At 70.0% G+C, this 91050-nt stretch carries 91 protein-coding genes and 1 pseudogene; 44 read left to right on the top strand and 48 right to left on the bottom strand.

Annotated features, from left to right (window positions below):
* The first annotated feature begins 159 nt into the window (after nucleotides 1-159).
* The 5 genes from ABZX90_RS35720 (at nucleotide 160) to ABZX90_RS35700 (ending at nucleotide 2628) form a co-directional block, all read left to right on the top strand.
* Nucleotides 160-309: a hypothetical protein gene (locus ABZX90_RS35720; RefSeq protein WP_355212021.1), complete on the top strand. Its 150-nt coding sequence runs from the start codon at nucleotides 160-162 to the stop codon at nucleotides 307-309.
* A gap of 342 nt (nucleotides 310-651) precedes the next feature.
* Nucleotides 652-1074, top strand: coding sequence for a nuclear transport factor 2 family protein (locus tag ABZX90_RS35715; protein ID WP_351134235.1), 423 nt, complete (start codon nucleotides 652-654; stop codon nucleotides 1072-1074).
* Nucleotides 1074-1922, top strand: a complete 849-nt coding sequence (locus ABZX90_RS35710) for an NAD(P)H-binding protein (protein WP_355212017.1) — start codon at nucleotides 1074-1076, stop codon at nucleotides 1920-1922. Before ABZX90_RS35715 ends, ABZX90_RS35710 begins: the two co-directional genes overlap by 1 nt.
* A complete protein-coding gene (locus ABZX90_RS35705) occupies nucleotides 1910-2032 on the top strand; it encodes a hypothetical protein (protein ID WP_355212014.1) in 123 nt (40 codons plus the stop codon). The genes ABZX90_RS35710 and ABZX90_RS35705 overlap by 13 nt, the downstream gene beginning before the upstream one ends.
* Nucleotides 2033-2058: 26 nt before the next feature.
* Nucleotides 2059-2628, top strand: coding sequence for a TetR family transcriptional regulator (locus ABZX90_RS35700; RefSeq protein WP_351134229.1), 570 nt, complete (start codon nucleotides 2059-2061; stop codon nucleotides 2626-2628).
* Between the two features lie 40 nt (nucleotides 2629-2668).
* Here the strand turns inward: ABZX90_RS35700 and ABZX90_RS35695 are convergent, their stop codons facing one another.
* Complete coding sequence (locus ABZX90_RS35695) at nucleotides 2669-3244, bottom strand: TetR/AcrR family transcriptional regulator (RefSeq protein ID WP_351134227.1); 576 nt, start codon at nucleotides 3242-3244, stop codon at nucleotides 2669-2671.
* A 103-nt stretch (nucleotides 3245-3347) separates the two neighbouring features.
* On the opposite strand from ABZX90_RS35695, the gene ABZX90_RS35690 reads away from it, so the two are divergent.
* Nucleotides 3348-4121: a DUF2306 domain-containing protein gene (locus ABZX90_RS35690; protein WP_355212010.1), complete on the top strand. Its 774-nt coding sequence runs from the start codon at nucleotides 3348-3350 to the stop codon at nucleotides 4119-4121.
* A gap of 115 nt (nucleotides 4122-4236) precedes the next feature.
* Nucleotides 4237-4899, top strand: a complete 663-nt coding sequence (locus ABZX90_RS35685) for an MBL fold metallo-hydrolase (RefSeq protein WP_351134223.1) — start codon at nucleotides 4237-4239, stop codon at nucleotides 4897-4899.
* Between the two features lie 99 nt (nucleotides 4900-4998).
* On the opposite strand, the gene ABZX90_RS35680 is transcribed toward ABZX90_RS35685, so the two are convergent.
* From ABZX90_RS35680 to ABZX90_RS35670, 3 genes are all read right to left on the bottom strand, one after another.
* Nucleotides 4999-5508, bottom strand: coding sequence for a DM13 domain-containing protein (locus ABZX90_RS35680; RefSeq protein ID WP_355212006.1), 510 nt, complete (start codon nucleotides 5506-5508; stop codon nucleotides 4999-5001).
* A gap of 109 nt (nucleotides 5509-5617) precedes the next feature.
* Nucleotides 5618-6493, bottom strand: a complete 876-nt coding sequence (locus ABZX90_RS35675; protein WP_355212003.1) for a hypothetical protein — start codon at nucleotides 6491-6493, stop codon at nucleotides 5618-5620.
* Between the two features lie 25 nt (nucleotides 6494-6518).
* The gene (locus tag ABZX90_RS35670; protein WP_355212000.1) at nucleotides 6519-7220 is read right to left on the bottom strand and encodes a flavodoxin family protein; all 702 of its coding nucleotides are present in this window, start codon (nucleotides 7218-7220) and stop codon (nucleotides 6519-6521) included.
* A 154-nt stretch (nucleotides 7221-7374) separates the two neighbouring features.
* Between ABZX90_RS35670 and ABZX90_RS35665 the strand changes: the two genes are divergently transcribed.
* Nucleotides 7375-7701: a hypothetical protein gene (locus ABZX90_RS35665; protein WP_355211997.1), complete on the top strand. Its 327-nt coding sequence runs from the start codon at nucleotides 7375-7377 to the stop codon at nucleotides 7699-7701.
* Here the strand turns inward: ABZX90_RS35665 and ABZX90_RS35660 are convergent.
* From ABZX90_RS35660 to ABZX90_RS35650, 3 genes are all read right to left on the bottom strand, one after another.
* Complete coding sequence (locus tag ABZX90_RS35660) at nucleotides 7676-7909, bottom strand: zf-HC2 domain-containing protein (protein ID WP_351134213.1); 234 nt, start codon at nucleotides 7907-7909, stop codon at nucleotides 7676-7678. The two genes, ABZX90_RS35665 and ABZX90_RS35660, sit on opposite strands and share 26 nt — an antisense overlap.
* Nucleotides 7910-7913: 4 nt before the next feature.
* Nucleotides 7914-8561, bottom strand: coding sequence for a sigma-70 family RNA polymerase sigma factor (locus ABZX90_RS35655; RefSeq protein ID WP_355211993.1), 648 nt, complete (start codon nucleotides 8559-8561; stop codon nucleotides 7914-7916).
* A 261-nt stretch (nucleotides 8562-8822) separates the two neighbouring features.
* Nucleotides 8823-9161: a hypothetical protein gene (locus ABZX90_RS35650; RefSeq protein ID WP_355211990.1), complete on the bottom strand. Its 339-nt coding sequence runs from the start codon at nucleotides 9159-9161 to the stop codon at nucleotides 8823-8825.
* A gap of 429 nt (nucleotides 9162-9590) precedes the next feature.
* Between ABZX90_RS35650 and ABZX90_RS35645 the strand changes: the two genes are divergently transcribed.
* Nucleotides 9591-10145, top strand: a complete 555-nt coding sequence (locus tag ABZX90_RS35645; protein WP_351134207.1) for an NAD(P)H-dependent oxidoreductase — start codon at nucleotides 9591-9593, stop codon at nucleotides 10143-10145.
* Nucleotides 10146-10879: 734 nt separating this feature from the next.
* Here the strand turns inward: ABZX90_RS35645 and ABZX90_RS35640 are convergent.
* Together ABZX90_RS35640 and ABZX90_RS35635 are read right to left on the bottom strand one after the other, a co-directional pair.
* Nucleotides 10880-12535 (bottom strand): ISAzo13 family transposase, encoded by a 1656-nt coding sequence (locus ABZX90_RS35640; protein WP_355211987.1) that lies wholly within the window; start codon nucleotides 12533-12535, stop codon nucleotides 10880-10882.
* Nucleotides 12536-12758: 223 nt separating this feature from the next.
* A complete protein-coding gene (locus ABZX90_RS35635) occupies nucleotides 12759-13040 on the bottom strand; it encodes a hypothetical protein (RefSeq protein WP_355211984.1) in 282 nt (93 codons plus the stop codon).
* 288 nt (nucleotides 13041-13328) lie between these two features.
* Between ABZX90_RS35635 and ABZX90_RS35630 the strand changes: the two genes are divergently transcribed.
* Nucleotides 13329-14309, top strand: coding sequence for an AsnC family transcriptional regulator (locus ABZX90_RS35630; protein ID WP_355211981.1), 981 nt, complete (start codon nucleotides 13329-13331; stop codon nucleotides 14307-14309).
* Nucleotides 14310-14653: 344 nt separating this feature from the next.
* On the opposite strand, the gene ABZX90_RS35625 is transcribed toward ABZX90_RS35630, so the two are convergent.
* The 10 genes from ABZX90_RS35625 to ABZX90_RS35580 all read right to left on the bottom strand — a co-directional run bounded on the left by ABZX90_RS35625 (nucleotide 14654) and on the right by ABZX90_RS35580 (nucleotide 24921).
* Nucleotides 14654-16168, bottom strand: a complete 1515-nt coding sequence (locus ABZX90_RS35625) for a GMC family oxidoreductase N-terminal domain-containing protein (RefSeq protein WP_355211978.1) — start codon at nucleotides 16166-16168, stop codon at nucleotides 14654-14656.
* Nucleotides 16169-16282: 114 nt separating this feature from the next.
* The gene (locus ABZX90_RS35620) at nucleotides 16283-17647 is read right to left on the bottom strand and encodes an aldehyde dehydrogenase family protein (protein ID WP_355211975.1); all 1365 of its coding nucleotides are present in this window, start codon (nucleotides 17645-17647) and stop codon (nucleotides 16283-16285) included.
* The gene (locus tag ABZX90_RS35615) at nucleotides 17647-18747 is read right to left on the bottom strand and encodes a phenazine antibiotic biosynthesis protein (RefSeq protein ID WP_355211972.1); all 1101 of its coding nucleotides are present in this window, start codon (nucleotides 18745-18747) and stop codon (nucleotides 17647-17649) included. Before ABZX90_RS35615 ends, ABZX90_RS35620 begins: the two co-directional genes overlap by 1 nt.
* A gap of 106 nt (nucleotides 18748-18853) precedes the next feature.
* On the bottom strand, nucleotides 18854-19492 hold the full coding sequence (gene phzG / locus ABZX90_RS35610) for a phenazine biosynthesis FMN-dependent oxidase PhzG (protein ID WP_355211969.1): 639 nt from the start codon (nucleotides 19490-19492) through the stop codon (nucleotides 18854-18856).
* A gap of 13 nt (nucleotides 19493-19505) precedes the next feature.
* Entirely contained in the window at nucleotides 19506-20339 is an 834-nt protein-coding gene (locus tag ABZX90_RS35605; protein ID WP_355211966.1) for a PhzF family phenazine biosynthesis isomerase, read from the bottom strand.
* A complete protein-coding gene (locus ABZX90_RS35600; protein ID WP_351134189.1) occupies nucleotides 20339-20692 on the bottom strand; it encodes a hypothetical protein in 354 nt (117 codons plus the stop codon). Before ABZX90_RS35600 ends, ABZX90_RS35605 begins: the two co-directional genes overlap by 1 nt.
* A complete protein-coding gene (locus ABZX90_RS35595; protein ID WP_355211962.1) occupies nucleotides 20689-22554 on the bottom strand; it encodes an anthranilate synthase family protein in 1866 nt (621 codons plus the stop codon). Before ABZX90_RS35595 ends, ABZX90_RS35600 begins: the two co-directional genes overlap by 4 nt.
* On the bottom strand, nucleotides 22551-23174 hold the full coding sequence (locus ABZX90_RS35590; RefSeq protein WP_355211959.1) for an isochorismatase family protein: 624 nt from the start codon (nucleotides 23172-23174) through the stop codon (nucleotides 22551-22553). The genes ABZX90_RS35595 and ABZX90_RS35590 overlap by 4 nt, the downstream gene beginning before the upstream one ends.
* Before the next feature lie 24 nt (nucleotides 23175-23198).
* On the bottom strand, nucleotides 23199-24365 hold the full coding sequence (locus tag ABZX90_RS35585; RefSeq protein ID WP_351134182.1) for a 3-deoxy-7-phosphoheptulonate synthase: 1167 nt from the start codon (nucleotides 24363-24365) through the stop codon (nucleotides 23199-23201).
* A 46-nt stretch (nucleotides 24366-24411) separates the two neighbouring features.
* A complete protein-coding gene (locus ABZX90_RS35580) occupies nucleotides 24412-24921 on the bottom strand; it encodes a PhzA/PhzB family protein (protein WP_351134180.1) in 510 nt (169 codons plus the stop codon).
* Nucleotides 24922-25259: 338 nt separating this feature from the next.
* On the opposite strand from ABZX90_RS35580, the gene ABZX90_RS35575 reads away from it, so the two are divergent.
* From ABZX90_RS35575 to ABZX90_RS35550, 6 genes are all read left to right on the top strand, one after another.
* Nucleotides 25260-26056 (top strand): IS5 family transposase gene (locus ABZX90_RS35575; protein WP_355211955.1). Its coding sequence is split into 2 segments (ribosomal slippage): nucleotides 25260-25590 and nucleotides 25590-26056, totalling 798 coding nucleotides; the frame shifts between segments, so codons are not numbered across the junction.
* Nucleotides 26057-26504: 448 nt separating this feature from the next.
* A complete protein-coding gene (locus ABZX90_RS35570) occupies nucleotides 26505-27863 on the top strand; it encodes an FAD-binding monooxygenase (protein WP_355211952.1) in 1359 nt (452 codons plus the stop codon).
* A gap of 13 nt (nucleotides 27864-27876) precedes the next feature.
* A complete protein-coding gene (locus ABZX90_RS35565; protein ID WP_355211949.1) occupies nucleotides 27877-28986 on the top strand; it encodes a hypothetical protein in 1110 nt (369 codons plus the stop codon).
* 299 nt (nucleotides 28987-29285) lie between these two features.
* Nucleotides 29286-30149 carry an oxidoreductase gene (locus tag ABZX90_RS35560; RefSeq protein ID WP_351134174.1) on the top strand — a complete coding sequence of 288 codons (864 nt, stop codon included), beginning with the start codon at nucleotides 29286-29288 and terminating at the stop codon, nucleotides 30147-30149.
* A 99-nt stretch (nucleotides 30150-30248) separates the two neighbouring features.
* Nucleotides 30249-30434, top strand: coding sequence for a hypothetical protein (locus tag ABZX90_RS35555; RefSeq protein WP_355212030.1), 186 nt, complete (start codon nucleotides 30249-30251; stop codon nucleotides 30432-30434).
* A 21-nt stretch (nucleotides 30435-30455) separates the two neighbouring features.
* On the top strand, nucleotides 30456-30785 hold the full coding sequence (locus ABZX90_RS35550; protein WP_351134171.1) for a hypothetical protein: 330 nt from the start codon (nucleotides 30456-30458) through the stop codon (nucleotides 30783-30785).
* Nucleotides 30786-31004: 219 nt separating this feature from the next.
* Here the strand turns inward: ABZX90_RS35550 and ABZX90_RS35545 are convergent, their stop codons facing one another.
* Nucleotides 31005-32222 (bottom strand): magnesium and cobalt transport protein CorA, encoded by a 1218-nt coding sequence (locus ABZX90_RS35545; protein WP_355211945.1) that lies wholly within the window; start codon nucleotides 32220-32222, stop codon nucleotides 31005-31007.
* Nucleotides 32223-32409: 187 nt separating this feature from the next.
* Here ABZX90_RS35545 and ABZX90_RS35540 point away from each other — a divergent pair, with 187 nt between their 5' ends.
* Complete coding sequence (locus tag ABZX90_RS35540) at nucleotides 32410-33516, top strand: winged helix DNA-binding domain-containing protein (protein WP_355211942.1); 1107 nt, start codon at nucleotides 32410-32412, stop codon at nucleotides 33514-33516.
* A 158-nt stretch (nucleotides 33517-33674) separates the two neighbouring features.
* Here ABZX90_RS35540 and ABZX90_RS35535 read toward each other — a convergent pair whose 3' ends face one another.
* The 3 genes from ABZX90_RS35535 to ABZX90_RS35525 all read right to left on the bottom strand — a co-directional run bounded on the left by ABZX90_RS35535 (nucleotide 33675) and on the right by ABZX90_RS35525 (nucleotide 38722).
* Entirely contained in the window at nucleotides 33675-34466 is a 792-nt protein-coding gene (locus tag ABZX90_RS35535) for a serine protease (protein WP_351132699.1), read from the bottom strand.
* A 413-nt stretch (nucleotides 34467-34879) separates the two neighbouring features.
* Complete coding sequence (locus ABZX90_RS35530; protein ID WP_355211939.1) at nucleotides 34880-37729, bottom strand: AAA family ATPase; 2850 nt, start codon at nucleotides 37727-37729, stop codon at nucleotides 34880-34882.
* Between the two features lie 150 nt (nucleotides 37730-37879).
* Nucleotides 37880-38722, bottom strand: coding sequence for a helix-turn-helix transcriptional regulator (locus ABZX90_RS35525; RefSeq protein WP_351132695.1), 843 nt, complete (start codon nucleotides 38720-38722; stop codon nucleotides 37880-37882).
* Nucleotides 38723-38823: 101 nt separating this feature from the next.
* On the opposite strand from ABZX90_RS35525, the gene ABZX90_RS35520 reads away from it, so the two are divergent.
* Both ABZX90_RS35520 and ABZX90_RS35515 read left to right on the top strand, forming a co-directional pair.
* On the top strand, nucleotides 38824-40503 hold the full coding sequence (locus tag ABZX90_RS35520; protein WP_355211935.1) for an AMP-binding protein: 1680 nt from the start codon (nucleotides 38824-38826) through the stop codon (nucleotides 40501-40503).
* Nucleotides 40500-42113, top strand: a complete 1614-nt coding sequence (locus tag ABZX90_RS35515; RefSeq protein WP_355211932.1) for an AMP-binding protein — start codon at nucleotides 40500-40502, stop codon at nucleotides 42111-42113. The genes ABZX90_RS35520 and ABZX90_RS35515 overlap by 4 nt, the downstream gene beginning before the upstream one ends.
* Before the next feature lie 12 nt (nucleotides 42114-42125).
* On the opposite strand, the gene ABZX90_RS35510 is transcribed toward ABZX90_RS35515, so the two are convergent.
* The 5 genes from ABZX90_RS35510 to ABZX90_RS35490 all read right to left on the bottom strand — a co-directional run bounded on the left by ABZX90_RS35510 (nucleotide 42126) and on the right by ABZX90_RS35490 (nucleotide 45796).
* Nucleotides 42126-43382 (bottom strand): ATP-binding protein, encoded by a 1257-nt coding sequence (locus tag ABZX90_RS35510; RefSeq protein ID WP_351132689.1) that lies wholly within the window; start codon nucleotides 43380-43382, stop codon nucleotides 42126-42128.
* Entirely contained in the window at nucleotides 43369-43665 is a 297-nt protein-coding gene (locus tag ABZX90_RS35505) for a hypothetical protein (protein ID WP_355211929.1), read from the bottom strand. The genes ABZX90_RS35510 and ABZX90_RS35505 overlap by 14 nt, the downstream gene beginning before the upstream one ends.
* 9 nt (nucleotides 43666-43674) lie before the next feature.
* A complete protein-coding gene (locus ABZX90_RS35500) occupies nucleotides 43675-44034 on the bottom strand; it encodes a hypothetical protein (RefSeq protein WP_351132685.1) in 360 nt (119 codons plus the stop codon).
* Between the two features lie 203 nt (nucleotides 44035-44237).
* Nucleotides 44238-44693: a hypothetical protein gene (locus tag ABZX90_RS35495; RefSeq protein WP_355211926.1), complete on the bottom strand. Its 456-nt coding sequence runs from the start codon at nucleotides 44691-44693 to the stop codon at nucleotides 44238-44240.
* 152 nt (nucleotides 44694-44845) lie between these two features.
* On the bottom strand, nucleotides 44846-45796 hold the full coding sequence (locus tag ABZX90_RS35490; protein ID WP_355211923.1) for a hypothetical protein: 951 nt from the start codon (nucleotides 45794-45796) through the stop codon (nucleotides 44846-44848).
* A 203-nt stretch (nucleotides 45797-45999) separates the two neighbouring features.
* Between ABZX90_RS35490 and gcl the strand changes: the two genes are divergently transcribed.
* Together gcl and ABZX90_RS35480 are read left to right on the top strand one after the other, a co-directional pair.
* Nucleotides 46000-47784, top strand: a complete 1785-nt coding sequence (gene gcl, locus ABZX90_RS35485) for a glyoxylate carboligase (RefSeq protein WP_355211920.1) — start codon at nucleotides 46000-46002, stop codon at nucleotides 47782-47784.
* Nucleotides 47785-47935: 151 nt separating this feature from the next.
* Complete coding sequence (locus tag ABZX90_RS35480) at nucleotides 47936-48844, top strand: alpha/beta fold hydrolase (RefSeq protein WP_351132677.1); 909 nt, start codon at nucleotides 47936-47938, stop codon at nucleotides 48842-48844.
* Between the two features lie 353 nt (nucleotides 48845-49197).
* Here the strand turns inward: ABZX90_RS35480 and ABZX90_RS35475 are convergent, their stop codons facing one another.
* The 4 genes and pseudogenes from ABZX90_RS35475 to ABZX90_RS35460 all read right to left on the bottom strand — a co-directional run bounded on the left by ABZX90_RS35475 (nucleotide 49198) and on the right by ABZX90_RS35460 (nucleotide 53404).
* Complete coding sequence (locus tag ABZX90_RS35475) at nucleotides 49198-49428, bottom strand: hypothetical protein (RefSeq protein WP_355211917.1); 231 nt, start codon at nucleotides 49426-49428, stop codon at nucleotides 49198-49200.
* Nucleotides 49429-49930: 502 nt separating this feature from the next.
* Nucleotides 49931-51389 (bottom strand): annotated as a pseudogene (locus ABZX90_RS35470) (catalase).
* Between the two features lie 213 nt (nucleotides 51390-51602).
* The gene (locus ABZX90_RS35465; RefSeq protein WP_355211914.1) at nucleotides 51603-52652 is read right to left on the bottom strand and encodes a 2-hydroxy-3-oxopropionate reductase; all 1050 of its coding nucleotides are present in this window, start codon (nucleotides 52650-52652) and stop codon (nucleotides 51603-51605) included.
* Nucleotides 52565-53404, bottom strand: a complete 840-nt coding sequence (locus ABZX90_RS35460; protein WP_355211911.1) for a TIM barrel protein — start codon at nucleotides 53402-53404, stop codon at nucleotides 52565-52567. The genes ABZX90_RS35465 and ABZX90_RS35460 overlap by 88 nt, the downstream gene beginning before the upstream one ends.
* A 215-nt stretch (nucleotides 53405-53619) precedes the next feature.
* Between ABZX90_RS35460 and ABZX90_RS35455 the strand changes: the two genes are divergently transcribed.
* The 7 genes from ABZX90_RS35455 (at nucleotide 53620) to ABZX90_RS35425 (ending at nucleotide 59560) form a co-directional block, all read left to right on the top strand.
* Nucleotides 53620-53880, top strand: coding sequence for a hypothetical protein (locus ABZX90_RS35455; RefSeq protein WP_351132667.1), 261 nt, complete (start codon nucleotides 53620-53622; stop codon nucleotides 53878-53880).
* Nucleotides 53877-54245 (top strand): helix-turn-helix domain-containing protein, encoded by a 369-nt coding sequence (locus ABZX90_RS35450; RefSeq protein ID WP_351132665.1) that lies wholly within the window; start codon nucleotides 53877-53879, stop codon nucleotides 54243-54245. The genes ABZX90_RS35455 and ABZX90_RS35450 overlap by 4 nt, the downstream gene beginning before the upstream one ends.
* A gap of 173 nt (nucleotides 54246-54418) precedes the next feature.
* Nucleotides 54419-54934 carry a 2-oxo-4-hydroxy-4-carboxy-5-ureidoimidazoline decarboxylase gene (uraD, locus tag ABZX90_RS35445; RefSeq protein ID WP_351132663.1) on the top strand — a complete coding sequence of 172 codons (516 nt, stop codon included), beginning with the start codon at nucleotides 54419-54421 and terminating at the stop codon, nucleotides 54932-54934.
* Nucleotides 54931-55350, top strand: a complete 420-nt coding sequence (uraH, locus tag ABZX90_RS35440; protein WP_351132661.1) for a hydroxyisourate hydrolase — start codon at nucleotides 54931-54933, stop codon at nucleotides 55348-55350. Before uraD ends, uraH begins: the two co-directional genes overlap by 4 nt.
* A 5-nt stretch (nucleotides 55351-55355) precedes the next feature.
* Nucleotides 55356-56303, top strand: coding sequence for a factor-independent urate hydroxylase (gene pucL, locus ABZX90_RS35435; protein ID WP_351132659.1), 948 nt, complete (start codon nucleotides 55356-55358; stop codon nucleotides 56301-56303).
* 183 nt (nucleotides 56304-56486) lie between these two features.
* Nucleotides 56487-57863 carry an 8-oxoguanine deaminase gene (locus ABZX90_RS35430; RefSeq protein WP_351132657.1) on the top strand — a complete coding sequence of 459 codons (1377 nt, stop codon included), beginning with the start codon at nucleotides 56487-56489 and terminating at the stop codon, nucleotides 57861-57863.
* Nucleotides 57864-58225: 362 nt separating this feature from the next.
* The gene (locus ABZX90_RS35425; protein ID WP_351132707.1) at nucleotides 58226-59560 is read left to right on the top strand and encodes a nucleobase:cation symporter-2 family protein; all 1335 of its coding nucleotides are present in this window, start codon (nucleotides 58226-58228) and stop codon (nucleotides 59558-59560) included.
* A gap of 136 nt (nucleotides 59561-59696) precedes the next feature.
* Here ABZX90_RS35425 and ABZX90_RS35420 read toward each other — a convergent pair whose 3' ends face one another.
* Nucleotides 59697-60512, bottom strand: a complete 816-nt coding sequence (locus ABZX90_RS35420; RefSeq protein ID WP_355211904.1) for a chitosanase — start codon at nucleotides 60510-60512, stop codon at nucleotides 59697-59699.
* Nucleotides 60513-60745: 233 nt separating this feature from the next.
* Here ABZX90_RS35420 and ABZX90_RS35415 point away from each other — a divergent pair, with 233 nt between their 5' ends.
* Nucleotides 60746-61384, top strand: a complete 639-nt coding sequence (locus tag ABZX90_RS35415) for a TMEM175 family protein (RefSeq protein WP_351132653.1) — start codon at nucleotides 60746-60748, stop codon at nucleotides 61382-61384.
* Here ABZX90_RS35415 and ABZX90_RS35410 read toward each other — a convergent pair.
* Complete coding sequence (locus ABZX90_RS35410) at nucleotides 61324-62751, bottom strand: MFS transporter (RefSeq protein ID WP_355212027.1); 1428 nt, start codon at nucleotides 62749-62751, stop codon at nucleotides 61324-61326. The genes ABZX90_RS35415 and ABZX90_RS35410 overlap by 61 nt on opposite strands.
* 211 nt (nucleotides 62752-62962) lie before the next feature.
* On the opposite strand from ABZX90_RS35410, the gene ABZX90_RS35405 reads away from it, so the two are divergent.
* Nucleotides 62963-63364: a helix-turn-helix domain-containing protein gene (locus tag ABZX90_RS35405; RefSeq protein ID WP_355211901.1), complete on the top strand. Its 402-nt coding sequence runs from the start codon at nucleotides 62963-62965 to the stop codon at nucleotides 63362-63364.
* A gap of 34 nt (nucleotides 63365-63398) precedes the next feature.
* Here the strand turns inward: ABZX90_RS35405 and ABZX90_RS35400 are convergent, their stop codons facing one another.
* From ABZX90_RS35400 to ABZX90_RS35385, 4 genes are all read right to left on the bottom strand, one after another.
* Nucleotides 63399-63821 (bottom strand): acyl-CoA thioesterase, encoded by a 423-nt coding sequence (locus tag ABZX90_RS35400; RefSeq protein ID WP_351132651.1) that lies wholly within the window; start codon nucleotides 63819-63821, stop codon nucleotides 63399-63401.
* 114 nt (nucleotides 63822-63935) lie between these two features.
* Entirely contained in the window at nucleotides 63936-64571 is a 636-nt protein-coding gene (locus ABZX90_RS35395) for a hypothetical protein (RefSeq protein ID WP_355211897.1), read from the bottom strand.
* A gap of 54 nt (nucleotides 64572-64625) precedes the next feature.
* Nucleotides 64626-65276, bottom strand: coding sequence for a histidine phosphatase family protein (locus tag ABZX90_RS35390; RefSeq protein WP_355212024.1), 651 nt, complete (start codon nucleotides 65274-65276; stop codon nucleotides 64626-64628).
* A gap of 120 nt (nucleotides 65277-65396) precedes the next feature.
* Nucleotides 65397-66605 carry a pyridoxal phosphate-dependent aminotransferase gene (locus ABZX90_RS35385; protein WP_355211894.1) on the bottom strand — a complete coding sequence of 403 codons (1209 nt, stop codon included), beginning with the start codon at nucleotides 66603-66605 and terminating at the stop codon, nucleotides 65397-65399.
* A gap of 84 nt (nucleotides 66606-66689) precedes the next feature.
* On the opposite strand from ABZX90_RS35385, the gene ABZX90_RS35380 reads away from it, so the two are divergent.
* Entirely contained in the window at nucleotides 66690-67328 is a 639-nt protein-coding gene (locus ABZX90_RS35380; protein ID WP_355211891.1) for a helix-turn-helix domain-containing protein, read from the top strand.
* Between the two features lie 103 nt (nucleotides 67329-67431).
* Here the strand turns inward: ABZX90_RS35380 and ABZX90_RS35375 are convergent, their stop codons facing one another.
* From ABZX90_RS35375 to ABZX90_RS35365, 3 genes are read right to left on the bottom strand one after another with little or no spacing between them, the layout of a single operon-like run.
* Nucleotides 67432-68274, bottom strand: coding sequence for a hypothetical protein (locus ABZX90_RS35375; RefSeq protein WP_351132643.1), 843 nt, complete (start codon nucleotides 68272-68274; stop codon nucleotides 67432-67434).
* Entirely contained in the window at nucleotides 68274-69536 is a 1263-nt protein-coding gene (locus tag ABZX90_RS35370; RefSeq protein ID WP_351132641.1) for a VWA domain-containing protein, read from the bottom strand. The genes ABZX90_RS35375 and ABZX90_RS35370 overlap by 1 nt, the downstream gene beginning before the upstream one ends.
* A gap of 54 nt (nucleotides 69537-69590) precedes the next feature.
* Nucleotides 69591-71102, bottom strand: coding sequence for an IucA/IucC family protein (locus tag ABZX90_RS35365; protein ID WP_355211886.1), 1512 nt, complete (start codon nucleotides 71100-71102; stop codon nucleotides 69591-69593).
* Between the two features lie 93 nt (nucleotides 71103-71195).
* On the opposite strand from ABZX90_RS35365, the gene ABZX90_RS35360 reads away from it, so the two are divergent.
* The 3 genes from ABZX90_RS35360 to ABZX90_RS35350 are packed head-to-tail and all read left to right on the top strand — an operon-like array spanning nucleotide 71196 to nucleotide 73961.
* Nucleotides 71196-72725: an IucA/IucC family protein gene (locus ABZX90_RS35360; protein WP_355211883.1), complete on the top strand. Its 1530-nt coding sequence runs from the start codon at nucleotides 71196-71198 to the stop codon at nucleotides 72723-72725.
* 40 nt (nucleotides 72726-72765) lie between these two features.
* A complete protein-coding gene (locus ABZX90_RS35355; protein ID WP_351132637.1) occupies nucleotides 72766-73680 on the top strand; it encodes a HipA family kinase in 915 nt (304 codons plus the stop codon).
* Nucleotides 73677-73961, top strand: a complete 285-nt coding sequence (locus ABZX90_RS35350) for a SelT/SelW/SelH family protein (RefSeq protein ID WP_355211880.1) — start codon at nucleotides 73677-73679, stop codon at nucleotides 73959-73961. The genes ABZX90_RS35355 and ABZX90_RS35350 overlap by 4 nt, the downstream gene beginning before the upstream one ends.
* 65 nt (nucleotides 73962-74026) lie before the next feature.
* Here the strand turns inward: ABZX90_RS35350 and aceB are convergent, their stop codons facing one another.
* Together aceB and ABZX90_RS35340 are read right to left on the bottom strand one after the other, a co-directional pair.
* Complete coding sequence (aceB, locus tag ABZX90_RS35345) at nucleotides 74027-75661, bottom strand: malate synthase A (protein ID WP_355211877.1); 1635 nt, start codon at nucleotides 75659-75661, stop codon at nucleotides 74027-74029.
* Between the two features lie 246 nt (nucleotides 75662-75907).
* Nucleotides 75908-76507, bottom strand: coding sequence for a nucleotidyltransferase family protein (locus ABZX90_RS35340; protein ID WP_351132632.1), 600 nt, complete (start codon nucleotides 76505-76507; stop codon nucleotides 75908-75910).
* A 210-nt stretch (nucleotides 76508-76717) separates the two neighbouring features.
* Here ABZX90_RS35340 and ABZX90_RS35335 point away from each other — a divergent pair, with 210 nt between their 5' ends.
* The gene (locus ABZX90_RS35335; RefSeq protein ID WP_351132630.1) at nucleotides 76718-77041 is read left to right on the top strand and encodes a DUF5955 family protein; all 324 of its coding nucleotides are present in this window, start codon (nucleotides 76718-76720) and stop codon (nucleotides 77039-77041) included.
* Between the two features lie 60 nt (nucleotides 77042-77101).
* Here ABZX90_RS35335 and ABZX90_RS35330 read toward each other — a convergent pair whose 3' ends face one another.
* Together ABZX90_RS35330 and ABZX90_RS35325 are read right to left on the bottom strand one after the other, a co-directional pair.
* Nucleotides 77102-77734: a response regulator transcription factor gene (locus ABZX90_RS35330; protein WP_355211873.1), complete on the bottom strand. Its 633-nt coding sequence runs from the start codon at nucleotides 77732-77734 to the stop codon at nucleotides 77102-77104.
* Complete coding sequence (locus tag ABZX90_RS35325) at nucleotides 77731-78996, bottom strand: sensor histidine kinase (protein WP_355211870.1); 1266 nt, start codon at nucleotides 78994-78996, stop codon at nucleotides 77731-77733. The genes ABZX90_RS35330 and ABZX90_RS35325 overlap by 4 nt, the downstream gene beginning before the upstream one ends.
* Nucleotides 78997-79218: 222 nt before the next feature.
* Here ABZX90_RS35325 and ABZX90_RS35320 point away from each other — a divergent pair, with 222 nt between their 5' ends.
* Nucleotides 79219-80259 carry an FtsX-like permease family protein gene (locus ABZX90_RS35320; RefSeq protein ID WP_355211867.1) on the top strand — a complete coding sequence of 347 codons (1041 nt, stop codon included), beginning with the start codon at nucleotides 79219-79221 and terminating at the stop codon, nucleotides 80257-80259.
* Between the two features lie 70 nt (nucleotides 80260-80329).
* Nucleotides 80330-81046: an ABC transporter ATP-binding protein gene (locus ABZX90_RS35315; protein WP_355211864.1), complete on the top strand. Its 717-nt coding sequence runs from the start codon at nucleotides 80330-80332 to the stop codon at nucleotides 81044-81046.
* A 106-nt stretch (nucleotides 81047-81152) separates the two neighbouring features.
* On the opposite strand, the gene ABZX90_RS35310 is transcribed toward ABZX90_RS35315, so the two are convergent.
* Nucleotides 81153-81959: an IclR family transcriptional regulator gene (locus ABZX90_RS35310; protein WP_351132620.1), complete on the bottom strand. Its 807-nt coding sequence runs from the start codon at nucleotides 81957-81959 to the stop codon at nucleotides 81153-81155.
* Nucleotides 81960-82294: 335 nt separating this feature from the next.
* Here ABZX90_RS35310 and allB point away from each other — a divergent pair, with 335 nt between their 5' ends.
* Both allB and alc read left to right on the top strand, forming a co-directional pair.
* Nucleotides 82295-83635 carry an allantoinase AllB gene (gene allB, locus ABZX90_RS35305; RefSeq protein ID WP_351132618.1) on the top strand — a complete coding sequence of 447 codons (1341 nt, stop codon included), beginning with the start codon at nucleotides 82295-82297 and terminating at the stop codon, nucleotides 83633-83635.
* Nucleotides 83636-83803: 168 nt separating this feature from the next.
* Nucleotides 83804-84952 (top strand): allantoicase, encoded by a 1149-nt coding sequence (alc, locus tag ABZX90_RS35300; protein ID WP_355211859.1) that lies wholly within the window; start codon nucleotides 83804-83806, stop codon nucleotides 84950-84952.
* 276 nt (nucleotides 84953-85228) lie between these two features.
* Here the strand turns inward: alc and ABZX90_RS35295 are convergent, their stop codons facing one another.
* Nucleotides 85229-85960, bottom strand: a complete 732-nt coding sequence (locus tag ABZX90_RS35295) for an SDR family oxidoreductase (protein WP_351132614.1) — start codon at nucleotides 85958-85960, stop codon at nucleotides 85229-85231.
* Nucleotides 85961-86282: 322 nt separating this feature from the next.
* Between ABZX90_RS35295 and ABZX90_RS35290 the strand changes: the two genes are divergently transcribed.
* The 4 genes from ABZX90_RS35290 to ABZX90_RS35275 all read left to right on the top strand — a co-directional run bounded on the left by ABZX90_RS35290 (nucleotide 86283) and on the right by ABZX90_RS35275 (nucleotide 89137).
* A complete protein-coding gene (locus ABZX90_RS35290; RefSeq protein ID WP_355211855.1) occupies nucleotides 86283-86732 on the top strand; it encodes a hypothetical protein in 450 nt (149 codons plus the stop codon).
* A 162-nt stretch (nucleotides 86733-86894) separates the two neighbouring features.
* Entirely contained in the window at nucleotides 86895-87710 is an 816-nt protein-coding gene (locus tag ABZX90_RS35285; protein WP_355211852.1) for an AIM24 family protein, read from the top strand.
* Nucleotides 87711-87895: 185 nt separating this feature from the next.
* Nucleotides 87896-88504 (top strand): dihydrofolate reductase family protein, encoded by a 609-nt coding sequence (locus tag ABZX90_RS35280; protein ID WP_355211849.1) that lies wholly within the window; start codon nucleotides 87896-87898, stop codon nucleotides 88502-88504.
* Between the two features lie 240 nt (nucleotides 88505-88744).
* A complete protein-coding gene (locus tag ABZX90_RS35275; protein ID WP_351132606.1) occupies nucleotides 88745-89137 on the top strand; it encodes a ribonuclease in 393 nt (130 codons plus the stop codon).
* Nucleotides 89138-89256: 119 nt separating this feature from the next.
* Here ABZX90_RS35275 and ABZX90_RS35270 read toward each other — a convergent pair whose 3' ends face one another.
* Nucleotides 89257-89463, bottom strand: a complete 207-nt coding sequence (locus ABZX90_RS35270) for a hypothetical protein (RefSeq protein ID WP_355211845.1) — start codon at nucleotides 89461-89463, stop codon at nucleotides 89257-89259.
* A gap of 179 nt (nucleotides 89464-89642) precedes the next feature.
* On the opposite strand from ABZX90_RS35270, the gene ABZX90_RS35265 reads away from it, so the two are divergent.
* On the top strand, nucleotides 89643-90917 hold the full coding sequence (locus ABZX90_RS35265) for a sensor histidine kinase (protein ID WP_355211842.1): 1275 nt from the start codon (nucleotides 89643-89645) through the stop codon (nucleotides 90915-90917).
* Nucleotides 90918-91050: the final 133 nt, after the last annotated feature.

The raw sequence follows: 91050 nt of genomic DNA, 5'->3' as shown, positions 1-91050 counted from the left end.
TACAACGAGTACAAGACCCAGGACGAGAACCACCTCCTGGAGACCACCGGCAAGGAGCTCCGCAAGCTCATGTCGTGGGTGAACGACGACGAGGCATGAGGTACGACGACGGGGTCGGCCCCCTGGGGACCGACCCCCCTTGTTCCCATCCGTCCTGGTGTGCGCACTGCGGGACGCGGGGTGCTGGTCGACGTGGCGAGCGTGGCCGGCTACCAGCCCAACCCGCGCATGGCGCTCTACGGAGCGACCAAGGCAGCCGAGGGAGCATGGCGACGAGCAGAGCTGTGCGGAGGGGGGCTCCGGGAGTGAGCCGGCTCCCCAGTGGCTCCCGGCGCGGTGCGTGGGTTTGGTCGCCAGGGCGCTGAGGCGCGGCACGATGTCTACGTCCGTTGCCCGAAGTGGCAGCCGTGTCAAGGGCCGAAGTTCCGCGAGCCGCCGAACGGCCGGCCGCTGCACCGGTCGCCATCACCCTTGCGAAAACGGACTGGCGGTCCGTATGCTTCATCTATCCGGACCGCCAGTCCGTTTGGGCCGGGTGTCCCGTCGCGAGGGACCGTCGTTCCTGCTGTACGTGCCGAGCTTCTCGCGACGGCAGGTCGTGACCCGACGGTCCGGTATCGCTGCGTCTTCGAGCAGAACGGAACCTTGATCATGACAGTGCCCATGACAGCCGCGGAGCTGTACCGCCACGGTCTGCGACTGCTGCTGGAGAAGGACATTCCCGGCTGGGTGGACCTGTGGGACGAGGACGGTGTCCTGGAGTTCCCCTTCGCGCCCCCGGGATGGCCCGAGCGGCTGGAGGGGCGGCAGGCCGTCGCGGACTACATGCGCCACTACCCCGACCACATCGACCTTCACGACTTCCCCGAGGTGAAGATCCATCAGACCGCCGTTCCCGAGACGATCGTGGTGGAGATGCGCGGGGTCGGCCGCCTCGTGGAATCCGGCAGCCTCTTCGACATGACATACATCGCCGTGGTCACCGTCAAGGACGGGCGCATCACCTCCTACCGCGACTACTGGAATCCTCTCGCCGTGTCGCAGCCCGGCGTCGACTTCGTAGGAGCGAACTGATGAGTGCCTCCAGCGTCACCCTGACCATCGGGGCCACCGGCACCACCGGCAGCCGTGTCGCCGCCGGTCTGATCGCCGAGGGCCACCGCGTCAAGGCCGCCAGCCGACGCGCCACACCCGTCGAACAAGCCGAGGCGGTCCGCTTCGACTGGAACGACCCCGAAAAATGGGGCGAGGCCCTCGACGGCGTCGACCGCGTCTATCTCATCCCGCCCATCGGCTCCTCGGACCCGGCCACGGCCATGCTGCCCTTCCTCCGCCGGGCCCGCGACGCGGGCGTGCACCGCGCGGTGCTGCTCAGCTCGTCGGCGATCCCTGCGGGTGGTCCGGCGGTGGGGCAGGTTCATCAGGCATTGCCCGGCCTGTTCCAGCAGTGGGCGGTGCTGCGGCCCTCCTGGTTCATGCAGAACTTCACCGGCGCAACTCCCCATGCGCGCACCATCCGTGAGGACGGCGCGATCTGGACAGCGGCGGGGCACGGTCGCGTCGGGTTCGTGGACGCGGCGGACATCGCCGCCGTCGCCGTACGCGCCCTTACCGACGAACAGGCCCCGAACACCGACCTGGTTCTCACCGGGCCGCAGGCGCTGAGCTACCACGACGTCGCCGCGATCATCACCGAGGCCATCGGCCGGCCCGTGGTGCACCGGCAACTGACGTTCGAGCAGCTGCGGGACCGCTGGGCGGGCGAGATACCGCTGGAGTTCGCCACCCTGCTGGCCGGCCTGGACCGCGCCATCGCCGACGGCGCCGAGGACCGCACCACGGACACCGTGCGGCGCGTCACCGGCCGGCCTCCCGGCACGTTCCGTGCATTCGTCGAACGGGAGGTGTCATGCGGCAGTTGATGTTCCACGACGACCCCGCGCTCCAAGAAGGCGGTGACGCCCACTGCCACCCTGGCGCCGTCCGCCTGGCGGCAGCGCGTATCTTCGACTGGCTCGACGACACGATATGACCCGCTTCACGCGACAAGGAGGGCCCGTGGCCCAGCGCACAGAACGCGCGGACGCCCTGCGCAACCGCGAGGCCGTCCTGGCTGCCGCCGACGCCCTCTTCGCCAGGAGCGGCAGCCCCAAGAGCGTGTCGATGGACGACATCGCCGCGGCCGCCGGCGTGGGCAAGGGCACGCTCTTCCGCCGCTTCGGCGACCGTGCGGGCCTGATCGGCGCGCTCATCGCCTCCCGCCTCGAGCCGCTGCAGCAAGCCGTACGGGACGCGCAGGGGGCCGAAGGTTCGCCCCGGCAGCGAGTGAAGGACCTTCTCGATGCCTCACTGCGCTTCAAGATCGAGAACCGGAACCTGATGTCGGCCGCGGAGGACGCCGGACTCAGCAGCCCCTACCAGGCCGAACACTACGGATCGTGGCACGAACTCCTGCGCGTGGACCTGGACCAGGTGCCAGGGGTCCGCGATGCGGAGTTCACCGCACACGTACTGCTGGCCGCCATCCGCGCCGACCTGGTGGTGCATCTGATCGACGAGCGGAAGATGACGCCCGCGGCCCTGCGGTCCGCGCTCGCGGACCACATCGACACCGTCCTGAAGACCTGAGCCCGACCACAGGTCCGTAGCCCGGCGGCACCCCTGCCTTCTACAAGCCGAACATCGCCGACAGGGTGTTCGCTGCAAGGCTCTCGGGGGACTCGTCCAGGCCGAACCGCGGATGGGGCCGGCGCAGGCTGAGCACCGCGAGGCCGTGCAGGGTGGCCCAGATGGACCTGGCCATCAGCTCCGGTGACGGCCCGGCAGGGATGAGCGCGGCCGCCTGCGCGTCCACGACGGCCGCCAGAAGCACCTCGAAGGACTCGACACCGGCCGGGCTCGCGACCGGCCGACCACGGAACATGGTGACGAAGAGGTCGGGGTGGTCGTGCGCGAAGCGCACATACGCCCCGGCCATACGGAGCAGGCGCTCGCGCACATCGACCGCGCTCGCCGAGGTCCTCGCCAGGCTGTCGCGCAGCGTCTCGTAACCCTGGTCGGACACCGCGGCAAGGAGCTCGTCCCTGCCGCTGAAGTGACGGTAAGGCGCGGCGGTGCTCACACCGGCCCGGCGGGCGACCTCGTTGAGGCTGAACTGTTCGTGTCCGCGTTCGGTGAGGATCTCCCGCGCTCCGTCGATCAGCGTCTGCCGCAATGCTCCGTGGTGGTACGTCGCTCGAGCCATCAACTGCCTTTCCCTGCCGCCCACTTAATGTTACCGATTCTAACATCGGCTGCTATGTTAGAACCGTTTACATCGCAGAGGCGTGACGACATGAGGAGTTCGGATGACTTCCATCGCACCCCCCGCACAGAGCAACAAGAGCTCGCGGCACGGGAGTTCAAGATGGAGCTGGACCTGGGTGGCCTTCTCCTCGCTGGCCGTCTCCGGCTATTTCGTGGGTCAGTACGCCCAGGGCACGCTCGACTCGCTGGCGCACCGGGAAGTCGGCCTCGCGCCCGACTACGCCTCCCGTGCGCTGCCGATCCAGCTGACCTTCTACTTCCATATCGTCTTCGCCGGGCTGGCGTTGGCGCTCGGCCCGTGGCAGTTCGCCAAGCGACTGCGTGGGCGCCGCCCCCGAGTCCACCGGGGGATGGGCCGCGCCTACCTGGTCAGCGTCTGGATCGGCTCGGCCTGCGGGTTCGTGATGTCGATGTTCAGCACGGTGGGCCTGCTCGGGTTCTTCGGCTTCGGGTCGCTGGCGGTGCTGTGGGGATGGACGTCCTGGCGTGGCTACAAGGCCATCCGGGAGCGCGACATCCGCAGCCATCAGGCGTGGATGATCCGGAGCTTCGCGCTCACCTATGCGGCGGTCACCCTGCGGCTGTGGTTCGGGGTGCTGATCTTCGCCCAACTGCCCTTCATCCAGGGCGAGAACCGGTTCGACGTCGTCCTGACGGAGGCGTACGCCCCACTGCCCTTCCTGTGCTGGCTGCCCAACATCGTGATCGCCGAGTTGATGATCCGTCGCCGCGGCCTGCCGGCGCTGCACCTCACGACAGCCCCGGCAACCGGAGCCGGCAAGCGCTCAGGACAGGCCGAGGCCACCGCCCGATGACCTGCTCACCGCAGCCGTACGACCGGACGGCCAACCACCGTCGGCCGACGCACGGCACGCCCGGCACCACGCACGAACCTGCCCCGCCCGTCGTAGTCATTTCCCGGGAGAAGCCATGACCGTTCACACCGTCAAGAACGTCGCCTCGTCCGCCTTCCTCGTCACCGACGAGAACAGGGCCATGATCGTGGACACCGGCGTCGCCGGGCGGGCCCCCGCGATGCTCCAGCAGATCGCCGACGCGGGCCTGCGCCCCGCCGACGTCAAACTCATCCTGCTCACCCACCACCACGCGGACCACAGCGGTTCGGCGCTCGCTCTGCGCGAGGCCACCGGAGCACCCATCGCCATCCACCGCGACGACGCCGACCAGCTCCGCCGCGGCGGCCGGGTCGACCTGCAGCCGACCAGTGTCATGCCCCGGCTCATGAAGGTCATGCTGGCCAAGGCCGAAATCCCGGCCATCGAGCCTGACCTCGTCCTCGAGGACGCGGAGGACCTGACCCGTTTCGGAGGAATCGGCCGGTCCTTCGTGACCCCCGGCCACACCCCCGGATCGGTCTGCGTCCTCCTCCCCGACCACAGCATCCTGGCCGGCGATGCGCTCTCCGGCGGCATGATGCGAGCCCGCATCGCGCGCAAGCCGATGTTCGCCACGGACCTGGACGCCGCCGCCCGCAGCATGAGTGCCGTCGCCCGCCACGAGCCCACCACCGTGTACGTCGGCCACGGAGGCCCTCTGACGGCTCCGTCCGTCGCAGCACTCAGGGCCCTGTGAAACCACTCGTCATGCTGGACCTCATCATCAGGACAGCGCTTGGGCGAGCTGGTTGGCGAAGCTCCGGTTCCTGCCGCTTCTTTCCGCGACCTGGGTCTCTCAGGCGCGCTGCTCCAGCTCGGCCGCGCCGAACGACACGCTGAAGCGTTCGCACCAGATCGTCACCGTGGAGAACGTGTTCAGGTCGGTGCCCGGCGGGATCGCGTAGTTCTGGCTGCCCTCGTTGCCTTTGAGGTCGCCGAGGTCGATGTGCTTGCCGTCGTCGAGGTTGCCGCCGCCGTTCTGCTCGACCGGCTGGTCGGTGAGCCATACGTGCAGGGCCGGGCCGTCGGAGGTGCGCAGGTTCGTCAGGCGCAGTGCCGCCTTCTCGTCCGCGAGCCGCAGGATCTCCGCCGAGCCGCTGGTCTCGTGCTCGTGGGAGATGAAGTCGCCGGTCCCCAACTGCTCGGCCTGTACGGCCCCTTGCCGGCCGGTGGCCAAGGGAGCGGCCTCGTCCACGCGCGTCGTGGTGAACAGCCGCCAGGGCTGGAAGAGACAGAGCCCGACGGCCAGCGCGAGGACGATCACCGCGGTGCTGCCCCAGAGGACAAGGCGCTTGGTTCGGGACATGAGGTTTCCGTTTCCGTTTCTGAGAGAGCGAAGCCTCCGCCTCGACCGCGGCTGCTGTCACGTCGCGGTCAAGGCGGAGGCCGGATCCAGCAGGAGCATTTCGCCGACGTCAGTCCTGCTTCGCGGGGCGCAGGCGCTCGAGCTCGATGGAGAGCGTGGATTTCCCGCGGCGCAGCTCATCGGCCTCGTCGCGGATGGCATCGAGCCTGACCTCGAGCATGCCGACCCGCTCGCGGTAGCGCTCCAACTCGGCCCGGACGAACTCGGCGTCTGCCACCTGGCGGGCCGTCTCCGTGCGGATCGCAGCGGTTTCCTCGGCGAACTTCTGTTCTGCGGAGTCAAGTTGGGCGACGGCCATGTCGCCCGCCTCCTCAGCGAGCGTGGCGCGCCGCTCGGCGGCCAGGATGCGCTGGGCACAGGCGCGGGTGACGGTCTCGATCCGGGCCTCGGCCGCCGCGGAGTCCGTGATGATCGCCAGCTCTTCGATGTAGGCGGGCAGGTCGGTGGCGAGCCGGCTGATGAGCGCGACGAGGGCGTCGCGTGACTGCGCGGCACGGGTCCCGTCGACGCCCGGCATGGAGAGCTCGTCGGTTACGGATGCCATCGACGCCTGGTCGAACGCCTCGGTGGCGGGAGCCTGTCCGAGCTCCTGAGGTACCGCGGCCATGGCGGGCATCTGTCCGAGTGCATTCGGCGCCACTCCAGGAGCGGCGACCTGCTCGAAGGCGGCGTGCGAAGAAGGCTCGACGACCGGCTCCTGGCCGTCCTTCGCCTCCTCCTCGGCGGCCTTCTTGGCTGCGGCTGCCGCGCGCTTGTCCTCCTTGCGCTGTGTCCGCTTGGCGCGGAACTTCCTGAACGCGCCGAGCGCGTTGTGGTCGGGGTGCTCGCAATAGCGGGACGCCGGACCCTGCGCGTCGGGTGCGGGCGGCTCGGGCGGGTTGGTGCAGCCCGGGTAGGCACAGGTGGGGACAGTCTCGGTGGTCATCTTCTTTCAGCCTTTCGTTGCTGACTCAGCGATATTCCGGATTCTCAAAGTCGAACCGGCATCCGGCGTCCCACTGCGACCGCTGGTTCCCGTGCGCCGGAACGCCACCGGCGTCCTTGAGCAGCCGGGCCAGATGCATCAGGTTCCACGTCATGAACGTGGTGTTCCTGTTGGTGAAGTCGTTGGTGGGACCGCCGGAGCCCGCATCGAGATAGGAGGGGCCCGGCCCGGCCTCCCCGATCCAGCCCGCGTCCGCCTGCGGCGGGATCGTGTATCCCAGGTGCTGCAGGCTGTACAGGACGTTCATGGCGCAGTGCTTGGCGCCGTCCTCGTTGCCGGTGATCAGGCAGCCGCCCACGCGCCCGTAGTAGGCGTACTGACCGGCGTCGTTGAGCAGGCCCGAGCAGGCGTAGAGCCGCTCGATGACCAGTTTGGCGACCGAGCTGTTGTCACCCAGCCAGATCGGCCCGGCGATGACGAGGATGTCGGCGGCCATCACCCGCTGGTAGAGCGCCGGCCACGAGTCGCGCTCCCAGCCGTGCTCGGTCATGTCCGGCCACACCCCGGTGGCGATCTCATGATCGATCGCTCGTACGTGCTCGACCTCGACGCCCTGCTTCTTCATGATCTGCGAGCTGAGGTCGATCAGGCCCTGTGTGTGGCTGCGTTCGGGGCTTTTCTTCAGCGTGCAGTTCAGGAACAGCGCACGCAGGTCGTCATGGCTCATGCCCCCTCAGTGCGGCCGGCGAGCCAAGCGTTACAAGCGACTCTCGAACCGTTCGCGCCCGGGCCGGTCGGACCCTGGCGCCACATGTAACGCCCGGCCGCATTCGGATACTGAGCTGTTGCCGCAGCCCATGGCCAACAGCCGGAGGAGCACAGTGATTTCCAGAAGAAGCACGTTGCGCACCCTGATGGGCAGCGCGGCGGCCGCCGCTTCGGTCGTCGGAGCGACCGCGTTCACGGCACCGGCGCTCGCGGCCGATCGAGGACAGGGCGATGAGCGTTACGGGAACGGCGCAGCCACCATCTATGTGCAGAGCAACGCGGCCGACGGCAACGCCGTGCTCGGATTCCGGTCCGACGGATCGCCGATCGGATCGTTCGCCACCGGTGGTAAGGGAAGCGGCGCCGGCCTCGGCTCCCAGGGCGCGGTGACCGCCGGCGCCGACGAACTCTTCCTCAGCTCTGCTGCTGCCAGTCCTTGAACGCGGTCAGGAGCTTGCTCCGCGCTTCTCCCGAGATCGACTCGGCGGGAAGTTCGCCCAGTGTGGTGATGGTCCGCCGGAACTGGGCGAGATACGTCTCGCACCCGTCGCACAGGGCGAGGTGCTCGACGAAGCGGGCCTCTTCCTCCGCGGAGAGCGCGCCGTCGAGGAACGCCGTGACCAGATCCACGAATTCGTCGCAGTTCATGAGCTCAGGTCCTCCCGCTCCCGCCGTTGCGCAGCGCCAACGGCTGCGCGCCCGCGAAGTAGTCTTCCAGCCGGGCACGGACAGCGGCCCGCGCCCGGTGCAGCAGCACCCGCTGGTTTCCGGGCGAGATCCCAAGAAGTGAGCACACCTCCTGCGACTCGTACCCCTCGACGTCGCGCAAGGTGATGACGGTCCGCAGCCGAGCCGGGAGCTCGGCCAGCGCCGCTGTGATCACGGCCCGGGCCTCCCCGCGCAGCGCCTGCCCCTCAGGAGTCTCCCACGGCTTCGGTTTCCCACCGGATGTCCAGTGGCTCGGGTGCGGATCGTCGGCCGCCTGGAACCTCGACGGATCGACGGTCGGCCCCTCGTCCTCCGGCAGCAGACTCGTGAACGGCACCGTCCGATGTTCCTTGGCCCCGCGTGCCCGGGCGATGTTGACCAGGATCCGGTAGACCCAGGTCTTCAGCATCGACCTGCCCTCGAAGCCGTCGATCCCGCGGATCACCGCGAGCCACGTCTCCTGGACGACGTCCTCGGCAGTGGCCCGCGTCGAGACGAAAGACATGGCCAACCGCACCATGCCCGCAGACCAGGCGTCCAGTACCAGCCCGAAGGCCTCCTCATCACCCGCTTGGAGACGCGCTGTCAGCACGTCGTCGGGCGGAACTCCTGCGCCCCCCACAATCGCCCCCATGTCGGCGTAGTCGCCATGACGCCACGGCGCCATGTCCCCGGCGATTCTAGGACGGCCCGGCACCAGGCCCGAGTCGGCCCGGACAGGGGTCACCGTTCCGTAAGTCCCGTAGCCCCCAAAGCAATCGGATGTCACCGCAGTCGCCGGTGGACGTCCTGGAACAGCTCCTGGAGGCAAGGCTTGCCCTGCGCGGGTAACGGCGATTGGACGGGTAACGGGTCAGCCCGCGTCCGGTGCGTCGACGATGTCGCCGTCTTTGCTGAGCGTGTGAGTACGCCAGTACACGTCCCACTTGTCGTCGACCTGCTTCGGCACCTTGCCCTGCGGGTAGCGCACGAATCCTGCTGGTGGCTCCTTGCTGTCCGAGACACACGCGGAGCCGGTGGCGCCCACGGTCATGACGGGATACTCGCCGTTGCTACAGATGTCCTCCTGGTACTCGAAGCCGGAACATCCGGTGAGCGCCACGGCGGCTGCCGCGCTGGTGAGAGCAACAGCAACGACGCGGACCCTTCCGGGTCGGCTGACGGCGGTGGACCGGCTCGTTCTGCGGGGCATGGGCACGATTGTCTCCAGTCGGCTGGTGTGTCCCCACTCTCTCCGCCGGACAGCCGGCGAATCCTGAGCCCGGGTACTCAGCTGCGCTCGCGCGGATACTCAACTCGGCGAGTCCAGAGACGTGTTGCGACGCGGATCAGGTCAGCAGCTGTACGAAGGCGGCTGTGCGGCAGGGGCGTTGGGGCTGTGCGTGAATATCCACCACCCGGACGGTCGCCGGTGGAACGAGTCCGTCAATACTGCGTGACAAACGCCGCTCGGATCACCGACCGCCTTTACTTACAGAGACACAGCCGCTCGTTCCGAAACGATCGCCCTTTCAAAGCGCTCGAGAAGAACGCATGACCGCGGACACGCCCGACCCGCTCGCCAACATTGACAGTGAGGACGCACACGGGTTCGCGTCCTACACGAGAAATGGAACAGTCAGTGACCACCAATCGCACCCTCGTCATTGTCGCCCACCCGAACCTCACGGAATCCCGTGGCAACGCCACCTGGCTCGCCGAGATCAAGGACTTGGACAACGTCACCGTCCACGACCTCTACCAGACTTACCCCGATTTCAAGATCGATGCCGCACGCGAGCAGCAGCTGCTGCGCGAGCACGACACCGTCGTTCTCCAGTTCCCGGTCTACTGGTACAGCGTAACCCCGCTGCTCAAGGCCTGGTTCGACGCGGTGCTGGTTCACGGTTTCGCCTTCACCTTCGACGGTTCCCCCTCCGCGCTGCAGGGCAAGAAGGCTTGGCTGGCCGTCACGGTCGGCAGCACCCTGGAGACCTACGCCGCGGAAGGCCTCGCCCGACGGACCCTCGAGGAGTACCTCGCCCCGGTCGCTCAAACGCTGGAGTTCTGCCAGCTTGACTATCAGGGCTTTCACTCCGTCTACGGCATGATCTTCGACCCGTCGGACGAGGACATCGCCCTGAACGCCAAGGAATACCGCAGGCTCATCGCGACCAGTGAGACGCCGGTCGGCTGACCTCGATTATTCGTGAACCTCGATTCGTGAATTCTTCGAGTTTTCATGATTAATCACGATGCTTACTCTGGGGCCCAGCCCCAGGCCGCGCGTTCCTGCATGTCACCGCCGCTTCCTTCGCCGAACTCGACGGGAGTTCAGCGAAGGAAGCTCGACTCAGGCTCGGTGAAGCAGTCTTGAAACCCTACGGGCGGCGGCCGAACCAACTCCTCCTGTGCTTGCCGACAATGGCTGCGGCTCTCACGGCGTTCGGCGGCCTGGAAAGACGCGGAGATCCTTCTCTTTCGCCACCAGGTCGCGCTGCTCGAGCGTCGCGTGACCGCGCGCCCGAAGCTGACATGGGCTGATCGGGCGTTGTTCGCCGCGTTCCTGGCTCTGATACCTCGAGCCCGGCACGCGGGCCTGCGACTTCCCGTAAACCCCGCGACGATCCTCAAATGGCACCAGGACCGGGTGAAACGACGCTGGGCGGAGAATTCGCGGCGCAAGAACCCGGGGCGTCCGCGCCGGCATCCCTCGATCGCGAGGCTCGTGCTGCGCATGGCCCGCGAGAACGACGGCTGGGGGTATCGCCGCATCACCGGGGAGTTGGCAGGTCTCGGGATCACGGTGGCGCCCTCCACCGTCTGGGAGATCCTCAAGAGGCACGGTATCGACCCGGCCCCACGACGTAACGGACCGAGTTGGGCTACGTTCCTGCGCTCCCCGGCTGAGCCCTGGGAGCTGCCGGAAAATTACTTCGGGATCTTGGTGCTCTCCGGGACGAGGGTGTGTCCGGCGATGGCGGCGAGTTGCTCGGCGGTGGTCACGGTGATGGCACCAGTGGGTACGGTGTGCCCGAGAGCCGCGAGGTCGCGGCCGACGTCGCGGACGGCGGCGCCGATCATGGCCTTGGAGACGCTGAGGAGGGACGCCAGCGGCGGCTGGGGCAGGGACCAGCGGGTCTTGAGGACGCAGACCAAGAGGCGGTCGGCGATGGAGAGGTAGTGGCTGCCGGTGCCGGGGCCGGTCTTCTTGCCGGGGATGATCGGCGGGTGCTCGTCCAGGTAGTCGCGGTAGCGGCCGAGCAGAGTCTGCCAGGCGGCGGGCTCCATGCCGGTCAGGCTGGGATGGAGCAGCCATGCGGGGGCCTTGTCCCCCGCGGGGAAGCGGCCGAACTCCGGTGACGGGCGCGGGGGTTCGGGGCCAAGCGGTTCGGGTCGGATGCTGTAGTTCCAGGTGCCGTGCCACTCGTGCGGCTCCAGGGGGAGCCGGTCCATGACGTGGTCGGGAACGGTGGTGCCGGTCGGGTGGGCGCCGGGGTCGAGTTCGGCGCGGACGGTGAGCCCGGTGCGGGTCGTGGTCGCGCCGATGGTGTTGACGACGACTTCATGGCTGGTGAGCGGCCTGCCGCGCCAGTTGGTGCTGATCCGGGAGAACAGGCGGTGCTCGATCTTGTTCCACTTCGATGTCCCCGCAGGGAAGTGGCAGACCGTGACCTCCAGGCCGGCCGCGTAGGTGAAGTCGGCGAGCTCCTTCTTCCAGGCCCGCACCCGGTAGCCGTTCGCCCCGCCGGCGTCCGCGGTGATCAGCAGCCGGGTCGCGTCCGGGTAGCGGGCCCGTCCCTCCGCCTCCCACCAGCGGCGCAGAGTGGCCACGGCGAACGCCGCAGTGTCCCCGTCGCAGCCCACCGAGACCCACCCGGCGTCCGCGGCCAGGTCGTGGATCCCGTAGGGCACCGCCTTCTGCGCGGCCTTCTCCTGGAAGTCGTGCGCGCGGACCTGCACGGGCTGACCGGCGTGGTGCCACTCGCGACCGGCCACCGCGTAGTCGCCGGGCACCTCCTTCTTTTTGGTGTCCACGCTGATCACCGGCTCGCCTGCCTGCGTGAACTCGCAGACCTTGTCGTTGATGTAGCGGAACTGGGCGTCCCGGTCGGGATGCCGGGCACCCTCGGTGGTCCGCGAGGTCGCCTGCAGGGAGAAGCCCTCCTCCTTCAGCAGGGCGGCCACGGTGTCCGCGCCGATGCGGTACCCCTGAGCCGACAGCTCGGCGGCCAGTTTGCGGGTCGACTTGGTCGTCCACTGCAAGGGGGACTCCGGATCTCCGCGTTTCCCGGGCTCCACCAGCGCCAAGAGCGCTGCTACCAGGCCGGGGTCGTGCTCGCGCAGCCGCTTGCGCCCCGCCCCGGGCCGACGCACGCCCACCGAGGGCGACATCCCTGCGTCCAGTTCAGCCGCCCCGCGCGAGACGGTGTCCTCCGAAACCCCTGCGGCACGCGCCACCACACGGATCCCGCCGTGTCCCAGCGCCCGCGCATCCGCGCCGAGTACCAGACGCCGACGTCGCTCATCCAGATGCGGCAGCAACCGTGCGAACTTCTCCACCAGCGCCGCCTCGATCCCCGCCATCACACCGGGATCCTACGAGCCAACCACCCTACAGAACACCGAAGTTATTAATCGTCAGCTCCCTGGGCGGACCGCCGCACCCACGAAGAGCGAGAACATGTACACTCGCCCGAAGTATCGAACCTTTAGTGGATTCCGCCGACCGAGCCCTGGCGATGAGTCAGGACCCCGGCGAGTGACCTATGGTGTCCACTTCGTGGTGATGGTCATGGTCCGTAGTAGTTCATGAACTGGTCGGGGGGCTGGTGTAGTGGCTAGGGCTGGTGTAGTGGCAGCGGCTGCAGGCGATATTGCCGAATCGGTCGGCCTTGACCGCTTGGAATGCCAGGTCGTGCAGGGTGGAGGGGTTCCCCGGCAGGCGTACAGTGCGGGCCTGGCGGCGCTCCTCCTCGAAGGTGTCATCCAGGACGTGATGCCGGAACTCGGCGGACCAGTGCAGCTGTTGACGGACCGCCAGTTCGCTGGGTCTCGCGTCCGAGGCCGGCAGGCTGGTGATGCCGAACACGTATTCCTTAAATCACGATTGTGCGACTCCATGCCCGCGCGCCAAGTCCGGCAAAGCATGACCGATCACGAGAACTGGCTGACCACCACCATGGAACGGAACTCGCCGGGGCCCTGGTGACGAAAAACGCCGTCGCCGACAGCCAAGCCCATTGACGAGGTCCTGTCCCAGGCTATTTCGGGGGAAACCTGTGCCGCAAACCTTGCTGAGCAATCCTTGCTGAGCGTCCATGGCCCTAGACGGCCAGTGGGCGATTTTTCTGAGCCATCGGTCCCCGCAGTCGATGAATTGGACCACTGTATCATCCATGCCCTGCGTATCGACGGTCGGGCGCCGTTCAGCCGGATCGCCGAGGTTCTGGGCGTCTCCACGCAAACAGTCGCCCGTCGCTACGGGCGGCTGAGCAGCGAGCTGTCGCTACGCGTTGTCGGGGTGGTGAACCCGCGGCAACCATCAGGTGGTAAGTGGATTCTGAGGCTCACGGCCAGCCCGAACACCGCTCAGACTGTCGCGCAGAGCTTGTCTCGGCGGGACGACACCACCTGGGTGCGGCTCGTGTCCGGGGGAACCGAAATCTGCTTCGTCATGAACTCCGCGGCGCACCATGCGCTGCTGTTCCGCGAGATCCCTCGTGTGGCCAACATCGCCGAGGTGTCGGCGCACCGCCTGCTGCACACCTATCTAGGCGGTCCCACCGCATGGCAGGGGCACACTACCGCTCTCACCAACGAGCAGCAGGAACAACTGCGCCGAGCGCTCGACTCGTCGGATGACGCCGACGAGCCCAAGCTCCGCTCATCCCTGACCCAGGCGGACTGGCACCTGCTGGCCGCGTTGCAGAACAACGGCCGCATCAGCTACACGGACCTCGCCGCCGAGACCGGCCAGTCTTCCTCGACCATTACGCGCCGACTCGCTGCGTTGCAGGCCAGCGGCATGCTCACCTTCGACGTCGAGATCAGTGCGGAGGTATACGGCATCACCACGCAAGCCCTGCTGTGGATGTCGGTCGCCCCCGCGCACCTGAACCAGGTAGCGAGCACCCTGATCCAACACAGGGAACTAGCCTTCCTGGCCTCTACCACCGGCCCGACCAACCTGGTGGCCCTCGTCTTGTGCAAGAGTCCCAGTGAACTGCATGACTACCTGGCCGACAGGCTCAGCGCGCTGGACTCCATCCGCATGCTCGAAACAAGTCCTGTCCAGAGGACCCTGAAAACCTGCAGTCCGTTCCTGCACAGCAGCCCCAGACGTAGCAATTCAGCCTGACGCGGGTTCGGAGCCTCCATCAGTCGATCAAGTCCAGGGTTTCAGCAGTGTGCGAAATGTCGGGTGGCCCGGGGGAATCTCACCCCCGGCTCCCGCAGATCCGTAGCGTGAGCCTCCTTTCCTCGACCAGAGGTCTGATGACGTGGCCTGGCCTGCGTGAAGTGCGCCGAACCACCGCACCCATCGGATGCGGCGCTCGCCGCGCCCCGAGCCGGGCTTCCCTCGGCTGAACTCCCACCGAGTTCAGCCAGGGGAAGCGGCGGTGACGTGCGGGAACGCGGGGCCCGGGGCTCGGCCCCGGAATCATCAAGGTGAGTGGCCGGCCTCTCGGCAGCCCAGGGTCATCAGCGGTTGTAGACGAGGTTGGCGATGCGTTCGGCGATCATGATCGTGGTGAGGTTCGTGACGCTGGAGGGCACGTACGGAATGATCGAGGCGTCCACGACACGCAGAGCGGCGATTCCGTGCACGGCTCCGCGGGAGTCGACGACGGCCTGAGGCGAGTCGGCGGCACCCATGGGGGCGGTCGAGGTGGGGTGACCGTAGATGGAGAGGCCGGATTCGATCACCCGCGTCAGTTCCTCGGCGTCGTCGGGCAGTTCGCGCGGCATCAGAAGCCCGGCGAGCGACGGCGCGAGTGCCGGGTCACGGGCCAGATCACGGGCGATTCGTACGCCTTCGAGCATGCGTCGGCGGTCGCGCTCGGTGCCGAGGTAGTTGTGGTCGATCAAGGGCTGGGCAAGCGGATCGCGGCTTGTGAGGCGCACCGTGCCCTGCGCCTCGGGGAGCACGAGAGCCGTGGACAGGGCGATGACGCCGCCGTCGGGCATGAACGGAGCCCCGCCTGGATGCACGGCGACGACGTTCAGGTCGAGTTCACCGTCCGCGGCCTCGCTGGACGCGGTCCACAGCAGCGCGCCGAGGGCCGGAGCCATCTCCCCTCGCCCCGGGGCGAGGGCATGGACCGCGGGGCAGAAGGGGTGGTCTTGCAGGTGTTGTCCGACGGGTAGGTCGGCGAGGGGCTCGATGCCGAGCGACGCCAGTTCGCCGGCGGGGCCTATGCCGGAGCGCAGCAGGATCGCCGCGCTTCCGTAGGTCCCGGCGGAGAGGATCACCTCGTCGGCATGGTGCACGGTCCCGTCGGCGGTGACCACTCCGGTCGCACTGCCACCGCGGAACAGGACCCGGTCGACGGTGACGGCACCGTGCACCGTGAGATTCGGGCGAGCGCGCACCTCGGCGGTGAGGTAGACCAGTGCGGTGTTCTGCCGGATCCCGTCGAGGACGTTGACCGCGAAGGCTCCGACGCCGTCCTGCTCGGCACCGTTGAAGTCGGTGATCCGCTTGTGGCCACGGGCGACCGCGGCGTCGATGAAGCCACGATGCGCGGAGGTCAGCTCGGAGTCGGTCAGCTGGCGCACGGGCATCGGCCCGCTTCGCCCGTGGAACTCGTCCTCGCCGGTGGGGGTGTTCTCCAGGGCGCGGAAGTACGGCAGGACGTCGGCGAAGCTCCAGTCGTCGAGCCCGTTCTCGGCCCAGCGGGCGAAGTCGCGGGCGCGGGCACGGAGGGCGGCGCCGGCGTTGACGGCGGAACTCCCGCCCATCACCTTGCCGCGCAGGGCGATCATCGAGGGGGTCAGTCGTCCGCCCCGCGAGGTGTATCCCCAGTCGTGATCGAGATCGGCGATGCGGTTGGCGTCGAGCAGCGCGTCGGGGAACCGGGTGGGGCCGTAGTCCGGCCCGGCCTCGAGCAGCACGACGCGCCGGGCGGGGTTCTCGCTCAGGCGCGCGGCGAGCACCGCGCCGGCCGACCCGCCGCCGACGATCAGAACGTCGGCCGGTTCGACGGAGTGGGACAAGGTATGACCCTTTCGATCTCGCTGGAGTGGGAGGGAGCGTCCCGGTGGCGAGCCGCCGCGGGCGACATCGGAACCGCGCTCACGGTGCGAACGTGAGCGTTGCCGGAACCACTTTCAGTTCCGGATGACACCCTTGTTCCGCATGAGGAAGTCGGCCAGGTAGCCGTCGTGCGGTACCGAGGGATCCATCCAGTGGGTGAGCTGGCTTCCCAGGTACAGGTTGCTGATGGTCGGCTCGCCGAGCAGGCGGTCGATGAGCCGGCTGTCGTGGGTCATCGCGTTGAGCACGAGCGTGTTCTTCAGCGGTTCCGTGCCGGCCTCGGGTGTCCACGGCGCGATCCACACGCACGGGAACGGCAGTTCCACCCCTGCCTGCGGAGCGGCCGGATCGTCGAGTTGGAAGACGGCGGGCAGCAACGCGGCGCTCCCGTCCCCGAGTTCGCCCACGACGCCGTCGCCGCCGAGCCAGGGCCGGGCGCCGGCCGCCTTCTTGAGCAGGTGCGTCTCGATCGCCTTGGCGACCGCGACCGGCTGTACGGGGAGTACGGCCTTGTCGTCCTCGGGCGGCAAGGGGGTCGCGGCGGACAACCGCGCCGCGACCGCCTCGGCGAGCGGAGTCGGGTCGCCCTCCACGAAGACGGCTGTCGTGTTCACGCATCCGGTCCCGCCGTGGCCGCTCACGGACGAGACGATCACGTCCAGGTGGTCGCGCCAGTCCACGTCGGCCGTGATGAGGATCTTCGACCGGCCCGGCCCCTGCGGCAGCACCGTCGCGGCCTCGCCGTACTTGCGGGTCACCTCCTCGCCGCCGTACACCATTCCCAGGTCGGCGCCGCGCAGGATGGCGTCGGCACCGGCGTGGTCGGTGGGCAGGAGCACCACCTGGTCGTCGGCGAATCCCGCGCTCCGCAGTGCCGCCACGAGCCGGTGCGGGGTGAAGGGATCGCGGCTCGACGGGCGGACCGCGACGCGGTAGCCCAGCGCCAGTGCCTCCGGCCAGATGCTGTGGGTGCCGGGGTGGTTGCCCGCGGCGTGCACGGCGAACACGTCTCCGCGCCGTGTCCACACCGAACGCCCGGTCCGCGTCAGCGGATCGCGCCAGTTGTCGACCGCCCCCCGTGGGCGCGCGTACTGGACGCTCGCATGAGCCTTCGCCACCCGCTCGGCGACCGTCGTGGTCGCCGTGACGACGGAGGAGATCGGGACGCCACCGACCCTGCTGACAGCGTGTTGGTACTCCTCGACGGTCAGGCCGTCGATCGTCGCGGTCGCGAAGAGCTTGGCCGCACGGATCATCGCGTCGGCCCGTTCGTCGGCCGGCATGATGCTGCTCCGGCGCAGCGCCGCCATGGTGCGGTTGACGTACAAGGGCGGCACGAGGCTCAGTTCCGCGAGGGCAGTGCCTGCCACATCGGTGACCGTCTGTATGTTCCTGGAGCGGTAGGCACCCGTTGCTCCGAGCGCGGGCAGGTCGATCATCAGTAGACCCCCTCGATGACGTCCTCGTCCTCGAAGACCGCGACCGTGGAGATGTCGGCGACCGAGTCCCCGACCAAGCCGTTCACCTGCGGAATCCGAGTGGCGAGGTCACGTTCCAGGTTGCTGGGCAGCAGGAAGGACTTGCTGACGTGGTTGACCAGCACCCGGCCCCGCTCTCCGTAGGGCACCGGCTCAAGGCCCTTCGCATCGACGACCGTGAAGGTCACGTAGGGGGAGAACGAGTCGAAGACACACGGGTCGTCGACGGAGATCCCGGCGCGCTCGCCCGCGACCCCGATGATCATCGTGCTTCCGTACTCGCCGCACAGCGCGACCTCGGGGAACACCTCGGTCTTGAAGAGGTGCCGGGAGTCGGCGTCCATCTGAGTGCCTCCCCACCTGATGCACTTCACCCGCTCGTTCACCAGGGCGACAAGCTTCTCGTCCCTGGACAGCCGTTCCAGCAGCGGGGGCGTGATGGTGAGCAGGCCGATGTCCTGCGTCCGCAGGACCTCGGCGGCCTGGTCGATGAGGTGCTGGGCGTAGGCGTCGACCTGCCCGAACTGACCTTCGGCGATGAGCCGCTTCACCCAGCGCGGATCGAGGTCGATCGTGAAGCCGTGGCGGCCGTGCGTCACGGCGTGCTGCCGGAACAGGGTGCCCACGACGTGCGGCCCGGTCGGGATGATTCCCAGCCAGTTCCCTCCGCGCGGCACACCGTGACGGTCCAGGTTCGCGTTGCTCCAGCCCACCATGCGGTTCAGCCAGTCCCGCATCAGGACGACCCGCTTCGGGGCGCCGGTGGTGCCGCCGCTTTCGAAGAATCCGATCACGTCGGGCTGATTTCCGTATCCCCTGGGAATCAGGTCCTCGCCACGGACGTCACGAAGCTCCGCGGCCACGTTCGGGAAGAGCCGGAGGTCCTCGTGCGTCTTGACATCGGCTCGCGGATCGAAGCCGAGAGTGGCGGCTCGGTCCAGCCAGAACTTGCAGCCGGTCTCGGGATTGAAGTGCCACTCCATGGCGGCGCGGATGAACTCGTCCGGATCGGGCTGGACGTCGAACGGAAGATCCAGGATCTGGTCTGCGGTAAGAGGCATTGTCTCTTCCTCATGGAAAGGGTCGGGTGTTTCCGGGCACGACGACGACGCCGCCGAAGCGGTGAAAGGCGGTGAGCGCCAGGAGGGTTTGTCGAAGGAGCGGGGACTACGGTTGCAGTCGGCTCGTACGCCACTCGAGCGAGTCGCGGTCATAGCGCAGCCTGCGGTGCAGCCGGTCCGAGCTCGCGGACCAGAATTCGACGACGTCGGGCCGCAGCCGGTAGCCGACGAAGAACTCCGGCCGTGGCTGGGGCTCCCCGGTCAGTTCCAGGCTGCGTGCCCTGGCGCGCAGAGTCTCGACGTCCTCCAGCGGCTCGCTCTGCTCGGTGACCGTCGACATGGCGTGCAACGGAATCGGCCGGGCGGACCACAGGGCGTCCGACTCGGCGTCGGGCAGCAGCTCGACCGGACCGGAGACGATGATCTGCTGACCGGTCTCTCGCCAGTACAGCAAACCCGACGCCCACCCCGTAGCAGCGATTTCACGTCCCTTCTGGCTGCAGCTGTGGCTGCTGAACACCAGACCGAGGTCGGTGACCTCGGTGATGGCGACCACCCGGTTGGAGGCGCGGCCGCGGGAGTCCGCGGTGGCCAGCGCCAGCGCGCTGGGCTCGCGGACTCCGATTTCCCGTGCCTGGGAAAGCCAGCTGCGCACGAGCTGGAGAGGCTCCGCCGGCGGCTTGTCGTACTCGGGGAAGGGGAGGTCGACCTTCCCGCTGAGGGACTCGAATCCACTTGCGTCCATGAAAGGCCCCCCGCTAGACATTGATTGTTCCCTCGGCAACCAGGACGGCGTGCCCGCCGACGTGGACCGAGCTGATTGACTCGCCGACCCCTTCGGCGGTCGCCCTCATGACCGACGGGCGTCCCATTTCCACGCCCTGGGTAATTTTGATCTCCTGCCCGTACTCGGCGAAGCCGTGTCTGGCCAGATGAATCGCGAGAGGCCCGGCAGCGGAACCGGTCGCCGCGTCCTCGACCACGCCGTAGGCGGGGGAGAACATCCGCGTCCGCCAACCCCCGTCCGCCTTGGCGAAGCAGTTGGCGGCCATGTCGGGGAAGCGCGAGAGGGCGCGGTGATCCGGGTGGAGAGCGGAAAGCGCCTCGACGTCGCTCAACCCCACGAACACGTGACGCGGCCCGTTGTGGTAGATCTCGACCGGGGCCGTCGATGACCCGACCCCGAGTGCGGCCAGGAGCTCCGTGGCGAGATCGTAGGGCTTCGAACTGGGAACCGGCTGCTCCATCTGGACCCACGCGGCACCGTCGCGGGTGCCCAGCTCGAACGGGATGACACCCATCGCGGTCTCCAGCAGCAGCCTGTCGCGGCCCCAGGTCCGACCGAGCGCGAAGGCTGTACCGAGCATCGGGTGCCCGGCGAACGGCAGTTCGTTCACCGGGGTGAAGATCCTGATCCGTGCGTCGCCGTCCTGCTCGGCCGGCAGCACGAAGGTGACCTCGGAGAGGTTCATCTCCTTCGCGATGCGTTGCATCGTCTCACCGGTCAGATCCTCGCTGTCGAAGAAGACGGCGACCGGGTTGCCCAGCAGGGGCTCGCTGGCAAAAGCGTCTACGACCATGTATCGGTGCATTACGGGCGCTCCAGGGCTTGTGCCGGTACCGAGGGCCCGGCGGAGAAGGCGAGGCCGAGCGAGTCGATCCCCTCGGCCACCGCTGCGACGTCGAAGCCGGCGCGGTGGTCGGGTGCGTACCCGATCAGCTCGGCCGCCCGGTTGGGGGGCAGCTGCTGATCTGCCGGAACGTCCGAGTCCCACCACATGACCGCGCCCCAACGGCCGCGTTCACGGTCGGCGATCCACAGCTTCAGGCGCAGTCCCTCGACCTCGTGCCACGGCTCGACGGAGCCGTCACGAAGATCCTTCTCCAGGGATTCGATGGTCTGGTGGGACCTGGCCAGGTCCCACCAGACGACATCCACTCTCATCGGCCGAGCACCCCCTGTATCGCCTCTCTGATGATGCGCGGGCCGTCGACGGTGAGCACCGACTCGGCGTGGAACTGAACCGAGGCGAAGCCCGGCCCGCGTAGCGCGTTCACCTCGCCGGTCTCCTGGTCCCGGCTCACCTCGACCACGCCGATCCCTTCGACGGTTCGCTCGCTCACCGCGCTGTGCCCGGCGAACGTGTTGTAGAAGCCCACTCGTTCGGGCACGCCGAACAGTTCGATCTCACGCTGCACGCCCTGGTTGGGTACCTCGCGGCGGTGCAGCTCGAAGCCGAGCTTCGTGCTGAGCACCTGATGGCTCAGGCACACGGCCAGCATCGGCCGGCGACTCGCCAGCGCGGTGTCGATCGACTGCCGCAGCTTGGCGATCTTGGGGTGGGAGGTCATCCGCGGATCTCCCGGACCGGGACCGAAGACCGTCAGGTCGTAGGCCGCCACGTCGTACGGCTCGTCGAAGCGGCGGACCTCCACGGACAACCCCAGTGACCGCAACTGCTGGTCGAGCATCGCGGTGAAGGTGTCCTCCGCGTCCACGACCAGTGCCGTCATGCCGTCCAGCGAGGCCCCGGCCGACGGGCGGTCATCCTTGTCCCGGAGCCAGAAGCCCGCGATCCCCTCGTTGCGGCGCTCCAGGGCGGCGCGGACCTCCGGGTCGGCCGCGTAGCCGGATGAACGGTCGGACTTGAGCGCGTTGAGCAGGGTCGCCAGCTTGCTGTGGGTCTCGGCGGCCTCAGCCATCGGGTCGGAGTGGCGCACCAGTGTGGCCCCCACGGAAATGTTCATCCGGCCGCCGGGATCGATGTCGGCCGTCCGGATCAAGATCGCCGAGTCAAGTGTCTGCTGTCCGGCCGCGTCCCGTCCGATCAGCGCGGCGACCCCGCTGTAGTAGCCGCGTCCTTTCGGCTCGTAGCGCGAGATGACCTTGGCGGCGCTCTCCAGCGGGCTCCCGGTGACGGTCGGGGCGAACATCGTCTCGTGCAGGACCTCGCGCACATCGCGGTTGGTCCTGCCCTCGATCAGGTATTCGGTGTGCGCCAGCCGCGCCATTTCCTTCAGGTACGGCCCGTGGACGCGCCCGCCGTCATCGCACAGCCGGGCCATCATCTTCAGTTCCTCGTCGAGGACCATGTAGAGCTCGTCGGTCTCCTTGGTGTCGGCGAGGAACTCCATGACCCCCTGCAAGCTGGGGCCGCCGGACGGATACCGGTACGTGCCGCTGATCGGGTTCATGACGGCCGTGCCGCCGACGAGCGAGACGTGGCGCTCCGGTGTCGCACCGACGAGAGTGTTGCGGCCGGTGTGGATGATGAAGGTCCAGTAGGCCTTCTCCTCGCGCTCCAACAGCCGCCGGAAGAACGACAGGGCACTGGTCAGCGAGTAGTCGCCGATGTCCGCGACGAACGAGCGCTTCATCACGAAGTTGGCGCCCTCGCCGGTGCCGATCTCCTCGGTGACGATCTGACGCACCATCTGTGCATAGGCGTCGTCGTCCACGTCGAAGTGTCCGTCGGTCAGTTCCGTCGGGGCCTGCGGGAAGCCGGCGAGCGCTTCGGCGACCGGCACCGTGTCGCGAGCGGTGAGGCTCATCGCGAGCAGGGGCGTGGCGTCGTCCCGCGCGGCGAAGCCGCGATCGGCCAGCTGCCGGTAGGGGACGAGCACCAGCGTGTCGAGCGCGGGATCCGACCCGGAGTCGTCGGCCAACGGGATGTCGTCCAGCGACTTGTACTCGGTCACCTGGCCGGTCAGGATGTCCAGCGTGCCGGGGGAGCCGCTTTCGGGACGGTGGATGATCGCGAAGGCGGGGAGTTCCAGCGCGAGAACCTGCTCAAGCAGGGCGCTCATGCGAGCACGTCCTCGGTTCGGACCACCATGGCGCAGCACCGTGCCGCGTATTCGAGGGTCATCTTGTGGCGGTCTTCGGAGAAGTCGCCGAGCGCGTCGGCGACCAGGAAGGGCTGGACGTCGTTGGAGAACGCCTCCAAGGCGGTCGACAGCACGCCGATGTGCGCGTAGACGCCGCAAATGATCAACTGGTCACGCTGTAGCGCGCGCATGCGCTGCAGCAGCTCCGACCCGAAGAACGCGCTGTAGCGCCATTTCGTGCTCACCCAGTCGTCCGCGTCGGGTTCGAGTTCGGGAACGACCGCGCGTTCGGTCTCGTCAGTGCGCATACCAGGGCCCCAGAAGTCCTTCAGGAGCCCACGCTGCCCGTCCGTCATCCCGCCGGGCTGGGCGGTGTAGGCCACCGGTACCCCCAGCGCTCCGCAGCGCTTCTTGAGGTCGGCGATGTTACTCACCAATTCGCTGCGCATGCCTTCCTCAAAGGGCTTGAGGAAATAGCTCTGCATGTCGTGGATGAGGAGCACCGCCCGATCCGGGTCGACGGTCCAGCGCACGGTGTTTTCCGGCAGCGCATCCCTCGGCGGCAGTCTGTAAGGCGCGATCGGCGGTATTCCCGTCATCACAAGGCTCCCTCTCTAGGAATGTCAGTACTCGGACCACGCCGAGACCACCTTGATGGCCTGGGGGGTGTTGAGTCGCGGATCACACAGGCTGGTGACGGGGCCCGACCCCAGCTCGGCCGTGTCCAGCACGCACTCGGTCACGTCGTCGGGGGTCGCCTCGAGGTGAAGCCCCCCGGCCGGAACCCCCGCCAGGTCCAGGACCCGCCGGAAGCCGCGGACTTCCCGGGCGACGGTTTCCACGAGCCGGTACTTGGTGCCGTCAGCCGCGCAATCGGTGTTCCCGTGCATCGGGTCGCTGAGCCAGACCACCGGGTGCCCGGCCGACTGCACAGCCTCGACGAGCCGGGGCAGCCTGTCAGCGACGAGGTCGGCGCCCATGCGCACGATGAGTGAAAGCCGGCCCGGCTCCCGCTCCGGGTCCAACCGGTCGCACAGCTCGACGATCTCGCCGGCGGTCATTGACGGGCCGACCTTGCAGGCAACCGGGTTGGCCACCTGGGCGAGCAGTGCGACGTGCGGGCCGTCGATCTGCCGGGTCCGCTCGCCGATCCACGGCCAGTGGGCGGAGCCGAGCAGGTGCCGACCGCCGTCGAGCTCTCGGAGCATCGACATCTCATAGTCCAGAAGCAGCGCTTCATGGCTGGTCCAGACAACAGGCCCGTCAAGCCGAGGTGCTGACCCGACCCACCCGAGCTGCGTCGTGATCTCCCGCGCCGCCATGTAGCCCGTGAGCATGCGCAGTGGATCGGGACGCCTGCTCTCGTGGGTGGGCTCCGGCCCGTTGATCATGTGTCCGAAGAAGGACGGCAGTTCGTCATCGCCGAGTTTTTCGACCTGGCTGGAGCGGGGCTTGGAGAACTGCCCTGCGATCCGCCCGACCCGCAGCGTGGGCTTGCCGGTGGCGGTCTCCAGGTTCTGGGCGAGCAGATCGATGAGTCCGGTCTTGCCTTGAATGTGCCCAGCGGTGCACTCGGCTGGGTCCTCCGCACAATCCCCGGCCTGTAGCACCTGCATTTCGCCGGTGGCGACGCGGGCCAGGTGGGAGCGGAGGTTCTCCACCTGCGCCGCGGTCACCAGCGGTGTGACGGATGACAGCATCGCTCGTACGAGCTCGACCTGTGAGGGACTGTCCCATTCGGGCTGATGGCGCGCCTGGGCCCTATCGATGTCGGCAAGGATGTTTCCCATAACGACCTTCTCCATTGATTGGTAAGAAGACGCCGGCGAACGGCGTTCAGGTCGGTATGTCGGCCCGCTTGACCTGAGGGACGGCGATGCCCAGAGCCCTGAACTGCTGGCAGGGGTTCATGAACTCGCGCTGGCGCTTGATCTTCCCGTTCTCGAACAGGAAGGAGTGCAGGAAGTGATTGCGGTAGTGACCGTCGGGATAGTCGGGGAAGCGGATCGTTCCCTCGCCGTCGCATTCGACCCAGAACTGGTTGGGGTCCTGCGTGTCGAAGATCTCGATGTTCGTCCAGGCCCAGTCGGGGAAGCACTTGAGCGACCATTGGCCGTGGTCACCCAGTCGGTCTCTGCCCGTGATGACGATCGGCTGCCCGGTTTCGGTCGTCCAGAGACCACCGGTGCCGTCTTCGGTGAACAGAAGGTGCCGACGCAGGCGATCCTCCCCGCGGGTATTCATGTACTGCTCCACGATCGCACGGTTGCTCGCTCGCAGTTCCGCGTCGCCGCGGGACCTCGACAACGTATCGGTGGTTTCAGCGGTGCCGGTGATGTCGACCATTGGCTCTTCCTGTAGTGCCGAAGTAAAGCGGGATCACCGCGCGCACAAGGGCAGACCCAACAAGTCATGACGACGCCGAAAGAGCACAATCATGCATTGGTTCATGAGATTTCTGTTGAACCCCCCTCCCGCGCTCGGCGGGTAGGCGGAATCTTGTTCATACCGTGGCTGGTTCGGGAAGCCGATCACCGCTGTCTGGCGAAAAATTCCAGCCGGTATCACCGTCTGATGGATCTGCTCCATGGCGGGCGTGACTCTGCCTGACTACTCGTAACACGATCTTGTGGCTGTGGGCTGGTGGGCCGTGTCCGGTGTGACGATTCGTCCGTTGTGGTGGTGTGAGTGCACCGTGGATGGTCGATGACGAGCTGTGGGCGCTGATCGAGCCGGTCCTGCCGCCTAGGCCGGAGCGCTCCCCGGGACCGCGGCCGGTGGACGACCGACTGTGCCTGCAGGGGATCCTGTTCGTGCTGTTCACGGGCATCACGTGGCAGCAGTTGCCGCCTGAACTGGGCTTCGGCTCGGGGCAGACCTGCTGGCGCCGGCTGTGCCGGTGGACGGAAGCGGGAGTGTTCGACCAGGTCCACCGGACACTGCTCGCGGAGTTGAACGCGGCCCGGCGGATCGACTGGACGGGCGCCTGCGTGGACTCCTCCCACGTGCGGGCGAAAAGGGGGGTGCCGGGGTTGATCCGTCGCCGGTCGATCGCGGCAAGTCGGGCAGCGAACACCACCTGATCCGCGACGGCAGCGGCACGCCGCTGAAAGTGATCACGACCGGCGGCAACGTCCCCGACATCACCCAGGCACTCGCCCTGTCGACGGCGTCCCGTCCGCGGCCGGCCGGCCGGGTCGGCCACGCAAGCGGCCGTAGTCCCTTCCCGGTGAACAAGGGTGACGACAGTCGGCACGTCCGACACGAGCTGACCCGGCGTCGGGTCCTGCCTGTCATCTCCCGTCGAGGCGAGCCCGACATCCGCGGCCTCGGCAAGCTCCGCTACGTCATCGAGCGGACCTTCGCCCCGCTCCACCAGTTCAAGCGCCTCGCCACCCGCTGGGAACGATGCCTCGACCTCCACGACTCACTCGCATGCGCCCTCATCTACTGGCGAAGGATCAACAAGCCGACACCATGATCGTGTTACGAGCTCTGAGCCCCGATCCACCGATCGGGGCTCAGAGCGACGGCCAGTCGACCGTCCGGGAGTCGGCCCGCCTGCCGGCCTGCACTCCTATCCCCTGTATGAGGGACGCCCGCGACTACTACTACCGGCAGCCCGGAGCTCCGGACCGGCACCGGTGCCCGGACAGGTGCCGCCGGCCTGGCCGCCGGCGCGCGCTGGACCCTCGCATCCGACGTGAATTTCGGCCACGCGAGCCGCGCTCGATGGAACGAACAAGCCAATACGGCGCCACGTGCGGTGGCCAAACCTATGGGGCACTTATGTTCGCGGTGCGCTGCGCACCTCGATGATTTCCATATCGAAGGATTCGGGAAACTATCGCCCGAGCATCGGCCGCGATCACCCATATCTTGCATGACATACCCCACACAAGACACTTGCCCAACCAGAAGGAATTCCAGTGAAGCGTATCGGTGAACATGCGGTGGTGCTGGGAGCGAGTATTTCGGGTCTACTTGCCGCCCGGGTGCTCTCCGAGGCATTCGACCGGGTAACGGTGGTAGAGCGTGACCAGCTGCCGGAGGGGCAGCGGACTCAGCGGCGAGGTGTGCCGCAGGGCCGCCACGCTCATGGCCTGCTCTCCAAGGGTGCGAAGATCTTCGAGGAGCTGTTCCCCGGGATACTCGACGACTTCGTTGCCGGTGGCGCGCCCGTCATCGACGGACCTGCCGAGCTGCGGATGAGCTTGGGCGGGCACTTGTTGTGCATGGACGGCGAGTACGCCGATCTGTCCCGCACCTACCAGCCGAGCCGGCCGCATCTGGAGAGTCGGCTCCGCGCCCGGATAGGGGATCTTGCGAAGATCAAGATCATCGACGAGTGCCAGGTCACCGGCCTCGAGACCACCTCGGACAATGGCGCTGTCACGGGTGTGCGTGTCAGGTACGTGGGCAGCGGCTCTGAGGATGTGATCCCCGCCGATCTGGTGGTGGACGCGACCGGCCGGTCCGGACGGACCACCAAGTGGCTGGTCGAGATGGGATACGAGCCGCCGCTCGAGGAGCGTATCGACGTCGACATCATGTACACCAGCCGGTATCTGCGGCCGGCCCCTGGTTCGATGGGCCGTGAGAAGGTCGTGATCATCGGGCACGCACCGGGGAGCCCCAAGGGCGCGGAATTCCTGGAGGAAGAGGACGGCCGCTGGGTCCTGACGCTGATCGGTTACCGCGACCACCATCCGCCGACCGACCCGGCCGGGTGGGTGGAGTTCGCCAGGCCGTTGGTTCCCGACCACGTCTTCGCGGCGATCCGCGACGCTGAGCCGCTCAGCGAGATTTCCGCGCACCGGTTCCCGGCGAGCGTGCGCCGTCGCTATGAGAAGCTGACCCGATTCCCGCGCAGGCTGCTGGTGGTGGGCGATGCGATATCCAGCTTCAACCCCATCTACGCCCAGGGGATGACGGTTGCCTCGCTCCAGGCGATGGCGCTGCGTGACTCGCTGAGCGGTGACCTGGATCAGGTCGGGCAACGATTCTTCCGCAAGGCCGCCAAACCCATCGGCGTCGCCTGGAAGATGGCGACCGGCAGTGACCTGGCCCTGCCTCAGATCGAAGGCCCGAGGCCACTTCCCGTGCGGCTCATCAACTCCTACATGGACAAGGTGCTCGCCGCGGCCGAAACGGACATGGTCGTGGCCGAGAAATTCCTGAAAGTCCAGTACTTGCTCGAACCGCCGACAGCAGTGTGCACCCCGGGCATCATGTGGCGCGTTCTGATGGGAAATCGCCGGCGGCGCTTCCCGGCACACACCAGTTAATGGAGGTAACGAAATGACCCTCTCCATCGCCGACAAAATCCTTCGGCTCTCCCTGACCACGTTCCCGTTCATAGATGCGTCACAGTTCTTTCCATCGCTCTCCACGTACAAGGTTGACAGGGCCTTCGAGCTCGCCGAGTTCGAGGAGGCCATGAAGCACTTCTTCCGGGGGAATCCGCTCTTCTCCAAGTGTCACTTGGTAGAGCTGACCTTCGACACTCCTGAGGATTTCCCCCTCTCGTCCTTCCAGGAACTCCTCGCGGAAAAGTACGAGAGCTACTACGACAGCTTTCTGCTCGCCTCCGTCACCTATCGCTCCGACCCGCACCTGCAGGGCATCTTTACGTGCATACCGTTTCCGCTGCAGGACGGATACAAGGTTTTCCGATTCCACCAGGCTCTGATGAGGACCCTGAAGACTCGGGAGGACGGCTTCCGGATCGCCGAAGGCCTCGCAGAGCTGGAGATCCGGGCTGACGAGCTGGCAGCCTTCTTGCCGCCCGCTCAGACTTCGCCCTCCGGTGCGAGCAAAGAACTCCCCGTCACCTTCACCGAAGGCTCTGAGCCGCCGGTCAAGATCGGCCCCTTCATGGAAAAGATGAGGGCAGATTTCCTTGACCGCGACAGCGCGAACATGTTCGTCCTCAAGAACAGCCTTTACTCGCCGAAGCTGCCTCTTGGCAACACGCTTCGGTTTCTGACGGTGCCGCGAAGCGTCATCGAGCAGAGCACGGGAATCCAGATCCGTGACTACTATCGCGCCGAGGAGCAGCGCGAGATGGACGCACTGTCCCGCATCGAGCGGCGAGAAGACTTCATTGAAGCCGGCCAGGCCCGAATCGGGAAGATGATTGCCACGCCCGACGTCTTTGCCGTCAACAACTACGGCAATGTATCGGCGCACGACGGGTCGGACGCCCATGCGGACCAAGGCACGCTCGTGAAGTACGAGTGGCATATGCCGCTCATCGTGTTGGGACTTACCGTGGGCGAGAGGTCCGGACTCTCGTGGACCATCACCATTCGCGACAAGGCGTTCAACTTTGCGACGGTCCGAAATTCCCCGCAGGATGACGCCGTCAAGGTGGCTACCGGAGCAAATCCGGCAGCATCCGTCGCCTGAACCGCCGGTGTGCCGCTAGTATCTGCGTGCTGCTTCAGGAGGTTTGGGCGCAGCGGTGACGTGCAGGAACGAGGGGTCTGAGGCTCGGCCTCAGAGTAAATGGCTTGATTATGCGTGAAACACTCGAAGATTTCACGAATAATCAAAGACCGCTCGTCTTCTACCGGTCGGGTGGCCAGGGGCTCGCGCCCCTGGCCACCCGACCGCGTCCCTGCCTCCGCCGCACATGGGGAAGCCTGCCCAATGGACGCGCCGAGCGGTCCGCAACGATGCCGTGAACAGACCCGAGAGGCCTTCGGATGAATATCCCCGCCCCGCAGACGTTAACCCTCGCCGACGACCTGAGCATCACTCGGATGGGATACGGCGCGATGCAGCTGACCGGTCCCGGTGTCTTCGGACCGCCCAAGGATCGCACTCGGGCGATCGCCGTACTGCGCGCGGCGGTCGAGCTCGGCATCACCCACATCGACACCAGCGACTTCTACGGGCCGACTGTCGTCAACAAACTGATCAAGGAGGCCCTGCACCCCTACCCGGCCGGTCTGCACATCGTCACCAAGGTCGGCGTCCGCCGCAGCGCCACCGGCGGCTGGATCACCTCCCTGGACCCCGCCGACCTCAAGGCCCAGGTCCACGAGAATCTCCGGCACCTCGGCCTGGAGACCCTGGACGTGGTCAACCTGCGCACGGCCGCATTCGGCGGTGACGGGTCCTCCATCGCCGAGCCGTTCGGCACCTTGGCCGGCCTGCGTGAGCAGGGCCTGATCCGTCACCTCGGCCTCAGCGGGATCACCGACGCCCAGCTCACCCAGGCCCAGGCCATCGCCCCCGTGGTCACCGTGCAGAACCAGTACAACCTGGTCGACCGCGCCGACGACGACCTCGTCGCTCGCTGCGCCGAGGAGAACATCGCCTACGCCGCGTTTTTCCCCCTTGGCGGCGGATTCCACCCGCTGCGGTCACGGATCCTGCGCGACGTCGCCCGCAGCCTTGGCGCCTCCGAGCAGCAGGTGGCGCTCGCCTGGCTGCTGCAGCGCTCGCCGTCGACGGTGCTGATCCCCGGAACCTCCTCAGTCGCTCACCTGCGGGAGAACATCGCCGCGGCTGACCTGCAACTGCCCGACGAGGCGATCGCCGAACTCGACACCATCGGGCAGTGACCCTGTGGGCCCTTGTTCCGGCGCAGGGCATTGGCAGGGAGCTGACGATTAATAACTTCGATGTTCTGTAGGGTGGTTGGCTCGTAGGATCCCGGTGTGATGGCGGGGATCGAGGCGGCGCTGGTGGAGAAGTTCGCACGGTTGCTGCCGCATCTGGATGAGCGACGTCGGCGTCCGGTACTCGGCGCGGATGCGCGGGCGCTGGGACACGGCGGGATCCGCGAAGATCTCAAGCGCGGAGCACCAGTCGATGACAACTCGAATAAGACCAGCAGGATCACCTGACACTAGAGAAGGCGGCAACCAATGAAAATTCGAGACCTCCACAACGAATTCACCGCGGACCGCGCCGCCGCCGAGCGTGCCTACTATGGGAAATTCCTCACTCTCGAGGGAATCTCAATCCGAACGGGCGAAAGCCAATATGGTACGCCGGTGGTGGATGTGTCAGATGTCCCCGGAGGTCCCCACCTCGCCATCTTCGTGCTGCCGTTCGACCACCGAATCAAGGAATCGTTCCGGCTTGTCGAGAGCGTCCCCCTGGGCGTCACCGTCACCGTCAAGGGAGAATGTCGGGTCTTCAGCGAGGACGGGACAGTGCTGGTCATCAAGGAGTGCGAACTCCTCACCCCATGAGTCCCAGGGGCGTTTCAAAGTCCCGGTGATCACGTGAGTCCGCAGGTCGCGGTGGTGCGAGAAGTGCGGGTCGGGCCGTCACGGATGCGACGAAGCTCCGGTTGAACGGGGTGACCTTCCCAAGTCGCCCTGAACCGCCGGAGCTTCGATGTGCCGCAAGCGATGCCCGCTACTCTCCGCGCTGTACTCCCTCGCGGCAGCGCCTCACGGGGCGATTGCTCAGAGCCAGTCCCGCCGCTTGAAGATGACGTACAAACTGGTACAGACAACCGCCATCAGGACGATCGCGAAGGGGTATCCGAACACCCAGTGCAACTCCGGCATGTGGGTGAAGTTCATGCCGTAGATCGTGCCGACCAGTGTCGGTGCGAACAGAATGGCCGCCCAGGAAGAGATCTTCTTGATCTCCTCGTTCTGTTCGAAGCCCGCCTCCGCCAACGCGCGCATCTCGGCGTTCTGTTGCTGGGTGACCAGCGTCGCGTTGACGGTGAGGATGTCGGTGAGGGCCTGGCGGAAGCCGTCGACGCGCTCGCTGGTGTGGGTCACGTGGTCGGCGACGTCGCGAAGGTAGCGCTGGAGTTCCTCGTCCGTCCCGTACTTGGCGAAGCCGGCCATCAGGTTGTGCAGCATGCCGACCAGCGGGCGGGTGGCCCGCTGGAACTCGACCATCTCGCGGGAGAGTTCGTAGATGCGGCGGGAGACCGCGGGGTCGCCGCGGAAGACCTCGGTCTCGATCTCGTCGATGTCGTTCTGGACACCGAAGACCACCGGGACGTAGCCGTCGACGACGGAGTCGAGGATCGCGTAGAGGACGGCCTCCGGGCCGAGCCTCAGCAGTTCCGGGCTGCCCTCCATACGGCGGCGCACCGCCGAGAGGTCCGGCGCCGCGCCGTGCCGGACCGTGATCACGAAGTCGGGTCCCACGAACACGTGCAGCTCGCCGAAGTCGACCTCCTCGACCGCGTCCAGATAGCGGGCGGCGCTCAGGACGACGAACAGCGTCTCGCCGTAGCGCTCCAGCTTGGGACGCTGATGCGCCTCCATCGCGTCCTCGACGGCCAGCGGATGCAGGTCGAACTCGGCCGCCAGCGAGAGGAGTTCGGCCTCCGTCGGACGGGCCAGGCCGATCCACGCCATGCCGGCCGGCTGTTCGCGCAGCTCACGGAAGGTATCGGCCAGCGAAGCGGGGGTCGACACCCGCACCCCGTCGCGGTACAGCGCGGCCTGGACGACGCTGGCGACCTCGGCGGGTTCCGGCGAGGGCGGGGCGGTGTCGGGTGCCGGAGGCTGCGGGGGCGGCGCGGACGGCGGGGTCAGCGCGCGCCGCCAGACGGACATCCGGGTGGGCTTCGCGCCGGAGTCCGCTTGCGCGGAGTTGTCCGTCTCGCTCGTGCTCTTCCGGTTCTTCGAGGCTGGGCGGGCGCGTCGCTCGGACATCGCGGCTGCCTCCAGGGTCGAACGTACGTCTGTGTGATCACGGAGCAGGATATACGGGGCAAACGGTCCGCGAGTGTCCGGCGGCATGGGGATCGGCACGGGATCGCCATCGACACCGGGATCGGCGCCGGGATCGAGTGGGAGTTGCGGACAGAACGTGTCCGCAAGCGGCGATAGCGTGCCGAGTATGACGAAGACGACCGCGACGGCCCCCGTGCTCGGCACCCGCGCCCTCAACCGCGCGACCCTCGACCGTCAGCTGCTGCTGCGCCGCTCCCCGCTGTCCGCGACGGCCGCCGTCGAGCACCTCCTCGGCCTGCAGGCGCAGAACGTGAAGCCGCCGTACTACGCCCTCGCCGCCCGGTTGGAAGGGTTCCGGCCCGAGCAGTTGTCGGCCGCCATGGGCGCACGCGACGTCGTCCGGATCGTCACCATGCGCTCCACCATCCACACCCACACCGCCGAGGACGCCCTCACGCTGCGTCCGCTGGTGCAGGCCGCCCGGGACCGGGAGCTGGGCCAGTTCCGCAAGGGGCTCGTCGGCGTCGACCTGGACCGGCTCGCCGCGATCAGCCGTGAGCTGGTGGAGGTCGAGCCGCGCACCATGAAGCAGCTGCGCGAGGCGCTGCTCACCGAGTGGCCGGACGCCGACCCGTTCGCCCTCTCCATCGCGGCCCGCTGCACCCTGCCGCTCGTCCAGGTCACCCCGCGCGGTCTGTGGGGCCGCAGCGGCCAGGTCGCCCTCACCACCGCCGAGCACTGGTTGGGCCGCCCCGCCGGGCCCGCCCCGGCGCCCGACGCGACCGTGCTGCGCTATCTCGCCGCTTTCGGCCCCGCCTCGGTCAAGGACATGCAGACCTGGGCCGGACTGACCCGGCTCCGCGAGGTCTTCGAGCGGCTGCGGCCGCGGCTCGTCACGTTCCGCGACGAGAGCGGAGGCGAACTCTTCGACCTCCCCGACGCGTCCCGCCCGGACGCGGACACCCCGGCCCCACCCCGCTTACTGCCCGAGTTCGACAATCTGCTGCTGTCCCACGCCGACCGTTCCCGGGTCGTCCCCACCGACCTCAAGGGACGCACCTGGCAGGGCAACCAGGCCTACTGCACCCTGCTCGTCGACGGATTCCTGTCCGGCCTGTGGAAGCTGGAGGAGGGCGCTCTCGTCGTCGAGCCCTTCGGCAGGCTCACGAAGGCGCAGCGGGACGAGGTGACGGCGGAGGGGGAGCGGATGCTCACGGCGATGCACGACGGGGAGGAGTACGCCGTCCGGTTCGGCACGGTCGCGCAGCCCTGAAGCCTTGGGTGCCGGCGGACAGGAGGGGCACTGCGGGGAAGCTGTCCGCCGGCGAGCGCGAGGGGCCGGGACGTGGATGAGGGGCGTTGCGGGCCGCTCGTGGAGGCCCGCAACGCCCCCCGGCTTTACCTGAGGGGTACTCAGGAGATCAAGAGTGACTACGAGTTGACCTGCGTGGTCACGAGGCTGGAGAACGTCGTCAGGCGGGTGTAGACACCCGGGTAGCCGGCCTCCGCGCAGCCCTCGCCCCAGGACGTGATGCCGGCCAGCACGCCGCCGATGAGCAGCGGGCCGCCGCTGTCGCCCTGGCAGGTGTCGACGCCGCCGGAGGTGTAGCCGGCGCAGACCATGTCGGTGGCCACGAAGTCGGAGCCGTACGAGCTCGCGCAGCTGGAGTTGGACACGATCGGGACGGTCGCGGTCCGCAGCTGGTTGGAGGAGCTGCCGTTCTCCGACGTGGTGCCCCAGCCGATGATGCGGGCCGTGGCGCCGGTCGCGTACACGCCGGTGTCCGAGGAGGAGACGTACTTCGCCGTGGTGTACGACATCGACGTCGACAGGGTCAGTACGGCCACGTCGTCGCCGTTGGTGGCGTCCGTGTAGCCGGGGTTGATCCAGATCTTGCTGACCTTGCTGACGGTGCCGTTCGTGCCGTTGAGGTACGTTCTGCCGCCCACGACGCGGACGCTGCTGGTGCTCTCGCCGACCATGCAGTGGGCGGCGGTCACGACCTTGTTGGCGGCGACCAGGGTGCCACCGCAGAACTGGTTCTGCGAGGCGTCGGTGATCTGCATCATGAACGGGTACGCGGTCGTGGTGGTCGTCGTGCCGCCGACGATCGGCTGAGGCGCGGCTACGGCGGAGGGGGCGCCGAGCAGCGCTGTCGCGGCGGCGGCAGCGGTCGCCGCAACGACGGCGGCGGTCTTCTTGGCGCGGTTGAGCCCGGACATGGGTCTCCTTGGTGGGTTGCCGGTGGGGGGACGCGCGGGTGTGGGGGGTGATCACGACGCCTGTGGGTGTGGCGCCGTGTGCCCGAGCGAGCGGCACGCCCACACGCTAGGGCGCGCGGCGCCTCTCTCCAATGAGGGAACCCCCTAGTGGCGGTGGGGGAGGGAAAACCCTTGCCCGGGACGAGCCGTGTTTGACGGGGGCGCCGTCCGGTTGGTCCCGGCCCGGGGGCCCCGCCCGCTGACGCCCCCTCACCCGAAGGAGTCACCCAGGAGCTCTACCGTTGTGACCCTGCGCTCTACCGCTCCACGCCGCAGCGTCACCGTTCCGGCCGCACTCTCACCGTTCCGGCCGCTCCCCGGGTCCCGCTTCCCGCATCCCGCTTCCCGGGTCCCGGCGCCGGCGGCGGGAGGCCTCAGTCGGGCCTGCGTTCCGCCGCCAGCCGCACGATGTCCACCCGCGACCGTATCCCCAGCTTCCGGTACACCCGGGTGAGGGTCGCCTCCACGGTCTTGACGCTGATGAACAGGCGCGCGGCGATCTCGCGGTTGGTGGCGCCCTCCATGACGAGGGCGGCGACCTGGCGCTCGGTCGCCGCGAGGGTGTCGAGCGCGGCGGAGGCGAGGGGCGGCGCGGCCGGAGGGGCTGCGGAGGCCGTCTCGACCTGACGGAGCCAGGGCAGCGCACGGCACCGGCGGAAGAGGCGGGCCGCTTCGTCGTAGGAGGTGGGTCCCGGGACGGGGGTCCCCCCTGCGCGAGCGGAGCCGAGAGCTTGGGGGAGGGTGCGCAGACCGGCGAGGGCGTACGCGGCGCGGGCCTCCTCCAGTCCGTAGCCCAGCTTGCCGAGGCGGTCCTGCGCCGACGCCAACTGGCGTTCCGCGGGCCCCTGTTCGCCGCGCGCGGCCCGGACCAGGGCCTCGGCGCGGTCGAGGACGGCGAGGACGCTCTCGCGTTCCAGCCGCAGCGCGCGTCGGCGGGTCACGTCGATGACGTCCTGTGCCTCCGCGGTCTCGCCGATCCGGACCAGGGCCTCGGCGAGGTCCCCGTGCCAGCGGCCGCGGGCGGGATCGACGACACCCAGTCCCTCCTCCAACTCCCTGACCCGGCGCAGGGAATGGACCGCGGCCGACGCGTCCCCGGCGACGAGCTGGGCGTGCCCGAGGGCGCCCAGGGCGCGCGAGAGGTAGACGAGGTCGCCGTCCTCCTCGGCGCGGTCCACGGCCTCGTGGGCGAGGGTGAGGGCCCGGTCCGCGTCGCCGCCCGCCGCCTCGGCGAGCGAGGTGAACATGGCGGTGGCCGCCTCACCGATGCCGGTGTCGCGGGCCAGCCGCGCGCTCTCCCGGGCCAGGTCGAGGGCGCGGCCGCAGTGGCCGGAGCGCAGTTCGGTCTCGGCGAGGCCGCGCAGGAAGTGCAGCTCGCTCTCGACCATCCCGCGCCGCTGCACCTCGCGCAGCAGCGCGGTGACGGCCGTACGGGCCTCCGCGAGCCGGTCGCTCATGATCAGCCAGCGGAAGCGGGCGGCACCGGCGCCGTTGTGGTCGCAGGCGACCCGGGGGTCCTGCGGCTCGCGCATCGCCCGCTGGATGGTCGCCGGCGCGTCCGGGTGCCCCATCAGGGTCTCCATCTGCGCCTGGAAGCCCAGCGCGAGGAGCTCGGTGCGCCGGTCCCCGGCGCGGGCCGCGAGCCGTGCCGCCCGGGCGGCCTCCTCGCGCGCCTTGGTCATCTCGCCGTCCATGAGCAGGGCCCGCCAGGCGAGTTGGTAGCGGACGAGGGCGAGCAGGCCGGGGTCGTCGCCCGCGTCGGCGAGTGCCTGCGGGAAGACGGCGTCGATCTCGGACATGGCCTGTCCGGCGGCGTCGACGACGACCATCCAGGCCCGGACCCGGTCGGCGGGCGCGGTGGCCCGGGACAGCACCTGGCGCGCGATGTCCCGCGCGAGGTCCGTCTCCCCGGCCGTCAGCGCGTCCTCGGCCGCCTGCAGTCGCCGTTCGTCCGGACCCGGCCGGGTGTCGGCCGGCGTGTGCCGGGCGGCGAGCAGCCCGAGCCCGACGGCGACGGAGGGCGCGCCGCGGTCACGGGCGGCGGCCGCGGCCTCGCCGAGCCGGGCGGCGACCGCGGGGTCCGTGCCGGTGGTGGCCAGGGCGAGGTGCCGGGCCCGTTCGATGGGATCGGAGGCCGCGCGGGACAGGGCGGCGTGCGCGGCGCGCCGATCCTGGGCGTCGGCCGCCGCGTACAGGGCGGCCGAGACGAGGGGGTGCGCGAAGCGGATGCCGGGTGTCTCGCGTTCGGTGGCGAGGAGCCCGAGGGCGGCGGCCGAGGCCGTCTCCGCCTCGGCGTTCTCCCGGCCCGCGGCATGCAGCAGGGCCAGCGTCGGGCGGGCTCCCGCGCTCACCACCAGCAGGGTGCGGCGGGCCTCGGCGGACAGCATGTCCAGACGGCTGAGGACGAGCGCGCGCAGCGACGTCGGCACGGGGAGCGGCTCGCCCGGGCTCGGCGGGGTCGGGGACTCGGCGAGGGCGCGGCCCAGCTCCAGGGCGAAGAGCGGGTTGCCGCCGCTGGTGCGGTGGATGTCGCGCACGGTGGAGCGGGGCAGACCGGTGTAGCCACGCCGGCCGAGGAGTTCGGCCACCTGGGCGCGGGCAAGCGGGGCGATCCGCAGGGCGAGGGTCTCCGGCGGGGACGCGCGTAGATAGCGGTCGTGGTCCTGGGCCTGCGGTTCGGTGTCCGTGCGGACGGCGCACAGCATGCGGACCGGCGTTCCGCCGAGCCTGCGGGCGGCGAAGCCGAGCAGTTCGGCGCTGGCCGGGTCGAGCCACTGCAGGTCGTCGGCGACGATCAGCACGGGGCCCCGCGCGGCCAGGGCGCGGAACGCCGAGAGCACCGCGAGCCGCAGCGCCAGACCGTCGCGCTGGAGGGTGGATTCGCCGCGGCCGGTGAGCGCCGACTCCAGGGCGGTGCGCTGCGGGGCGGGCAGCCGGTCGGCGATCTCGTCGACGACCAGACCGAGGAGGTCGGCCAGCGCGAGGAAGGGGAGATGGGATTCGGACTCGGTGGCCGAGCACCGCAAGACGGTCCGTGCCGATTCGGCGCATTCCGCGGCCAACGCCCGCAGGACGGTCGACTTTCCTATTCCCGCCGGCCCGTGCACGAGCACACTGCCGCCGCCGGAGAGCTGCTCGCGTGCCCCCGCGAAGAGTTCCTCCCGGCCGATGACCAGGTCGGGGCGCGGTCTCGCAGGTTCCTTGAAGTCCCCTCGCACGGTCACCGCTCCCCTCGTGTGTCGTGTCCGGGCCAATATTAGGCAATGTCTCTTTGAATTTCGGACAGTCGGGGTGGTGAGGGAAATAACAGCGCCCGCGCATAACTCATTTCACGGTCCGGCGTCTTGAATAAAGAGCGCCAGAAGGGTGGTTCGCTACGGCAGCACACCGGCCCGGCGCGCGGCGACGACCGCTTCCAGACGGGTGTGCGCGCCGAGCCTGCGCATCGCCGAGCGCAGATACCCCTTCACCGTCTCCGGACGGAGCCCGAGCCGCTCGGCGGCGGCCGCGTTGGTCGCGCCCGCCGCGACACAGGCGAGGACATCCACCTCGCGGGGAGCGAGTCCGACAGCGCGCGGAGCCTCCGCGGAGGGTGTCGCCGCGTCGGCCAACCGGCCGCACACGGAGAGGAGTTCGGCCCGCAGCTCCGGATCGGCGATGCGCGGAGCCAGCGCCCGCAGCGCCCCGTGCGCCTCGCGCACCTCCTCCCACGCCGCGCCTCCCGACGCCGGGCCGGGCGCCTGGGCGAGGGCGAGCAGAGCGCGCGCCTCGTCCCGGACGACCAGCGCCTGTTCCACGTCCCGGGCCGCCGCGACGGCCGCCCCCAGCGTGCGGTCGCCCAGGGGCTGGGCCGTCCGCAGGGCGCCGTACAGCACACCACGCACCCGCCGCCGTACGACGACGGGAACCGCGAGGACGGAACAGAGCCCCTCCGTCGCCACCGCCACGTCGTACTCGTGACTGATCTGCCGCGAGGCCGAGTAGTCGCTCACCGCGCAGGGCCGGGCGAGGGCCACCGCCTTCCCGCCCAGGCCGTTGCCCGAGGAGACCGCGAGCGCGCTCAGCGCGGGCGTGGCCGTACCGCTGAGCTCGCTGATGCGCACGAGCCGGCCGCCGGAGTCGACCAGGCCGCCGAAGGCGACCGGCAGCCCCGTGGCGCGTCGCAGCCGCACCAACGCGCCACGCATCTCCACCGACTCGGCTGTGTCTGCTGCCACCTGCTCGCCCCTTCATCGCGGCGCACCCCCGTTCGGGGGTGGTGAGACCTGCATCACGGTGTACACGATGGTAGGCGGCGGTCCGGCAACGAGGAGGACACATGACGGCGACGACGGGCAGGGCGGAGGAGTTCCGCGCCGCGCGGGACTTCCTGCTGGAGCACCGCGCGGACTACACCAAGGCCTACGAGGGCTTCAGCTGGCCCCGCCCGGAACACTTCAACTGGGCCCTCGACTGGTTCGACGTCATCGCGCGGGACAACGACCGCACCGCCCTGCACATCGTCGAGGAGAACGGCGAGCGCGTCGAGGTCTCCTTCGCCGCGATGTCCGAACGCTCCGACCGGGTGGCCAACTGGCTGCGCGCCCAGGGCGTGCGGGCCGAGGACCGCATCCTCGTCATGCTCGGCAACCAGGCCGAGCTGTGGGAGACGGCCCTCGCCGCGATGAAGCTGCGCGCCGTCGTCATCCCGGCCACCCCGCTGCTCGGCGCCGCCGACCTGGTGGACCGGGTCGAGCGCGGCCGGGTGCGGCACGTCGTCGTCCGGGCCGAGGACACCGCGAAGTTCGACGGGGTGCCCGGCCGCTACACCCGTATCGCGGTCGGCGGTACGCGGACCGGCTGGCAGGCGTACGAGGAGGCGGCCGGCGCCGACGCCGCCTTCGAGCCGGACGGCCCCACCCACGCGGACGACCCCCTGATGCTCTACTTCACCTCGGGCACCACCGCCCGGCCCAAGCTGGTGGAGCACACCCATGTCTCGTACCCGATCGGCCACCTGGCCACCATGTACTGGATCGGGCTCAAGCCCGGGGACGTCCATCTGAACATCTCCTCACCCGGCTGGGCCAAGCACGCCTGGTCGAATCTCTTCGCGCCGTGGAACGCGGAGGCGACCGTCTTCCTGTACAACTACACGCGCTTCGACGCGGGCCGTCTGATGGCCGAGATGGACCGGGCCGGTGTCACCACCTTCTGCGCCCCGCCCACGGTGTGGCGCATGCTCATCCAGGCCGATCTGGGCCTGCTGCGGACCCCGCCGCGCGAGGTCGTCGCCGCGGGCGAGCCGCTGAACCCCGAGGTCATCGAGCAGGTCCGGCGCGCCTGGGGCGTCACCATCCGGGACGGCTTCGGACAGACGGAGACCGCCGTCCAGGTGTCCAACAGCCCCGGCCAGCAGCTCAAGACCGGCTCCATGGGCCGCCCGAGCCCCGGCTTCCGCGTCGAGCTCCTCGACCCGGTCTCGGGCGCGCCCGGCGCCGCGGAGGGCGAGATCGCCCTCGACCTGTCCGAGCACCCCGTGGGCCTGATGACCGGCTATCACGGAGACCCCGACCGTACGGCGGAGGCGATGGCGGGCGGCTACTACCGCACCGGAGACATCGGTGCGCGCGACGGTGACGGCTACATCACCTACGTCGGCCGGGCCGACGACGTCTTCAAGGCCTCCGACTACAAGATCTCGCCCTTCGAGCTGGAGAGCGCGCTCCTGGAACACGAGGCGGTCGCCGAGGCCGCCGTGGTCCCGGCCCCCGACGAACTGCGCCTCGCCGTCCCGAAGGCGTACATCGTCCTCGCCGCCGGGTACGAGCCGGGGCCCGACACCGCCAAGGTGCTCTTCGAGCACGCGCGCACCGTCCTCGCGCCGTACAAGCGCATCCGCCGCCTGGAGTTCGGCGAACTCCCCAAGACCGTCTCCGGCAAGATCCGCCGGATCGAGCTGCGCGAGGCCACGGCCGCCGGCTCGGACGCCGAGTACCGCGAGGAGGACTTCCGGTGACCGAACTGTCGTACGCGCACGGGACGAGCGGCACGGCGCTGCTCGGCGACACCATCGGGGCCAACCTCGACCGCGCGGTGCGGGCCTGGCCGGACCGTGAGGCGCTCGTCGACGTGCCCTCCGGGCGGCGCTGGACGTACGCCCAATTCGGCGCCGATGTCGACGAGTTGGCGTGCGCGTTGCTCGCCGGTGGCGTCGCCAAGGGCGACCGGGTGGGCATCTGGGCGGTCAACTGCCCGGAGTGGGTGCTCGTCCAGTACGCCACCGCCCGCATCGGCGCGATCATGGTGAACATCAATCCGGCCTACCGCACCCATGAGGTCGAGTACGTCCTCAACCAGGCCGGGATCTCGCTGCTCTTCGCCTCGCTCAGCCACAAGAGCAGCGACTACCGGGCGATGGTCGAAGAAGTACGGGGCAGGTGCCCGCAGTTGCGGGAGACCGTCTACATCGGCGACCCGAGCTGGGACGCGCTGACCCGGCGGGGAACCCCCGCCCGGTACGACGAACTCCTTGAGCGCGGCGCCGAGTTGTCCTGCGACGACCCGATCAACATCCAGTACACGTCGGGCACGACGGGGTTCCCGAAGGGGGCCACGCTCTCCCACCACAACATCCTCAACAACGGATATTTCGTCGGTGAGTCGATCGCCTACTCCGAGCAGGACCGGGTCTGCATCCCCGTGCCCTTCTATCACTGTTTCGGTATGGTAATGGGCAATTTGGCCGCGACCTCGCACGGCGCGTGCATGGTCATCCCCGCCCCGTCGTTCGACCCGGCGGCGACACTGAAGGCCGTACAGCAGGAGCGGTGCACATCGCTCTACGGCGTACCCACCATGTTCATCGCGGAGTTGAACCTCCCCGACTTCGGCGCGTACGACCTGTCCACCCTGCGCACCGGCATCATGGCGGGCTCGCCCTGCCCGGTCGAGGTGATGAAGCGCGTGGTCGCCGAGATGCACATGGAGGAGGTCTCCATCTGCTACGGCATGACGGAGACCTCGCCGGTGTCCCTGCAGACCCGCAGGGACGACGACCTGGAGCACCGCACCGGCACCGTCGGCCGGGTGCTGCCGCACCTGGAGGTGAAGGTCGTCGACCCGGTGGACGGCGTGACCCGCCCGCGCGGCAGCGCCGGGGAACTGTGCACCCGCGGCTACAGCGTCATGCTCGGCTACTGGAACGAACCCGGGAAGACCGCCGAGGCCGTCGACCCCGGGCGCTGGATGCACACCGGGGACCTGGCGATGATGCGCGAGGACGGCTACGTGGAGATCGTCGGCCGCATCAAGGACATGATCATCCGGGGCGGCGAGAACATCTACCCGCGGGAGATCGAGGAGTTCCTGTACGCCCATCCGAAGATCGCCGACGTCCAGGTGGTCGGCATCCCCCACGAGCGCTACGGCGAGGAGGTGCTCGCGTGTGTCATCCCGCGTGATCCGGCCGACCCGCTCACCCTGGACGAGCTGCGCGCCTATTGCGAGGGCCGCCTGGCGCACTACAAGGTCCCGAGCCGGCTGCGCATCCTGGAGACCTTCCCGATGACGGTGTCGGGGAAGGTGCGGAAGATCGAACTGCGGGAGGAGGCTGCGCGGGAGCGGTGACGGGGGCAAGGGTCAGCCGGGCTCCCCGGCGGTGTCGGCGGTGTCCTCCCGGTCGTCGGTTCCTTCCTTGGCCGTGGCCGCTCGCTGCCCGCCCAGGGCGTGGCGAAGCCGTTCGGCGACAGACTCGCTGTCCGCCTCGGACAGCTCCGCCGTTGTAGTCGAAGGGTCCGGGGCGGCGGCGCCGTCCGGGGCCACTCCTGCGGGGGCACGCTGCTCCTCCAGAGCGGACAACAGGGTGTCCTGGCTCACCGAGTCGAGTTTTCGGCGGGCCGTGCCGATCGCTGCAAGGATCACCGCCAGTTTGATGTCGCGGCCCGACACGTCGGCGACGTCCGCGAGTTGGTCGATCGACACGTCGTCCCGTACCGGCAGTTCCGCGGGCAGATGGGTCTGCCAAATCTGCCTGCGAGCGAGCCGGTCGGGCAGGGCGAAGTCGACGTGCATGAGCCGGGACTCGATCGCGGCGTCATAGCTGTGCGGCAGATTGCTGGCGAAGATGACAAGCCCGGTGAAGATGTCGAGCGCCATGAGCAGTTCCGTACGCATGGAGTTGATGGCGCTCTCCGCTGCCTGCTGCGGCTGTGCGAACCGGCGTGAGAGGAGGGACTCGGCCTCGTCGATGAACAGGACCGCGTTCTGTTCCTTGGCCGTGGCGAACAGTGCGGCGAGGTTCTTCGGTCCGTCACCGTGGTACTTGCTCTCCAAGTCCGACAGCCGACAGGACAGCATGCGTCTTCCGAGCCGGTGCGCGATGGCATGGGCGGCCATGGTCTTGCCTGTGCCGGGCGGTCCGCGGAAGTTCACGGCCGTGGACGGATTGGGCTCGATCGACCGCAGATTCCAGGTGTCGAAGACAAGCGGCGCCACCTCGACGAGCGACACGCAGTCGAGGAGCCGGTCGGCCGTGGCTTCCGGCAGTACCAACTGCTCGAAGGTGTAGAGCGGTTCGACCGTCGAGAACCCCGGCGTCCGTTCCTCTGGGGCGAGTGCTGCACCCGGCGACGCCTGGGGCGTCGTGCCGGTGGCCCCTGGTGGGGGGCCCGATGGGCTTGCGTGAGTGAGGGGTTGACCGTACCCGGCGCTGATGGCGAAGGGCGCCGGCCGATAGCGGCGGATGAGGTCACCGAGCATGCCGAACAGACGCACCCGGAACTTCACCAACTCCAATTCCGGTACTTCTTCCGGGAGTCCGCCGAGGAAGAGCTGTGGTGCGGTCCAGGGGGCCGTGTAATCGTCGTGATTCTCCGGCCGGGGCTCATGTCTTGACACGGATCGCACCCCCTGACGAGGAGACCCTGCGGGCGAGTTCGGGGTCCAGGGCGTGCGTGTCCCACGCCCTGGTGGCGGTGCGGACGCCATTCGGTGCGAAGATTCCGCTGACGACGTGATAATCCCCGCTGGCCAGGCGGGTCGAGAGGATCTCGGCGTACCCGCCCCGCACGGCCTGTGCGGAGATCCACGCGTCCACCACGTCCCACGTCAGCAGGGCCAGCACAGCGCCGGTGGCAAGGCCGCCTGCGAGGAGGAGCAGGATGAGGCTGATCGGTTCCACGCCGATCCCTCACTCGTAGACGACGAGGCCGCGCCCCGCCGCGTGGTTCTGCACGATCTGTCGGCTGGGCTGGCGTGAGCTGGCCAGTGCGCGCGCATCGAGCAGCTGGCCCGACACCGGGTCGAAGAAGCCCTGGACGACTCGTGTGCCGGCGGCCGCGGAGGTCGTGTTGAATACTCCACCCACCTTCACATAGTCCTGGTTCGCGATGCGTTCCGCGAGGGTGAATGCGATGGCACGGGAGTTCTCGGCCTTGATCTTTCCACGGGCCTGGAACCATTCCGTGACAATTTCGATCGTGATGGCGACGATGACCACCGCGATGTACCCGAAAAGGGCTACTGCGGCGGCGATGGAAATCGGATCCATTCTTCTCTTTCTCCGATATTGTTCGTTTCCTTGCGGTCCTGTCTACCTGCGTCGACGGAACCATCGATTCAGTTCTTCTTCATTCGCTATCCTGTTCAAATGCTGCCTCCGTCGGATCCGAAGCGTTGCGAGGAGCATGCCTGCCGCCAGGATCAGTCCGGCGCCCGCGCTCGCCCATTTCACCATCGATTCCTCCCGGTGATCTATGTGAAGATGACGAGTTCACGCCCGGCGAGTAGGGACCGGAGCTCGTCGTCCATGCGCTGCGCCACCATGAAGCGCCCGTAGGGAGCACCTGACGGGGTCAGGCAGGGGCGGTTGCCGCGGTCGACGAACAGCTGGAGGCACGGAATTCCGCGAGGAAAACCATTCCCGGTCAGCAGGGCACCGTGGTGCACCTCGGGAGCGGACGGCCGATCCTCGACGAAATAGCGGACGACCTCGTCGAAGGTGAGCAGGTTCAGGTGCAGCGGTCGCGGCACCTGAGCCAATTTGATCGCCATTCCGCCGAGCAGGTGGAGTGCTGCCGCAATGGCCTCGGCGGGCTCGGGTGGTGGCTCATTCGCCCAGTGCCTGAAGCGGTGCGGACGGCGTTTGTTCGAATCATTTGAATTCTGATCATGCTCGCCGCGGCGAGGCGAATATGGATCACCGGCCATGCTTCATCATCCCCCGGAGCCGTATATCCAGGGCAACGAGTGTAGCGGCGTCAGGTGTTTCGCGTATCGAGATTTCCGTCGATAATCTTACTCGATTTATTGTGCGATTTATCGAGTGCTTTGTGAGTCGGCTGGTACGGCTGATGTGCCCGTCACGCGCCGGAGGCGGCGAGTTCGTCCGCGAGGCTGTTCACGGGTCGGGGTGTTCCCGTGAGGTCGAGGACGAAGAGGGGGACGCCGAGGGTGTCGGCGCGGGCACGGGCGTCGTCGGCGTAGCCCGCCAGGGAGAAGAACACGCAGTCCGAGGACTCCGTCATGGCCGTCAGCCACAGACACTCCACGTCGCGCAGCGAGGCCGGCCGCACGGTGGGGTCCACCTGGGCCAGGATGCCGCGCGCGGCGAGTCCGATCCCGGACGGGGGCCGCTGGTCCGCGCGCCGGATGTCTCGATAGCCCAGCCAGCGCAGATACAGCGCGGCCACGGTGACGGCATCGCGGGCGGTACGGATGGTGACCGGCTGAAACGCCGGCCGACGGCCGGCGGAGGCGTCCCCGTCACCCGGCCCGTCATCCCGCGCCGCGCCGGGACCGTCACCCGGCCCGGCATCCCGCGCCGCACCCACCCCGGCATCCCGGCCCTGCTCGCCGACCTGGCCGCCGTCCGGAATTCGGCCCGGGCTGGCGTTCTCGCCGCCCGTGTCGTCGCCCCGGGCGGGGTCGGCCGTGCTCGGCGCGGTCTCCGTGTGCCCCGGTCGGCGGACGGCTCGTTCTCCTCGTACCTCTGCTGCCCCTCGTACCTCTCGTACCGCGCGTACGGGAATCCGCAGGGTCGTTCCGCAGGGGCAGCCCAGTTCCGGGTGCGGCCACTGGATCTCACGGTCGCACGCGTCGCAGCGGACCGCGGCCCAGTCGTCGTCCCACGTCCGGTGGGTGACGGGGGTCGGCTCCGCGAGGCGGTCGAGCGGGGGCGTCACGGGCGCTCCGCACACACAGGGATAGGACGGAGCCGCGTAAAGGTGCTCGCGGCGGCAGGCCGGGCACCGCACCGGCACGCTCTCGGCCATGTCCCACTCCAGGAGGTCACGTCGGGTCAGCGCGTCCATCGTCCTCCTGCCGGGCGGCGTCCGGCAGCGAAACGACGCGACGCCCCCGGCCGGACCCGTCGCATGCCCCGCCCTTGACGCTCCTTGCTCCGCCACCTACATTGCTTCCAGATAGTAGAAGTTAGTTTCCGCAATACGGAATCAGAAACTCTCCGCGGGGCGCGACGGGAGCGCGAATCCGACAGCCGAAGCAGGAGTACTCCATGGCTCGTATGACCGCTGCCCGCGCGGCAGTCGAGATCCTCAAGCGCGAGGGCGTCAGCGACGCGTTCGGCGTCCCGGGTGCGGCGATCAACCCCTTCTACGCGGCGCTCAAGGCGTCCGGCGGGGTCAGCCACACCCTTGCCCGGCATGTCGAGGGCGCCTCGCACATGGCGGAGGGCTACACCCGTACCCACCCGGGCAACATCGGTGTCTGTATCGGTACCTCGGGTCCCGCCGGCACCGACATGATCACCGGCCTCTACTCCGCGACCGGCGACTCGATCCCGATCCTGTGCATCACCGGCCAGGCGCCGACCGCGGTGATCCACAAAGAGGACTTCCAGGCCGTCGACATCGCCTCGATCGCGGGGCCCGTGACGAAGATGGCCGTCACCGTGCTGGAGGCCGCGCAGGTTCCCGGTGTGTTCCAGCAGGCGTTCCACCTCATGCGCTCCGGGCGCCCCGGGCCGGTCCTCATCGACCTGCCCATCGATGTCCAGCTCACCGAGATCGAGTTCGACCCCGACACCTATGAGCCGCTCCAGGCCTACAAGCCGGCCGCGACCCGCGCCCAGATCGTGAAGGCGATCGGGCTGATGAACGCCTCGGAGCGTCCGCTGATCGTGGCCGGTGGCGGTGTCATCAACGCCGATGCCGCCGAACTCCTCGTCGAGTTCGCCGAGTTGACGGGCGCTCCGGTCGTCCCGACGCTCATGGGCTGGGGCGTCCTGCCCGACGACCACGAGCTCAACGCCGGAATGGTGGGCCTGCAGACCTCGCACCGCTACGGCAACGCGACCTTCCTGGAGTCCGACTTCGTTCTCGGCATCGGCAACCGCTGGGCCAACCGCCACACCGGCAAGCTGGACGTCTACACGGCCGGACGGAAGTTCGTGCACGTCGACATCGAGCCCACCCAGCTCGGCAGGATCTTCGCCCCCGACTACGGCATCGCCTCCGACGCCAAGGCCGCACTGGAGCTCTTCGTCGAGGTGGCGAGGGAGTTGAAGGCGGCGGGCAGGCTGCCCGACCGTTCCGCGTGGGCCGCCGCCGCGCAGGAGAAGCGGGCCACCCTCCAGCGCCGCACGCACTTCGACGACATCCCGATCAAGCCGCAGCGCGTCTACGAGGAGATGAACAAGGCCTTCGGCCCGGAGACCCGGTACGTCTCCACCATCGGCCTCTCGCAGATCGCCGGCGCTCAGATGCTGCACGTCTACCGGCCGCGCCACTGGATCAACTGCGGCCAGGCGGGCCCGCTCGGCTGGACGATCCCGGCCGCCCTCGGCGTCGCCAAGGCTGACCCGGACGCGCAGGTGGTCGCTCTCTCCGGCGACTACGACTTCCAGTTCATGATCGAGGAACTGGCCGTAGGCGCCCAGCACAGGATCCCGTACGTCCATGTCCTGGTGAACAACGCCTACTTGGGCCTGATCCGGCAGGCGCAGATCGGCCTGGACATCAACTTCCAGGTCAACCTGGAGTTCGAGAACATCAACTCGCCCGAGCTGGGCGTCTACGGCGTCGACCACATCAAGGTCGTCGAGGGCCTCGGCTGCAAGGCGATCCGGGTCACCGACCCGAGTGAACTCGGCGCCGCCTTCGAGCAGGCCAAGAAGCTCGCCGTCGAGTTCCGGGTCCCGGTCGTCGTCGAGGCGATCCTGGAGCGCGTCACCAACATCGCCATGAGCAGGACGAACGACATAGGAAACGTCGTGGAGTTCGAGGAGATCGCGACCGAGCCGGGCCACGCGCCCACTTCGATCAGGACGCTGAAGGTCTGACGCGGCAGGTCTGACGCGGGAAGGCGTTCGCACGCGAGGGCGGCGCCCGCCCCGGGGATCGGTTGCTCATTCGTCCGCGAGGGCGGCCCCCGGGGCGGGGTCGCCCTCGCGCGTTGTTCCCAGGCGCGGGCGGGTCCGGCATGCTCGCCCCATGCGGATGACCGTCCCCACCCCCCTCGGCGACATCGCCGTACGCTGCCTTCCCCCGTTTCCCGGCGTCCGGCCGGAGGCGATCCCCGTCCCGCCCGACGCCCCCGCGCTGCTGCTTCTGCACGCCAATCCTGGGGACGGCCGCGACTTCGACGCGATAGTGCCCGCCCTCGCCGACCGGTACCGCACGTTCGTCGTCGACTGGCCCGGGTACGGCGACTCCACCGCGCCCGAACCCCACCTGGTCACCCCTGATGGGCTGGTGGAGGTCGCGGAGCGGGTGATCGACGCGCTCGCCGAGGAGCAGGGCGTGCGGGAGGTCGCCGTGCTCGGCAACAGTGTCGGCGGCTACGTCGCCTGCCGCCTCGCCGAGGGCCCCCGTGCCGCGTCGGTCACCGCGCTCGTCCTGGTCGACCCGGCGGGCTTCACCCGGCACACCGCCCTCACCCGCTGGTTCTGCCGCGAGGTGATGGGCCGCCCCGCCCGCGCCCGCCGGCTGGTCGTCCCGCTGGCCCGCGCCTATCTGGGCCGGCTCGGCACGCCGAGCGCGCGGGAGACGTACGCCCGGGTCCGCCAACTGCCCCATGACGAACGGAGACTGGCGGTGCACTGCGCCGTCTGGCGCGGGCTCGCCGACCCGGACTTCGGTCTGGCGGACCCGGCCGCCCTGGATGTGCCGATCCTGCTCCTGTGGGGGAGCCGCGACCCGGTCGTCCCCGCCCTCCTCGACGGTCGCCGCGCCCAACGCATGCTCCCCGCAAGGACGTTGAGTGTTCTCCTGCCCACGGCTCACGAGCCGTACAACGAACGCCCGGGCCTCTTCCTACGGCATGTCCTGCCGTTCCTGAAGGATCCGCGGGCGGTCAGTACGAGCCGCCTCCGGAGCCCCAGCCGGCCCCGTCGTCGGTGAAGCCGATCCCTTCGCCCCCGCCGCCACGGCCGCGCGGGGCCCACCACGCAGCAGCGCGACGGTCTGAGGCCCGAGCCTGACCGCCGCGCTCCCACTCTTGGTGCTTTCCCCCGTGCCCCCGTGCTTCCCCCGTACCCCCGTTCGGGACCCGCCGCCCCCGTGCCGGCGGGCCCCATGTGCCGAGAATGTGCCTCTTCCGGCGCGAGGTGAAGCCCCTGAGGCAGTGTTCAGAGGTTGATTTGAGGGTTCCGTAGCCGCTCTACGCCCGCTTGTGTACGTCCTGAGTCCGTTTGGCGCCCGTTTCGGCTAGCGGCCCGCGGCCCGCGTGCGGCGCCGGCCGGTGTCCGCGGCGCTCATCCGCGCGTGTGCTCCGAGAGTCCCGGCCAGTCGTCGGGACCACCGCCCTGCCAATCGATGATGTCGCTCTCCTCGACCTCGATCACGTCGAGGTCGACGTCCGCCTGGCGCAGGATCTCGACCACGTCGTCGAGGTGATACGCGATGCCGAGCACCCGGTCGCCCTCGGTGACCCGCCGCGAACCGTCCAGCCCGGGCGTGTGCACCACGATCCTGGGGAATTCCATGCCGTCAGCCTCCATGCTCCCAGGCTGCTGCGCGCGGCCGGAATGCGCACCCGGAGCCCGGTCCGCCGCGCCGGGCGAACGAGGGAGCGCCGGGCGCATGGCGCAGCGCCGGGTACGGGACACTCCGTACCCGGCGCTTCGCCGCTGAGCTGCGGGATTGTGGCCGTCCGACGGCGCGAGGCTGGGCGCGACAGTACGTTCGCGCCGCCGGACGGAGTCCGCGGGCCCTCGCGGACCGGTGCGCGGCCCTCTTCGACCGGTTTCCGGCCCTCGTGGGCCTGTGTGGCTGGGACCGCGGCGGATGCGACGGACCCGTGACGCCGCTTCCCTCAGGTCGAGAAGCGGGTTCAGGGACCTTCACCACCGCACTGGCTCACATGCCGCCGCGGTCCTCGCCTCGCCCGCGGTCATCGCGCGGCAACCCCTCATCCGGGCCGCTCGATCCGCCGCGGGCTGCGCGTACCGCCCCGACCTCCCGTCAGAGGCGGTACGCGAGCCGGGTTCAGTCCTCGCGCAGGGCGCTGACCGCCTCCTCCACACGCCTGCCGTACTCGGGGTCGGCGGCGTGGAAGTGGGCGAGGTTCTTCTCGATGACGTCGTCGCGGGAGACCTGCGCGAGGCCCCCCGGCGATGTTCGCCACCAGTCGGGACCGCTCGTCGGCCGACATCAGCCGGTAGAGCTCGCCCGCCTGGAAGAAGTGGTCGTCCTTGGTGTGCGGCGGTGCCTCGTGCGTGCCCGTGTGGCCGTTCACGGCGAGCGGGGCGGACAGGGGACGACCGGTCTCGGCCGGACCGCCGTACGAGTTCGGCTCGTAGTTCTTCGCGGCGCGGCCCTGCGCGTTGGACGCCATGAGGCCGTCGCGGCCGTAGTTGTCCGCGGTCGTGGCCCTCGGCGCGTTCACCGCGAGCTGGGTGTGGTTGACGCCCAGGCGATAGCGGTGCGCGTCCGCGTAGGCGAACAGGCGGCCCTGGAGCATCTTGTCGGGGGAGGGGCCGATGCCCGGAACGAAGTTGTTCGGGGAGAACGCGGCCTGCTCGACCTCGGCGAAGACGTTGTCCGGGTTGCGGTCCAGAACCAGCCGGCCCACGCGCTGGAGCGGGTAGTCCGCGTGCGGCCACACCTTGGTGAGGTCGAAGGGGTTGAAGCGGTAACCCGCCGCCTCGGCCGCCGGCATGATCTGCGCATAGAGCGTCCAGGACGGGTTCACGCCCCGCTCGATGGCCTGGAGCAGGTCCGTCTGGTGGGAGTTCGGGTCCTTGCCCGCGAGCTCCCGCGCCTGCTCGGTGGAGAGGCTGCGGACGCCCTGGTTCGTCTTGAAGTGGTACTTGACGAAGAAGGCCTCGCCCTCGGCGTTCGTCCACTGGTAGGTGTGCGAGCCGTAGCCGTTCATGTGGCGGTACGACGCCGGGATACCGCGGTCGCCCATCAGCCAGGTCACCTGGTGCGTGGCCTCGGGGGCGTGTGCCCAGAAGTCCCAGACGTTGTCCGGCTCCTGCCTTCCCGTGAACGGGTCGCGCTTCTGGGAGTGGATGAAGTCGGGGAACTTGATGGGGTCCTTGATGAAGAAGACCGGCGTGTTGTTGCCGACGAGGTCGTAGTTGCCTTCCTCGGTGTAGAACTTCAGCGCGAAACCGCGGGGGTCACGGACCGCGTCCGCGCCGCCGAGGTTGTCGGCGACGGTCGAGAAGCGGAGGAAGACCTCGGTGCGCTTGCCCACCGTGTCCAGGAAGTCGGCGTGGGTGAAGCCGGTGACGTCGTCCGTGACCTCGAAGTAGCCGTACGCGCCGGAGCCGCGGGCGTGCACCACGCGCTCCGGGATGCGCTCGCGGTTGAAGCGGGCGAGTTTCTCCAGAAGGTGCTGGTCCTGGAGGAGGAGCGGGCCACCGGCGCCGGCGGTGGCGGAGTTGTGGTTGTCGGCGACAGGTGCGCCGGACTCGGTCGTGAGCACGCGCTTCGACATCGTGGACCTTCCGTACGAGAGGGCAGCGGGATCAGCGGAAATCTCCTTCCGCTATGTGGACTTCTCCGCTTGGTGGAGCCTAGGTTCGGGGCGAAGTTATCGTCAACAGTTTGTTGAAGATGAATCCGGGCCGCGGCGGCGCCTGGGCGCGACAGGACAGGTGTCAGCGCCACCGCGGCCCGGAAGTTCGAGGATCCCGGGCGGGGCCGTGATTCAGATCTGTGCGCCGGAGAGGCGCTCGACCGCGCGCAGCAGCGCGGAGTGGTCCAGGCCGCCGTCCCCCTGCGCGCGCAGGCCGGCGACGAGCTGGGCGACCACGGCGCCGACGGGGAGCACCGCGCCGACGGTGCGGGCGGCGTCCGTGACGATGCCCATGTCCTTGTGGTGCAGGTCGATGCGGAAGCCCGGCTTGAAGTCGCGGTTCAGGAAGTTGTCCTTCTTGCGTGCCAGCACGGTGGACCCCGCGAGACCGCCCCCGAGGACGTCGAGTGCGGCTTTGAGGTTCACGCCGGACTTCTCCAGGAAGACCACGGCCTCGGCGCACGCCTGGATGTTCACGGCGACGATCAGCTGGTTGGCGGCCTTCACGGTCTGGCCCGAGCCGTGCGGACCGCACAGCACGATGGTCCTGCCGAGCGCCTCGAAGATCGGCTCCGCCTCGTCGAAGTCGGCCTGCTCGCCACCGACCATGATCGACAGGACGGCCTCGATCGCACCGGCCTCGCCGCCGGACACGGGAGCGTCCAGTACGCGGACGCCCTTCTCGGCACCGGCCTTCGCGAGGTCCACCGAGGTCTGCGGGGTGATCGAGGACATGTCGATCAGCAGCGCGCCGGACCGCACGTTCTCGAGGATGCCGTCGGGCCCGTACGCGATGGCCTCGACCTGGGGGGAGGCGGGCACCATCGTGATCACCACGTCGGCGTCCCGCACGGCCTCGGCGATCGAGCCGGCGGCGGTGCCGCCCGCGGCGGACAGGCGCTCCAGCTTGTCCTGCTCCAGCGTGTAACCGGTGACGTCGTACCCGGCCTTGAGCAGGTTCTCCGACATGGGCGAGCCCATGATGCCGAGACCGATCCAGGCGACCGTCGGGCGGGTGGGGCGGGGGGAATCCGTGAGGTTGTGGCTCATGAGGGTGCCTCTCTGCAATCTCTGCCGTGTCTTCGGGGTGCCGCTCAGCGGGCGGCTCGGGCGTCGGCGGGCAGCCAGTCGAAGGCCTCCGCGCTCGGCCGGTCGCCCGGCTTGTACTCCAGGCCGACCCATCCCTCGTAACCGGCCTTGGCCAGTTGGTCGAGGAGCTCCTCCAGCGGGAGGGTGCCGGTGCCCGGGGCGCCGCGGCCGGGGTTGTCCGCGATCTGCACATGGCCGGTCCGCTCGGCGTAGGCGGCGATCACCCGCGGCAGGTCCTCGCCGTTCATGGAGAGGTGGTACAGGTCCATGAGGAACTTGGCGTTGCCGAGGCCGGTCGCCTGGTTGACCTTGTCGACGATGCCGACGCCTGCCGGGGCGGTCACCAGCGGGTAGAGCGGTGACTCGGACCGGTTGAGGGTCTCGACGAGGAGGATCGCGCCGATCCGGTCGGCGGCCCTGGCCGCGAGGACCAGGTTCTCCAGCGCGAGGGCGTCCTGCTCGGCCGGGTCCACGCCCTCGACGCGGTTGCCGTACAGGGCGTTGAGCGCCGTGCAGCCCAGCGACCGGGCGAACTCGGCGGTCACGTCGATATTGGCGCGGAACCTCTCCGACTCCTCGCCGGGGATCGACAGGGCGCCCCGGTCGGGACCGGGCAGCTGTCCGGCATAGAAGTTCAGCCCCGTCAGCCGGACGCCCGCGTCCTCGATCGCCTTCTTCAGGGCGTCGAGCTCGGCCTGCTCGGGGGTGTGGGAGTCGACCCAGGGCCACCACAGCTCGACCGCGCTGAAGCCCGCCGCGGCGGCGGCCGCCGGGCGCTCCAGGAGCGGGAGTTCCGTGAAGAGGATCGACAGGTTGACGTTGAAGCGCTGGTCCGCGAATCCCATGGGGTCGGCGCTCCCTTCCGTACTGGCGGCCGTGCTGTCGGCCGGGCCGGCGATTCCTGGTAATTCCGTATTGCGGAAGTTCGTTTCTGCTTAATGGAAGATTGCCGTCGCGTGTCGGAGCTTGTCAAGAGGGCGCCGACGGAAAGCGGCCCATGGGCCCCGGTCGGGCCGGAGGGGGCTGCCGGGATGTCCGCGGCGCGCAGTAGGTTGAGCCCGTGCGATTGAGAGTGGAGTTCACGACTGAGCCCTTCGACCTCGACGAGGCGCCCCGGCACGCGCTGGTCGCCCGTGAGGTCATCGAGTCGGCCGAACTGGACGCCGTGGACGTCGGCCCGTTCGGCAACACCGCGGAAGGCGGCGCGGACACCGTGCTCACCGCGGTCGACGCGCTGCTGCGCAAGGCGCTGGAGGCGGGCGCCACCCGGGTCTCGCTCCAGGTGAACGTCGTGGGCGCCGCCGGGGAGGGCGATAAGTGACCGGATTCGGGGACGACCCCTTCGTTACCGCGGTCAAGCCGCTGGTCGACGCCATGGGGGGCGAGATGCTGCCGCCCGAGCAGGCGGGCGTCGACGATGTCGTGCTGTCCTGGGAGGGTGCGGACGTCGTCGCCGTGCGCCTGCCCCAGCTCGCCGACTCGCTCGACCGCATCCTCGCCGCCCTGGAGCGCAAGCGGGGCAAGCCGCTCGCGGATCTCGACCGCAAGGCCAAGCAGGAGATCGTGCGCATACTGGAAGCGCGCGGGGCCTTCTCCGTGCGTCACGGTGTGGAGACCGTGGCGAGCGCCCTCGGCGTGAGCCGGTTCACCGTCTACAACTACCTGAATCGCGAAAAGGACGCCTGACCGGCGAAAACGCGCCTCAGGACGGAGGGGTCGCCCCGCCGTCACCCGCCGCCGTCCGGATCGATCGGGCGGCGGTTTTTGTAACTCGAAGTTTTCAACAAAGTGTTGACGTGGTGTTTCCGAGGGCGTTAGCTGTCCGCAGCCCGTCCAGCACAGAGCCACGGAGGCTTCCCGTGACGTCGAGTACGACATCTGGCGGCCTCGCCCGCTTCAACGCCCAGGAGGAGCGCGCGGCCCTTGCCGCCCTCCATGAGGTGTGCGCCTCCCGGGCGTGGGCGGAGCGACTGCTCGCCGCCCGCCCCTGCGCCACCGCCGACGACCTGTACGCCGCGAGCGACGCCGCCATGGCCGAGCTGAGCACCGCGGATCTGGCCGAGGCGATGGCCGGGCACCCGCCCATCGGGCGGCCGAAGCCCGGCGACCCGACCTCCTCCCGGGAGCAGCGCGGCATGGCCGGCGCCTCCGAGGAACTCAAGGAGGAGATGCTCGAACTGAACCTGGCCTACCAGGAGAAGTTCGGCCACGTCTTCCTCATCTGTGCGACCGGCCTGACCGGCGAGCAGATGCGCGACGCGGTCAAGGAGCGGATCGGCAACCCGGCCGAGCGGGAGCGCGAGATCGTCCGCGTCGAGCTGGGGAAGATCAACCGCATCCGGCTCGGCAATCTCGTACAGGAAGAAGAGGCATGAGCACCGACACCACGGCCTCCGTGTCCACCCACATCCTGGACACCAGCGTGGGCCGCCCCGCCGAGGGCGTCGCCGTCCAGCTCGCCGCCCGCGCCGGGCGCTCCGCCCATTTCGGGCAAGGGGGAGACTGGCACGCGCTCGGCGGTTCCGTGACCGACGTGGACGGGCGGTGCAAGGACCTTCCGGCGCTGCCGGAGGGCACGACCCATGTACGGCTCGACTTCGCGGTCGAGCGGTACTTCGAGTCGGATTCAGTGACACAGCAAGCCGATGCGCAGCAGGACGCCCCCGCGAATCGGGACAGCGAGACGTTCTTCCCCGAGGTGTCGATCACCTTCGCCGTCAGGCCGGGCGAGCACTACCACGTACCGCTGCTGCTCAACCCGTTCGGCTACTCCGTTTACCGAGGGAGCTAGCAGACATGACTGACCCTTCCCACCGCGGCCGCCCTGTGCTCCTGGGACAGAACCAGTACGGCAAGGCCGAGAACCGCGTCGTCAAGATCACCCGCGACGGCGACACCCACCACATCAAGGACCTGAACGTGTCCGTCGCGCTGAGCGGCGACATGCAGGAGGTCCACCTCTCGGGCTCCAACGCGAACGTCCTGCCCACGGACACCACCAAGAACACGGTGTACGCCTTCGCCAAGGAACACGGCATCGAGTCCGCCGAGCAGTTCGGCATCCATCTGGCCCGGCACTTCGTGACCAGCCAGGAGCCGATCAGGCGGGCGCGCATCCGAATCGAGGAGTACGCCTGGGAGCGCATCGAGACCTCGGACGCGGGCTCCCGGTTCATCGGCGCGGACGAGGTCAAGCACTCCTTCGTCCGCAAGGGCCAGGAGACCCGCGTCACCCAGATCACCTACGACGGTGAGAGCTGGGAGGTCATCTCCGGCCTGAAGGACCTCGTCGTGATGAACTCGACGAACTCCGAGTTCTGGGGCTACGTCAAGGACAAGTACACGACACTCCAGGAGGCGTACGACCGCATCCTGGCCACCCAGGTCTCCAGCCGGTGGCGCTTCAACTGGACCGGCGACGAGCAGAAGATGCCCAACTGGGAGAAGTCCTACGACCAGGTCAGGAAGCACATGCTCCAGGCCTTCGCGGAGACCTACTCCCTCTCGCTCCAGCAGACCCTGTACCAAATGGGCGCGCGGATCATCAACCACCGCAGCGAGATCGACGAGGTCCGCTTCTCGCTCCCGAACAAGCATCACTTCCTTGTCGATCTGAAGCCGTTCGGCCTGGAGAACGACAACGAGGTGTACTTCGCGGCCGACCGTCCGTACGGGCTGATCGAGGGCACCGTCCTGCGCGACGGCTGCGAGCCCCGCATCCCGGTGGACCTCACCAACCTGTAGGACCGCACCCGGCGGTCCGTCCGGACCGCCACCGCGGTACTGCCGCTGTACCCCCGACGCGCGCGCCGGCGTCACGTCCCAGGGGAGAGCGGGGGCATCTGCGCAACCACAGCACACCGGACCCGGTCGTCACCCCGCTCGGCCCCCGGGTCCGTCCGCCAATGGGAAGAACGAGGAACCGCCGTGGCAGTCCAGCGCATCGTCATCGAGAACTGCGCCATCGCGACCGTGGACGCGGGCGACACCGAGTACGCCTCGGGCCACATCGTCGTCGCCGACAACAGGATCGAGTCGGTGGGCCCCGGAAAGGCCCCCGAGGACCTGGAGAACGTCGTCCGCCGGATCGACGGAACAGGACATCTGGCCACGCCCGGTCTGGTGAACACCCACCACCACTTCTACCAGTGGATCACCCGCGGCCTCGCCACGGACCACAACCTCTTCAACTGGCTCGTCGCGCTCTACCCGACCTGGGCGCGCATCGACGAGCAGATGGCCTACGCGGCGGCTCAGGGCTCGCTCGCCATGATGGCCCGCGGTGGCGTCACCACCGCCATGGACCACCACTACGTCTTCCCGAAGGGCTCCGGGGACCTGTCCGGCGCCATCATCCGGGCCGCCCGCGAGACGGGCGTCCGCTTCACCCTCGCCCGCGGCTCCATGGACCGCAGCGAGAAGGACGGCGGACTGCCGCCGGACTTCGCCGTCGAGACCCTCGAAGGGGCGCTGGCCGCCACCGAGGCGACCGTCGACGAGCACCACGACGCCTCCTTCGACGCCATGACCCAGGTCGCCGTCGCGCCCTGCTCCCCGTTCTCCGTGTCCACCGAGCTCATGAAGCAGGGCGCCGAGTTGGCCCGCCGCAAGGGCGTACGGCTGCACACGCACGGCTCGGAGACCGTGGAGGAGGAGCAGTTCTGCAAGGAACTGTTCGGCATGGGCCCGACCGAGTACTTCGAGTCGACCGGATGGCTCGGCGAGGACGTGTGGATGGCGCACTGCGTCCACATGAACGACTCCGACATCGCCGCTTTCGCCCGCACGAAGACGGGTGTGGCGCACTGCCCGTCCTCCAACGCCCGGCTGGCCGCGGGCATCGCCCGGGTCCCCGACATGCTGGCGGCCGGCGTCCCGGTCGGCCTCGGCGTCGACGGCACCGCGTCGAACGAGTCCGGCGAACTCCACACAGAGCTGCGCAACGCGCTCCTCATCAACCGGCTCGGCGCCCACCGCGAGGCCGCCCTGAACGCCCGACAGGCGCTGCGCCTCGGCACCTACGGGGGTGCCCAGGTCCTCGGCCGCGCGAGCCAGATCGGCTCCCTGGAGGCGGGCAAGCTCGCCGACCTCGTGCTGTGGAAGCTGGACACCCTGGCACACGCCTCGATCGCCGACCCGGTGACGGCGCTCGTCTTCGGCGCCGCCGCGCCGGTCACCCTCTCGCTCGTCAACGGAAAGCCGGTCGTCGAGGACAGCCGGCTCCTCAACGTCGACGAGGACGCCATCGCCCGCTCCACGCGGGACGAGGCACAGCGCCTGGCGCGGATCGCCGCGCAGGCCTGATCACCCCAGAACTCCGGCCGAGGGGGACGGCCCTCGGCCGGTAGCCATGGACCCGAGCGGGGTCCATGGCGGCCGTAGCCGGGGCGTGCATGGACGTGCGCGCCCCGGAACGGTCTCCGCCGCCGGACATCATGTCCGCGCGACGGGCATCGTCCCGGTCCCGCACGACCGCGCATCACCTCCCTGACACCCACGTCGACGACGACGTGTACCCGACCGGAGGAGCCGCCGTGGCCGCCCAGCCCGAGCCCAGCACCGATGCACGACCCACTGGAGCAACTGGAACAACCGGATCAGCCGAAGGGACCGGATCGACCGGCCGGTCGAAGCACCCGGTCGACGAGAAACTGCCCGCCCTGAAGATGGCGACCAGCGGCCTGCAGCACGTGGCCGCCATGTACGCCGGAGTCGTCGCCCCACCCCTGATCGTGGGCGCGGCGGTCGGTCTCTCCGCCACCGAACTCACCTTCCTCACCGGCGCCTGCCTGTTCACCGCGGGGCTCGCCACCTTCCTGCAGACCATCGGCTTCTGGAAGATCGGAGCCCGGCTGCCCTTCGTCAACGGCGTCACCTTCGCAGGCGTCGCACCCATGACGGCGGTCGCCGCCTCCGCCAAGGACAAGAGCGACGCCCTGCCGATCATCTTCGGCGCGGTCATCGTCGCCGGCGTCCTCGGATTCATCGCGGCCCCCTTCTTCAGCAAGGCCGTCCGCTTCTTCCCGCCCGTCGTCACCGGCAGCGTGATCACGCTCATCGGAGTCTCGCTGCTGCCGGTCGCCTTCGGCTGGGCACAGGGCCCGAACCCCGCGGCGGACGACTACGGTTCGCGGACCTATCTGGGCCTCGCGGCGGCGACGCTCGTCATCGTCCTGCTGCTGCGCCGCTTCACCCGCGGCTTCGTCAAGCAGATCGCGGTCCTGCTCGGCCTGGTCATCGGCACGCTCGTCGCGATCCCCCTGGGCGTGACGGATTTCGGGCCGGTGGCCGACGCGAGCGTGGTCGGCTTCCCGACACCGTTCCACTTCGGCGCCCCGCAGTTCCAGCTCGCCGCGATCCTCTCGCTCTGCGTGGTGATGGTCGTCTCGATGACCGAATCGACCGCGGACATGCTGGCGTTGGGCGAGATCGTCGAGCGCCCCGCCGATGAGAAGACCATCGCGGCCGGACTGCGGGCCGACACCCTCGGCTCGGCGCTGAGCCCGCTCTTCAACGGCTTCATGTGCAGCGCCTTCGCCCAGAACATCGGCCTCGTCGCGATGACGAGGATCCGCAGCCGGTACGTCGTCGCCACCGGCGGCGGCTTCCTGGTGCTGATGGGGCTGTGTCCGATGGCGGCGTCGCTGATCGCCGTCGTCCCGCGCCCGGTGCTCGGCGGGGCGGGTGTCGTCCTCTTCGGCTCGGTCGCGGCCAGCGGTATCCAGACCCTGGTCAGGGCGGGCCTGGAGAAGGACAACAACGTGCTGATCGTGGCCGTCTCCCTCGCGGTCGGCATCATCCCGATCACCGCGCCCGCGTTCTACCACGCGTTCCCGGAGACCGTACGGATCGTCCTCGACTCCGGTATCTCGACGGGCTGCCTCGCGGCCGTCGTCCTCAACCTCGTCTTCAACCACCTCGGCAGAGGGCGCGAGAACGCGGGCGAGGTGACCCACCCCATGGAGGCGGGCGAGGACCTCAAGGCGGTACCCGCCCACTGAGAAGAGCGAACGATCCCGAGGGCGAACGATCCCGAGGGCGAACGATCCGAGGGGCGGACGGACTTACGGAGGATGAACGGGCGCGCGGAGGGCGCGGCACGAGGAACGTGCCGCGCCCTCCGCCCTGTCGGGCCCGTCAGCCGATGTGGTAGCTGTCGCCGTAGACCTTCCAGTCCAGCGGTGTGTTGAGGTTCAGGTTCCGGTTGCGGACGAAGACCCGCTGTGCGGTGTCGACGCGGCTGGTGTCGGAGTGGGCCTCCTCCTGTTTCATGGCCCACACGCGTGCGTCGAGGAAGGCGTTGAGATACGTCACCTCGTCGCCGCCCTGGGCCGGCGGCCTGGCCCTGGTCAGGGCGCGCCGACGGATGTTGCCGAAGCTGGTGCTGTCGCCGCCGTCGCCGTGCATCACGATGGCGTCGTAGTACGTGAACTGGCCGAGGGCACCGATGCCGTCGGCCTTGCCCTGCCGTACGGCGGGGTTGAAGTAGACGCGGTCGCGCTCGTCGTTCTGGGCCTGCTGGAACGCCGAGTCCTGGGCGGCCCGGCGCCAGTCGGCGGGGAAGCCGGGGTCCAGGCCCTCGTGGGAGTCGCTGCCGTCGACCTCGCGCAGCGCGGGCAGGTACTTGGCCAGGACGTTGCCGGGCTTGCGCTGTGTGTACAGCTCGACGAGGTCGAGCATGTCGTGGGTGCCGGAGCAGAAGCCGATGATGCCGGCGGTGTAGCCGCGCCCGTCACCGATGTCCTCGATGTACTTGTACTGCGCCTTCCAGTCCAGCGAGGAGTTCTCCGCGCTGGAGACCAGCTTCATGGCGATCTCCTTCTTCGCCGGGTCGTCCAGGCCGACCGGAGCGGCGGTCGCCGTCTGGGTGGCGATGAGGGGGCCTGCCACCAATGAGGCTCCGATCAGGGTGAGCAGGGTGCGCCGCGACGTGCCTATGTGGGGGGTGTGCACGGTACCTCCGATGGGGGAGTGGTGTTGAGCGCGTACTGTTAGGAAAGTTTCCTACCAGAGATTGAAGACGGCGTATACCCGTCAGGAGAAGGCGAGTTGACGCTCCGGGGCCGAATGTCGACCCGCGCTGGGCTACGGTCGGAGCGCACGAACGGCACGGACGGCACACAGGTCCCGCGAAACCCATGTGCGCAAACCACGTGAGGACGCGGTCACAACGGGGAGAGTCGGGCATGAACGAGTCGGGCCGCGTGGAGGCCTTCAGCGATGGCGTCTTCGCCATCGCCATCACCTTGCTGATCCTGGAGATCAAGGTCCCCGAAGCCGGTGAGGACGGCGGACTGTGGCACGCGCTCGGAGAGCAGTGGCCCTCCTATGCCGCCTACGTCGTCAGCTTCCTGGTGATCGGCATCATGTGGATCAACCACCACCAGGTCTTCAGCTACGTCGCCCGGGTCGACCGCACCCTGATGTTCCTGAACCTGCTCCTGCTGATGGTGGTGGCCGCCATTCCCTGGCCGACGGCGATGCTCGCGGAGTATCTCCGCGAGGGCAAGGCGTCCCATGTCGCCGCCGCCGTCTACAGCTTGGTCATGGTGGCCATGGCCCTCGCGTTCCAGGCGGTGTGGTGGCACCTCACCCGCACCGGGCGCCTTCTCGACAGCCGCGTCGATGTGGAGGCCGCCCGGCGCACCCGCGTCCGCTTCGCCCTCGGCTCCCTCGCCTATCCGGCGACGGTCGCGCTGTCCTTCGTCTCGGCGCCGCTGACCCTGGCGGCGCACGGGCTACTCGCGATCTACTACGGCTTCAATCAGGTGCCGGTGCCCGTCCGAACGCCCGACGCCGTCGGGTCGGTGGAAGAGGGTTCGTGAGGAGGTTCTTCCTCCGCCGAGGCGGTCGAGGAGTCCTGCCCGGGGCGCAGGAGGGCGGCGGTCAGCGTCAGGGCCGTCGCCGCGATGACCGTGGCCACCGTGAACGCCAGCCGGTAGCCGTCCGCCGTCGCCGCGACGACGTGTTCGCCCGCTCCCGTCAGGCGCTCGGTGCGGCTCGCCGCCAGTGTCGTCAGTACGGCCAGCCCCAGTGAACCGCCCACCACCTGCGTGGTGTTGAAGAGCCCGGAGGCCAGACCCGCGTCCTTCGGCCGGGCGCCCGACATGGCCAGCCCCGTCACCGCGGGCATCGCGGCGGCGAACCCCGCGGAGAGCAGGAGCAGCGGGCGCAGGACGTCGGCGACGTACGACCCGTCGACCGGAGCCCGGCTGAGCAGGGCCATGCCCGCCGTGATGAGGGCGAGTCCGGCGAGCAGGACACGGTACGGGCCGAAGCGGGCGATCGTGCGCGCCGACAGGCTCAGCATCAGCACGCCGATGGTGATCGGCGCGGGCAGGAACGCCGTGCCGGTCAGCAACTCGCTGTAGCCGAGCACGCGTTGCAGGTAGAGCGCGCCGATGTACTGGAAGCCGTACATCCCGGCGATCATCAGGATCTGCACGCCGTTGGCGCTCGTCAGGGTCCGGGAGCGCAGCAGCCGCAGCCGCAGCAGGGGGCGTTCGGCCCGTGTCTGGCGCACGGTGAAGCCGGCGAAGAGGGCGAGCGCGAGGACGCCGAGGGCGAGTGTGCCGCCGAGGCCCCGCTCCCCGGCGCCGACGATCGTGTACACCGTCAGCATCAGCGCACCGGTGACCAGGACCGCGCCGGGATAGTCGGCGCCCCTGCCGAGGCCGGCTCCCTTGTCCGGGGCGAGGATCCGCAGCGCGGCGGCCCAGGCCAGGACGCCGATCGGCAGGTTGATCAGAAAGATCCAGTGCCAGTCGAGAGCCTGCGTCAACGCGCCGCCGAGGAAGGTGCCGAGCGCCCCGCCCGCCGCGCCGACCGCGCTGAACACCGCGATGGCGCGGCCCTGTTCGCGGGGCTCGGGGAAGAGCGCCACGAGCATGCCGAGGACGACGGCCGAGGTCATCGCCCCGCCGACCCCCTGAAGAGCGCGGGCCGCGATCAGCGTGCCCCGGCCGCCTGCGACCCCGCACAGCACCGACGCCGCGGTGAACACGGCGAGCCCGGCCGTGAACATCCGCTTGCGGCCCACCAGGTCGCCGAGCCTCCCCACGAGCAACAGCAGGCCGCCGAACGGGATCAGATACGCGTTCACGACCCAGGCGAGCCCGGGAGCGGAGAAGCCGAGGTCGCTCTGGATGGCGGGCATGGCCACGGTGACGATGTTCCCGTCCAGGATCGTCATCAGCGTGCCCGCGCACAGGACGACGAGCGAGGCCCACCGGGAGTACGTTCGTGGTGTCGGCGAGCTTGCCGGTTCGGTCCGGGACAGCATGACGGTGACCTCCGTGTTCTCCATGGACCGCCGCGGTCCCATGGCCGATCTCCCTTGGTGCACGACTTGTAACGGGGTACATCGTCAGTGACCATGGAGACCGGCGTAAGGAGGCACCTCGATGTCCCAGGGGAACACCGGTGTTACCTCGCAGGCAGTGCTCGCGCAGGCGTGCCCGGTCCGCGAGGTTCTTGACAGGGTCGCCGGGAAATGGAGCGTGCTGATCATCGTGGCCGCCGCGCACGGCCCGATCCGCTTCACCGAACTGGAGCGCAGCATCGAGGGGATCAGCCGCCGCATGCTGACCCTCACCCTGCGCAACCTCGAGCGCGACGGCCTCGTCACGCGCACCGTCCATCCCACGGTGCCACCGAAGGTCGAGTACGAACTGACTCCGGTGGCCCGCGAGTTGCACGCGACGCTGCTCTCCCTGACCGACTGGGCCGAGCGGCACCGCGTCACGATCGCCGAGTCCCGCGCGGCCTACGACGCCGAACACCGGCCGGAGTCGCTCGACGCGTAGGCCGTGCGACGCGTGGCGGGCCGGCCCGGAGAGGTCAGAGCCCCAGTGGGCCCGGGTCGGTGGCCAGTGACTTGAAGCCGTCCCGCGGGTCGGACACCAGGCGGCGCTCCGTGAGGTCCATCAGCCCGCCGACCGCCGTGATCTCGGCGGCCACCGTGCCGTCCGTCTTCCTGATGGTCTGCTCGATACGGAAACTCTTGCCCTCGCCCCAGAGGAAGACGCACGTCACCTCGACCTCGTCTCCGGCCCGCAGCTCGCGCCGGTAGCGGATGGTCGTCTCCAGCGTGACCGGGCCCACGCCCCGGGCCACCAGGGCGGCCTGGCTGATCCCGGCGGCCTGGAGCACCGACCAGCGGGCGTGCTCGGCGTACTGGAGATACACGCTCTGGTTGAGATGCCCCTGCATATCGGTCTCGTACCCGCGAACGGTCACGGGGACGAAAAACGGCTCTGCCACGACTTTCCCTTCGACGACTGCGACTGCTTCCACGACTGCAACTGCCTACCCGACCGCGACGGCGCGAGACCGCGACTGCCGGGCTCCCTCGGGGTACTGCCGCCGGCACGCGCCTCACGCCCGTCGCGGCGAGGCCAGGGCGTACCGGGCGCCCGTGCGCGGTTCCGTGTGCTCGCCGACCTGCCAGCCCGCCTTCTCCAGCGTGGCCGCGCAGGCCCGCAGCGCCTCGGGGTCTGGCTCGCGCACGGCGACGGCCTCCGGCTGTGGTGTCGCCCGGACCCGGTATCCGCCGCCCTCCGCCCCCGCGGGCCGGTGCCCCGCCGCCTCCAGCGCGAGCGCGGCGGCCTGCACCAGGTGCGTACGCTCCCAGGCGCACGGACGGTCGGTGGCGCCGTCCGGGCGGGTCATCCGGCGCAGCTCCAGGAGCCCCTGCCAGGCGCTGTGCACCTCCCGCAGCCGTGCGGGGCCCGCCTCGGCCCCCGCCTCGCCGCCGATCCGCGCCGCGAACACCCCGGACGCGGCCGGAGCGGCCACCTCCTCGGCGCCGGCCGGCTCGGGAGTTCCGGGTGTCTTGCGCAGCCGATGCCCGGCCGGCGTCAGGAAGTGGTCGCGCGGGGGACGCGGATGACGGAAGGCGAGCCCCCGCTTCACCAGTGCGGCGAGCTGGGCCTCGGTGCCCCTAAGCCGCCCCGTCACGGGGTCGGCGGCATCGATGACGCGCCGCTGTGCGGCGGTTGGCGGTCGTGTCACGGCGCGCTCCCTCCACCACCGGGTGGTGCCACGGCGCTCGTCCCCGGCCGAGGGTCAGTGCCTCTTCGGCTCCTCGTCCGCCGGGGCGAGCGGTTCATGGGAACAGTACGCGTCGGGTCTGACATTCCAGCCGGCCACCACATGCCGCCGGTGCTCGGTGCTCAGCCGGCTCATGGTCCCGGTGCCGAGCTGGAAGAGGGCGCCGGACTGGGCGGTCAGCCCGAGCCGCCGCGCGGTCAGCACCCGCAGGAAGTGGCCGTGCGAGACGACGACCACGCTGCCCTCCGACTCGGAGAGCGCCGCGTCGATCCTGGCCAGCATCCGCTCGGCGCGCGCCCCGACCTCGTCCGGGCTCTCCCCGGGGTGCTCGGGCGGCCCGGCCGCGACACCGTCCGTGAACAGGAACCAGTCGGGCCGCTCCCGTTGGATCTCGACGGTCGTGATCCCCTCGTACCCGCCGTAGTCCCACTCGGAGAGGTCGGCGTCGACGCGCGCGCCGCCGATGCCGGCCAGCTGAGCCGTCTCCCGCGCGCGCCGCATCGGGCTGACGAAGGCCGCCGCGATGTGATGCCGGGCGATCAGCGGAGCGAGTCTGCGCGCCTGCTCCCGGCCGTTGTCGGTGAGCGGGACATCGGTCGACCCCGTGTGCCGCCCGGACATCGACCATTCGGTCTCACCGTGCCGTACGAGGAGCAGGTCACCCATCGCCGCGCCCTTCCGTCCCTGCGTCAGCTGCTGTCCCTCGTACGGTGCCATCGGGCGGCCCCGGCCGCAGCACCGGCTCCTCCGGTCGGCCCCACTCCGATCCCCCGTCCGCCCGGTTCCCTACTGCCGGTACCCGCTCAGGAACCGCCCGATCCGGCTGATCGCCGCGTCCAGGTCGTCGGCGTGCGGGAGGGTGAGAATGCGGAAATGGTCGGGGCGCGGCCAGTTGAAACCGGTGCCCTGGACGACCTGGATCTTCTCGCGCAGCAGCAGGTCCAGGACGAACTTCTCGTCGTCGTGGATCGGGTGGACCGCCGGGTCGATGCGCGGGAACGCGTACAGCGCGCCCTTGGGTTTCACGCACGAGACCCCGGGGATCTCGTTGAGCTTCTCCCAGGCGCGGTCGCGCTGCTCGCGGAGCCGGCCGCCGGGCCCGGTCAGCTCGTGGATCGACTGGCGGCCGCCGAGTGCGGCCTGGATGGCGTACTGCGCCGGAGCGTTGGCGCACAGCCGCATGGAGGCCAGCATCGTCAGCCCCTCCAGATAGTTGCGCGCGTGCTGCTTGGGGCCCGTGACGACCAGCCAGCCCGAACGGAATCCGGCGACGCGGTACGTCTTCGACAGGCCGCAGAAGGTGAGGACGACCAGGTCGGGGGCGAGTGCGGCGGCCGAGTGGTGCACGGCGTCGTCGTACAGGATCTGGTCGTAGATCTCGTCGGCGAACACCATCAGGCCGTGGCGGCGGGCGAGATCGAGGATGCCCTCGACGATCTCCTTCGGATAGACCGCGCCCGTCGGGTTGTTGGGGTTGATGATGACGACCGCGCGGGTCCGGTCGGTGATCTTCGCCGCCATGTCGTCCAGGTCCGGGTACCACTCGGACTGTTCGTCGCAGAGGTAATGCACCGCCTTGCCGCCGGCGAGCGTGGTGACGGCCGTCCAGAGCGGGAAGTCCGGGGCGGGGATCAGGACTTCGTCGCCGTCCTCGACCAGGGCCTGTACGGCCATGGAGACCAGCTCCGAGACACCGTTGCCGAGGAAGACGTCGTCCACGCCGACATCCAGGCCCCGGTCCTGGTAGCGCTGGGCGACGGCCCGGCGGGCGGACAGGACGCCGCGCGAGTCGGTGTAGCCGTGCGCCCGGGGCAGCATCCGGATCATGTCCTGGAGGATCTCCTCCGGCGCCTCGAATCCGAAGAGGGCGGGGTTGCCGGTGTTGAGGCGCAGCACGCTGTGGCCCGCCGCCTCCAGTGCGTCGGCGTGCTCGATCACCGGGCCGCGGATCTCGTAACAGACCTCGCTGAGCTTGCTCGACTGCCGGAACTCCATGCGCTGCGCCCTCCGGTTGTGGTGTTGCTTGGTTTTACCAAGTAGAAGCTTGGAAAGTCCAACAAGATAGCTAGACTGCGTCGCATGTCACCGCGCCGAAGCTACGACCAGTACTGTTCCGCCGCCCGTGCCCTCGATGCCGTCGGGGACCGGTGGACCCTCCTGATCGTCCGCGAGCTGCTCGGCGGACCGCGCCGCTACACGGATCTGCACGCCGATCTGCCGGGCGTCAGCACCGACGTCCTCGCCTCCCGGCTCAAGGACATGGAGCGCGACGAGCTGACCACCCGGCGGCGCCTGCCACCTCCGGGTGCCGCCTATGTCTACGAACTCACCTCTCGCGGACGTGAGTTGCTGCCCGTGCTCCAGGCGCTCGGGGAGTGGGGCGCGCCCGCGCTGGGCGAGCGGCGGCCCACCGACGCCGTACGGGCGCACTGGTTCGCGCTGCCCCTGCTGCGCGGGCTGGACGCCGCCGGGGCGGGGGAGGGGCTGGTCGAAGTCCACCTGGACGAGGGCCGGTTCCATGTGTGGCTGGGCGCCGGGGAAGGCCCGCTCTACGGGGACGGCACCGCTCCGCGGGAGCCGGACGCCCGGCTCACGCTGGACACCCGCACGTGCGAGGCCATGAGCCGGGGGACCTCGACGCTGCTCGACGCGCTGCGCGAGGGGAGCGTCGACGTGGCGGGCGAGGGAACCCTGGCCAAGGCGCTGCGCGAGGTGTGACCCCGCCGGGCACCTGCCGCGCACCTCGCCACCGCGCTTGAGAGGCCGAACGGCCCGCCGCGCTCCCGTCCGGGAGCACGGCGGGCCTCAGCCGTCGTACGGGTCAGGCGCCCGGCGGGATCCGCGAAGGACGTCCGGTGCCCCGCGTCAGCGCGTATCCGCCGATGCCCGCGAGGGCCGCGAGGATGCCGCCGACCGCGGTCCACACCCAGCGGTCGGACCACCAGCCGCTGGTCCAGCCGTCGTCGGGTTCGAGCGAGGACAGCGCCGCCGTCGGGGAGTCGGACTCCTCGTCGGACTTCTCGGCCGCGGTGGCGATGCCCGGGACCAACGGCTTGGCGAGCGAGCCGTCGACCGCGGCCGAACCGCCGATGTCCTTGGAGTCCACCCGGACTTCCGTGCTCAGCGGCAGACCCAGGTCCGCCGCCCCCAGGCCGGTGGCCGTGAGCCGGATGTAATAGGTGCCCGGCAGCGGGTCGTCGGCCCAGGTCTCCGACCAGGCGCGAACCGTACGCAGGGTGCAGGACAGCTCCACGGAGGCCGCGTCCGTCGCCACCGTCCGGGTCTGCGCCCCGTACTGGCAGGCCTGACGGCGCCGCAGACCGTCGTACACGTCGATCTGCCAGGTCTGGGAGGAGGCGCGCTTGGACGCCTCGGGCAGCTTCACCGTCGCCTTCACGGTGGGCCGCTGCCCGGCGTCCGCGGGGAACGACCAGTACAGGTAGTCACCCGTGGAACCGCCGGCGGTGGCCTGCGTGTCCTGTTCGATCTCGGTCGCTGTACGGAACGACGTACCGGCCTCGGTGGGCGCGGAGTCGTCACCCGAGGGGCTCGCGGACGGTGAGGAGTCGGCGACGGCCGGGGAAGCGGCCGCTCCGAGCAGCGCGGGCGCCGCGGCGACCCCCGCGAGTAGCACGGCGGTGCTCAGCACACGTCGGATACGCATCAGTTGGTCCTCCAGACCGAGAACCGCCAGCGGGAGATCCAGCCCCACAGCACACCGGCGAGGAAGCCGGTCAGCACCAGGGCGCCGAGCAGCCACCAGCCGCGCCCGAGGCCGAAGGAGGCCACGTCACCCGCCTGGTCGGGGCCGTCGACGACGTCGACGGTCAGCTCCAGCGGCAGTCCGGGCGTGGTCTTCACACCCGACGCGGCCGAGAAGGAGTTGGAAACCTGCAGACACACGACCTCGGCGGCCGCGTTCTCGTCGTCGCTCTCGGCCTTCGGATAGCGCAGACCGGTCGAGACGACATCGGTGCGGCCGTTCCCGGCCGCCTCGCCGCGCACGATCTCCCGGCCGTGCACGGTGACGGCACGCAGCAACACCCCGTAGTCGGGGTTGACCTGACGGTCGGCCGCGATGCTCACCGAGGCACGCAGCTCCTTGCCCGGCTCGACCTCCACGCGGTACCAGCGGTGCTGCGCGAACTCCTCACGGTCGGTGTAGAGGCCCGACTTGACGGCGGGCGCGCCGGTGCACGAGTCGGTGCCCTCCACGGCCACCGGCTTCACCACCGGATCGGCGGCACGGTCCACCAACTGGTTCACGCGATCGCTGAGTTGCTCCTTGTGCTCCACCGAGGTGTACGTGCCACCGGTGGCCTCGGCGATGCAGCTCAGCTGCTTGCTCACCTTGACGTTGGGGACCAGCCCCAGCGTGTCGATGGTCAGGTTGATGCCCTTGGCCGCGATCTCGCGGGCCACCTGGCACGGATCGAGCGGCTGGCAGGTGTCCTCGCCGTCGCTGATCAGCACGATGCGACGGGTGCCCTCACCGCCTTCGAGGTCGTCGGCCGCCTTGAGCAGGGCGGGGCCTATCGGGGTCCAGCCGGTCGGGTTGAGGGTCGCGACGGCGGTCTTGGCCTCGGTGCGGTCCAGGGTCCCCACCGGGTAGAGCTGGGCCGTGTCCTTGCAGCCCGTCTTGCGGTCGTCCCCCGGATAGTTGGCGCCGAGGGTGCGGATGCCGAGCTGCACCTCCTCCGGCGTCGCGTCGAGCACTTCGTTGAACGCCTGCTTCGCCGCGGACATCCGCGACTCGCCGTCGATGTCCCGGGCCCGCATCGAACCGCTGACGTCCAGCAGGAGTTCGACCTTGGGAGCGGTCGCCGTGGTTTCGTCGGCGACCGCTCCGGCCGGGAAGGCGATCCCGGCGGCCAGGGCGGCGAGCAGGGCGCAGACGCCCGCCGCCAGCCGTTGTCTTGTGATCATCGGCGGATCCTATTGATCAAAGGTGCCGCGCGTAAAAACGAGAGGTGTCCCGCTTCACGACGAGCCGGGTCCGGCGAGTGGCTGAGGAAGACGTGTCCACAGGTCACCGGGGGTCTCGGGGGACAGGCGCATCAATGTCAGCGCCTTGGTGGGCAACGGCTCGCCGAGGAGCGCGGGGAGGTCCGCGGTGCGCGGAAGGTCCGGTGCGACCGTTTCGAGGGCCTCGCGCAGCGCGGCCGCCGAGCCCGCCGTCGCGCCCAGCGCGCCGCCGACGAGGGAACCGAAGAGCTTGCGGCGCAGGGCGGTCTCGTCGTCCGTGACGATGCGTCCGGACAGCCGCGGGAGCGGGATGCCGTGGCGGGCCAGCCGGGCCGGGCTCACCCGGATGTCGGCCAGGTCACGGTAGACGAGCCGGACGGGGGAACCGGCACGGTCGAGGATCACGAGCAGGTTCTGGCCGTGCGCCTCCAGGGCCACCCCGAGCTCCAGCAGCTCCAGGCCCACGGTGAGCACGAGCAGGGTGAACTCCGCCAGCCAGGAAGCCTTTTCGGGCAGCGGGGTCAGCGGAAGGGCCGCCACCGGCACGCACCGCTCGCCCGCACCCGCGTACCCGTCCGGCGACTCCCGCACCACCGCCGCGAGATCGGGGAAACCGGCGGTGGCCGCGCCGAGCGTGCGGGTGATGTGCAGCGGCGCGTCCAGGCGTGCCGTCATCTCCTCCATGAACGCCGAGACCGTGCCGGCCGTCTCCACCGAGTACACCGAGATGTCCCGCACCGACGAGGTCAGCCGGGCGCTCAACGCCGTCTTCACATGCTGTCCGTCCGGCACCGCGAGGGTGCGCAGAGACATCAACGGGCGGGCGGCGAAGCCCTCCTGGACCGGCGCGTCCAGCACATGAGCGCTCTGCCAGGGATGCACCGGGATCAGCACGCGCTCCCCGTCCCGCAGCCACTTCGGCCACTCGCCCGTGACGAGAGCACCGTCCACCGCCACCAGGCCCAACTCCACCGACGGCCGGTGCTCCGGCCCGTACGCGAGCTGCTCGGCCACCGAGAACCCGGGCCGCGCACGGCAGTTGGGGTGATAAGGATGCCCGTCGACGATCCGCTGCTCCCACACCCAGCTCGCCTCGGGCGCTCCGGGGGAGTCGTCGGACGCCCGGTCCGCCCGCGACAGCGCCAAGGAGGCCACGCTGTCGGCGAGTTCGGCGGCGAAGGCGGGACCGTGCGGCACGCCGAGGGCGTCGACGAGCAGCTCCGGACGGTCGTACGTCCGCTCATCGAGCCGCACTTCGGTGACGTAACCGGAGGTGGCGTACGGGTCGGCGTGCGGTCCGTGCAGCCGGCGGCCGTCCGTCAGCCGGAGCGTGAGGCCGTCGCGGCCGGCCTCGCGGCGGGCGATCCACGGCAGCGGCTCGTACGCCAGCGCACGCCACAGACGGGTCAGCACGGCCGCCCGCGCTCCGGGCAGAGCCTCCGCGTACGGCGCCGACAGACCGGGGCGTACGACGCTCAGTTCGTCGGCGAACGCCGCCTCGGTGTCGGGCGTGGAGGGACGGTGCACAGGCGGGCTCCTTGGGTACGGGGACTGCGTCGAGATCGTCCGCCGGGGCAGACATACTGATCACCAGTGCACCGTATGAATCGAATGGACCGGATGGATCGCGTGGATTTCAAGCCGACCGTGTTCGCCCAGCTCATCCAGGGCGACATGGACGAGGCCGCCGACGCGTACGCCGCCGCGCCGTTGCTCAATTGTCTCCTTCGCGAACTGGCGGAACCCACGCGGGAGCCGGGCGTCCACCGGTTCCGCTCCGGTGGCCGGACACTGCGCGTACGCGGGACACGGCGCCCCGTCGAACCCGAGGTGTACGCCGACGGGACCTGGCGGCGGCTCACCCACCCGGAACTGGTCGCGCTCGCCGCCGAGGAACTGCTCCGCCGCACCGGCCTGGCCAACCCCGGGCTGCCCGCCGAGATGACCGACAGCAGGAACGTCGTCGCGGCCCTCCTCGGCGCCCGCGCCCGCACGACGCCGCCCGAGGACCCGTACCTGCGCTCCGAGCAGTCCCTGATCATGGGGCACCCGTACCACCCGGCGCCCAAGGCCCGCGGCGGCGGCCCGGCCGCCGGCTGGCTGCCGTACGCCCCCGAGGCATACGCCCGCTTCCCGCTGGAGCTGCTCGCGGTGCGCGAGGACGCGGTCGTCGAGGAGGGCGACACGAGGCCGCTCGACGCGCTGGGCCAGGCCCCGCCCGGCTACCGGCTGCTGCCCGCCCACCCCTGGCAGCTCGACCTGACCGGCGCCCGCCCGGCGATCCGGGACGCCTTCGCCGACGGCCGGCTCGTCCGCCTCGGACCCACCGCCCGCCCGCTGTGGCCGACGGCCGCCATCCGCACGCTCTACGCCCCCGAGGACGACCTGTTCGTCAAGTTCAGCCTCGATGTGCGCATCACCAACGACATCCGCCGGCTGTGGAAGCACGACCTGCTGAAGATGCGCGCCACCGACGCGGCGACCGCGGCCGCCTTCGACGCCCTGCGGGGGCCCGCCGCCTGGCTGAGCGACCGCGGCTACCGCACCGCCGACTTCGCCTTCGAGGAACTCGCCGTCCTGGGCCGCGACGGACTGCGCGACCACCTCGTGCCCGGCGCCACCCCACTGCTCGCCGCCGCCCTCGTGGAAGGCTTCGACGGCAGCCCGCTCGACCGGCTCACCGACCCCTCGGCCTGGTGGGCCGCGTACCTCCGCCAGGTGGTGCCCCCGGTGCTGGAGGCGTTCGCACACCACGGAGTCGTCGTCGAGGCCCATCTGCAGAACACCGTGGTGGCCGTGGACGGTGACGGCATGCCCGTCCAGGCACTGTTCCGGGACGCGGAGGGAGTGAAACTGCTGCCGGGGGTGACCCGCGCGGCCGGCTGGGAACGGCTCGTGTACTGCCTGGTGGTCAACCACCTCGCCGAGCTGGCCGCCCTCCTCGCCGAGCGGTTCCCGGGCGCGGACCTCTGGCCCGCCGTACGACGGGAACTCCACCGCCACGCCGCGGACCACGACCTCCCCGAGATCACCGCGCTGCTCTCCTCGCCCACCCTCCCGGGCAAGACCAATCTGCTGCTCCGCTGGACGGGCGCGGACGGCGCCGACGCGCGGTATGTGCCACTGCCGAACCCCCTGGCCGGCACCTGATGCCCGGGCCGGGGCGACGAGCTGATTTACAGTGTCAGGTGTGCTCCGCGACGTGAACGCTGTTCGATACGTGACCCCGCTGACGGCGGGCGGCTCCGTGCCCGGAGTCGTCGAGGCCGACGACCTGGGGACCTACGTCGTGAAGTTCACCGGTGCCGCCCAGGGCCACAAGGCGCTGGTCGCCGAGATCATCGTCGGTGAGCTGGCCCGCGCCCTCGGGCTGCGCTTCCCCGAGCTGGTGCTCGTCCACTTCGATCCGGCCGTCGGCGGGCACGAGCCCCACCAGGAGGTCCAGGACCTGCTCCGGGCCAGTGCCGGGCTCAACCTCGGCATGGACTACCTGCCGGGCGCGAAGGACTTCACCCCGGAGATCGCGCGGACCTTCCCCGTGGACCCGCTGGAGGCGGGCAAGGTGATCTGGCTGGACGCCCTGACGGTCAACGTGGACCGCACGGTGCACAGCTCGAACCTGATGGTCTGGCCCACCTTCGGTATCGCGCCGCCCCGGCTCTGGCTGATCGACCACGGCGCCGCCCTCGTCTTCCACCACCGCTGGGACGCCTCGTCGCCGGAGAAGGCGTACGACTTCCGGCGCCACGCGCTCGGCGGCCACCACCCGGACACCCGCGCGGCCGACGCCGAGCTCGCGCCCCGGGTGACGGAGGAACTGCTGCGCTCGGTCCTGGCCGAGGTGCCCGACGCCTGGCTCACGGACGAGCCCGGCTTCGCGAGCCCGGGCGCGGTCCGCGAGGCCTACGTCGGCTATCTCCTCGCCCGCGTCCGCGCCTCCGCCGCCTGGCTGCCCACGGACTTCCCGAGCCGCGAGCAGCTCGCCGCCGAGGACGCCGATCGCGCGGAGCGGACCCAGCGGGGGCGGCCCGACTGGCTCAAGCGGGTCCCGGATCTGCACGGCAAACCGGCGGCGGAACAGGATTGGTCGGTGCATCTCGGATGACAGAGGGTCGGCGTGTCCAGATCGAGTACTGCACCCAGTGCCGCTGGCTGCCCCGCGCGGCCTGGCTGGCGCAGGAACTGCTCACCACTTTCGAGGCGGAGCTCGACGAGCTGTCCCTGAAGCCCGGCACCGGCGGCGTCTTCGTCGTACGGGTCGACGACGAGGTGGTCTGGGACCGCCGCGAGCAGGGGTTCCCCGAGCCCACGGCGGTCAAGCGCCTGGTACGCGACCGAGTGGCCCCGGAGAGATCCCTGGGCCACTCGGACGGACCGGCGAACTGAGACCGGCGAAGTGAGACCGGTGAACTGAGGCAGCGGTCGTCGGTCGCCGGTCGGCCGGGACCGGGTCAGTCGGCGAGCTGCTCGTACGCGGGCAGCGTCAGGAAGTCCGCGTAGTCCTCGTCCAGCGCGACCGTCAGGAGCAGGTCGTGCGCCTGCTGCCAGCGGCCGGCCGCGAAGGCCTCCTCGCCGATCTCGGCGCGGATGTCCGCGAGTTCCCGCGCGGCGATCTCGCGGGTCAGCTCCGGGGTGGCGGCCACGGTCTTCCCGTCGTGCTCGAAGACGACACCGGCGTTGATCCACTGCCAGATCTGCGAGCGCGAGATCTCGGCGGTGGCGGCGTCCTCCATGAGGTTGAAGATGGCGACCGCGCCGAGGCCGCGCAGCCAGGCCTCGATGTAACGGATGCCGACCTGCACGGCGTTGACCAGACCGTCGTACGTCGGCCGGGCGTCGAGCGAGTCGACGGCGATGAGGTCGCCGGGCGCGACCGACACGTCCTCGCGCAGCCGGTCCTTCTGGTTCGGCCGGTCGCCGAGCACGGCGTCGAAGGAGGCCATCGCGATCGGGACGAGGTCGGGGTGGGCCACCCACGAGCCGTCGAAGCCGTCGCCCGCCTCACGGTCCTTGTCGGCCTTGACCTTCTCGAAGGCGACCTTGTTGACCTCTTCGTCGCGCCGCGAGGGGATGAAGGCGGCCATGCCGCCGATCGCGTGGGCGCCGCGCCTGTGGCAGGTGCGGACGAGGAGTTCGGTGTACGCGCGCATGAACGGGGCCGTCATCGTCACCGCGTTGCGGTCCGGCAGGACGAACTTGGTACCGCCGTCACGGAAGTTCTTGACGATGGAGAAGAGGTAGTCCCAGCGGCCGGCGTTCAACCCGGAGGCGTGGTCGCGGAGTTCGTAGAGGATCTCGTCCATCTCGTACGCGGCCGTGATCGTCTCGATGAGGACGGTCGCGCGGACCGTGCCCTGCGGGATGCCGACGTAGTCCTGCGCGAAGACGAACACGTCGTTCCACAGGCGGGCTTCGAGGTGCGACTCCGTCTTCGGCAGGTAGAAGTACGGGCCCTTGCCGAGGTCGAGCAGCCGCCGCGCGTTGTGGAAGAAGTACAGGCCGAAGTCGACCAGCGCGCCGGGCACGGGCGTGCCGTCGGCGGCGACGAGGTGACGCTCGTTCAGGTGCCAGCCGCGTGGCCGCATCACGACGGTCGCGAGTTCCTCGTTCGCCTTCAGGGCGTACGACTTGCCGGAGCCCGGGTCGGTGAAGTCGATGGCGCGGGTGTAGGCGTCGATCAGGTTGAGCTGGCCGAGGACCACGTTCTCCCAGGTGGGCGCCGAGGCGTCCTCGAAGTCCGCGAGCCACACCCGGGCACCGGAGTTGAGAGCGTTGATGGTCATCTTGCGGTCGGTGGGGCCGGTGATCTCGACACGGCGGTCGTTCAGCGCGGCCGGAGCGGGGGCCACCTTCCAGGAGTCGTCCGCGCGGATCGCGGCGGTCTCCGGGAGGAAGTCGAGCGTGGAGGTGCGGGCGATCTCGGCGCGGCGCTCCGCGCGGCGGGCGAGGAGCTCGTCACGCCGGGGCGTGAACAGCCGGTGCAGCTCGGCCACGAAGCCGAGGGCCGCGTCGGTGAGGACCTCTTCCTGCCGGGGCAGGGGCTCGGCGTCGACGATGGCCAGCGGGGACGGCGCTGGTGCGGACATGAGCTGTCACTTCCTTCAGCGAGCTACGTGCGGGCGAGCTGTGTACGGGCCATGCGAGCGAACCATGTGCGGCGCCACCGCGCCTGGCACCCGGTGCCGTGGCGCGCGGGGATGGCGCCGGGCGCCCTCGACACGACGGGGCGCTTCTGAGCAGTGGATACTAGTTTCCTCATGGTGGAAGTTCAATGGTTTGTTGATGTCGAGATTCTCCGGGTCGACAGAAGGTGGCGCTCGGTGCCATCCCGTTCACTCAAGGTGGACCAGGTCGGCCTCCGTGTCGATGTCGTACGCCCGCGCCACATCCCCGCACTCGACGAGGGTGACCGTGTCCTCGTGGGCCTTCAGATAGGCGCGGGCGCCCCGGTCGCCGGTGGCCGTCGCCGCGATTCCGGCCCAGTGGCCGGCCCCGAAGAGCACCGGGTGGCCGCGTTCCCCGTCGTAGGCCGCCGCGGCGAGCGACAGCGGGGAGGCGTACGCGGCGAGCACCCGGGCCACCGCCTCCCGGCCGATCCCCGGCTGGTCGACCAGCGACACCAGCGCGGCACGCGCGCCCGAGTCCGCCAGCGAGGCGAGACCCGCCCGCAGCGAGGAGCCCATGCCCTCCTCCCACCGAGGGTTGTCCACGAGGACACACCCGGGCAGCGACGCCTGATCCCGTACGTCATCGGCCCGGGCGCCGAGGACGACATGGACGCGGGTGCAGCCGCCGGCGCGCAGCACCCCGACCGCGTGTTCGACGAGGGGGCGTCCCCGGTGGGACAGGAGTGCCTTGGGGCGGCCCCCGAGGCGCCGTCCGCCGCCGGCCGCCAGCAGCAGCCCGGCCACCTCGTCCTTGTTCTCCGTCATGTCCCCTGCATACCCGACCGGGCGGGACGACGCCCCGGAACCCGGGCCGTCACTCCAGTGTCCCTGGGCTGAATTTCGGTCCGCGCAGTGGCGCCCGGCGCATCGGGTGGCGTTTACTGGCCCGCGTCCCCCGGCGCCCGACCACCGCCACGGGGAGCTGGAGCCGACCGAGGACGGACCGACGCACAACGGCGTGCGAGGGGGAGAGCTGTGTTGCGGAGCTTGGGGCAGAGGCCAGTGACCGGCAGCGACGAGGACCCGAGGGTGGCGGAGCTACGGACCGCCGTCTCCCGGCTGCGCCGTGAACTCGCCGCGCATCCGGCCGAGTTCCCCGACCGCGGCATCGCCGAGGACGAGCTCGCGGCCCTCGCCGCGATGGCCGCCGGAGGCGACCCCGAGATCCCCCGGCTGCGCCGCTCCCTCCTCCTGGTCGCGGGCGCGATCGGCTCGGTCAGCGCCCTGGCGACCCGTCTCGCGGACGTCCGCAGCGCGGTGGAACTCTTCGGAGAACCCCCTCACCGAAGCCTGCGCTGACCCCGGGCTTGGGTCGCCCGAGCCCCCCGGGGGGCGTGTCCGGCACCGCCTCGGCCCCCCTCAGCCGTGTCTGCGGATGACGCCTCGTTCGGTGGCCGCCGCCACCGCCGACGTGCGGGAGTCCACGCCCAACTTCGCGTAGATGTGCACCAGGTGGGACTTCACGGTCGCCTGGCTCAGGAACAGCTTCTTGCTGATCTGCTGGTTCGAGAGACCGTCCTTGACCAGTTCGAGGACTTCCAGTTCGCGTCTGCTGAGGGCGGCGGCGGGGGTGCGCATCCGGTCCATGAGACGGTCGGCGACCCTCGGGGCGAGCGCCGAGTGACCCGACGCGGCGGTGCGCACGGCGGCCGACAGCTCCTCCGGCGGGGCGTCCTTGAGGAGATAGCCCGAGGCGCCCGCCTCGACCGCGGCGAGGATGTCCGCGTCCGTGTCGTACGTCGTGAGGACGAGGACACGGGGCGCGCCGGGGCGGGCCGTGATGGCCGCCGTGGCCTCCGCACCGTGCATCCCGGAACCGAACTGAAGGTCCATGAGGACGACGTCCACGCCGCCCGCCCCGGCGCGCTCCACCGCGGCCTCCGCCGTCGGCGCCTCCGCGACGATCTCGAAGTCGGGCTCCCCGGACAGCACGGCGCGCAGTCCGGCGCGGACGACGGGATGGTCGTCCGCGAGCAGCAGGCGGATGCTCACCCGTGGCTCCCCACGACGCGCGGCAGCGGAAGCCGGCCGTGGTCGGCGGACGCCGTCCCCGGCGGCTCCCCGGTGACGGGCAGCGGCAGCGTGACCGCCACCGCCGTGCCCTGCCCGGGAGCCGACTCGACGGTGAACGTCCCGCCCAGCGACTCCGCCCGCGAGCGCATCGCGGGGAGACCGAAGCCCCCGTCCGCAGGGTCCGGTTCCGCACGGTCCCCGTCCGGCCGTACGTCGCCGGGGGCGAAGCCGACACCGTCGTCGACCACGTCCAGCGCGACCGTGGTGTCCATGAAGCTGAGCGTGATCTCCGCGCGGTCCGCGCGGGCGTGCCGCAGCGTGTTGCCGAGCGCCGACTGGGCGATCCGCAGCAGGGCCACCTCGTACGGGGTCGGAAGCCCGGCCGGCGGGCCGCTCACCGAGAAGCGGACCTTCGGCGCGTCCACGGCGGCCGATCGGCACAGTCGCTCCAGCGCGGCCGCGAGCGAACCGTGTTCCAGATCGGGAGGGGTGAGGGCGCGCACGAAGCGGCGGGCCTCGGCGAGGTTGTCCTGGGCGGTCGAGCGGGCCTGCTCCAGGTGCGGGGCCGCCGGGGAGCCCGCGGGCAGCAGACGCTGGGCGGCGCGCAGCAGGAGCTGGATGCTGGACAGGCCCTGGGCGAGCGTGTCGTGGATCTCGCGGGCGAGCCGCTCCCGCTCGGCGAGCGTGCCCGCGGCGCGCTCGGCCTCGGCCAGCTCGGCGCGGGCGGCGATGAGCTCCTCGATGAGTTCGCGGCGGCGCTCGCTCTCCCGGTACAGCGCCTCGTACCCGAGGACCGTGGCGACCGCGACCGCCGCCCCGAGCAGCGGTCCGATGAACGCGCCGGGCGTGAGGGGAGCGCCGTGCGCCACGAAACTGGCGATGGCCGCCCCGGCGGTCAGGGCGACCGCCGGCAGGCTCCAGCGCACGGGCAGCAGATGCAGCTGCAGGAAGTAGAGCGGGAACGCCACCCACAGCCCGTCCGGCGAGAACGTGATCAGCACCAGCCAGCTCGCGCTCAGGGCGGCCACCCACAGCGCGGCCGCACGCCGTGAGCGGTGCACCGCCGGGCCGACCGCTCCCGCCACGAGCACCGCGCCGGTCACGAGGACCGACAGGACGACCGCCGTCGGGTGCCCGCTGTCCCCGGAACGCAGGGCGGCCAGCAGGAGGAGCCCCGCGAGCAGGACGTACAGGCACAGGCGCAGGACGGCGACGACGGGGGAGGGGCGGCGGACGTTCATGGTCGTTCCAGGGTAGGCGGGTCAGGGCGGGCGCCGGTCAACCGAAAGGTTGAAAGCGGGCTGCCTCCTTCGCCCGCGCGGCCTCGCTCCCCCGTCCGCGGGCGCTCCTCCCTCCGGTCCGGGGCGGTCCGCATCCCGGCGGGCACGGCCCCCTCTTTCGGCGCGGGTGAACCATGCCGCGGCGCGATGCCCCGGACACGGTCCGGGCCGCAGGGTGGAGGCATGTTCGTCGCATGGAGAGACCTACGGTTCGCCAAGGGGCGGTTCACGCTCATGGGATCCGTGGTCGTACTGATCACCCTGCTCGTGGGGCTGCTGTCCGGGCTGACCGCCGGGCTCGCCGAGGAGAACACCTCGGCGGTCACCGGGCTGCCCGCCGACCACCTCGCCTTCGCCGCGCCGCCCACGGGGCAGTCGGTGTCCTTCACCGGCTCGGCGGTCTCCCCGCGCGCGGTGCGGACCTGGGACGGCAGACCGGGTGTCACCTCGGCCGAGCCGATCGGCATCCGCACCCTGAACGCGGCCGCCGGGAACCGTACGGCCGCGGTGTCCTCCTTCGCGGTGCGGCCGGGCTCCGGGATCGCCCCGGCCGGGGTCGCCCCCGGCCGTGCGGTGCTCTCCGAGAAGGCCGCCGCCGAGCTCGCGGTCGGGCCAGGCGACCGGGTGCGGCTCGGTGGCACCGAGCGGACGGTCGCGGCCGTCGCGGGCCACGCCTCGTACAGCCACACGCCCGTGGTGTGGACCGACCTCTCCGGTCCCGCGACCGTGATCGCTCTGCGGACGGCCGACGGCGCCGACCTGCCGGCGGCCGACCGTGCCGCCGGCACGAAGACCCTCACCAGGGACGACGCCCTCACCGCCATCGGCTCCTACCGCGCCGAGAACGGCTCGCTCCAGCTCATGCGCGGCTTCCTCTTCGTCATCTCGGCGCTCGTCATAGGGGCGTTCTTCACGGTCTGGACGATCCAGCGGTCGTCCGACATCGCGGTACTGAAGGCGCTGGGCGCCTCCACGCCGTATCTGCTGCGCGACGCGCTCGGCCAGGCGCTGCTGATGCTCACCGCCGGAGCGCTGCTCGGTACGGGGCTCGCCGCCGGAGCCGGCGCACTCGTGCGGGGCGGCGACGTGCCGTTCGTGCTGGACGGACCGACCGTGCTCGGACCCGCCGCCGTGATGATCGCCCTCGGGGCGCTCGGCGCGGGCCTGTCCGTCCGGCGGATCACCGCCGTCGACCCGCTGACGGCGCTGGGAAGCGCCCGATGAGGGCGCCGGGGGAGTGCCCTATGACGACGGCGCGCGGAAGCGCCGGACCGACCCCACGAGAGAGTGCCCCATGAGCCTGACGCTCGACGACATCACCCTCACCTACCCGGACGGTGAGGGGCGCCTGACCGCCCTGGACGGTGTCGGCCTCCAGGTGCCGGCCGGAACCATGACGGCCGTCGTCGGCCCCTCGGGATCCGGCAAGTCCAGCCTCCTCGCGGTCGCGGCGACCCTGGTCACCCCGGACCGCGGGCGCGTTCTCGTCGGCGGTACGGAGACGGGGACGCTGACCTCCGCCGAGCGGGCCGTCCTGCGGCGGCGCGAGATCGGGATCGTGTTCCAGCAGCCGAACCTGCTGCCCTCGCTGACCGCGCTGGAGCAGCTCCAGGTGATGGGTCACCTGGACGGACGGCGCCAAGTGACGGACCGCGCAAGGGAGTTGCTTGCCGCGGTCGGACTCGGCGATCTGGCGCACCGGCGTCCCCACCAGCTCTCCGGCGGTCAGCGCCAGCGTGTGAACATCGCCCGCGCGCTGGTCAACGAGCCGTCCGTGCTCCTGGTCGACGAACCGACCAGCGCCCTCGACCACGAACGGGGCACGGCGGTGCTCGACCTGCTGGTCCGGCTCACCCGTGAACGCGGCACGGCGACCGTCCTCGTGACACACGACCGCGCCCACCTCGGCGAGGCGGACGCGGTGCGGGAGATGGCGGACGGGCGGCTGGAGGCACTCGCCGGAGCCTCTGGGCCGAGTGGAGTCGAAGTGAGCGGAGCCGAATTGAGCTGAGCCGGACTGAGGTGAGCTGAGCTGGGGTGGGGTGAGCCGAGCTGGGCGCGAGTCCGGGCTCGCCCGGCCGGGACGAGGTCGGCGCCCCGGTCGGTCCGCGCCCCGGTCAGGCGGCGCCGGGGCCCGAGCTCGCCAGGGCCTCCGACAGCTCGGCCGCGACCTGCTGGAGCACCGGCACGATCTTCTCGGTGGCGGCCTCGGTGACCCGGCCGGCCGGACCGGAGATCGAGATCGCGGCGGCGGTCGGGGAGTCGGGCACGGAGACGGCCAGGCAGCGGACGCCGATCTCCTGCTCGTTGTCGTCGACCGCGTAGCCGGCCCGGCGCACCTCCACGAGTGCGGCGAGGAAGCCGTCCGGCGTGGTGATCGTCTTCTCCGTGGCGGCGGGCATCCCGGTACGGGAGAGCAGCGCGCGCACCTCGTCGTCCGGAGTGTGGGCCAGCAGCGCCTTGCCGACGCCCGTGGAGTGCGGCAGCACCCGGCGGCCCACCTCGGTGAACATGCGCATGGAGTGCTTGGACGGCACCTGGGCGACGTAGACGATCTCGTCGCCGTCGAGCAGCGCCATGTTCGCGGTCTCGCCGGTCTCCTCGACCAGGCGCGCCAGATAGGGGCGGGCCCAGGTGCCGAGCAGCCGGGAGGCGGACTCGCCGAGGCGGATCAGACGGGGGCCGAGCGCGTATCTGCGGTTGGTCTGCTGGCGTACGTACCCGCAGACCACGAGGGTGCGCATCAGCCGGTGAATGGTGGGCAGCGGCAGCCCGCTGCTCGCGGAGAGCTCACTCAGACCGACCTCGCCCCCGGCGTCCGCCATGCGCTCCAGCAGATCGAAGGCGCGCTCGAGGGACTGGACACCGCCACTGGAAGAGGACGATTTGGCGGCGTCGGTGGTGCTGGCGCTGGACGGCGGCACGGCGGCGGTCCTTTCGGGGCGCAGAATCGAGAGGATCGAGAAGGGTGACCCGAAGAGTCTCGAGTGGGGCGGTGGCGGTGGCGGGCAGGCAGAGACGCAGCCTACCCGGCAGTCGGTCGACTCCCAGGTTGTACATAGCTACATTCTGCTTGTCGGAATTCTACTTCCGCTGTATGGAAACATCCGGAGCGAGGCCGGTCGGGGGCAGAGTGGAGAAGTGACCCTTGACGGCGCGAGGGCCGGAGTGAAGACTCCTTCAACAGAAAGTTGAATTCCGTTACGCGGAAGTAAACCGGCGACAGCGGGAGTCAACGGCGGCAGAGAGAGGGGTCCGGGTGTCCGACGTCGAACTGGTGCTGCGCTCGACGCGCGTCATCACTCCCGAAGGGACGCGCGCCGCTTCGGTCGCGGTCGCCGCGGGGAAGATCACGGCCGTGCTCCCGCACGACGCCGAGGTACCGCGAGGCGCCCGGTTCGAGGACTTCGGCGACGACGTCCTGCTGCCTGGCCTCGTCGACACCCACGTGCATGTGAACGACCCCGGCCGCACCGAGTGGGAGGGCTTCTGGACCGCGACGCGCGCCGCGGCGGCCGGAGGCATCACCACCCTGATCGACATGCCGCTCAACTCCCTCCCGCCGACGACGACGGTCGGCAACCTCCGTACGAAGAAGGACGTCGCCCGCACGAAGGCGCACATCGACGTCGGCTTCTGGGGCGGCGCGCTCCCCGACAACGTCAAGGACCTGCGGCCCCTGCACGACGCCGGTGTCTTCGGCTTCAAGGCCTTCCTGTCGCCCTCCGGGGTCGAGGAGTTCCCCGAACTGGACCAGGAGCAGCTCGCCCGGTCCCTCGCCGAGATCGCCGGGTTCGGCGGACTGCTGATCGTGCACGCCGAGGACCCTCACCACCTCGCCGCCGCCCCGCAGAAGGCCGGCCCGAGGTACGCCGACTTCCTCGCCTCGCGTCCCCGCGACGCCGAGGACACCGCCATCGAGAGCCTCATCGAGCAGGCGCGACGCCTCGACGCGCGCGTGCACGTCCTGCACCTGTCGTCGAGCGACGCGCTTCCGCTGATCGCCGCCGCGAAGGCCGAGGGCGTTCGGCTGACCGTGGAGACCTGCCCGCACTACCTCACCCTGACCGCCGAGGAAGTCCCGGACGGCGCCAGCGAGTTCAAGTGCTGCCCGCCCATCCGTGAGGCCGCCAACCAGGACCTGCTGTGGCAGGCGCTGGCCGACGGCACGATCGACTGTGTGGTCACCGACCATTCGCCGTCGACCGCCGACCTCAAGACGGACGACTTCGCGACCGCGTGGGGCGGTATCTCCGGCCTTCAGCTGAGCCTGTCCGCCGTCTGGACCGAGGCCCGGGGGCGCGGCCACGGTCTGGAGGACGTGGTCCGCTGGATGTCCTCCCGTACGGCCGAGCTGGTCGGCCTCGGCGACCGCAAGGGCGCCATCGCGGCGGGCCGCGACGCCGACTTCGCCGTGCTCGCCCCGGACGAGACCTTCACCGTCGACCCCGCCGCCCTCCAGCACCGCAACCGGGTGACGGCCTACGCGGGCAGGACCCTCAGCGGCGTCGTGAAGTCGACCTGGCTGCGCGGCGAACGCATCGTGGCCGAGGGCCGGTTCGCCGAGCCCGCCGGACACCTCCTGACGCGCCACCCGTAACCCATCACCGTTCCTCATCACCCCCACCACCCCCTCCACCGCCCACTACTCACCACCACTTACCAACCCCCCACCACGATCCGCATCCCCGACCGCCGCACCGCACTCCGGCACCCGCACCGCAACCGCACCCGCAAACGGCCGACCCAGAAAGGCAGACCGATCATCGTGACGGCGCAGCGCACACCCGTTTTGGCCACGTTCACCGGAGACGCGAACCCCTACGGAGGCGGCGACCCCTACGCGGACTACCGCACCGCCGACTTCCCCTTCACCCAGTACGCCAACCTCGCCGACCGGCAGCTCGGCGCCGGGGTCGTCGCCGCCAACGACGAGTTCTTCGCCGAGCGCGAGAACCTTCTCGTGCCCGGGGCCGCCGCGTTCGACCCCGAGCACTTCGGCCACAAGGGCAAGATCATGGACGGCTGGGAGACCCGTCGGCGCCGCGGCGCGTCGGCCGAGCACCCGTGGCCGACCGCAGAGGACCACGACTGGGCCCTGGTGCGCCTCGGCGCCCCCGGTGTGGTCCGCGGGATCGTGGTCGACACGGCCCACTTCCGCGGCAACTATCCGCAGGCGGTGTCGGTCGAGGGCGCGTCGGTGCCCGGTTCGCCCTCCCCCGAGGAACTCCTCGCGGACGGCGTGAAGTGGACGACCCTCGTACCGCGCACGGCGGTCGGCGGTCACGCCGCCAACGGATTCGCCGTCTCCGTCGAGCAGCGCTTCACGCACCTGCGCGTCAACCAGCACCCGGACGGGGGCATCGCACGGCTGCGCGTGTACGGCGAGGTCGTGCCCGACCCGCGCTGGCTGTCCGCCCTCGGCACCTTCGACGTGGTCGCACTGGAGAACGGCGGACAGGTCGAGGACGCGTCCAACCTCTTCTACTCACCCGCCACCAACACCATCCAGCCCGGCCGCTCGCGCAAGATGGACGACGGCTGGGAGACCCGCCGCCGCCGCGACAACGGCAACGACTGGATCAGCTACCGGCTCGTCGCCCCGTCAGAGATCCGCGCCATCGAGATCGACACGGCGTACCTGAAGGGCAACAGCGCGGGATGGGCGGCGGTATCGGTGAGGAACGGTGACGATGGCAGCCAAGGCGACGAAGGCGCGTGGACGGAGATCCTGCCCCGCACCCGCCTCCAGCCCGACACCAACCACCGCTTCACCCTCGCCGCACCCGTCGTCGGGACCCACGCGCGTGTGGACATCTACCCGGACGGGGGCATCTCCCGGCTGCGCCTCTTCGGCTCCCTGACGGAGGAGGGCGCGTCACGCCTGGCGGCGCGCCACCAGGAGCTGGGCGGCTGAGCCTTCCGGCTCCGACACCGGGGCCGGAGGCCGGCACGGGGGCCGGAAGCCGTCACCGGTGACGGAAGCCGGCACGGGTCCGGAAGCCGGCACAGGTCCGGACCGTGCCGGGTTCCGGCCTGTTCCGGGTCCGGCCCATGCAGCTACGCGGGTGCGGCTCCGACGTCTTGGGCCGTGTGGGGGGTCGGGTCAGGCCGCGCGGGGGTCGCGGGGCCGGGTATGGCTCCGACGGGTTACGCCGCACGGAATTCGCGGGGCCGGGTACGGCCTCGACGGTTACGCCGCGTGGCCTCCGTCCACCGCGAACTCCGCCCCCGTCACATACGCCGCCTCGCTTCCCGCCAGATACGCGACCATCGAGGCGACCTCGTCGGCGGCGCCGAAGCGGCCGAGGGCGGTCATCGCGGACTGGCCCGGTGCGTACGGGCCGTCCGCCGGGTTCATGTCCGTGTCGATCGGGCCGGGATGGACGATGTTGGCGGTGATCCCGCGGTCGCCCAGTTCCCGCGCCAGCGCCTTGGTCAGGCCGGTCAGCGCGGACTTGCTCGTGGCGTAGAGCGTTCCCCCGGGGCCGGGGACCCGCTGGGTCATGCAGCTGCCGATCGTGATGATCCGGCCGCCGTCCCCGAGGTGCGGCGCGGCGGCCCGGGAGGCCAGGAAGACCCCCCGGACATTGACGGCGAGCACCCGGTCGACGTCCGCCAGGGACAGGGAGTCCAACGGTCCCAGAACACCCACGCCGACGTTGTTGACGAGCACGTCGAGCCTTCCGAACTCCGCGACGACCCGGTCCACCACCCCGCCGGCCTCCACCGCGTCCGAGGAGTCCGCGCACAGGGCGAGTCCCCTGCGCCCGAGCGCCTCGATGCTCCGTACGACGTCCTCCGCGGCCTCCTTGCCCTTCACATAGGTGACAGCCACGTCCGCGCCCTCGCGGGCGAGACGCAGCGCCGTCGCGGCCCCGATGCCCCGGCTGCCACCGGTCACGAGGGCCACTGTTCCGTTCATGGTTCCTTGAGAAGTCATGCGTCCATCCCAGCGGCCCCGCCCCTCCGATGCTGGCGGCGAACGGACACAGCCCCTGAGCGCCAAGCCCGAACCGACTCCGCACCCGGGCCGAGGCCCGCCGACGAGATCACCGGCGAAGCCGGCGGCCGGCCCCCAGGTGAGACCAGCCCCACCACTGAGCGGCGCCCCCGCAGCCGCACCCCGAAGCGCCGCCCGAAGGCGAGCACCACGTGACCACGTACGCCTCGACCAGGGAGCGCGGCTCGCGCCGCATCGGGCTGGCCAACAGCGCCTTTCCCCGGCACGGTAGCGTGGCCCTGACATGCGCCGAATCCTTCTCATACCACTGCTGGCGGCGGCCCTGACGGGATGCTCGCTCCTCGGCCAGGACACGCCGTGCACCATGGCCGATGGGGACTCGCAGGTCTCCGCTGTGTGGCGGCCCGCCGACTTCGGCAGCCTGGACGCGGCGAAGATCCGACTGTGCGTGCGCGGCACCTGCGAGGAGCGGAGGTCGGGCAATGCCCATGACCCCTTCGCCTCACTGTCGGTCCGACTTCCCGACGACATCGGTGCGTCCACCGTGCCGGTGCGGCTCACCGTGACGTCCGCGAAGACCGGTGGCACCGTCGTCGAAGACAGCACCCGGGCCACGCTGACGGAGCAGCACCCCAACGGCGCATCCTGCGCGCCCACCGTCTGGACGGCGACGTTCCGTGCACACCCCGACAAGGGCCTCACCTCGCCCAAGGGTATGAAACTCCAGGGCTGAGTCACCCTACGCAAGCGTCCCCCGGCACCCACCGAATGAGCGCCGACGGGCGAAGGCCGCCAAGATCCTCAAAGGACACCGCGTTCACCCGGCGCCGCACGGGGCGCCGCGCCTCACCCGATGGGCCGGAACTCTTCGCTCCGCCTCCCGCGTTCTTCTGGCGTGACTCTTCAGCAAGAAATCGTCGGCACCGCCATGCAGATGGCGGTCGTCAATCTGCGCCTCGGCCAGACCGTGTACTGCGAAGCGGGAAAGTTCCTGTTCAAGACCACCAACGTGACCATGGAGACGCGGCTCTCCGGGCCGTCGGGCGGCGGTGGCGGCCAGCAGCAGGGCGGTGGCGGTGGCATGGGCGGCATGCTGCGCCAGGCCGTGGGCACCGCCATGCAGGCCGGCCAGCGCGCCCTTGCGGGCGAGTCGCTGGCGTTCCAGTACTTCACGTCGACGGGCGGCGAGGGCACCGTCGGCTTCGCGGGCGTGCTGCCCGGTGAGATGCGCGCCCTGGAGCTCGACGGTACGCGCGCGTGGTTCGCCGAGAAGGACGCCTTCGTGGCGGCGGAGTCGAGCGTGCAGTTCGGGATCGCCTTCCAGGGCGGCCGGACCGGGCGAAGCGGCGGTGAGGGATTCGTCCTGGAGAAGTTCACCGGGCACGGCACGGTGATCATCGCGGGCGCGGGCAATTTCATCGACCTCAACCCGGCCGACTTCGGCGGCCGCATCGAGGTCGACACGGGCTGTGTGGTCGCCTTCGAGGAGGGCATCCAGTACGGCGTCCAGCGCATCGGAGGCCTCAACCGGCAGGGGCTGATGAACGCGGTCTTCGGCGGCGAGGGCCTGTCGCTCGCCACGCTGGAGGGCAACGGACGGGTGATCCTTCAGTCCCTCACCATCGAGAGCCTCGCCAACGCCCTGAGAAAGGCCCAGGGCGGCGACAAGCAGGGTCCGACGGGCGGGCTCTTCTCGACCAACGCCGGGTGATGCGGTCGCGGGATCGTTCGGAGACATCCCGGGTGGCTCCGGGGCGGGACCGGCGGGACCGGCAGGACCGGCGCGACCTGTGGGACGCATGCCGGGTGGGTCCGTCGCGGGACCGATGAGTTGCGGGCGCCGGTGGGGTCTGCCCTGATGACAACAGACCCCACCGCAAGGAAGCAGGCACCGTCATGGGCAAGCTCACGCTCACCGCTTTCGTCACGCTCGACGGAGTCCACCAGGCGCCGGGCGGTCCCGAGGAGGACCCGAGCGGCGGTTTCGAACAGGGCGGCTGGAGCGTCCCGTACGGAGACGAGGACTTCGGACGCTTCATGACCGACGTCTTCTCTAACGTGGACGCCTTTCTGCTGGGCAGGCGCACATACGAGATCTTCGCGGGCTACTGGCCGAAGATCACCGACCCGGCCGACCCGATCGCCTCCAAGCTGAACGCCCTGCCCAAGTACGTCCCCTCCTCGACGCTCACGCAGCCCGCCTGGGAGGGCACCACCGTGATCACCGGCGATCTCGGCAGAGAGGTCGCCGCCCTCAAGGAGCGCACCGAGGGCGAGCTCCAGGTCCACGGCAGCGCCGCGCTCGCCCAGTCCCTGTTCGCGCTCGACCTGGTCGACACCCTGCACCTGCTGACCTTCCCCGTCGTGCTCGGCGCCGGACGCCGCCTCTTCGCCGAGGGCGCCGCCCCCACCGCCGTCCGGCACGCCGGCGGCACCACCACTGGCGCGGGCGTCGCCATCCACACGTACGAGCGTGAAGGCCGCCCAACGTACGGCAGTTACTAGCCGGATGCGCGCCGCCCGCCGTGCGGCTCCTAGCTCCTGTGAGTCGCCTCGGCGGGCAGCGCGCCCTGGGGGCGAACGGCTCGGGGTGACGGGCCTGGTGAGCGGTGTTCCGGTGGCTTCGGGGACCGCGTGAGGGCGCCGCGCGACAGGTTAACTCCCGGAAAATTCATCGGACTTGGCGGGAGAAATCAGTTTCCTTGACATTGACATGTCATGGTCTACGCGCGTCATTCTAGGTCCATGAGATTCCCCCCACGTACCACTCGTATCGGTGCCCTTGTGGCCCTCATGTCCGCCCTGCTCGTCGGCGGCACCGCCGTGGTTCCGGCCAACGCGGCGGCGACCGCCGTCGGCGGCATCTGTTACAGCGCGCTGCCGTCCCAGGCGTACGACACGCTGGACCTGATCGAGTCGGGAGGCCCCTTCCCGTACTCGCAGGACGGGGCGGTCTTCCAGAACCGGGAGGGTGTCCTGCCTTCCCAGTCCACCGGGTACTACCACGAATACACGGTCAAGACGCCCGGCTCCTCGACGCGTGGCGCCCGTCGCATCGTGACCGGCAAGAAGACCCTGGAGGACTACTACACCTCGGACCACTACGTCACGTTCAGGCTGATCAACTTCGGCTGCTGATCCGCCGGCGATCACCAGGGTCGGTCGTGATCCGTTGTGGTCCCTGGCGACCCGTAGTGATCCGCCGTGATCCGCCGTGATCGGCCGGTGGGCGGGGCCGCCGGAAGTCCGGTCCGTGTTCAGCCGGGCTTCCGGCTCTCGGCCGCCGCGAACAAGGCGAACGCCAGTACGAGGAGTGCGGCGCTCGCGTAGATCTCGTAACCGTCGAGGAAGCCGAGCCGCTGCACGAGCCCCCACCCGTGCAGTCGGCCGGTGATCTCCTGGACCAGACCGAGGACGCCCTGAACCAGGGCGACAAAACCGAGCACCTCCAGCAGCTGCTTCATGGGACGACCCTCGCCCCGCGGACCCCCCACGTACATCGGCCGCGGGGCGAGGCATGTCCGACCGAAGTCGCGGGAGGCCGCGCTCCCGGCCGGACCAAAGTCTGAAGCGGGTCGACTTTGGTCGGTGATGGTGCTCGCGGGGAGGTGGCGGAAGGCCCGGCTGCGTAGATTTGTCGACCGTGAGTGGTGACAATCCGGCGCCCGCGCCCCGTGACGTTCCCGCGCCGACCCTCCCCGGTCGGCGCTGGCTGCTGCCCTCGGCCGTGGCCGCGGAACTCGACCCCGACGCCGAGCGTGCGCGGCGCTCCGGACGGCCGCGGCGCACCCTGCGCGACTGGGTCGTCGACTTCGGCCTCTTCCTGCTGGCCGTCGTCATCGGACTCGCGGCCGCGAACACCCTGACCGACGACCCGAACACCCCGCACGGCCTCGCCGTCGCCGACCAGTGGATCGGCGCGCTCGCCTGCGCGGCGGTCTGGCTGCGGCGGCGGTGGCCGCTGGGGCTCGCCGTCGCCATGATCCCCGTCGGGCTGGTCTCGAACACGGCGGGCGGTGCGGGCCTGGTCGCCCTCTTCACCCTCGCCGTGCACCGGCCCTTCCGCTACGTGGCCTGCGTCGCCGGCGTCCAGCTCGCGCTGCTCCCGGCGTTCTTCTGGCTGCGGCCCGACCCGGACCTGCCGTACCCCGCCGCCATCGCCGTCACCGCGCTGCTCACCTCGGCGCTGGTCGGCTGGGGCATGTTCGTACGGTCCAAGCGCCAGCTCATGCTGAGTCTGCGGGACCGCGCGCGGCGGGCCGAGACCGAGGCGGCGCTGCGGGCCGAGCAGGCGCAGCAGCTCGCCCGCGAGGCGATCGCGCGCGAGATGCACGACGTGCTCGCGCACCGGCTCACGCTGCTGAGCGTGCACGCGGGGGCGTTGGAGTTCCGGCCCGACGCGCCCCGGGAAGAGGTCGCCCGGGCCGCGGGGGTCATCCGGGAGAGCGCGCACGAGGCCCTGCAGGATCTGCGCGAGATCATCGGGGTGCTGCGGGCCGGGGACTCCGACGACGCGGGGCGGCCGCAGCCGACGCTCGCGGCGCTCGACGGGCTGGTCGCCGAGTCGCGCTCCGCCGGGACGAAGGTCGTCCTCGACAACCTTGTCGCCGACCCGGCCGCCGTGCCCGCGTCCGTCGGCCGCACCGCGTACCGCATCGCCCAGGAGGGGTTGACCAACGCCCGCAAGCACGCGCCCGGCGCGGAGGTCACGGTGACGGTGCGCGGGGCCGCCGGAGACGGCCTGACCGTGACCGTCGCCAATCCCGCGCCGCCGGGTGAGGTGCCGAACGTTCCGGGATCCGGGCAGGGGCTGATCGGGCTGACGGAGCGGGCGACGCTGGCGGGAGGGCGGCTTGAGCACGGGGCGGTGGGGGGTGGGGGGTTTCGGGTTCGGGCTTGGTTGCCGTGGGGTGCGTGAGGGTTCGCTCGCGCTGGCGTCAGGGTGGGGGCCGGTGGGGGGCCGGCGTCCGGGTGCGTTGTGGGTCGGGGCCGTGCCGGTACATCCGCCCGTCGCCGTTGGATCAGACGTGGGTTTCCGAGGGAGCCGCTGC

Source organism: Streptomyces sp. NPDC002935, assembly GCF_040611295.1.
Classification (GTDB): domain Bacteria; phylum Actinomycetota; class Actinomycetes; order Streptomycetales; family Streptomycetaceae; genus Streptomyces.
Note: the sequence above shows the minus strand (reverse complement) of the source record. Positions and strands in the feature narration are given on the sequence as shown.

Coding starts and splice junctions, on each gene's coding strand:
- ABZX90_RS35715 (WP_351134235.1), top strand. CDS start 652: ATGACAGTGCCCATGACAGCCGCGGAGCTGTACCGCCACGGTCTGCGA.
- ABZX90_RS35710 (WP_355212017.1), top strand. CDS start 1,074: ATGAGTGCCTCCAGCGTCACCCTGACCATCGGGGCCACCGGCACCACC.
- ABZX90_RS35705 (WP_355212014.1), top strand. CDS start 1,910: ATGCGGCAGTTGATGTTCCACGACGACCCCGCGCTCCAAGAAGGCGGT.
- ABZX90_RS35695 (WP_351134227.1), bottom strand. CDS start 3,244: ATGGCTCGAGCGACGTACCACCACGGAGCATTGCGGCAGACGCTGATC.
- ABZX90_RS35690 (WP_355212010.1), top strand. CDS start 3,348: ATGACTTCCATCGCACCCCCCGCACAGAGCAACAAGAGCTCGCGGCAC.
- ABZX90_RS35685 (WP_351134223.1), top strand. CDS start 4,237: ATGACCGTTCACACCGTCAAGAACGTCGCCTCGTCCGCCTTCCTCGTC.
- ABZX90_RS35680 (WP_355212006.1), bottom strand. CDS start 5,508: ATGTCCCGAACCAAGCGCCTTGTCCTCTGGGGCAGCACCGCGGTGATC.
- ABZX90_RS35675 (WP_355212003.1), bottom strand. CDS start 6,493: ATGACCACCGAGACTGTCCCCACCTGTGCCTACCCGGGCTGCACCAAC.
- ABZX90_RS35670 (WP_355212000.1), bottom strand. CDS start 7,220: ATGAGCCATGACGACCTGCGTGCGCTGTTCCTGAACTGCACGCTGAAG.
- ABZX90_RS35660 (WP_351134213.1), bottom strand. CDS start 7,909: ATGAACTGCGACGAATTCGTGGATCTGGTCACGGCGTTCCTCGACGGC.
- ABZX90_RS35650 (WP_355211990.1), bottom strand. CDS start 9,161: ATGCCCCGCAGAACGAGCCGGTCCACCGCCGTCAGCCGACCCGGAAGG.
- ABZX90_RS35640 (WP_355211987.1), bottom strand. CDS start 12,535: ATGGCGGGGATCGAGGCGGCGCTGGTGGAGAAGTTCGCACGGTTGCTG.
- ABZX90_RS35620 (WP_355211975.1), bottom strand. CDS start 17,647: ATGATCGACCTGCCCGCGCTCGGAGCAACGGGTGCCTACCGCTCCAGG.
- ABZX90_RS35615 (WP_355211972.1), bottom strand. CDS start 18,747: ATGCCTCTTACCGCAGACCAGATCCTGGATCTTCCGTTCGACGTCCAG.
- phzG (WP_355211969.1), bottom strand. CDS start 19,492: ATGGACGCAAGTGGATTCGAGTCCCTCAGCGGGAAGGTCGACCTCCCC.
- ABZX90_RS35605 (WP_355211966.1), bottom strand. CDS start 20,339: ATGCACCGATACATGGTCGTAGACGCTTTTGCCAGCGAGCCCCTGCTG.
- ABZX90_RS35600 (WP_351134189.1), bottom strand. CDS start 20,692: ATGAGAGTGGATGTCGTCTGGTGGGACCTGGCCAGGTCCCACCAGACC.
- ABZX90_RS35595 (WP_355211962.1), bottom strand. CDS start 22,554: ATGAGCGCCCTGCTTGAGCAGGTTCTCGCGCTGGAACTCCCCGCCTTC.
- ABZX90_RS35590 (WP_355211959.1), bottom strand. CDS start 23,174: ATGACGGGAATACCGCCGATCGCGCCTTACAGACTGCCGCCGAGGGAT.
- ABZX90_RS35585 (WP_351134182.1), bottom strand. CDS start 24,365: ATGGGAAACATCCTTGCCGACATCGATAGGGCCCAGGCGCGCCATCAG.
- ABZX90_RS35580 (WP_351134180.1), bottom strand. CDS start 24,921: ATGGTCGACATCACCGGCACCGCTGAAACCACCGATACGTTGTCGAGG.
- ABZX90_RS35565 (WP_355211949.1), top strand. CDS start 27,877: ATGACCCTCTCCATCGCCGACAAAATCCTTCGGCTCTCCCTGACCACG.
- ABZX90_RS35560 (WP_351134174.1), top strand. CDS start 29,286: ATGAATATCCCCGCCCCGCAGACGTTAACCCTCGCCGACGACCTGAGC.
- ABZX90_RS35555 (WP_355212030.1), top strand. CDS start 30,249: ATGGCGGGGATCGAGGCGGCGCTGGTGGAGAAGTTCGCACGGTTGCTG.
- ABZX90_RS35550 (WP_351134171.1), top strand. CDS start 30,456: ATGAAAATTCGAGACCTCCACAACGAATTCACCGCGGACCGCGCCGCC.
- ABZX90_RS35545 (WP_355211945.1), bottom strand. CDS start 32,222: ATGTCCGAGCGACGCGCCCGCCCAGCCTCGAAGAACCGGAAGAGCACG.
- ABZX90_RS35540 (WP_355211942.1), top strand. CDS start 32,410: ATGACGAAGACGACCGCGACGGCCCCCGTGCTCGGCACCCGCGCCCTC.
- ABZX90_RS35535 (WP_351132699.1), bottom strand. CDS start 34,466: ATGTCCGGGCTCAACCGCGCCAAGAAGACCGCCGCCGTCGTTGCGGCG.
- ABZX90_RS35520 (WP_355211935.1), top strand. CDS start 38,824: ATGACGGCGACGACGGGCAGGGCGGAGGAGTTCCGCGCCGCGCGGGAC.
- ABZX90_RS35500 (WP_351132685.1), bottom strand. CDS start 44,034: ATGGATCCGATTTCCATCGCCGCCGCAGTAGCCCTTTTCGGGTACATC.
- ABZX90_RS35495 (WP_355211926.1), bottom strand. CDS start 44,693: ATGGCCGGTGATCCATATTCGCCTCGCCGCGGCGAGCATGATCAGAAT.
- ABZX90_RS35490 (WP_355211923.1), bottom strand. CDS start 45,796: ATGGACGCGCTGACCCGACGTGACCTCCTGGAGTGGGACATGGCCGAG.
- gcl (WP_355211920.1), top strand. CDS start 46,000: ATGGCTCGTATGACCGCTGCCCGCGCGGCAGTCGAGATCCTCAAGCGC.
- ABZX90_RS35480 (WP_351132677.1), top strand. CDS start 47,936: ATGCGGATGACCGTCCCCACCCCCCTCGGCGACATCGCCGTACGCTGC.
- ABZX90_RS35475 (WP_355211917.1), bottom strand. CDS start 49,428: ATGGAATTCCCCAGGATCGTGGTGCACACGCCCGGGCTGGACGGTTCG.
- ABZX90_RS35465 (WP_355211914.1), bottom strand. CDS start 52,652: ATGGGTCGGCCTGGAGTACAAGCCGGGCGACCGGCCGAGCGCGGAGGC.
- ABZX90_RS35460 (WP_355211911.1), bottom strand. CDS start 53,404: ATGGGATTCGCGGACCAGCGCTTCAACGTCAACCTGTCGATCCTCTTC.
- uraH (WP_351132661.1), top strand. CDS start 54,931: ATGAGCACCGACACCACGGCCTCCGTGTCCACCCACATCCTGGACACC.
- pucL (WP_351132659.1), top strand. CDS start 55,356: ATGACTGACCCTTCCCACCGCGGCCGCCCTGTGCTCCTGGGACAGAAC.
- ABZX90_RS35425 (WP_351132707.1), top strand. CDS start 58,226: ATGGCGACCAGCGGCCTGCAGCACGTGGCCGCCATGTACGCCGGAGTC.
- ABZX90_RS35415 (WP_351132653.1), top strand. CDS start 60,746: ATGAACGAGTCGGGCCGCGTGGAGGCCTTCAGCGATGGCGTCTTCGCC.
- ABZX90_RS35410 (WP_355212027.1), bottom strand. CDS start 62,751: ATGACGATCCTGGACGGGAACATCGTCACCGTGGCCATGCCCGCCATC.
- ABZX90_RS35405 (WP_355211901.1), top strand. CDS start 62,963: ATGTCCCAGGGGAACACCGGTGTTACCTCGCAGGCAGTGCTCGCGCAG.
- ABZX90_RS35390 (WP_355212024.1), bottom strand. CDS start 65,276: ATGGGTGACCTGCTCCTCGTACGGCACGGTGAGACCGAATGGTCGATG.
- ABZX90_RS35385 (WP_355211894.1), bottom strand. CDS start 66,605: ATGGAGTTCCGGCAGTCGAGCAAGCTCAGCGAGGTCTGTTACGAGATC.
- ABZX90_RS35380 (WP_355211891.1), top strand. CDS start 66,690: ATGTCACCGCGCCGAAGCTACGACCAGTACTGTTCCGCCGCCCGTGCC.
- ABZX90_RS35375 (WP_351132643.1), bottom strand. CDS start 68,274: ATGCGTATCCGACGTGTGCTGAGCACCGCCGTGCTACTCGCGGGGGTC.
- ABZX90_RS35370 (WP_351132641.1), bottom strand. CDS start 69,536: ATGATCACAAGACAACGGCTGGCGGCGGGCGTCTGCGCCCTGCTCGCC.
- ABZX90_RS35360 (WP_355211883.1), top strand. CDS start 71,196: ATGGATCGCGTGGATTTCAAGCCGACCGTGTTCGCCCAGCTCATCCAG.
- ABZX90_RS35350 (WP_355211880.1), top strand. CDS start 73,677: ATGACAGAGGGTCGGCGTGTCCAGATCGAGTACTGCACCCAGTGCCGC.
- aceB (WP_355211877.1), bottom strand. CDS start 75,661: ATGTCCGCACCAGCGCCGTCCCCGCTGGCCATCGTCGACGCCGAGCCC.
- ABZX90_RS35340 (WP_351132632.1), bottom strand. CDS start 76,507: ATGACGGAGAACAAGGACGAGGTGGCCGGGCTGCTGCTGGCGGCCGGC.
- ABZX90_RS35325 (WP_355211870.1), bottom strand. CDS start 78,996: ATGAACGTCCGCCGCCCCTCCCCCGTCGTCGCCGTCCTGCGCCTGTGC.
- ABZX90_RS35320 (WP_355211867.1), top strand. CDS start 79,219: ATGTTCGTCGCATGGAGAGACCTACGGTTCGCCAAGGGGCGGTTCACG.
- ABZX90_RS35315 (WP_355211864.1), top strand. CDS start 80,330: ATGAGCCTGACGCTCGACGACATCACCCTCACCTACCCGGACGGTGAG.
- ABZX90_RS35295 (WP_351132614.1), bottom strand. CDS start 85,960: ATGAACGGAACAGTGGCCCTCGTGACCGGTGGCAGCCGGGGCATCGGG.
- ABZX90_RS35290 (WP_355211855.1), top strand. CDS start 86,283: ATGCGCCGAATCCTTCTCATACCACTGCTGGCGGCGGCCCTGACGGGA.
- ABZX90_RS35280 (WP_355211849.1), top strand. CDS start 87,896: ATGGGCAAGCTCACGCTCACCGCTTTCGTCACGCTCGACGGAGTCCAC.
- ABZX90_RS35275 (WP_351132606.1), top strand. CDS start 88,745: ATGAGATTCCCCCCACGTACCACTCGTATCGGTGCCCTTGTGGCCCTC.
- ABZX90_RS35270 (WP_355211845.1), bottom strand. CDS start 89,463: ATGAAGCAGCTGCTGGAGGTGCTCGGTTTTGTCGCCCTGGTTCAGGGC.